General features: G+C 68.9%; 109 protein-coding genes (1 of these 109 cut by a window edge). 47 read left to right on the plus strand and 62 right to left on the minus strand.

The genetic code is table 11. From position 1 onward, the window contains the following. Positions 1–124: 124 nt before the first annotated feature. Positions 125–433: a general secretion pathway protein GspB gene (locus tag VO99_RS19605; RefSeq protein ID WP_052736474.1), complete on the plus strand. Its 309-nt coding sequence runs from the start codon at positions 125–127 to the stop codon at positions 431–433. Positions 434–439: 6 nt separating this feature from the next. On the opposite strand, the gene VO99_RS19610 is transcribed toward VO99_RS19605, so the two are convergent. Next, positions 440–790, minus strand: a complete 351-nt coding sequence (locus VO99_RS19610; RefSeq protein WP_046114618.1) for an H-NS histone family protein — start codon at positions 788–790, stop codon at positions 440–442. Positions 791–939: 149 nt separating this feature from the next. On the opposite strand from VO99_RS19610, the gene VO99_RS19615 reads away from it, so the two are divergent. Continuing rightward, a complete protein-coding gene (locus VO99_RS19615; RefSeq protein WP_046114619.1) occupies positions 940–2,523 on the plus strand; it encodes an MFS transporter in 1,584 nt (527 codons plus the stop codon). Positions 2,524–2,525: 2 nt separating this feature from the next. On the opposite strand, the gene VO99_RS19620 is transcribed toward VO99_RS19615, so the two are convergent. Both VO99_RS19620 and VO99_RS19625 read right to left on the minus strand, forming a co-directional pair. Continuing rightward, a complete protein-coding gene (locus VO99_RS19620; RefSeq protein ID WP_052736475.1) occupies positions 2,526–3,494 on the minus strand; it encodes a Bug family tripartite tricarboxylate transporter substrate binding protein in 969 nt (322 codons plus the stop codon). Then, the gene (locus tag VO99_RS19625; protein WP_046114620.1) at positions 3,491–4,453 is read right to left on the minus strand and encodes a LysR family transcriptional regulator; all 963 of its coding nucleotides are present in this window, start codon (positions 4,451–4,453) and stop codon (positions 3,491–3,493) included. Before VO99_RS19625 ends, VO99_RS19620 begins: the two co-directional genes overlap by 4 nt. 104 nt (positions 4,454–4,557) lie before the next feature. On the opposite strand from VO99_RS19625, the gene VO99_RS30900 reads away from it, so the two are divergent. Further along, positions 4,558–5,793: a PEP-CTERM sorting domain-containing protein gene (locus VO99_RS30900; RefSeq protein ID WP_046114621.1), complete on the plus strand. Its 1,236-nt coding sequence runs from the start codon at positions 4,558–4,560 to the stop codon at positions 5,791–5,793. A gap of 119 nt (positions 5,794–5,912) precedes the next feature. After that, positions 5,913–7,466 (plus strand): methyl-accepting chemotaxis protein, encoded by a 1,554-nt coding sequence (locus VO99_RS19635; protein WP_046114622.1) that lies wholly within the window; start codon positions 5,913–5,915, stop codon positions 7,464–7,466. A 6-nt stretch (positions 7,467–7,472) separates the two neighbouring features. Here the strand turns inward: VO99_RS19635 and VO99_RS29060 are convergent, their stop codons facing one another. The 3 genes from VO99_RS29060 to baeS form a co-directional block, all read right to left on the minus strand. Further along, positions 7,473–9,314 (minus strand): ATP-binding protein, encoded by a 1,842-nt coding sequence (locus VO99_RS29060; protein WP_157039657.1) that lies wholly within the window; start codon positions 9,312–9,314, stop codon positions 7,473–7,475. A 66-nt stretch (positions 9,315–9,380) separates the two neighbouring features. Then, complete coding sequence (locus VO99_RS19645) at positions 9,381–10,061, minus strand: response regulator (protein WP_046114623.1); 681 nt, start codon at positions 10,059–10,061, stop codon at positions 9,381–9,383. Next, positions 10,058–11,479 (minus strand): sensor histidine kinase efflux regulator BaeS, encoded by a 1,422-nt coding sequence (baeS, locus tag VO99_RS19650; RefSeq protein WP_046114624.1) that lies wholly within the window; start codon positions 11,477–11,479, stop codon positions 10,058–10,060. The genes VO99_RS19645 and baeS overlap by 4 nt, the downstream gene beginning before the upstream one ends. A 128-nt stretch (positions 11,480–11,607) precedes the next feature. Here baeS and VO99_RS19655 point away from each other — a divergent pair, with 128 nt between their 5' ends. The 5 genes from VO99_RS19655 (at position 11,608) to VO99_RS19675 (ending at position 19,800) form a co-directional block, all read left to right on the plus strand. Further along, complete coding sequence (locus VO99_RS19655) at positions 11,608–12,897, plus strand: efflux RND transporter periplasmic adaptor subunit (protein WP_232315429.1); 1,290 nt, start codon at positions 11,608–11,610, stop codon at positions 12,895–12,897. A 14-nt stretch (positions 12,898–12,911) separates the two neighbouring features. Continuing rightward, on the plus strand, positions 12,912–16,082 hold the full coding sequence (locus VO99_RS19660; protein WP_046114626.1) for an efflux RND transporter permease subunit: 3,171 nt from the start codon (positions 12,912–12,914) through the stop codon (positions 16,080–16,082). Next, positions 16,079–17,596: an efflux transporter outer membrane subunit gene (locus VO99_RS19665; protein ID WP_046114627.1), complete on the plus strand. Its 1,518-nt coding sequence runs from the start codon at positions 16,079–16,081 to the stop codon at positions 17,594–17,596. Before VO99_RS19660 ends, VO99_RS19665 begins: the two co-directional genes overlap by 4 nt. Positions 17,597–17,704: 108 nt before the next feature. Continuing rightward, positions 17,705–18,277 (plus strand): DUF2242 domain-containing protein, encoded by a 573-nt coding sequence (locus VO99_RS19670; protein WP_232315430.1) that lies wholly within the window; start codon positions 17,705–17,707, stop codon positions 18,275–18,277. A gap of 11 nt (positions 18,278–18,288) precedes the next feature. After that, on the plus strand, positions 18,289–19,800 hold the full coding sequence (locus tag VO99_RS19675; protein ID WP_046114628.1) for a M20 family peptidase: 1,512 nt from the start codon (positions 18,289–18,291) through the stop codon (positions 19,798–19,800). Here VO99_RS19675 and VO99_RS19680 read toward each other — a convergent pair. Further along, entirely contained in the window at positions 19,793–21,424 is a 1,632-nt protein-coding gene (locus VO99_RS19680) for an alpha-D-glucose phosphate-specific phosphoglucomutase (protein WP_046114629.1), read from the minus strand. The two genes, VO99_RS19675 and VO99_RS19680, sit on opposite strands and share 8 nt — an antisense overlap. A gap of 183 nt (positions 21,425–21,607) precedes the next feature. On the opposite strand from VO99_RS19680, the gene VO99_RS19685 reads away from it, so the two are divergent. Continuing rightward, a complete protein-coding gene (locus VO99_RS19685; protein ID WP_046114630.1) occupies positions 21,608–23,002 on the plus strand; it encodes an MFS transporter in 1,395 nt (464 codons plus the stop codon). Positions 23,003–23,023: 21 nt separating this feature from the next. On the opposite strand, the gene VO99_RS19690 is transcribed toward VO99_RS19685, so the two are convergent. Continuing rightward, positions 23,024–23,725, minus strand: coding sequence for a response regulator (locus VO99_RS19690; protein WP_046114631.1), 702 nt, complete (start codon positions 23,723–23,725; stop codon positions 23,024–23,026). 182 nt (positions 23,726–23,907) lie between these two features. On the opposite strand from VO99_RS19690, the gene VO99_RS19695 reads away from it, so the two are divergent. The 4 genes from VO99_RS19695 to VO99_RS19710 all read left to right on the plus strand — a co-directional run bounded on the left by VO99_RS19695 (position 23,908) and on the right by VO99_RS19710 (position 27,958). Further along, positions 23,908–24,894 (plus strand): lytic transglycosylase domain-containing protein, encoded by a 987-nt coding sequence (locus VO99_RS19695; protein WP_232315431.1) that lies wholly within the window; start codon positions 23,908–23,910, stop codon positions 24,892–24,894. Positions 24,895–25,030: 136 nt separating this feature from the next. Continuing rightward, the gene (locus tag VO99_RS19700; protein WP_046114632.1) at positions 25,031–25,927 is read left to right on the plus strand and encodes an amino acid ABC transporter substrate-binding protein; all 897 of its coding nucleotides are present in this window, start codon (positions 25,031–25,033) and stop codon (positions 25,925–25,927) included. A gap of 7 nt (positions 25,928–25,934) precedes the next feature. Next, positions 25,935–26,660, plus strand: a complete 726-nt coding sequence (gene cuyB / locus VO99_RS19705) for a cysteate racemase (RefSeq protein WP_046114633.1) — start codon at positions 25,935–25,937, stop codon at positions 26,658–26,660. Positions 26,661–26,671: 11 nt separating this feature from the next. Continuing rightward, positions 26,672–27,958, plus strand: a complete 1,287-nt coding sequence (locus tag VO99_RS19710) for an FAD-dependent oxidoreductase (protein ID WP_046114634.1) — start codon at positions 26,672–26,674, stop codon at positions 27,956–27,958. A 9-nt stretch (positions 27,959–27,967) separates the two neighbouring features. On the opposite strand, the gene hepT is transcribed toward VO99_RS19710, so the two are convergent. Next, complete coding sequence (gene hepT, locus VO99_RS19715; protein WP_046114635.1) at positions 27,968–28,390, minus strand: type VII toxin-antitoxin system HepT family RNase toxin; 423 nt, start codon at positions 28,388–28,390, stop codon at positions 27,968–27,970. After that, complete coding sequence (gene mntA, locus VO99_RS19720; protein WP_046114636.1) at positions 28,380–28,775, minus strand: type VII toxin-antitoxin system MntA family adenylyltransferase antitoxin; 396 nt, start codon at positions 28,773–28,775, stop codon at positions 28,380–28,382. The genes hepT and mntA overlap by 11 nt, the downstream gene beginning before the upstream one ends. Positions 28,776–28,869: 94 nt before the next feature. Here mntA and VO99_RS19725 point away from each other — a divergent pair, with 94 nt between their 5' ends. Then, a complete protein-coding gene (locus VO99_RS19725; RefSeq protein ID WP_052736477.1) occupies positions 28,870–29,190 on the plus strand; it encodes a hypothetical protein in 321 nt (106 codons plus the stop codon). A 15-nt stretch (positions 29,191–29,205) separates the two neighbouring features. On the opposite strand, the gene VO99_RS19730 is transcribed toward VO99_RS19725, so the two are convergent. The 3 genes from VO99_RS19730 to VO99_RS19740 are packed head-to-tail and all read right to left on the minus strand — an operon-like array spanning position 29,206 to position 34,648. Next, a complete protein-coding gene (locus tag VO99_RS19730) occupies positions 29,206–30,093 on the minus strand; it encodes a LysR family transcriptional regulator (protein ID WP_046114637.1) in 888 nt (295 codons plus the stop codon). Positions 30,094–30,116: 23 nt separating this feature from the next. Further along, entirely contained in the window at positions 30,117–31,061 is a 945-nt protein-coding gene (locus tag VO99_RS19735; RefSeq protein WP_046114638.1) for a response regulator transcription factor, read from the minus strand. Then, positions 31,058–34,648, minus strand: coding sequence for an ATP-binding protein (locus VO99_RS19740; protein WP_046114639.1), 3,591 nt, complete (start codon positions 34,646–34,648; stop codon positions 31,058–31,060). The genes VO99_RS19735 and VO99_RS19740 overlap by 4 nt, the downstream gene beginning before the upstream one ends. 66 nt (positions 34,649–34,714) lie before the next feature. Between VO99_RS19740 and ureA the strand changes: the two genes are divergently transcribed. From ureA to ureC, 4 genes are all read left to right on the plus strand, one after another. Next, positions 34,715–35,017, plus strand: a complete 303-nt coding sequence (gene ureA, locus VO99_RS19745; protein WP_046114640.1) for an urease subunit gamma — start codon at positions 34,715–34,717, stop codon at positions 35,015–35,017. Between the two features lie 64 nt (positions 35,018–35,081). After that, entirely contained in the window at positions 35,082–35,699 is a 618-nt protein-coding gene (locus VO99_RS19750) for a HupE/UreJ family protein (protein WP_046114641.1), read from the plus strand. 13 nt (positions 35,700–35,712) lie between these two features. Then, on the plus strand, positions 35,713–36,018 hold the full coding sequence (locus tag VO99_RS19755; RefSeq protein ID WP_046114642.1) for an urease subunit beta: 306 nt from the start codon (positions 35,713–35,715) through the stop codon (positions 36,016–36,018). A 14-nt stretch (positions 36,019–36,032) separates the two neighbouring features. Beyond that, positions 36,033–37,760 (plus strand): urease subunit alpha, encoded by a 1,728-nt coding sequence (gene ureC, locus VO99_RS19760; protein ID WP_046114643.1) that lies wholly within the window; start codon positions 36,033–36,035, stop codon positions 37,758–37,760. A gap of 14 nt (positions 37,761–37,774) precedes the next feature. Here ureC and VO99_RS19765 read toward each other — a convergent pair whose 3' ends face one another. Together VO99_RS19765 and VO99_RS19770 are read right to left on the minus strand one after the other, a co-directional pair. Beyond that, entirely contained in the window at positions 37,775–38,161 is a 387-nt protein-coding gene (locus tag VO99_RS19765) for a type II toxin-antitoxin system death-on-curing family toxin (RefSeq protein ID WP_046114644.1), read from the minus strand. A 12-nt stretch (positions 38,162–38,173) separates the two neighbouring features. Further along, positions 38,174–38,398 carry an AbrB/MazE/SpoVT family DNA-binding domain-containing protein gene (locus tag VO99_RS19770; RefSeq protein WP_046114645.1) on the minus strand — a complete coding sequence of 75 codons (225 nt, stop codon included), beginning with the start codon at positions 38,396–38,398 and terminating at the stop codon, positions 38,174–38,176. A 63-nt stretch (positions 38,399–38,461) separates the two neighbouring features. Between VO99_RS19770 and ureE the strand changes: the two genes are divergently transcribed. From ureE to lysM, 4 genes are all read left to right on the plus strand, one after another. Then, positions 38,462–39,142 (plus strand): urease accessory protein UreE, encoded by a 681-nt coding sequence (gene ureE / locus VO99_RS19775; RefSeq protein WP_046114646.1) that lies wholly within the window; start codon positions 38,462–38,464, stop codon positions 39,140–39,142. Continuing rightward, positions 39,139–39,837 carry an urease accessory protein UreF gene (locus tag VO99_RS19780; protein WP_046114647.1) on the plus strand — a complete coding sequence of 233 codons (699 nt, stop codon included), beginning with the start codon at positions 39,139–39,141 and terminating at the stop codon, positions 39,835–39,837. Before ureE ends, VO99_RS19780 begins: the two co-directional genes overlap by 4 nt. Before the next feature lie 16 nt (positions 39,838–39,853). Continuing rightward, on the plus strand, positions 39,854–40,507 hold the full coding sequence (gene ureG, locus VO99_RS19785) for an urease accessory protein UreG (protein ID WP_046114648.1): 654 nt from the start codon (positions 39,854–39,856) through the stop codon (positions 40,505–40,507). A 106-nt stretch (positions 40,508–40,613) separates the two neighbouring features. Continuing rightward, positions 40,614–41,147 carry a peptidoglycan-binding protein LysM gene (gene lysM / locus VO99_RS19790; RefSeq protein WP_046114649.1) on the plus strand — a complete coding sequence of 178 codons (534 nt, stop codon included), beginning with the start codon at positions 40,614–40,616 and terminating at the stop codon, positions 41,145–41,147. 13 nt (positions 41,148–41,160) lie between these two features. On the opposite strand, the gene VO99_RS19795 is transcribed toward lysM, so the two are convergent. After that, complete coding sequence (locus VO99_RS19795; RefSeq protein WP_046114650.1) at positions 41,161–41,388, minus strand: (2Fe-2S)-binding protein; 228 nt, start codon at positions 41,386–41,388, stop codon at positions 41,161–41,163. An 82-nt stretch (positions 41,389–41,470) separates the two neighbouring features. Then, on the minus strand, positions 41,471–41,947 hold the full coding sequence (gene bfr / locus VO99_RS19800; protein ID WP_046114651.1) for a bacterioferritin: 477 nt from the start codon (positions 41,945–41,947) through the stop codon (positions 41,471–41,473). Positions 41,948–42,102: 155 nt separating this feature from the next. Here bfr and corA point away from each other — a divergent pair, with 155 nt between their 5' ends. Further along, positions 42,103–43,071, plus strand: coding sequence for a magnesium/cobalt transporter CorA (corA, locus tag VO99_RS19805; RefSeq protein ID WP_046114652.1), 969 nt, complete (start codon positions 42,103–42,105; stop codon positions 43,069–43,071). A gap of 86 nt (positions 43,072–43,157) precedes the next feature. After that, positions 43,158–44,333, plus strand: a complete 1,176-nt coding sequence (locus VO99_RS19810; protein ID WP_046114653.1) for a phospholipase A — start codon at positions 43,158–43,160, stop codon at positions 44,331–44,333. A gap of 106 nt (positions 44,334–44,439) precedes the next feature. Here VO99_RS19810 and sppA read toward each other — a convergent pair whose 3' ends face one another. The 4 genes from sppA to VO99_RS19830 are packed head-to-tail and all read right to left on the minus strand — an operon-like array spanning position 44,440 to position 47,459. Beyond that, positions 44,440–45,459 (minus strand): signal peptide peptidase SppA, encoded by a 1,020-nt coding sequence (gene sppA / locus VO99_RS19815; RefSeq protein WP_052736478.1) that lies wholly within the window; start codon positions 45,457–45,459, stop codon positions 44,440–44,442. After that, a complete protein-coding gene (locus VO99_RS19820; protein WP_046114654.1) occupies positions 45,459–45,878 on the minus strand; it encodes a Rieske (2Fe-2S) protein in 420 nt (139 codons plus the stop codon). The genes sppA and VO99_RS19820 overlap by 1 nt, the downstream gene beginning before the upstream one ends. Next, on the minus strand, positions 45,871–46,539 hold the full coding sequence (locus tag VO99_RS19825; protein ID WP_375136409.1) for an HAD family hydrolase: 669 nt from the start codon (positions 46,537–46,539) through the stop codon (positions 45,871–45,873). Before VO99_RS19825 ends, VO99_RS19820 begins: the two co-directional genes overlap by 8 nt. A 2-nt stretch (positions 46,540–46,541) precedes the next feature. Next, complete coding sequence (locus VO99_RS19830) at positions 46,542–47,459, minus strand: RluA family pseudouridine synthase (protein WP_046114656.1); 918 nt, start codon at positions 47,457–47,459, stop codon at positions 46,542–46,544. Between the two features lie 602 nt (positions 47,460–48,061). Between VO99_RS19830 and VO99_RS19835 the strand changes: the two genes are divergently transcribed. Continuing rightward, positions 48,062–51,172, plus strand: coding sequence for an Rne/Rng family ribonuclease (locus tag VO99_RS19835; protein WP_046114657.1), 3,111 nt, complete (start codon positions 48,062–48,064; stop codon positions 51,170–51,172). Between the two features lie 65 nt (positions 51,173–51,237). Here the strand turns inward: VO99_RS19835 and nagZ are convergent, their stop codons facing one another. The 22 genes from nagZ to VO99_RS19945 form a co-directional block, all read right to left on the minus strand. After that, the gene (gene nagZ / locus VO99_RS19840; RefSeq protein ID WP_046114658.1) at positions 51,238–52,296 is read right to left on the minus strand and encodes a beta-N-acetylhexosaminidase; all 1,059 of its coding nucleotides are present in this window, start codon (positions 52,294–52,296) and stop codon (positions 51,238–51,240) included. 31 nt (positions 52,297–52,327) lie between these two features. Next, positions 52,328–52,726, minus strand: coding sequence for a holo-ACP synthase (gene acpS, locus VO99_RS19845; protein WP_046114659.1), 399 nt, complete (start codon positions 52,724–52,726; stop codon positions 52,328–52,330). Then, positions 52,723–53,511, minus strand: coding sequence for a pyridoxine 5'-phosphate synthase (locus VO99_RS19850; RefSeq protein ID WP_046114660.1), 789 nt, complete (start codon positions 53,509–53,511; stop codon positions 52,723–52,725). Before VO99_RS19850 ends, acpS begins: the two co-directional genes overlap by 4 nt. Beyond that, positions 53,508–54,272: a DNA repair protein RecO gene (gene recO / locus VO99_RS19855; protein WP_046114661.1), complete on the minus strand. Its 765-nt coding sequence runs from the start codon at positions 54,270–54,272 to the stop codon at positions 53,508–53,510. Before recO ends, VO99_RS19850 begins: the two co-directional genes overlap by 4 nt. 16 nt (positions 54,273–54,288) lie before the next feature. Next, a complete protein-coding gene (gene era / locus VO99_RS19860; protein WP_046114727.1) occupies positions 54,289–55,236 on the minus strand; it encodes a GTPase Era in 948 nt (315 codons plus the stop codon). Between the two features lie 9 nt (positions 55,237–55,245). Continuing rightward, positions 55,246–55,953, minus strand: coding sequence for a ribonuclease III (gene rnc / locus VO99_RS19865; RefSeq protein WP_046114662.1), 708 nt, complete (start codon positions 55,951–55,953; stop codon positions 55,246–55,248). A 9-nt stretch (positions 55,954–55,962) separates the two neighbouring features. Next, entirely contained in the window at positions 55,963–56,331 is a 369-nt protein-coding gene (locus tag VO99_RS19870; protein ID WP_046114663.1) for a DUF4845 domain-containing protein, read from the minus strand. Between the two features lie 2 nt (positions 56,332–56,333). Next, a complete protein-coding gene (gene lepB, locus VO99_RS19875; RefSeq protein WP_046114664.1) occupies positions 56,334–57,299 on the minus strand; it encodes a signal peptidase I in 966 nt (321 codons plus the stop codon). Further along, positions 57,299–59,107, minus strand: a complete 1,809-nt coding sequence (gene lepA / locus VO99_RS19880; protein WP_046114665.1) for a translation elongation factor 4 — start codon at positions 59,105–59,107, stop codon at positions 57,299–57,301. Before lepA ends, lepB begins: the two co-directional genes overlap by 1 nt. Before the next feature lie 477 nt (positions 59,108–59,584). After that, positions 59,585–61,042: a DegQ family serine endoprotease gene (locus VO99_RS19885; RefSeq protein WP_083440765.1), complete on the minus strand. Its 1,458-nt coding sequence runs from the start codon at positions 61,040–61,042 to the stop codon at positions 59,585–59,587. 35 nt (positions 61,043–61,077) lie between these two features. Continuing rightward, entirely contained in the window at positions 61,078–62,028 is a 951-nt protein-coding gene (locus VO99_RS19890; RefSeq protein ID WP_157039659.1) for a MucB/RseB C-terminal domain-containing protein, read from the minus strand. A 68-nt stretch (positions 62,029–62,096) separates the two neighbouring features. After that, positions 62,097–62,792 (minus strand): sigma-E factor negative regulatory protein, encoded by a 696-nt coding sequence (locus tag VO99_RS19895; RefSeq protein ID WP_052736480.1) that lies wholly within the window; start codon positions 62,790–62,792, stop codon positions 62,097–62,099. Between the two features lie 33 nt (positions 62,793–62,825). Continuing rightward, on the minus strand, positions 62,826–63,437 hold the full coding sequence (rpoE, locus tag VO99_RS19900; protein ID WP_046114667.1) for an RNA polymerase sigma factor RpoE: 612 nt from the start codon (positions 63,435–63,437) through the stop codon (positions 62,826–62,828). Between the two features lie 17 nt (positions 63,438–63,454). Beyond that, positions 63,455–63,898 (minus strand): hypothetical protein, encoded by a 444-nt coding sequence (locus VO99_RS19905; RefSeq protein ID WP_157039660.1) that lies wholly within the window; start codon positions 63,896–63,898, stop codon positions 63,455–63,457. 29 nt (positions 63,899–63,927) lie between these two features. Further along, a complete protein-coding gene (gene fabF, locus VO99_RS19910; protein WP_046114669.1) occupies positions 63,928–65,172 on the minus strand; it encodes a beta-ketoacyl-ACP synthase II in 1,245 nt (414 codons plus the stop codon). A 10-nt stretch (positions 65,173–65,182) separates the two neighbouring features. Next, positions 65,183–65,422: an acyl carrier protein gene (acpP, locus tag VO99_RS19915; RefSeq protein WP_046114670.1), complete on the minus strand. Its 240-nt coding sequence runs from the start codon at positions 65,420–65,422 to the stop codon at positions 65,183–65,185. 95 nt (positions 65,423–65,517) lie between these two features. Then, positions 65,518–66,258: a 3-oxoacyl-ACP reductase FabG gene (fabG, locus tag VO99_RS19920; RefSeq protein WP_046114671.1), complete on the minus strand. Its 741-nt coding sequence runs from the start codon at positions 66,256–66,258 to the stop codon at positions 65,518–65,520. After that, positions 66,255–67,193, minus strand: a complete 939-nt coding sequence (gene fabD, locus VO99_RS19925) for an ACP S-malonyltransferase (protein ID WP_046114672.1) — start codon at positions 67,191–67,193, stop codon at positions 66,255–66,257. Before fabD ends, fabG begins: the two co-directional genes overlap by 4 nt. 32 nt (positions 67,194–67,225) lie before the next feature. Then, a complete protein-coding gene (locus tag VO99_RS19930; RefSeq protein ID WP_046114673.1) occupies positions 67,226–68,215 on the minus strand; it encodes a beta-ketoacyl-ACP synthase III in 990 nt (329 codons plus the stop codon). After that, on the minus strand, positions 68,212–69,312 hold the full coding sequence (gene plsX / locus VO99_RS19935) for a phosphate acyltransferase PlsX (RefSeq protein WP_046114674.1): 1,101 nt from the start codon (positions 69,310–69,312) through the stop codon (positions 68,212–68,214). Before plsX ends, VO99_RS19930 begins: the two co-directional genes overlap by 4 nt. Positions 69,313–69,448: 136 nt before the next feature. Then, on the minus strand, positions 69,449–69,631 hold the full coding sequence (gene rpmF, locus VO99_RS19940) for a 50S ribosomal protein L32 (protein ID WP_046114675.1): 183 nt from the start codon (positions 69,629–69,631) through the stop codon (positions 69,449–69,451). Positions 69,632–69,711: 80 nt separating this feature from the next. After that, a complete protein-coding gene (locus tag VO99_RS19945) occupies positions 69,712–70,275 on the minus strand; it encodes a YceD family protein (protein WP_046114676.1) in 564 nt (187 codons plus the stop codon). Between the two features lie 38 nt (positions 70,276–70,313). Between VO99_RS19945 and VO99_RS19950 the strand changes: the two genes are divergently transcribed. After that, positions 70,314–70,910 carry a Maf family nucleotide pyrophosphatase gene (locus VO99_RS19950; RefSeq protein WP_046114677.1) on the plus strand — a complete coding sequence of 199 codons (597 nt, stop codon included), beginning with the start codon at positions 70,314–70,316 and terminating at the stop codon, positions 70,908–70,910. Beyond that, positions 70,907–71,671: an SAM-dependent methyltransferase gene (locus VO99_RS19955; protein WP_046114678.1), complete on the plus strand. Its 765-nt coding sequence runs from the start codon at positions 70,907–70,909 to the stop codon at positions 71,669–71,671. Before VO99_RS19950 ends, VO99_RS19955 begins: the two co-directional genes overlap by 4 nt. A gap of 21 nt (positions 71,672–71,692) precedes the next feature. On the opposite strand, the gene VO99_RS19960 is transcribed toward VO99_RS19955, so the two are convergent. Together VO99_RS19960 and VO99_RS19965 are read right to left on the minus strand one after the other, a co-directional pair. After that, a complete protein-coding gene (locus tag VO99_RS19960) occupies positions 71,693–73,153 on the minus strand; it encodes a DEAD/DEAH box helicase (RefSeq protein WP_046114679.1) in 1,461 nt (486 codons plus the stop codon). A 37-nt stretch (positions 73,154–73,190) separates the two neighbouring features. After that, entirely contained in the window at positions 73,191–74,282 is a 1,092-nt protein-coding gene (locus VO99_RS19965; RefSeq protein ID WP_046114680.1) for an MraY family glycosyltransferase, read from the minus strand. A 167-nt stretch (positions 74,283–74,449) separates the two neighbouring features. Between VO99_RS19965 and VO99_RS19970 the strand changes: the two genes are divergently transcribed. Genes VO99_RS19970 through VO99_RS20045 form a run of 19 tightly spaced genes read left to right on the plus strand, consistent with a single transcriptional unit; the run spans position 74,450 to position 94,573 of the window. Beyond that, positions 74,450–76,462: an SLBB domain-containing protein gene (locus tag VO99_RS19970; protein WP_198156998.1), complete on the plus strand. Its 2,013-nt coding sequence runs from the start codon at positions 74,450–74,452 to the stop codon at positions 76,460–76,462. Further along, the gene (locus VO99_RS19975; RefSeq protein WP_046114681.1) at positions 76,462–77,646 is read left to right on the plus strand and encodes a Wzz/FepE/Etk N-terminal domain-containing protein; all 1,185 of its coding nucleotides are present in this window, start codon (positions 76,462–76,464) and stop codon (positions 77,644–77,646) included. Before VO99_RS19970 ends, VO99_RS19975 begins: the two co-directional genes overlap by 1 nt. Positions 77,647–77,655: 9 nt before the next feature. Beyond that, positions 77,656–78,648 carry an FAD-binding oxidoreductase gene (locus VO99_RS19980; protein ID WP_046114682.1) on the plus strand — a complete coding sequence of 331 codons (993 nt, stop codon included), beginning with the start codon at positions 77,656–77,658 and terminating at the stop codon, positions 78,646–78,648. A gap of 24 nt (positions 78,649–78,672) precedes the next feature. After that, a complete protein-coding gene (rfbF, locus tag VO99_RS19985; RefSeq protein ID WP_046114683.1) occupies positions 78,673–79,446 on the plus strand; it encodes a glucose-1-phosphate cytidylyltransferase in 774 nt (257 codons plus the stop codon). A 5-nt stretch (positions 79,447–79,451) separates the two neighbouring features. Continuing rightward, positions 79,452–80,528, plus strand: a complete 1,077-nt coding sequence (rfbG, locus tag VO99_RS19990; protein WP_046114684.1) for a CDP-glucose 4,6-dehydratase — start codon at positions 79,452–79,454, stop codon at positions 80,526–80,528. Continuing rightward, positions 80,525–81,877, plus strand: a complete 1,353-nt coding sequence (gene rfbH, locus VO99_RS19995) for a lipopolysaccharide biosynthesis protein RfbH (RefSeq protein ID WP_046114685.1) — start codon at positions 80,525–80,527, stop codon at positions 81,875–81,877. Before rfbG ends, rfbH begins: the two co-directional genes overlap by 4 nt. A gap of 9 nt (positions 81,878–81,886) precedes the next feature. Beyond that, entirely contained in the window at positions 81,887–82,423 is a 537-nt protein-coding gene (rfbC, locus tag VO99_RS20000) for a dTDP-4-dehydrorhamnose 3,5-epimerase (RefSeq protein WP_046114686.1), read from the plus strand. A gap of 2 nt (positions 82,424–82,425) precedes the next feature. Beyond that, entirely contained in the window at positions 82,426–83,274 is an 849-nt protein-coding gene (locus VO99_RS20005; RefSeq protein WP_083440767.1) for an NAD-dependent epimerase/dehydratase family protein, read from the plus strand. 45 nt (positions 83,275–83,319) lie between these two features. Further along, positions 83,320–84,246 (plus strand): glycosyltransferase family 2 protein, encoded by a 927-nt coding sequence (locus tag VO99_RS30385; RefSeq protein ID WP_157039661.1) that lies wholly within the window; start codon positions 83,320–83,322, stop codon positions 84,244–84,246. Between the two features lie 38 nt (positions 84,247–84,284). After that, positions 84,285–85,532, plus strand: coding sequence for a lipopolysaccharide biosynthesis protein (locus VO99_RS30905; protein ID WP_046114689.1), 1,248 nt, complete (start codon positions 84,285–84,287; stop codon positions 85,530–85,532). Beyond that, entirely contained in the window at positions 85,529–86,257 is a 729-nt protein-coding gene (locus VO99_RS30395; protein WP_198156999.1) for an acyltransferase, read from the plus strand. The genes VO99_RS30905 and VO99_RS30395 overlap by 4 nt, the downstream gene beginning before the upstream one ends. Before the next feature lie 36 nt (positions 86,258–86,293). Beyond that, positions 86,294–87,256, plus strand: a complete 963-nt coding sequence (locus VO99_RS29700) for an NAD-dependent epimerase/dehydratase family protein (protein WP_083440768.1) — start codon at positions 86,294–86,296, stop codon at positions 87,254–87,256. An 8-nt stretch (positions 87,257–87,264) separates the two neighbouring features. Further along, a complete protein-coding gene (locus VO99_RS29070; RefSeq protein WP_052736483.1) occupies positions 87,265–88,458 on the plus strand; it encodes a glycosyltransferase family 4 protein in 1,194 nt (397 codons plus the stop codon). 60 nt (positions 88,459–88,518) lie between these two features. After that, positions 88,519–89,346 carry a glycosyltransferase gene (locus tag VO99_RS29705; RefSeq protein WP_083440769.1) on the plus strand — a complete coding sequence of 276 codons (828 nt, stop codon included), beginning with the start codon at positions 88,519–88,521 and terminating at the stop codon, positions 89,344–89,346. After that, positions 89,315–90,664, plus strand: a complete 1,350-nt coding sequence (locus VO99_RS30400; RefSeq protein WP_157039665.1) for a hypothetical protein — start codon at positions 89,315–89,317, stop codon at positions 90,662–90,664. The genes VO99_RS29705 and VO99_RS30400 overlap by 32 nt, the downstream gene beginning before the upstream one ends. Further along, positions 90,661–91,665: a glycosyltransferase gene (locus VO99_RS20030; protein WP_046114690.1), complete on the plus strand. Its 1,005-nt coding sequence runs from the start codon at positions 90,661–90,663 to the stop codon at positions 91,663–91,665. Before VO99_RS30400 ends, VO99_RS20030 begins: the two co-directional genes overlap by 4 nt. After that, a complete protein-coding gene (locus VO99_RS20035) occupies positions 91,662–92,597 on the plus strand; it encodes an NAD-dependent epimerase/dehydratase family protein (RefSeq protein WP_046114691.1) in 936 nt (311 codons plus the stop codon). Before VO99_RS20030 ends, VO99_RS20035 begins: the two co-directional genes overlap by 4 nt. Then, positions 92,594–93,709 (plus strand): glycosyltransferase family 4 protein, encoded by a 1,116-nt coding sequence (locus VO99_RS20040; protein ID WP_046114692.1) that lies wholly within the window; start codon positions 92,594–92,596, stop codon positions 93,707–93,709. The genes VO99_RS20035 and VO99_RS20040 overlap by 4 nt, the downstream gene beginning before the upstream one ends. A gap of 36 nt (positions 93,710–93,745) precedes the next feature. Further along, positions 93,746–94,573, plus strand: a complete 828-nt coding sequence (locus tag VO99_RS20045) for a glycosyltransferase (RefSeq protein WP_046114693.1) — start codon at positions 93,746–93,748, stop codon at positions 94,571–94,573. Between the two features lie 19 nt (positions 94,574–94,592). On the opposite strand, the gene VO99_RS20050 is transcribed toward VO99_RS20045, so the two are convergent. The 17 genes in view from VO99_RS20050 to rfbB are tightly spaced (at most 23 nt apart) and all read right to left on the minus strand, a layout consistent with a single transcriptional unit that may run on beyond the window. Further along, on the minus strand, positions 94,593–95,600 hold the full coding sequence (locus tag VO99_RS20050; protein ID WP_046114694.1) for a GDP-L-fucose synthase family protein: 1,008 nt from the start codon (positions 95,598–95,600) through the stop codon (positions 94,593–94,595). 8 nt (positions 95,601–95,608) lie between these two features. Then, positions 95,609–96,736 (minus strand): GDP-mannose 4,6-dehydratase, encoded by a 1,128-nt coding sequence (gene gmd, locus VO99_RS20055; RefSeq protein WP_046114695.1) that lies wholly within the window; start codon positions 96,734–96,736, stop codon positions 95,609–95,611. Between the two features lie 22 nt (positions 96,737–96,758). Continuing rightward, on the minus strand, positions 96,759–98,651 hold the full coding sequence (locus VO99_RS20060) for a polysaccharide biosynthesis protein (RefSeq protein WP_046114696.1): 1,893 nt from the start codon (positions 98,649–98,651) through the stop codon (positions 96,759–96,761). Positions 98,652–98,674: 23 nt separating this feature from the next. Next, positions 98,675–99,268, minus strand: coding sequence for a sugar transferase (locus tag VO99_RS20065; protein WP_046114733.1), 594 nt, complete (start codon positions 99,266–99,268; stop codon positions 98,675–98,677). An 8-nt stretch (positions 99,269–99,276) separates the two neighbouring features. Then, on the minus strand, positions 99,277–100,449 hold the full coding sequence (locus VO99_RS20070) for a DegT/DnrJ/EryC1/StrS family aminotransferase (RefSeq protein WP_046114697.1): 1,173 nt from the start codon (positions 100,447–100,449) through the stop codon (positions 99,277–99,279). Continuing rightward, the gene (locus tag VO99_RS20075; protein ID WP_083440771.1) at positions 100,446–101,198 is read right to left on the minus strand and encodes a class I SAM-dependent methyltransferase; all 753 of its coding nucleotides are present in this window, start codon (positions 101,196–101,198) and stop codon (positions 100,446–100,448) included. The genes VO99_RS20070 and VO99_RS20075 overlap by 4 nt, the downstream gene beginning before the upstream one ends. Next, positions 101,188–102,459, minus strand: coding sequence for a glycosyltransferase family 4 protein (locus tag VO99_RS20080; RefSeq protein WP_046114698.1), 1,272 nt, complete (start codon positions 102,457–102,459; stop codon positions 101,188–101,190). Before VO99_RS20080 ends, VO99_RS20075 begins: the two co-directional genes overlap by 11 nt. Next, positions 102,456–103,556, minus strand: coding sequence for a glycosyltransferase (locus VO99_RS20085; protein WP_046114699.1), 1,101 nt, complete (start codon positions 103,554–103,556; stop codon positions 102,456–102,458). Before VO99_RS20085 ends, VO99_RS20080 begins: the two co-directional genes overlap by 4 nt. Continuing rightward, on the minus strand, positions 103,553–104,134 hold the full coding sequence (locus VO99_RS20090) for an acyltransferase (RefSeq protein ID WP_232315432.1): 582 nt from the start codon (positions 104,132–104,134) through the stop codon (positions 103,553–103,555). The genes VO99_RS20085 and VO99_RS20090 overlap by 4 nt, the downstream gene beginning before the upstream one ends. Beyond that, positions 104,131–105,357, minus strand: coding sequence for a lipopolysaccharide biosynthesis protein (locus VO99_RS20095; protein ID WP_232315433.1), 1,227 nt, complete (start codon positions 105,355–105,357; stop codon positions 104,131–104,133). Before VO99_RS20095 ends, VO99_RS20090 begins: the two co-directional genes overlap by 4 nt. Continuing rightward, positions 105,354–106,463, minus strand: a complete 1,110-nt coding sequence (locus tag VO99_RS20100; protein WP_046114700.1) for a DegT/DnrJ/EryC1/StrS family aminotransferase — start codon at positions 106,461–106,463, stop codon at positions 105,354–105,356. The genes VO99_RS20095 and VO99_RS20100 overlap by 4 nt, the downstream gene beginning before the upstream one ends. 7 nt (positions 106,464–106,470) lie before the next feature. Continuing rightward, positions 106,471–107,046: an acyltransferase gene (locus VO99_RS20105; RefSeq protein WP_046114701.1), complete on the minus strand. Its 576-nt coding sequence runs from the start codon at positions 107,044–107,046 to the stop codon at positions 106,471–106,473. Positions 107,047–107,057: 11 nt separating this feature from the next. Beyond that, positions 107,058–108,131, minus strand: coding sequence for a Gfo/Idh/MocA family protein (locus VO99_RS20110; protein ID WP_046114702.1), 1,074 nt, complete (start codon positions 108,129–108,131; stop codon positions 107,058–107,060). Beyond that, the gene (gene rfbC, locus VO99_RS20115; RefSeq protein ID WP_046114703.1) at positions 108,131–108,700 is read right to left on the minus strand and encodes a dTDP-4-dehydrorhamnose 3,5-epimerase; all 570 of its coding nucleotides are present in this window, start codon (positions 108,698–108,700) and stop codon (positions 108,131–108,133) included. Before rfbC (VO99_RS20115) ends, VO99_RS20110 begins: the two co-directional genes overlap by 1 nt. Before the next feature lie 4 nt (positions 108,701–108,704). Further along, positions 108,705–109,595 carry a glucose-1-phosphate thymidylyltransferase RfbA gene (gene rfbA / locus VO99_RS20120; RefSeq protein ID WP_046114704.1) on the minus strand — a complete coding sequence of 297 codons (891 nt, stop codon included), beginning with the start codon at positions 109,593–109,595 and terminating at the stop codon, positions 108,705–108,707. Between the two features lie 22 nt (positions 109,596–109,617). Continuing rightward, positions 109,618–110,511, minus strand: a complete 894-nt coding sequence (gene rfbD / locus VO99_RS20125) for a dTDP-4-dehydrorhamnose reductase (RefSeq protein WP_046114705.1) — start codon at positions 110,509–110,511, stop codon at positions 109,618–109,620. After that, on the minus strand, positions 110,508–110,575 hold the 3' end of the coding sequence (gene rfbB / locus VO99_RS20130) for a dTDP-glucose 4,6-dehydratase (protein WP_046114706.1). The gene runs 997 nt beyond the window's last position; 68 of the gene's 1,065 nt are visible here — the last part of the coding sequence; its start codon lies beyond the right edge, outside the window; its stop codon occupies positions 110,508–110,510. Before rfbB ends, rfbD begins: the two co-directional genes overlap by 4 nt.

Here is a 110,575-nt window from a genome sequence, read left to right on the forward strand (position 1 = left end):
ATCGCCGCCGCCGCCCGCCGCCGCGCCACCGGCCGCACGCGCACCTGCGCCATCGCCGGCGCCCGCCGCACGGCCGACCCCGCGACCGGCCCCGGCCGCACCGGCTACGCCGCCGCCGACGGCCGTGTCACCGACGCTGCCACCGGCCCGGCCCGCCACACCGGAAAGCGAGCGCCCGCCCACCGCATCCCGCGGCGACGAGCGCATCCACGACAACCTGCAGTCCCTGCCCGACGACGTGCGCCGTGCAATACCGCGGCTGGTGATGGGCGGCGCGATGTATTCCGAATCCGCCGCCAACCGCATGCTCATCGTCAACGGACAGTTGTTCCGCGAAAACGACGAACTGGCTCCAGGCCTGGTCCTGGAGCAGATTGCGCTGAAATCCGCGGTACTGCGTTACCGCAATTACCGCTTTCGCGTCAGCTATTGAACGCGATCAGACCGCAAATTCTTCGAGCTTGCGTCCCGACGCAATGGCTTCGCGCAGCCATTTCGGGCGCGGGCCGCGGCCGCCCCACACATTGCCCGACGGATCGCGATACCGCGGCGTGGCACTGGCGGCCGAACGGCGGCGACCTTTTGCGGCCGGCCGCGCCTTCTTTGCGCCGCTCTTGCCGGTGCCGGCACGGCCGCTGCCAAAACCCAGGTCCTCGGCGGTCAGCTCATAAGCCTGGATGGCTTCCTTGATGCGGGCCACCACGCCGGCCACTTCCTTGCGCCGCACGGCTTCGGCTTGCTGCGACAGCGCTTCGATCTGCTTTTTCAACTGGTCGTACGTCTTGGTCATGGCCTGGCTGTGGTTAACGTCAATATTCAACATTGGACTCCACCTGTGGGTGGATGGCAATTATCTCTATTTGGTGTAGCAGCCACCGTACCCGCAGCCAGGGTATGTCTTTTTCGTCACAAAACCGGGTTCCTGCAATCGCCACCGACATGACCACCGCCAACAGTTCCATCTGGGTCACGCTGCGCCACGACGTCTTCCGCGCTTTGTGGCTGGCCGGGGGTTTGTATTTCGTCGGCAATGCGATGCAGACGATGGCGGCGGCTTGGATGATGGTGGAGCTGACCGGCTCCGCGTTTCTCGCGGCATTGGTGCAAACCGCGGTGTTCCTGCCGATGTTTCTGCTGGCGCTGCCGGCCGGCGTGCTGGCCGATATCACCGACCGGCGCCGATTGATCGTCGGCGCCCTCGTCACGCAGGCCATCACCGGCAGTTTGCTGGCGGTGCTGCTGCTGGTCGGCTGGGCCGGGCCCACCACCATGCTGCTGCTGATCTTCGTGGCCGGCTGCTGCACCGCGCTGCTGTCGCCGGCCTGGAACTCCACCATCAACGACTCCATCCCGCGCGAGGAGATGCCGCAGGCCATCACCTGCGTGTCCATCGCGTTCAATGCCGCGCGGGCGCTGGGCCCGGCGCTGGCAGGGCTGGTGTTCGCCCAGGTGGGCGGCTCCTGGAACTTCGCGCTGGCGGTGCTCACGGTGCTGGCGATGCTGGTGATCGTGCGCCGCCATCCGCCGGCGCCGCACCCGCCTTCGCGCCTGCCGGCCGAGCGGCTGTGGGGCGGCATGCTGAGCGCGCTGCGCTTCGCGCGCCATTCGCAGCCGGTGTTCGCGCAGCTGGTGCGCACCGTGGCCTACAGCGGCACCGGCTCGGCGCTGTGGGCGCTGCTGCCCATCATCGGGCAGCGCCAGCTGGGCCTGGGCGCGGAGGGCTACGGCCTGCTGATGGCCTGCCTGGGCGGCGGCGCGGTGGCCATCGGCCTGGTGATCGGGCCGCTGCGCCAGCGGCTGGGGCTGGAGACCATCGTCAACGGCGGCTGCGTGGTCTACGGCCTGGTGATGCTGGTGGCGGCGCTGGTGCGCTGGCCGCCGGTGGTGTACCTGGCGCTGGCCATCGGCGGCGCCTGCTGGATGGCGGCGATGTCCACCTTCAACACCGCCACCCAGTCCAGCGCACCGCCGTGGGTACGCGCGCGGGCGATGGCGCTGCACACCGTCAGCGCGCTCGGCTCGTTTGCCATCGGCTCGGCGCTGTGGGGCGCACTGTCGGGGCTGTTCGGCCTGCCGTTCACGCTGTGCCTGGCCGCGGGCGGCATGGTGGCCGGCGCGTTGCTGGCGCGGCCCTTCCCGCTGCGCATGGGCGAGCGCTCCGACGTGACGCCGGCCTCGGTGGACGAGCTGCTGATCCTGGCCGACGAGCCGGCGCCCGAGGCCGGCCCGGTGGCGGTGGAGATCGGCTACCGCATCAGCCCGGCGGCGGCGCCTGAATTCCTGGACGCGGTGGCCGCGCTGCGCGGCCCGCGCCGCCGCGACGGCGCCACCTTCTGGCGGGTGTATCGCGACCTGTCCGATCCGGCACGCTACGTGGAACGCTTCATCGTCACCTCCTGGGCCGACTACCTGCACCAGCGCGCCCGCGCCACGCAGGCCGACTCCCACCTGGAAACGCGCGTGCGCTCCTTCCTGGCCCCCGGCGAGGCGGTGACCATGCAGCACTACCTCGCGGAACGGTAGGCCTACCGCTGCGGCTGCCCGCGGGCGCGGGCCTCCTCCTCGATGCGGCGGCCGAAGTCTTCGGCGGAGCCACCGGTGGGCAGGTTGTCGGCGGCCTGCAGGGCCGCGCGCAGGTCGGCGGATTGCAGCGCGGCATTCAGCTCGGCGTTCAGGCGGCCCAGCACCGCCGGCGGCGTGCGGCCGGGGGCGAAGATGCCGAACAGCGACACCAGGTTGGCCCGCGGCACGCCCAGCTCGGCCAGCGTGGGCACCTCGGGCAGCACCGGCAGCCGCGCCGGCGCGCCCACGGCCAGCGCCTTCAGCCGGCCGCTGCGCAAGTGGCCCAGCTGCAGCGGCCCCACGTTGGTGGACAGCACCTCGAACTGAGCGCCCAGCGCATCGGTGAGCTGCTGCCCGCCGCCCTTGTACGGCACATGGGTGATGCGCCCGCCGGCCACGGCCTCCACCGCCTCCAGCACCCGGTGGCCCACCGTCTGCGGTCCCGAGGTGGCCCAGCGCAGCCCCTGCGGCCGCCGCGCGGCCGCCAGCAGCGCCTCGAAGCCCTCGCCCGGCAGCGCCGTGGTGCCGGCCACCAGCACCGGCGTGGCCATCACGCTCATCACCGGCGCCAGCTGCGCCCGCAGCGCCGCGCCGCCGCCGGCCTGGCTGTCGGGCGTGGTCAACGGGCTGATGGCCGAGAAGCACAGGGTGTGGCCATCGGGCGCCGCCCGCGCCAGGGCCGCCAGCGCCAGCGCACCGCCCGCGCCGGCCCGGTGCGTCACCAGCACCGGCACGTTCAGCCTCGCCGACAGCCGCTCCGCCAGCGCACGGGCCGCCGCATCGCTGACCCCGCCCGGCGGATAGGCCACCACCAGCTGCAACGGCCCGGTGGGCCAGTCCGCCGCCGCCGACGGCCCCGTCACGGCTCCCAGCCAGGCCGGCAGCGGCCAGCGCAGCAGCGGGGCGGCCAGCCAGCAGCGGCGGCGGATCACGCGCCCACCGCCTTGGCGCGCCGCGACCGGCTGCGGCGCGGCGCGGTGGCCGCCGGCACCAGGCCGAGCACCAGCGCGATGAAGGAGGCCACCACCTGGCCTTCGCCACCGGCCTCGTCGCCCTCGCGCCAGACCAGGGTGAGCGGTGCGCACAGCGCGCCGCCATCGGCCAGCGGGCGGTAGACGATGGCATCGCCGTGCGCGCCGCGCATCGACGCCGGCACCACCGACACGCCCACCCCCGCGGCCACCAGGTTGAGGTTGCTCATCATCCGTTCCACCTCGGCGGCCACGGTCACCGCCACGCCTTCGCGCTGGCACAACGACAGCAGGTCGGCATACAGGCCGGGCGCGCCGGGCCGGCGCACCAGCACCAGCCGCTCGCCGTGCAGCGCGCTCAGCGGCAGGGCCCGGCCCGGCCGCGCGGCCAGCGCATGGTCGGCCGGCAGGGCCACCATCACCGGCTCTTCCAGCAGCGTGTGGAAGCGCAGGCCCGGCGGCCGGGCCACCGGCACCCGCAGGAAGGCACAGTGCAACCGGCCGCTGGCCACCGCGTCGGTGAGCGTGGCGGCCGGGTCCTCGCTCATCTCCAGCGTGATGCCGGGGTAGCGCCGCCGGCATTCACGCAGCGCCTGCGGCGTGAAGCCGTGGGCCGCGGCCGAGCTGGTGAAGCCCACCGCCAGCCGGCCCTGTTCCCCGCGGGCGATGGAGGCCATGCGCTGCTGCAGCGCCGCCACGTCGGCCAGCAGCCGCTGGGCGTCGGCCAGCAATACGCGGCCGCCTTCGGTCAGCGCCACGCCCTTGGGATGGCGGCGCAGCAGCTGCAACCCGAGCTCGGCCTCCAGCGCCTTGATCTGCTGGCTCAGCGGCGGCTGCTGGATGCCCAGCGCGGCGGCGGCCCGGGTCATGTGGCCGGCCTCGGCCACGGCGGCGAAATAACGAAGATGGCGCAGCTCCATATGCACAGCGTATCAGCATGGCCAGCTCGGTATATTTGACCGCTGCTTGCACCCCGACTTAGCCTGCGGGCCGGACATCCACACCACAAGATCCGGAGACAAGCATGAGCTTCACCCCATCCCGCGCCGCCGCCTGCGCGGCCCTGCTGGCCGCCGGCCTGGCCGCGGCCGGCGCCGCACAGGCCACCACCCGCGTGCTCTTCGTCGGCAACAGCTACACCTTCGGCCGCACCAACCCGGTGATGAGCTACAACGCCGGCCAGGTGACCGACCTCACCGCCGCGATGTGGGCTGCCGACGCCACCGGCAGCAATGCCTTCGAGCCGCATCCCTGGGGCGGCGTGCCGGGCGTGTTCAAGCAGTTCACGGTGCAGGCGGGGCTGGACTACGAGGTGGCGCTGTCCACCCGCAATGCCGCCTCCCTGCGCGGCCACTACCTCAACAGCAACCCGGCCGGCTGGGACCTGCGCGGCAACATCGGCTCCCGCCAGTGGGACCAGGTGGTGCTGCAGGAGCAGAGCGACGAAGCCCTGCCCCGCCAGCCCGGGCTTAGTTCCAACCCGGCGTACTTCGAGGCCTATGCCCGCCAGATCGAGCGCTACGTGCACGACGGCGCAGCCACCAGCTACCGCGAGCGCGACCTGATCGGCGGCAGCACCGCCGCCTGCCAGGCGGCCACCGGGGCCAGCGCCGGCACCTGCAACCTGCTGCGCAACATCCCCGCCAATGCCAATGCCAGCGCGGCCACGCAGCTGTACCTGTACCAGACCTGGGCCCGGCCCAACCTGATCAACGCGCCCTCCACCACCGTCACCGATCCGGTGACCGGCGCCGTCACGCCCACCGGCACGCCCGCGCCGTCCTTCTATCCCTCGCTGGAGGCGATGACCGCCGACCTGCATGCCGCCTACTACGGCCTGGCCGCAGGCGCGCCGGGTTTCGCGGGCGTGGCGCCGGTAGGAGACAGCTTCCTGCGCGCCGTGACCGAGGGCGTGGCCACCCGCGACATGTACGCCCCCGATGCCGCCACCGACGGCCTGGTGGACCTGTGGTGGGACGACGGCACCCATGCCAGCACCGCCGGCTCCTACCTCAGCGCGCTCACGCTCTTCGGCACCCTCACCGGACGCGACCCGGCCAGCCTGGGCGCCGGCGAGATCGCCGCCCGCGACCTGGGGCTCAGCCCCAGCCAGGCCGCCGCGCTGCAGCGGGTGGCCAGCCTGCAGCTGGGCTTCACCCCCGCGGTGCCCGAGCCCGGCAGCTGGGCGCTGATGGCCGTCGGCCTGGCCGCGGTGGCCGGCCTGGCCCGCCGGCGCACGGCGGGCCGCCGCGCCGGCTGAAGGCCGCGCGGGCCGCCCGCCGCGACGAAAAGCTCACTTCCGCCGGCTTCCTGCCGACAACAGGGAGGTTGCGTGGCGCCGAAGGCGGCGCCGCGCCTGCAACCGACAAGGAAGTACCGATGTTCTTGAGCAGCATGTCGATTGGCAAACGTCTGGCCGTGGTGCTGGGCGTGATCCTCAGCCTGTGTTTTGCCAGCAGCCTGTTCGCGGTGGTCAAGCTGCGCCACATTGGCCAGCACGTGGACAAGATGGTGACGGACAACGCCCGCACCGAGCGTGCCACCGCCGACTGGCTGCGCAACACCACCGCCGGCGTGCAGCGCGCCGCGGCCATCGCCAAGAGCAGCGACAGCGGCCTGATCGAATACTTCGCCCCCGCCACCGCCGCCTCCATCGCCGAGACCAACAAGCTGCAGGAGCAGATCGACAAGGCGATGCGCACGCCCGAGGAGCGCAAGCTGTTCGACGAGGTGGGTGCGATGCGCAAGGCCTACCTGGCCGCGCGGGCCGAGGTGAGCAAGCTCAAGCAGGCGGGTGACCTGGCCGGTGCCAGCAAGCTGTTCGATGAGCGCTTCGAGCCCACCGCCAAGGCCTACCTGGCCGGCGTGACGCAGATCGCCGACCTGCAGCGCAGCTACCTGGACCAGGCCGCTGCGCAGAGTGCCGAGCTCACCGAGCGCACCGCCAGCCTGCTGGTGGCCTGCGCGGTGCTGGCCACCGGCCTGGGCGTGGTGCTGGCCTGGCTGCTGGCCGGCAGCATCACGCGGCCGCTGCGCGAGGCCGAGAAGAGGGCCAGCGCCATCGCCCAGATGGACCTCACCGGCCAGCCGCAGGCCCGCTATGCCTCGGACGAGACCGGCCAGCTGCTGCGCGCCATCGACGCGATGCGCAGTGCGCTGCAGCAGGCGCTGGGGCAGGTGCGCGGCGTGGTGGACAGCATCTCCACCGCCAGCTCCGAGATCGCCACCGGCAACCACGACCTGAGCGCCCGCACCGAGCAGGCGGCCAGCAACCTGCAGCAGACCGCCAGCTCGATGGAGGAGCTGACCGCCACCGTGCACCAGAGCGCGGACATGGCCTCGCAGGTGAACCAGCTCGCCGCCTCGGCGGTGGATGCGGCCCGCCGTGGCGGCCAGGTGGTGTCGCAGGTGGTGTCCACGATGGAGGAGATCCACAGCAGCTCGCGCAAGGTGGCCGACATCACCGGCACCATCGACGGCATCGCCTTCCAGACCAACATCCTGGCGCTGAATGCCGCTGTCGAAGCCGCCCGCGCCGGCGAGCAGGGCCGCGGCTTCGCGGTGGTGGCCGGCGAGGTGCGGCTGCTGGCGCAGCGCTCGGCCGAGGCCGCGCGCGAGATCAAGGCGCTGATCGGCGCCTCGGTGGACAAGGTGGAGCACGGCACCAGGCTCGTGCAGGAAGCCGGCGGCACCATGGAGGACGTGGTCACCAGCGCGCAGCGCGTGACCGACATGATCGGCGAGGTGACCGTGGCCACCGCAGAGCAACGCGACGGCATCGGCCAGGTCAATGGCGCGGTGAGCCAGCTCGACCAGATGACGCAGCAGAACGCCGCACTGGTGGAGCAGAGCACCGCCGCCACCACCAGCCTGCAGGAGCAGGCGCAGCGGCTGGCCGGCGTGGTGGCCGGCTTCCGGCTGCAGGGCCGCTGAAGATCCCTATTTCGGCAGCCAGCGCGCCAGCGTGGCCGCCAGCTGCGCGATGGTCACCGGCTTGCTCATGAAGTCGTCCATGCCGGCGGCGCGGCAGGCGGCCTGGTCCTCGGGCATGGCGGCCGCGGTGAGGGCCACCACCGGCAGCCGACGCGCCGCGCCGGCAGCGGCCTCCGCCGCGCGGATGCAGCGCGTGGCCTCGAAGCCGTCGGTGCCCGGCATGTGGCAGTCCATGAACACCAGGTCGTAGTGCCGGCGCTGCACCGCGGCGCAGGCCTCGGCGCCATCGGCCACCACGTCCACCCGGCATTGCAGCCGGCCCAGCATCTCCCGCAGCACCAGCTGGTTCACCTCGTTGTCCTCGGCCAGCAGCACGCTGCTGGGGCGCAGCGGCGGCAGGGCCGGATCGGCCGCCGGGGCGCCGGCCGGCGCCGACACCGCGCCCACCGGCACGCTGAACACGAAGCGCGAGCCGCCCTCGGGCGGGCTGTGCAGCTCGATGTCGCCGCCCATCAGCCGGCTGAGCTGCCGCACGATGGACAGGCCCAGCCCGCTGCCGCCGTGCAGCCGCGTGGTGGAGGAGTCGGCCTGCACGAAGGGCTCGAAGATGTGCGCCCGCTGCAGCGGCGTGATGCCGATGCCGGTGTCGGCCACCTCGAAGGACAGTAGCGCGCCGCCGCGGCCGCGCGGGTCGTCGTGGCAGCGCAGCCGCACCGACACGCTGCCGCGGTCGGTGAACTTCACCGCGTTGGACAGCAGGTTCAGCAGCACCTGCTGAAGGCGCAGCGCATCGGCCAGCACCCGAGGCGGCACCTCCGGCGCCACCTCCGCCGCCAGCCGCAGGCCCTTGCCCTGGGCCTGCGGCCGCACCACTGCCAGCGATTCGTCGACCAGCCGCCGCGGGTCCACCACGTCCTGCGCCAGGTCCAGCCGGCCGGCCTCGATGCGCGAGAGGTCGAGCACGTTGTCGATGATGCCCAGCAGCACCTGGCCGGATTGGCGCGCGGTCTCGGCATACCTGCGCTGCTCGGGGGTCAGCGGCGTGCCCAGCAGCAGCTCGGTGGCGCCCAGCACGCCGTTCATCGGGGTGCGGATCTCGTGGCTCATCATCGCCAGGAAACGCGACTTGGCCACGCTGGCCTGCTCCGCCATGCGGCGTGCCAGCCGCAGCTCCTGCGCCTGGGCCTGCAGCTCGGCGCTGCGGTTCTCCAGCGTGTCCACCAGCTGGCGGGCGGTGCGCACCGCGGTGCGGGTGCGCAGGCGCAGCCGCTCGTTCACCAGGCCGGTGAAGGCCAGGTAGACGCCCACCAGGTACATCACCGCGGCCAGCGTCAGCCGCTCGCCCCAGCGCGGCTGCAGCGCCAGCAGGTCCAGCAGCAGGGTGTAGCCCAGGTAGGCCAGCACCACCACGTGGCTGAAGTACAGCGCGCGGCGGAAGCCATAGCCCACCTGGTCGGCCACCCGCACCAGCAGCAGGTAGCCAAAGAACAGGTGCGTCTGCTCCAGCCAGTGCAGCGTCAGCAGCCACATTGGCAGGTCGAGGTGCATGAACAGCAGGCTCAGGTCGAAGCGACCGGTGCGGCCGTAGAAGTGCCACAGCACGGCCCAGCTCAGCAGGCTGTAGGCCAGGTTGGCCGCCACCAGGCCCCACAGCCAGCGGTCCACGGGATGCGCGGGCTCGCTGTTGAGCACCGCCATCAGGCACAGGATGCAGAAGCCCACCACCCGCACGAGCGGGATCTGCGCCGCATGCACCCGCCGGGCGTTGGCGGTCTTGCGCTGCTGCAGTTCGGCGGGATCGAGCGTGAAGCTGGAGTCCTGCGGCGGCATCGGGTCCCTGCGAGTCAAGCCGGGGGCAGCTTAGCGCCAAGCACACTGGGCGCGGCGCCCTAATCCCGGGCCGACGCGGGGCCGCTACAGCTCCAGCTTGTAACCCACGCCGTAGATGGAGCGGATCGGGTCCTGCCCCGGCGCCGCCGCTTCCAGCTTGCGGCGCAGGTTCTTCACATGGCTGTCCACCGCGCGGTCGGTGACGGCGCGGCCGTCGTGGTGCAGGTGGTCCAGCAGGCTGTCGCGCGAGAACACGCGGCCGGGCGTGGCCGCCAGCGTGCGCAGCAGCCGGAACTCCACCGGCGTGAGCTCCAGCGGCACGTTGTGGTAGCTGGCGCGCCAGGCGGCCTCGTCGATGTGCAGCGGCCCGGGCGGCGGCGGCAGGCCGCGGCGCGAGCGGCGCAGGATGGCCCGCACCCGGGCCATGATTTCGCGCGGGCTGAACGGCGTCTTGCAGATGTAGTCGTCCGCGCCCAGGTCCAGGCCCAGCAGGCGGTCGGCCTCCTCCACCCGGGCGGTGAGCATCACGATGGGCACGTCGCTGGTGGCCCGCAGCGCGCGGCACACCGCCAGGCCGTCCATGCCGGGCAGCATGATGTCCAGCAGCACCAGGTCGGCCGGCTGCGCGGCCATGGCCGGCAGCACCTCGCGGCCATCGGCGATCCACTCCGGCACATGGCCCTCGGCGCGCAGGTAGTCGCCGATGAGCGAGGCCATCTTGGGCTCGTCCTCGACGACGAGGATGCGGGCGGCCGGACCGTTCATGCCGCCGCCTCGCCCGATGCGGGCAGCACCACCCGCATCGCCAGCCCGCCCAGCGGCGAGGCGCCGGCCTCGATGCGCCCGCCATGCGCGGCCACGATGCTGCGGCAGATGGCCAGGCCCAGGCCGGCGCCGCCGCTGGCCCGGTTGCGCGAGCCTTCCACGCGGTAGAAGCGGTCGAACAGCCGGGTGACGCGGTGCGCCGGCACGCCGGGCGCCGAATCCTCGAACTCCAGCTGCACCGCCTGCGCACCGGCCGGGCTGCTCACCCGCACCTGCAGCACGCCGCCGCGGTCGGTGTAGCGCACGCTGTTTTCCATCAGGTTGTTGAACAGCTGCTGCAGCCGGCGCTCGTCGGCCAGCACCATCGGCGGCTCGGCGGGCAGCTCGGTGCGCAGCGTCAGGCCGGCCTCGGCCAGCCGGGCCGTGAAGCCGTCCAGCGTGGTGCACAGCAGCGCCACGATGTCCACCGGTGCCTTGCGGTAGGTGAGCGCGCCCACGTCGGCCAGCGAGAGGTCGTACAGATCGCTCACCAGCTTGTTCATCGTGGCCACCTCGGCCTGCAACGACTTGACGGTGGCCGGGCTCATCGCATGCACGCCGTCCTCGATGGCCTCCAGCTCGCCGTGCAGCACGCCCAGCGGCGTGCGCAGCTCGTGCGACACGTCGGCCAGGAAATCACGGCGCATGCGCTCGTTGCGCTCCAGCGTGTCGGCCAGGGTGTTGAAGTCACGCGCCAGCTGGCCCACCTCGTCGTCCGACTCCACCTGCACGCGGCTGCCGTACTCGCCGGCGGCCAGCCGGTGGGTGGCCTGCGCCACGCTGCGCACCGGGCGCAGCAGCCGCCGCGCCACCCACAGCGCGATCACCGCCGACAGCAGCACGCACACCGCGCCGATGGCCCAGCTGGCGCGGATCTGGTGGCGCTCGAAGCGCTGGTCGCCGCCGCCGCTGACCGTCTGGAACGGCGCCATCAGCAGCCAGCCCACGCGCTCGCCGCCCACCACGATCTCCCGCCGCACCGAGTCGCCGTCCACCGCGCCGTAGCCCACCACGAAGCGTTCCTGGTCGTCCAGCAGGGTGAAGCGCAGCAGCGCGCCGGTGAGGTCGGACACCTGCGGCGGCGCTCGGCCGCCGGACGGGGCGGCACCGGCCGGCACGGAAGCTGCATCCGCCGGCACCCGCAGGATGCGAAACCACTCGGGCCGGTTGCCCTGCACGAAGCCCCAGCTGCCGTTGGCCGCGTAGGCCTGGGCCAGGCGCGGCACGGCCGCTTCCATGCGCAGCATCGCCTGCTCGTTGAGGTAGCCGATGAAGCCGCGCGTGTAACTGAAGTGCGCGGCCATGCCCATGGCCAGCACGGCAAAGGCGGCGATGGCGAGCACGGCGAGGAACAACCGTGCGGTGATGCTGATCTTCATTCGACTGATTACGGCCAGGGGCCGATCACACCGCGTTCGGCGCCCGGCTGCAAGCGCCGGGGCCGCCGGCCCGCCGCCCGGCGCGGCTCTTCAACTTCCCTCCACATTCTGAGCACAGCATGGCCCGCATGAAATGCCCCCGCCCCCTTTCCGCCCGCCGCTGGCCCGCCGCCGCCCTGCTGTGCACCGCCCTGGCCCTGGCCGCCTGCTCCAAGGGCGAGGACAAGAAGGCCGCCGCCGCGCCGGCCGGCCCCAAGGAAGTGGGCGTGGTCACGCTGCAGACCGAGCGCCTGGCCGTCACCACCGAACTGCCCGGGCGCACCACGCCGCGGCTGGTGGCCGAGATCCGGCCGCAGGTGGGCGGCATCGTGCAGAAGCGGCTGTTCACCGAGGGCTCGATGGTCAAGGCCGGCGAGGTGCTCTACCTGATCGAGCCCGCCAGCTTCCAGGCCACCTTCAACAGTGCGCAGGCCAGCCTGCGCCGGGCCGAGGCGGCGGTGGCGGTGGCCGAGACCACCGCGCGCCGCAATGCCGAGCTGGTGAAGATCGACGCCATCAGCCAGCAGGCCAACGAGCAGTCGCAGGCTTCGCTGCAGCAGGCGCAGGCCGACCTGGGCGTGGCCCGCGCCTCGCTGGAGACGGCGCGCATCAACCTGGGCTTCACCCGCATCACCGCGCCCATCTCGGGCCGCGTGGGGCTGTCCTCGGTCACGCCGGGGGCGCTGGTCACGGCCAACCAGGCCACCGCGCTGACCACGGTGCAGCAGCTGGACCCGATCCATGTCGACGTCACCCAGTCCAGCACCGAGGTGCTGCGGCTGAAGCGCGAGCTGGCCGCCGGCCGGCTGCAGCGCGCGGCCGATGGCGAGGCCCGCACCCGGCTGCTGCTGGAAGATGGCAGCACCTATGCGCAGGAAGGCCGGCTGGCCTTCAGCGGCGTGAACGTGGACACCGGCACCGGCGGCATCACGCTGCGCGCGGTGGTGCCCAATCCGCAGGGCCTGCTGATGCCGGGCATGTACGTGCGCGCGGTGCTGCAGGAAGGCGTGCAGGACAACGCGCTGCTGGTGCCGCAGCAGGCCGTCACGCGCAATGCCACGGGCACGGCGTCGGCCCTGGTGGTGGATGCCGAGAACAAGGTGGTGCGCAAGCCGGTGAAGGTGGACCGCGCGATCGGCAGCCGCTGGCAGGTGCTGGAAGGCCTGCAGCCTGGCGACCGGGTGATCGTGGAAGGCTCGTTGCGGGTGAAGCCGGGTGACACGGTGCGTGCGGTGGCGGTGCGCGCCGCGGCGGGTGCCGCGGGCGCGGCCTCGGCGCCGGCCGGTGCGGCCTCGGGTGCATCGCCGGGCGGGGGCGCCGGAAGTGTCGGCGCCGGCGCGGGCGCCGCCGCGGCCGCCGCCCTGCCGGCCGCGCGCTGAAGGAGCACCGCCCCATGGCCCGCTTCTTCATCGACCGACCCATCTTCGCCTGGGTCATCGCCATCGTCATCATGCTGGCCGGCGTGCTGTCGATCCGCTCGCTGCCGCTGGAGCAGTACCCGGACATCGCGCCGCCGCGCATCTCGATCAATGCCACCTACACCGGCGCCTCGGCCAAGACGGTGGAGGACTCGGTCACGCAGGTGATCGAGCAGCAGCTCAAGGGGCTGGACAACCTCACCTACATGCAGTCGACGAGCAGCTCGTCGGGCACCTCGCGCACCACGCTCACCTTCAACGCGGGCACCGACCCGGACGTGGCGCAGATGCAGGTGCAGAACAAGCTGCAGCAGGCCATGTCGCGGCTGCCGCAGGCGGTGCAGAGCCAGGGCGTGACCGTCACCAAGGCCGGCAGCGACTGGCTGCTGATCATCAACTTCATCTCGGCCGACGGCAGCATGTCGAACGTCGACATCGGCGACTACGTCACCACCAACCTGCTGGACATCGTCAGCCGCATCGACGGCGTGGGCGAGGCCCGCACGCTGGGCACCGGCTACGCCATGCGGCTGTGGCTCGATCCCGCCAAGCTCGAGAAGTACGGCCTGATGCCGTCCGACGTGGCCACCGCCATCAATGCGCAGAACGCGCAGGTCTCGGCCGGCCAGCTGGGCGCGCTGCCCGCCACGCCGGGCCAGATGCTCAATGCCACCATCACCGCGCGCAGCAAGCTGCAGACGGTGGAGCAGTTCCAGAACGTGGTGCTCAAGAGCAGCCCCGACGGCGCGCTGGTGCTGATGAAGGACGTGGCCCGGGTGGAGCTGGGCGCCGAGAACCTCACCATCACCACGCGGCTCAATGGCCAGCCGGGCGCCGGCCTGGGCGTCATCCTGTCCAGCGGCGCCAATGCGCTGGACGTGGCCGAGGCGGTCAAGGCCAAGATCGAGGAGCTGCGGCCGAACTTCCCGCCCGGCCTGACGCCGGTGCTCAACTACGACACCACGCCCTTCATCAGCGCTTCCATCGACGAGGTGGTCAAGGCGCTGTTCGAGGCCATGCTGCTGGTGGTGCTGGTGATGTTCGTGTTCCTGCAGAACCTGCGGGCCACGCTGATCCCGGCGATCGCGGTGCCGGTGGTGCTGCTGGGCACCTTCGGCGTGCTGGCGGCCTTCGGCTACTCGATCAACACGCTGACGATGTTCGGCCTGGTGCTGGCCATCGGCCTGCTGGTGGACGACGCCATCGTGGTGGTGGAGAACGTCGAGCGGGTGATGCGCGAGGAGAAGCTGCCCGCGCTGGAGGCCACGCGCAAGTCGATGGAAGAGATCACGCCGGCGCTGGTGGGCATCGCGCTGGTGCTGTTGGCGGTGTTCATCCCGATGGCCTTCTTCGGCGGCTCCACCGGCGTGATCTACCGCCAGTTCTCCATCACCATCGTGTCGTCCATGGTGCTGTCGGTGCTGGTGGCGCTCACGCTCACGCCGGCGCTATGCGCCACCTTCCTCAAGCCGCATCCGCATGGCGAGGGTGGCGAAGGCACGCCGCGGCGCGGCCCGCTTGGCCTGCTGGACCGGCTGTTCTCGCGCTTCAACCGCGGCTTCGACCGCACCGCCGACAGCTACCAGCGCAGCATCGGCGGCATCATCAAGCGGCCCAAGCGCATGCTGCTGGTGTACCTGGCCATCGCCGCCGGCATGGCGCTGCTGTTCGCGCGGCTGCCCACCTCCTTCCTGCCCGACGAGGACCAGGGCATCCTGCAGGCGCAGATCAAGCTGCCGCCCGGCGCCACCGCCGAGCGTGCGCAGGCCGTGCTGCGCGAGGTGGAGGCCTATTTCGCGCAGCAGCCCGACGTGCTCACCTTCGGCTCGGTCAGCGGCCTGGATGGCGACCAGGCCTCGGCCCGCGCCTTCCTGCGCCTGAAGGACTGGAGCGAGCGGCCCAAGCCCGAGCAGAGCGCCTCGGCCATCGCCCGCAAGGCCACGCGCGACCTGTCGCGCATCCGCGATGCGCAGATCTTCGTGGTGCTGCCGCCGGCGGTGCGCGGCCTGGGTTCCAACGCCGGCTTCAACTTCTTCCTGAAGGACGTCAACGGCCTGGGGCATGAGGCGCTGCAGCGCGCACGCCAGCAGTTCGTCGACCTGGCGGCGCAGCGCAGCGAGCTCTCGCGCACCCGCGCCAACGGCCTGGACGACACCGCCGAGTTCGTGGTGGACATCGACGACCGCAAGGCCGGCGCGCTGAGCCTGGCCACCGCCAACATCAACAGCACCCTGTCCAGCGCCATGGGCGGCACCTACATCAACGACTTCCTGGAGAACGGCCGCGTCAAGCGCGTGTACATGCAGGGCGATGCGCCCTTCCGCATGGCACCCGACGACTACCGCCAATGGACGGTGCGCAACAACGAGGGCCGCATGGTGCCCTTCAGCGCCTTCGCCAGCCACCGCTGGGGCTTCGGCTCGCCGCAGCTGCAGCGCTACAACGGCAGCCCGGCCGAGGAGATGGTGGGCGACGCGGCGGTGGGCGTGAGCTCGGGCACCGCGATGAACATCGTCGAGGACCTGGTGAAGGAGCTGCCGCCCGGCATCGCGCTGGACTGGACCGGCGCCTCCTTCCAGGAGCGGCTGTCGGGCTCGCAGGCGCCGCTGCTGTATGCGGTGTCCATCCTGTTCGTGTTCCTGTGCCTGGCGGCGCTGTACGAGAGCTGGTCGGTGCCGTTCTCGGTGATCCTGGTGGTGCCGCTGGGCGTGCTGGGGGCGCTGCTGTTCACCTCCGCCCGCGGGCTGACCAACGACGTGTACTTCCAGGTGGGCCTGCTCACCACGGTGGGCCTGTCGTGCAAGAACGCGATCCTGATCGTGGAATTTGCCAAGCAGCTGCAGGAGCAGGGCAAGTCGGTGGTGGAAGCCACGCTGGCCGCGGTGCGGCTGCGGCTGCGGCCCATCCTGATGACCTCGCTGGCCTTCGGCTTCGGCGTGCTGCCGCTGGCCATCGGCACCGGCGCCGGCGCGGGCGGCCGCCAGTCCATCGGCACGGCGGTGCTGGGCGGCATGGCGGTGGGCACGGCGCTGGGCATCTTCTTCGTGCCGCTGTTCTTCGTGCTCATCCGCAGCTTCTTCGCCAAGCGCAAGGCGGCCCGTGCCGAAGCCACGCCGCCGGCCACGCTGGAAAGGAGCCACGCATGAATCGGCTGACCCTGCTCCCCGCGGCCCTGGCCGCCGCGCTGCTGGCCAGCGGCTGCGCCAACCTGGCGCCGCCCTACAGCCGGCCCGCGGCACCGCTGCCAGCCGACTGGTCGGCCGCGGTGCCGGGCACCGTGCCGGCGGCCAGCGCGCCGCAGGACGTGCCTGCCGCATCGGCCCCCACATCACCCGCCGCGCCCAACCAGGCCAATGCGCCGGGGCCGACCGTGGCGGCCGATGCCGCCGCCGCGCTCGCCTGGCGCGAGTTCTTCACCGAGCCGCGGCTGCGCGCCACCATCGAGCTGGCGCTGGCCAACAACCGCGACCTGCGGGTGGCCGCGCTCAACATCGAGCGGGCGCGCGCGCAGTTCCGCATCCAGGAGGCGGCCGGCCTGCCCGCCGTCAATGCCACCGGCAGCGGCAACAACCAGCGCCAGCCGGCCAGCGTGTCAGCCAGCGGCGAGGCGCGCACCACCAGCACCTACAGCGCGCAGCTGGCCATCTCGGCCTACGAGCTGGACTTCTTCGGCCGCGTGCGCAACCTCAGCGACGCGGCGCTGCAGACCTTCTTTGCCACCGAGCACAACCGCCGCACCACCCAGATCGCGCTGGTGGCCGACACCGCCACCGCCTGGCTGAACCTGGCCGCCGACCAGCAGCGGCTGCTGCTGGCCCGCCAGACGCTGAAGGCCCGGCAGGACGCCTACGACCTGACGCGCCGCGCCTACGAGCTGGGCGGCCAGTCGGGCCTGACGCTGGCACAGGCGCAGACCACGGTGGACAGCGCCCGGGTGGACGTGGCCGCCTTCACCACGCAGGTGCAGCAGTCCCGCAATGCGCTGGAGCTGCTGGCCGCAGGCCCGGTGCCGACGGCCCTGCTGCCCGACGGCGCCATCGAGCGCCCGGTGGCCGCCCTCGTGGAGCTGCCGGCCGCGCTGCCCTCCAGCGTGCTGCAGCAGCGGCCCGACGTGATGGCCGCCGAGAGCCTGCTGCGTGGCACCCAGGCCAGCATCGGCGCGGCACGGGCGGCCTTCTTCCCGCGCATCACGCTCACGGCGGCGGCCGGCGTGGCCAGCGGCGAGCTGTCGGCGCTGTTCGGTGGCGGCAACGGCGCCTGGAGCTTCGTGCCCTCGATCAGCCTGCCCATCTTCAATGCCGGCAGCAACCAGGCCAACCTGGACGTGGCCACCGCCCAGCGCGACATCCAGCTGGCCACCTACGAGAAGACGCTGCAGGTGGCCTTCCGCGAGGTGGCCGACGCCCTGGCCCAGCGCAGCACGCTGGCCGAGCGGCTGGCCTCGCAGCAGTCGCTCACCGAGGCCACCGGCCGCACGCTGCAGCTGTCTCAGGCGCTGTTCCGCAGCGGTGCCTACAGCTTCCTGGAAGTGCTGGATGCGCAGCGTTCGCTCTACACCGCGCAGCAGGCGCTGATCACGCTGCGGCTGGCCGAGCAGGCCAACCGGCTCACGCTGTACCGGGTGCTGGGCGGCGGCTGGCAGGAGGGCACGGGCGGTTGAAGGCCACGCGCGGCGCGGGCGGTGCTTTACACCGCGCCAACCTGGGCGTTTCCGGCTTGGCTTAGCATTTCGCCCATGTTCCGCACCGCCTCATTGCGCGTCCGTCCGTTGCAGTCGTCCCCCCTGGTCGCGGCCCTGCTGGCCGTGGCGCTGCTGGCCAGCGGCTGCGCCGCCACGCAGAAGCAGCGCCACACCACCTACGAGACCTTCCAGTCGGACGACACGCATGCGCGCCGTTTCGACGTCAGCGATGCGCAGGCGTGCGAGGCCGCGCGGCGCGCGCTGCTCAGCCAGGGCTACCTGGTGGGCCAGGCGAAGAACGACTTCGTCAACGGCCGCAAGAACTTCCAGCCCGAGCGCGAGACGCATGTGGAAATCGACCTGCGGGTGGTGTGCGCCCCCGAGGGCGGCGACAACACGACGGCGGTGGTGTTCGTCAGCGCGCTGCAGGACCGCTACACGCTGAAGAAGAGCAGCACCTCGGCCAGCCTGGGCGTGGGCGCCATCGGCTCGCTGTCGCTGCCGTTTTCCGCCAGCGACGACTCGATGGTGAAGGTGGCCAGCCAGACCATCGCCGACGCGGTGTTCTACGAGCGCTTCTTCGCGCTGATCGACCGCTACATCGACCGCACCGGCCCCACGCCTGCCACCGCCGCCTCGGCGGCCGCGGCCGACCACTGAAGCCGCCACCGATGCGACGCCGCCTGCTGGCCCGAGCCGCCGCCGCGCTGGCCGGGGCCCTCGGGCTGCTGGCCTTGATCCTGGCCCTGAACACCTGGCGCCAGCCCTCGCGCCAGGTGGCGGTGCCGGCCGTGGCGCCGGTGGCGGTGGATGCGCAGGCCGTGGCCGGCCGCCTGGCCGCCGCGGTGCGGCTGCGCACCGTGTCCGTCGACGGCCAGCCCGATGCAGCCGCGGCCGAGTACCTGAAGCTGCACGACTGGCTGGCCGCCAGCTATCCGCAGGCCCACGCCGCGCTGCGCCGGGAGACCGTGGGCGGCTACAGCCTGCTCTACACCTGGCCGGGCACCGATGCCGGCGTGCGGCCGATGATGCTGATGGCCCACCAGGACGTGGTGCCCATCGCACCCAACACCGAGCGCGACTGGCAGGCCGAGCCCTTCGCCGGCACCGTGCGCGACGGATTCGTGTGGGGCCGCGGCGCCTGGGACGACAAGGGCAACCTGGTGGCGATGATGGAAGCGGTGGAGCTGCTGGCGCGCCAGGGCTTTCGCCCGCGCCGCACGCTGTACCTGGCCTTCGGCCATGACGAGGAGACCGGCGGCGAGCGGGGTGCCGCGCAGATCGCCGCGCTGCTGAAGTCGCGCGGCGTGCGGCTGGACTTCGTCATCGACGAAGGCCTGCTCATCACCGACGGCGTGCTCAAGGGCCTGGATGCGCCGCTGGCGCTGGTGGGCGTGGCGGAGAAGGGCTACGTCAACCTGCAGCTGACCACGCATGGCACGCCCGGGCATGCGTCGATGCCGCCGCCGGCCACGGCCATCGGCACGCTGGCGCAGGCGCTGCAGCGCATCGAATCGCAGCCGATGCCGGCCGGCATCCGCGGCGTGGCGGCGGAGATGTTCGCGCGCATCGCGCCGGAGATGTCGGCGCCGATGCGGGTGGTGCTGTCCAACCTGTGGCTGTTCGGCCCGCTGGTGCGCCACCAGCTGGAGCAGGGCCCCAGCACCAATGCGATGCTGCGCAGCACCAGCGCGCTGACGGTGGTGGCCGCCGGCAACAAGGCCAATGTGCTGCCGGGCGAGGCCACCGCCAACGTCAACGTGCGGCTGCTGCCGGGCGACACCGTGGCCGCGGCGGTGGACCATGCGCGCCAGGTGGTGGCGAATCCGGCGGTGGAGGTGGCGACGGCGCCGGGCATGCAGTCGGAAGCCTCGCCGGTCTCGCCCGTCGAGTCACCGAGCTACCGGCTGATCGAACGCACCGTGCGCGAGCTGTTTCCGGGCACGGTGGTGGCGCCAGGGCTGATGATCGGCGCCACCGACTCACGCCACCTGCTGGGGCTGGCGGACCAGGTCTACCGCTTCTCGCCGGTGCGCGCCCGGGCCGAGGACCTGCCGCGCTTCCACGGCACCAACGAGCGCATCTCAACCAGCAACCTGGCCGAGCTGGTGGCCTTCTACCACCGGCTGCTGGTGGCCGATGCGCAGGCCGGCTTGCAGGCCGGCGTCCAACCGGTCAGGTGACCACCGTCGGCGTCTTGCGGCCGGTGATCTCGGCGATGCGGGCCACGTTGCGCGCCACCGCGATCAGCGGCGCCAGCGCGGCCTGGGTGTCCTCGCCCTGCCGGGCCACGTTGGCCTCGTAGCGCTCCAGGTACACCCGCAGCGTGGCGCCTTCGGTGCCGGTGCCCGACAGGCGGAACACCACCCGCGAGCCATCGTCGAACAGGATGCGCACGCCCTGCTTGGCCGACTTGCTGCCGTCCACCGGGTCCACATAGCCGAAGTCGTCGGCCTGCCTCACGCGGCGGCCTTCCAGCACCTGGCCGGCCAGCTGCGGCAGCTGCGCGCGCAGGCCGCTCATCAGCTTGTCGGCGGCGGCGGTGTCGATGCCTTCGTAGTCGTGGCGGGAGTAGTAGTTGCGGCCGTACTGCGCCCAGTGCGACCGCACCAGCTGCTCCACCGACTGGCCGGTGGCCGCCAGCACGTTGAGCCAGAACAGCACCGCCCACAGGCCGTCCTTCTCACGCACATGGTCGGAGCCGGTGCCGTAGCTCTCCTCGCCGCACAGCGTCACCTTGCCGGCGTCCAGCAGGTTGCCGAAGAACTTCCAGCCGGTGGGCGTCTCGTAGCAGGGCACGCCCAGCGCCGCGGCCACGCGGTCGGCGGCCATCGAGGTGGGCATGGAGCGGGCGATGCCGGCGATGCCGTCGGCATAACGCGGCGCCACGGTGGCATGCGCGGCCAGCAGGGCCAGGCTGTCCGACGGCGCCACGGGGAAGTTGCGGCCCACGATCATGTTGCGGTCGGCATCGCCGTCCGACGCAGCGCCGAAGTCGGGCGCGTCGGCCGCCGCCATGTGGGCGATCAGGTCCTCGGCATTCACCGGGTTGGGGTCGGGATGCAGGCCGCCGAAGTCCTCCTTCGGCTCGGCGTTCACCACCGTGCCGGCGGGCGCGCCCAGCACGCCTTCGATCAGCGCCTTGGCATAGGGGCCGCCCACCGCCCACATGGCGTCGTAGCGCATGCGGAAGCCGCCGGCAAACAGCTTGCGGATGGCATCGAAGTCGAAGCACTCGGCCATCAGCGCCGCATAGTCGGCCACCGGGTCGATGACCTCCACCACCATGCCTTCGATGCGCTGCTCGCCCAGGGTGTCGATGTCGATGTCGGCCGCGTCGCTGATGCGGTACTGCGTGATCTGCTGCGTGCGGGCGTGGATGCCGTCGGTGATCTTTTCGGGCGCCGGGCCGCCGTTGCCCACGTTGTACTTGATGCCGAAGTCGCCATCGGCGCCGCCCGGGTTGTGGCTGGCCGACAGCACGATGCCGCCATAGGCACCGCGGGCGCGGATCACGCAGCTGGCCGCGGGCGTGGACAGGATGCCGCCCTGCCCCAGCAGCACGCGGCCGAAGCCATGGGCCGCCGCCATGCGCAGGATGACCTGCACCGCCTGGCGGTTGTGGAAGCGGCCGTCACCCCCCAGCACCAGCGTGCTGCCCTGCGCCCCCTCCAGGCCATCGAACAGCGCCTGCACGAAGTTCTCGAGATAACGCGGCTGCTGGAAGACGGTGACCTTCTTGCGCAGCCCGGAGGTGCCCGGTTTCTGTCCGTCGAATGGTTGGGTGGTGTGGGTGACGATGGTCATGGAAGCTCCTGGACCCGGGCCTGGAATGGACTGCGTGGCGTCCGGTGTCGTCGATTGTGAGGGGGCCGCCCGGCGAAGCCTGGCTTGAGCAAACGGCAAGCCCGTGCGCGGGCAGCGGCATGGTGCGGCGGCTAGGATCGGTGCCCCTTTCCATGCCGCCTTCCTGGCCGCCACGCAGGTTACATGCTCGTATCGGATGGTCTGCCCCCGCCCGCCCGCACCCATGCCATGGCCGCCATCATCCTGGGGCTGGTGCTGGCGGTGCTGGACGGCACCATCGTCAACCTCGCGCTACCCGGCATCGCCCGCGACCTGAACGCCACCGCCGCGCAGGCGGTGTGGGTGGTCAACGGCTACCAGCTGGCCACGCTGGCGCTGCTGCTGCCGCTGGCCACGCTGGGCGACCGCATCGGCTACCGCCGCGTGTACTTCGCCGGCGTGGCGGTGTTCACCGCCGCATCGCTGGCCTGCCTGCTGAGCGGCAGCCTGTGGGCGCTGGCGCTGGCGCGCGTGGTGCAGGGCATGGGCGCGGCCGGGATCATGAGCGTCAACACCGCGCTGGTGCGGCAGATCTACCCCAAGGCGATGCTGGGGCGCGGCGTGGCCATCAACTCGCTGACGGTGGCCGGCGCCTCGGTGGCCGGGCCGACGGTGGCGGCGGCCATCCTCTCGGTGGCGCCCTGGCCGGCGCTGTTCGTGCTGAACATCCCGCTGGGGCTGCTGGTCATCTTCCTGGGCTACCGGGTGCTGCCGCACAACCCGGCGCCCACGCCGGAACATCCCGCGCCGGCCGCGCCCGCGCCGCTGGACGTGCTGCTCAACATCGCGATGTTCAGCCTGGTGTTCCTGGGCGCCGACCTGCTGGGCGCCCGCCACGGCGCTGCCGGCGGCAGCCTGGCGCAGGGCCTGGGGCTGCTGGGGGCCGGGCTGCTGCTGGGCGCCTTCTATCTGCGCCGGCAATGGCACCAGCCGGCGCCGCTGATGCCCATCGACCTGCTGCGCATCCCGCTGTTCCGGCTGTCCATCGGCACCTCGGTGTGCGCCTTCGCGGCGCAGATGCTGGCCTTCATCGCGCTGCCCTTCCTGCTGCTGGACGGCCTGGGCCGCAGCCACCTGGCGGCCGGGCTGCTCATCACCGCCTGGCCGCTGGCCATCGTGGTGGTGGCACCGATAGCCGGGCGGCTGATCGGCCGCTTCCACAACGGGCTGCTGGGCGGCATCGGCCTGGCGCTGATGGCCCTGGGCCTGGGGCTGCTGGCGGCGCTGCCGGCCGTCCCGTCGGATGCCGACATCGTCTGGCGCATGCTGCTGTGCGGCGCGGGCTTCGGGCTGTTCCAGTCACCCAACAACCACACCATCGTCACCTCGGCGCCGCCGCGGCGCTCGGGCGCGGCCAGCGGCATGCTGGGCACCGCGCGGCTGACGGGGCAGACGCTGGGCGCGGTGCTGCTGGCTGGCATCTTCAGCCTGCTGGGCGCGCAGGACGGCCGCGGGGCAGTGGTTGCGCTGGCCCTGGCGGCCGGCTTCGCGGCCGCGGCGGGACTGCTCAGCCTGCTGCGTGTGCGGCACGCCGGCTGAAGCCCGCCGCGGTTGGCGGCTTCAGTGCAGGGCCGGCTCGGGCACTGCGCGGGGCTGCGCCGGCCGGGCCCGCAGGGCCACCAGCGCCTCCACCCGGCGCAGCAGCTCGCGGTCGTTCCAGGGCTTGCGGAACAGGCCGTACAGGCCCTGGCAGTCCCGCACATGGGCCTGCAGCTCGTCATGGCCGGTGATGGCGATGATGGGCAGGTCCTCGGTCTCCAGGCTGCCCTGCACGCTGGCGATCAGCTCCAGACCGCCCATGTTCGGCATCTCCAGGTCGGTGATCAGCAGCGAGAAGAACTCGCCCGGCAAGGCCGCCAAGGCCTGCTGTCCGTCATGGGCCAGCACCACGCGGTAGCCGGCGCCTTCCAGCAGCTTGCGCAGCTTGGCGCGCACCACGGCGGAATCGTCGACGACGAGCAGCGCGGGGGCCGGTGCGGGCGGGGCTGCCGGCGCGGGGCGCGGGGTCGCCACGAGTGGCGCGGGGCTGGCGGCCGGTGCGGCGGCATGGGGAATCACCTCCGCCGGGCGGGCCGGCCGGGCGATGTCCTTAGTGCGCGAGCCGGCGCTCGGCGGCGCATGGCCGTCGGCGCCGTCCTTGCGGCCCAGCAGCAACAGCAACACCAGCAAGGCCGCCGCGATCAGCGTGGGCACCAGGTAGGGGCCGAAGGCGTTCCAGGCCTGGGACCAGAACAGGTCGAGCGGCGGCAGTCGGACATTCATGACAACGATCCCGAAGACGGCAGGGTGGCCTGTTACTTCGGCGCGGCCAGGCCGGCGCTTGAGACGCTTCGCACATGCACCGCCGCGGTGCGCAGCAGAAGGCAATCCCCTCAAGGTCGGGGTCGACGCCCCGGTTCGCATGGCCTTCAATCGCGGGTCCGCTGACGAAACCGCCGCCTCACGTGAAGTACGTCATTCCACGCCTCCCCGTCCGTGCCGCTGGCCGCGGTGCGGCGCTGCGCGTGCTGGCCGGCACCGTGCTGCTGGTCGCGGCCGCGGCGGCGCAGGCCATGGCCGCGTCCGGGCAGGCGGCGGCGCCGGGCGCCGACGAGGAGCTGGTGGCCATGCTGCGTGCCGACGCCCAGCGCCACGAGACCGGCAACGGCCTGCCGCGCGATCCCGGCTTTGCCGCCGCGCTGTACTGTCGCGCCGCCAAGCTGGGCGATGCCGAATCGCAGTTCCACCTCGGCTGGATGTACGCCCATGGCCGCGGCGTGGAGCGCCAGGACGGCTGGGCCGCCTGGCTGTTCGAGGCCGCCGCCGCACAGGGCATTCCGCAGGCCCCCAACCAGCTGCGGCTGCTGGGCGGCGCCGCGCCGGTGCAGCCCGAGTGCCTGAGGGACCCGCCGCCGCCGATGGTCGATCCCGCCGTGGCCGCCGCGGCGGAAGCGGCCGCGGCCTCCGCCGCCGCCATCGAGCGCCTGAAGGCCAGCTCGCCCCAGCCCATCGTCGAGATGGTGATGAAGATGGCGCCCGAGTTCGACGTCAACCCGGGGCTGGCGCTGGCCATCATCAAGGCGGAGTCCAACTTCGATGCGCAGGCGCTGTCGCCCAAGAACGCGATGGGCCTGATGCAGCTGATCCCCGAGACCGCCGAGCGCTTCCGGGTGAAGAACGCCTTCGACCCCAAGCAGAACATCCGCGGCGGGCTGGCGTACCTGCGCTGGCTGCTGGCCTACTTCGAGGGCGACGTCAGCCTGGTGGCCGCCGCCTACAACGCTGGCGAAGGCACGGTCGAGCGGTACCAGGGCGTGCCGCCCTACAACGAGACCCGCGCCTACGTGAAGCGGGTGCTGGGCGTGGTGGGCGCGCTGGCCCATCCGTTCGACGCACGGGTGACGCAGCCGTCGCCGCGGCTGCAGAAGATCCGCACCGCCGCACAGCCCTGAGCCGGCGCCGCCGCGCCGCGCCATAAGCGGGGCTTATGCCCTGCGGGCAATTCACGATGCCGCAGGTGGAACGGGGTCCCTAGCATCGGGGCTCGTTGTTCACCCGCCCCCTGTCGGCACCGAAAGGATCTCCCGCATGCGCACTTCGTCCCGCCTGGCCCTTGCCATCGCCACCGCCGCCGCGTTGTGCGGCACCGCCGGTGCCCAGACCCCGCTCACGCTCGACAAGATCAAGGCCAGCGGCGCCATGACGGTGTCCTACCGCGAGTCGTCGATCCCCTTCTCCTACCTCGGCGGCGACACGCAGCCGGTAGGCTTCGGCTGGGAGATCTGCCAGCGCGTGGTGGCCGAGGTGAAGAAGGCCACCGGCCGTGCCGACCTGAAGGTCAACACCCAGGCCGTGACCTCGCAGAACCGCATTCCGCTGCTGGCCAACGGCACCATCGACATCGAGTGCGGCTCCACCACCAACAATTCCGACCGCGGCAAGCAGGTGGCCTTCGCCATCAACTACTTCTACACCGGCACGCGCTTCCTGGTGAAGGCGGATTCGGGCATCAAGTCCATCGCCGACCTGAAGGGCAAGAAGGTGGTGTCCACCACCGGCACCACCAACTACCAGTTGCTGCGCCGGCTCAATACCGAGCAGAACCTGGGCTTCGAGCTGCTGGCCGCCAAGGACCATGCCGAGTCCGCGCTGATGGTGCAGAGCGGCCGCGCCGAGGCCTTCGGCATGGACGACATCCTGCTGTACGGCCTGCGTGCCGGCGCGCAGAACCCGGCCGAACTGGCCGTGGTGGGCGAGGCGCTGCAGGTGGAGCCCTACGCCATCATGGTGCGCAAGGACGACGCGCCCTTCAAGAAGCTGGTGGACGACACCCTGGCCGGCATGATGAAGAGCGGCGAATTCGAGACGCTCTACAAGAAGTGGTTCCAGTCGCCGATCCCGCCGAAGGGCATCAACCTGGCCGCCCCGATGAGCAAGGAGCTGGCCGACAACCTCAAGGCCCTGTCGGACAAGCCGGCCCTGTGAGCGCGTGATGAGCGAAGGCCTGGGCGTGGTGGGGGTGCTGGGCGGCATGGGGCCGCTGGCCACCATCGACTTCATGCGCAAGATGATCGAGGCCACGCCCGCCACCACCGACCAGGAGCATGTGCCGGTGGTGGTGAGCAGCATCCCGCAGGTGGCCGACCGCACCGCCGCCTTCCGCGGCGAGGGCGATTCACCGCTGGCCGCGATGGTGGCCAGCGGGCGCCGCCTGGTGGACGCCGGTGCCGGCCTGGTGGTGATGCCCTGCAACACCGCCCACCTGTGGTGGGAGGCGCTGGCGCCCGCACTGGGCCTGCCGATGCTGCACCTGGTGGATGCGGCGCTGGCCGAATGCGTGCAGCGCATCGGCCGCGGCGCGCGCATCGGCCTGCTGGCCACCGACGCCACCATCGCCTCCGGCCTCTATCCCAACCGCACGCCCGAGGGCAGCGGCCTGCAGTGGCTGATGCCCACCGCAGCCGAGATGCTGCAGGGCGTGATGCCCGGCATCGGCGCGGTCAAGTCGGGCCGGCTGCCCGAAGCCCGCGCGCTGCTGCAGCCGGTGGCCGAGGCCCTGGCGCGTCGCGGTGCGCGGGCGCTGGTGCTGGGCTGCACCGAGATCCCGCTCGTGGTGGACGAACGCTCGGCACCGGTGCCGGTGATCGACGCCACCGACGCGCTGGCCCGCCAGGCCGTAGCCTGGTCGATGGCCCAGCGCGTCGTCATGACCGCCTGAGGAGCCCTGCGATGACAAGCCCGACCGCCCTGGCGGGGCCGCGCCATGCCTGCGTCATCGGCGCCGGCATCGTGGGCGCGGCCACCGCCCATGCCCTGGCCGAGCGCGGCTGGCGCGTGACGCTGGTGGACGCCCATGCGCAGCCCGGCCGCGGCGAAAGCCTGGGCAACGGGGCGCAGCTGAGCTACAGCTATGTGGAGCCGCTGGCCACGCCCGACGCACTGAAGAACCTGCCCAAGTGGTTGCTGCTGCCCGACAGCCCGCTGCGCTGGCGGCCGCAGCCGCGCTTCAGCCATGCCCGCTGGCTGAGCGAGTTCGTCGCGGCCTGCCAGTGGCCCACCGTGCGCCGCACCAGCGAGCAGCTGCTGTCGCTGGCCGCGGAGAGCCGCCGCACGCTGCACCGCTGGCTGGCCGGCTTGCCGGGCAGCGCCGAGGCCACGCGCCATACGCAGACCGGCAAGCTGGTGATCTACCGCAAGCCCGAGGCGCTGGCCGGCGTGCAGCGGCAGATCGAGTGGCAGCGTGCCTGGGGCTGCGCGCAGGCCATCGTCGGCGCCGACGAAGTGCGGCGGTTGGAGCCCGCACTGGCGGCCACCGGCGGCGGGCCCATCGCCTTCGGCGTGTGGACGGCCACCGAGGAAGTGATCGACGCCGCCCGGCTGGCCGTGCTGCTGGCCCAGGCCAGCGGTGCCGCGCTGCGGCTGGGCCGCCCGGTGCAGCGGCTGGTGCGTGATGCCGCCGGCCGCGTGGTGGCGGCCGAGCTGGCGGGCGGCGAGCGCATCGAGGCCGACGCCATCGTGATGGCGGCCGGCCCGGCCACGGTGCAGTTGCTCAAGCCGCTGGGCGCACGGCCGCCCATCGAGCCGATCAAGGGCTACAGCGTCTCATTGCCCATCGTGGACGACGCCGCCGCGCCGCGCGTGAGCATCACCGACAACGGCCGGAAGCTCGTCCATGCCCGGCTGGGCGACCGGCTGCGCGTGGCGGGCTTTGCCGAGCTGATCGGCATGAGCCGCGTGCTACCGCCGGCGCGCATCGAGGCGCTGTGCCAGGCGGTGCGGGAGACCTTCCCCGGCGCCTGCAGCTTCGACGATCCGCAGCCCTGGACCGGCCTGCGGCCGGCCACGCCGAGCGGCCGGCCGCAGGTGGGCGCCACCCGCTGGCCCGGCCTGTGGCTGAACGCCGGCCACGGCGCGCTGGGCCTTACCCTGTCCTGCGGCAGCGCCAGCCTGCTGGCCGATTTGATGGAGGGCCGCGAGCCGGCGGTGGATCCGACGGCGTTCCGGGTGACGGGCTGAGCGCCGTGCTCAGGCGGCCGGCTCGTCGCGCTGGATCAGCGCCCGGCTGTACCGGAGAAATTCGTCGAGGTGGTCGCGGATGATGGCCACCGTGATCGGCAACTGAAGCTTCTGGTACTCGTGCACCGCGATGTTGCGGAAGCCGACCATGCGCTTCATCGCGTCCGCCAGCGCCACATCGATATGGCCGGCCCGAGCCAGCAGGTCGAAGACCTGACGCGCACTCTGCGGCAGGCCAAGTTGGTCGCGCCGGACCAGGTGCTGCCCCATGTCCAGCGCGGCCTCGCAAGCGCGCTGGATGTTGAGGATGGCGGCGTCCTGGCGGGTGAAATCGGTGGCGAAGCTGTCTGGGCCGCGCTCGTATTCCTCCCGCGCACGGCGCACGCAGCGCTCGATCGCAGCAGCCTTGTTCAGCAGGACCTCATTGGCCATAGACGCTGCCCCGACGAAGGATGTCTGCCATCAGCGGCGCGCGCGCTTCGTCCAGCGCCAGCATCTCGTTCAGCATGGCCGCCTCCCACATCATGACGTCGTCGTCGCGCCGCCACCAGGTCACGCCCGTGGTCAGCACCTGGTGCTGCATCACGGTGGAGGCAGCACGCATGTCCAGCAGGTCGACATGGCAGCCCGCCACGTCCGCCACCTCGCTGGCCAGCGACCACAAGGCCACCGGCTCGGCATAACCCGGCACCAGCACGGCCAGGTCGAGGTCGCTGTCCGCATCGGCGGTGCCCTGGATGCGGCTGCCGAAGGCGTACACCGCCATCAGGTTGGGCAGGCGCTGGCGTAGCAGATGGACGATGGCGTCGGCATTCATGGGCCGCATTGTCGGCCCAGCCGCCGGAGCAGGCCCTGGCGCAGCCCGCTTTTCCCGACGCCGGCCCGGCCACGGGCGGCCGATGATGCGCGCCATGACCCGCGTGTTCATGCTGCGCAGCGATGCACCGACCAAGCCCGCCGCCGGCCAGCCCTGCAATGGCTGCGGCGTGTGCTGCGCGGCCGAGCCCTGCCCGGTGGGCATGCTGGTGAGCCGCCGCCGCACCGGCCGCTGCCGGGCGCTGGTGTGGCAACAGGGCCGCTACCGCTGCGGCATGGTGTCGCACACCGCACGCCACCTGCCTCGGCTGCTGCGCTGGCTGGCACCGGTGGCCCGGCACATGGCCCTGCGCTGGATTGCCGCCGGCAGCGGCTGCGACAGCCTGGCCGAAGTGCAGCCCACCGACCGCGCCTGAAACCGCCCCGCTGAATCAGGCCGCCGCGCCCGCCGCGGCACCGAAGGCCTCGATGAAATCCGCCACCGGCTGCGGCGAGCGCAGGCCCTGCGGCAGCAGCGCGCGCACCTCCACCGGTACCTCGGGCAGCAGCGTGCGCACATGCAGGCTGCGGCTGCGGCTGTCGTGCGCGGTGAAGGAGTCGATGATGGCCGGTCCGAAGCCCTGCTCGGCCAGCAGCATCGCGATGTGGTGCGTCTGCACCGTGATGCCCGGCGCCGGCGTGTGGCCCAGCCGGTTCCACTGGTCGGCCAGCATGGCGCCTACCGGGTCGCGCTCGTCGATGCGGATGAAGGGCGTGCGCACCACGTCCTCCAGCGCCACCGTGGTGCGGCGGTCGGCACGCTCGCCCTGCGGCGTGACGCACACCAGCCGGCCGGTGGCCACCCGCTCCTCATGCACCGCCGGGTGGCCCAGGCTGCCGTAGACGATGCCGACGTCGCCCTCCTGCAGCGCGATGGCGCGGGCGATCTCGCGGGTGTGCAGCGTCTGGATCGACACCGGCCGCTTCGGGTGCCGGCGCCTGAAGCGCTTGAGCGCCGCCGGCAGCACATGCACCGCCAGCGAAGGCACGATCAGGATGCGCAGCTCGCTGTCCTCGCCGCTGCCCAGCGCGGTGGCGATGCGCCGCACCGATTCCAGCTGCGACATCAGCCGCTGCACCTCGGGGTACAGCGACTGCGCCTCGTGCGTGGGCACCAGCCGGTTGCGCTGGCGGGTGAAGAGCGAATAGCCCAGCTGCAGCTCGGCATGCTGCAGCGCCTGGGTGATGGCCGGCTGCGTCACGTGCAGCAGCCGCGCCGCGGCGCTGGCACTGCCGGTGAGCATGATGGCGTTGAAGACCTCGATGTGCTTGAGCCGCATGCGTGTGTGCGCCGATGCCCGCCTCAGCGCCCCAGCTGCCGCACGCGCTGGATGGCCAGCGCGGCGGCGGCGGTGCGGGTCTCGACGCCCAGCTTCTCGTACACCCGTTCCAGGTGCTTCTTCACCGTGGCGGCGCTGGCGCCGAGGATGTCGCCCACGTCGCGGTTGGTCTTGCCCTTGACGACCCAGTACAGCACCTCGGCCTCCCGTGCGGTGAGCTTGAAGGCGAGCATCATGCCTTCCAGCATCGCGGCGTCGTTGGCCTCGCGCAGCACGATCAGCCATTCGTCCTCGCCGGTGCTCTCGTGCAGCGTGAAGTGCAGCCGCCGCGCGCCCTGCACCAGCGAGCCGGCCTGCGAGGCGCTGCCCACCGCGCCGGCGGCCACCTGCTGGCGCACCCAGTCCAGCAGCGGCGGCGGCGTCCAGGGGCTGTCGCCGCCGAACCATTGCTGCAGCATCTGCCGCGCCAGCGCGGTCTGCCACACCAGCCGGCCGTCGCCCGCGCGCACCACCAGCGTGGCATGGCCGAAGGCATCGAGCGCATTGCGGGCCTGGTGCGCCTGCCGCGCGTTGTTCACATGGGCCGCCAGCCGGGCCAGCACCTCGCGCGGGCGGATGGGCTTGGTGACGTAGTCCACCCCGCCGGCGGCAAACGCGGCCAGCACATGCTCGGTCTCGGTCAGGCCGGTCATGAAGACGATGGGGATGGCCGCCGTGGCCGGGTCGGCCTTGAGGCGGCGCGCCACCTCGAAGCCGTCCATGCCCGGCATCATCGCGTCGAGCAGCACGATGTCGGGCTGCGCCTGCGCCGCGCGCTGCAGCGCGCCTTCGCCATGGGTGGCCACCAGCACGGTGTAGCCGCTCTCGTCCAGCGCGTCGTGCAGCATCGACAGGTTGTCGGGCTGGTCGTCGACGATCAGCACCACGTCGCCGGCGGCCCGGTCGAAGGCACTCGTCTGCACTGTCATGACACGTCCGCGGGCCGGGCACCCGGCCGCTCAGAAACTTCCATCGCCAAGCCCTCCCGCACCGCAGTGTGCATGGCATCCAGCTGGAAACCTTGCGCCAGCGCACGCATGCGCGCGACGAAGCGGGCCGAGCCGGCATGCGCGGCCTCGATCTCGTCGAGCTTGCGCACGATGCCGCGCACGTAGCCCAGGTTCACGAGCTTGTCGAGTTCCTCCAGCTGCGCACGCGGCGGCAGGGGCACGCTGCCACCGTCGTCGGGCGGCGGCGCGGCCGGCGCGGCCTCCAGCACCCGCGGCACCGAAGAGGCCGCCGACACGTCGATCCACTGCAGCTGCAGCCGCCGGCCCAGCCAGTCCAGCAGCTCGCCCACCCGCACCGGCTTGACCATGAAGTCCTCGGGCGCGATGCCCACGTCGTTCTCCAGCCCCTTGTCGAAGGCATTGGCCGAGACGATGGCCGCCGGCGCCGCGCTCAGGCCCTGCGCGCGCAGCCGGCGCAGGGTCTCCCAGCCGTCGATGCCGGGCATGGCCAGGTCCATCAGGATGACGTCGGGCGCCAGGCCTTCCACCCGCGCCAGCGCTTCCTCGCCCGAAGCGGCCTGCGCCACCTCGAAGCCCAGCGGCTCCAGCACGCTGGCCAGGAAGCCGCGGTCCAGCTCCTCGTTGTCCACCACCAGCACCTTGCGGCGCGGCCCGACGTAGCCGGTGCGGCGCTGCTGCACGATGGCCGGCATCGCCAGCGCGGCGCGCATCTCCGGCAGGAACAGGCGGATGGTGAACTTGCTGCCCGCGCCCAGCTGGCTCTTGACGGTCATCTCGCCGCCCATCAGGTCGGTCAGCATCTTGGCGATGGTCAGGCCCAGGCCGGTGCCGCCGCTGGCCGACATGCCGGCGGCCGAGCCGCGCATGAAGGGCTCGAACACCCGCTCCAGCTCGGCGTCGCTCATGCCGGGGCCGGAGTCCTCGATCTCGAACCGCGCCAGCTCCCGCGCCCAGGTCACGCGGAAGGCCACGCGGCCCTGCGCGGTGAACTTCACCGCATTGCCCAGCACGTTGATCAGGATCTGCCGCAGCCGCTTCTCGTCGGCGCGCACCACGTCGGGCAGGCTGTCGGCGATCTGCGGCTCGAAGGCGATGCCCTTGCCGGCGGCCTGCAGCTCGAACAGGCGCGACAGCTCGTGCACGCATTCGCGGAAGCGCATCGGCTGCGGGCTGAGGTTGAACTTGCCGCCCTCGATGCGCGCGATGTCCAGCGTGCCCTCGATCAGGCTCAGCAGGTGGTCGCCGCCGCGGCGGATCACGCTCACCGCACGCTTGCGGTGCTCGGGCATGGCCTCGTCCTCCTCCAGCAGCTGCGCATAGCCCAGGATGCTGTTGAGCGGCGTGCGCAGCTCATGGCTGATGGTGGTGATGTAGCGGCTCTTGGCCTGGTTGGCCGCATCGGCGGCGCGCTTGGCCTCCTGCAGCGCGGCGTCGGTGCGGCGGTGGGATTCGGCTTCGCGCTGCAGGGCCTGCGTCTGCTCGTGCAGCGCCTGCGTCTGGCGGTTGGATTCCTCCTGCGCCACCTGCCGGCTCTTGTGCGTGAGCACCAGCCACCAGGCCACGATGCCCGAGACCAGCAGCAGCGCCGCGAAGGCCTTGACGAAGCCCAGCCGCAGCGCCGGCTGCACCGCCACGCCGGCCTCGCCCAGCAGCCGCAGTTCATGTGCATAGAGCGCGCCGAACAGCAGCGCCAGCACCGGCACCACCATCAGCATGACCATCAGGTAGTGGCCCAGGCCGGAGTCGATCGATGGCCACAGCGCCCGCGGCATGAGCTTGCGCAGCAGCGCCGCCCATTGCGCCGACAGCCGCGCATCGGGCTTGCACAGGTCGTCGCAGCGGGCGTCGAGCGAGCAGCACAGCGAGCAGATCGGCCCCTGGTAGGCGGGGCACTGCGCCATGTCGGGGTGCTCGTATTCGCGCTCGCAGATGCAGCAGCGCTGCAGGCCGTAGGCGGCCAGCGCCGCCGGCCGCGACCCGGCGCTGCCGCCCTCGGGCACCAGCCGGAAGATGCGCCGCCCCGGCACCACCGGCGGTGGCGGGCCGGCGCCGTCGTGGCGTGCCAGGTAGTAGCGCCCGCCAGTGGCCCAGGCGATCAGCGGCGAGGCGACGAAGGCCGTGACCATCGCGATCACCGCCGAGAAGGCCTGCGCCAGCTCGCCGAAGGCGCCCATGTGCGCCGCCACCGACAGCACCGAGGCGATGCCCATCGCACCCACGCCCACCGGGTTCACGTCGTACAGGAATGCGCGCTTGAACTCGATGCCCTTGGGGCTCCAGCCCATCGGCTTGTTGACCACCAGGTCGGCCACCACCGCCATCATCCAGCTGATGGCCAGGTTGGAGTACAGGCCCAGCACGTGGCCGAGCGCCTGGAACACGTCCAGCTCCATCAGCATCAGCGCGATCAGCGTGTTGAACACCACCCACACCACGCGCCCCGGGTGGCTGTGCGTCAGCCGCGCGAAGAAGTTGCTCCAGGCCAGCGAGCCGGCATAGGCGTTGGTGACGTTGATCTTGAGCTGCGAGATGACGACGAACAGCGCCGTGGCCGCCACCGCCCAGCCGTAGTGCGGGAACACCAGGTTCCAGGCGTTGACGTACATCTGGTTGGGGTCCACCGCCCGCTCGGCCGGCACCATGTGCGAGATGGCGATGTACGCCAGCAGCGTGCCGGCCAGCATCTTCACCACGCCCAGCACCACCCAACCCGGCCCGCCCACCAGCACGCCCGCCCACCAGCGCATGCGCGAGCGCGGCGTGGTGGGCTCGGGCATGAAGCGCAGGTAGTCGGCCTGCTCGCCCATCTGCGTGATGAGCGCGATGCCCACCGTGAGCGCGGCGCCGAAGCCCAGCAGGTTGAAGTGCGGCGTGTCGTGGCTGCCGCCGTAGCCCGACAGCTCGCTCAGCACGCCGGGATAGGCATGGAACACGTAGACGAAGGGCAGTACCAGCATCAGCAGCCACAGCGGCTGCGTCCACACCTGCAGCCGGCTGATCATCGTCACGCCGTGCGTCACCAGCGGAATGACCACCAGCGCGCAGATCAGGTAGCCCCAGGCCGGCGGGATGTCGAAGGCCAGGTCCAGCGCATAGGCCATCACCGCCGCCTCGAGCGCGAAGAAGATGAAGGTGAAGCTGGCGTAGATCAGCGAGGTGATGGTGCTGCCGATGTAGCCGAAGCCGGCGCCACGGGTCAGCAGGTCCATGTCCACGCCGTAGCGGGCGGCGTAGATGCTGATGGGCAGGCCGGCCGCGAAAATGATGAGCCCCGTGCACAGGATGGCCCAGAAGGCGCTGGCAAAGCCGTACTGCACCAGCAGCGTGGCGCCCACCGCCTCCAGCACCAGGAAGGAGGCGGCGCCGAAGGCGGTGTTGGCCACCCGCCATTCCGACCACTTGCGGAACGAGCGCGCGGTGAAGCGCAGCGCATAGTCCTCCATGGTCTCGCTGCCGACCCAGCTGTTGTAGTCGCGCCGGACCTTGACCACCCGTTGCGGCGCGTCGCCCATGCGCTGTTGCGGCGCCGTACTGTCTTCCACCATGCCGGGGATGGATCAAGAACCGCACCAAGCCGCGGCACTGGCATCCATCCTGCTGACGGCCGGTGCATGGAACTCACGCCCCGCGAGAAGGACAAGCTCCTGATCTTCACCGCCGCCCTGCTGGCCGAGCGCCGCAAGGCCCGCGGCCTCAAGCTCAATTACCCCGAGGCGGTGGCGCTGATCAGCGCCGCCATCATGGAAGGCGCCCGCGACGGCAAGACCGTGGCCGCGCTGATGAGCGAAGGCAAGACCGTGCTGTCGCGCGCCGACGTGATGGACGGCATCGCCGAGATGATTCCGGAGATCCAGGTGGAAGCCACCTTTCCGGATGGCACCAAGTTGGTGACGGTGCACCAACCCATTGCATGAGCTGGCCTGCTGCGCACCGTTGTGGCGCCGCCGCCCATTCCCTGTTGTTGAAGAAGGACCGCCGATGACCCCTCGCCCCTGCCGCGCCGCCCTGCTGGGCCTGGCCGCCGCCTTCCCGTTGATCGCCTCGGCCCACGCTGGTGCCGACGCCGCCGCGCACCACGGCCTGCTGGCCGGGCTGCTGCATCCGTTCACCGGGCTGGACCACCTGCTGGCGATGCTGGCGGTGGGCGCCTGGGGCGCGACGGCGCTGCCGGCGGCCGATGCGCAGGCGACGTCGCCGGGCGGCCGCGTCGCGGCTGCTGCCCGGCTGCCGCTGGTCTTCGCCGCGCTGCTGCTGGCCGGTGCGCTGGCGGCGGCGGCCGGCCTGCGGCTGCCTGCCGTCGAGCCGGTGATCGCCGCCTCGCTGCTGGTGCTCGGCCTGCTCGTGGCGCTGCGCAGCCCACTGCCGGCGGCGGCGGCCTCGGCACTGGTCGGCGGCTTCGCGCTCTTTCATGGTGCAGCGCATGGCACGGAGCTGGGCGGTGCCGCGGCGCTGGCCGGCATGGTGATGGCCACCGCGCTGCTGCATGCGGCCGGGCTGGCGCTGGGCTTCGCCTGGCGCGGCCGCGCCGCATGGATGGCGCGGCTGGCCGGCGGCGGCACCGCGCTGTTCGGCGCCGGCCTGCTGTTCTTTGCCTGACCCGGGGGCCACGATGATCCCCGGCGAACTGTTCACCGACGACGGCGAGCATGAACTCAACCCCGGCCGCCGCACGATCACGCTGGTGGTCGAGAACGCGGGCGACCGGCCGATCCAGGTCGGCTCGCACTACCACTTCGCCGAATCCAACGGCGCGCTGAACTTCGACCGCGAGGCCGCCCGCGGCATGCGGCTGAACATCGCGCCGGGCACCGCGGTGCGCTTCGAGCCGGGCCAGCAGCGCACGGTGGAACTGGTGGACTACGCCGGCAACCGCACCGTCTACGGCTTCCGTGGGCTGGTGCAAGGCCAACTCTGAAAAGGCGGCGCGACATGGCAAGAATCGGACGACGCGCCTATGCGGAGATGTTTGGCCCCACGGTGGGCGACCGCCTGCGGCTGGCAGACACCGATCTCATCATCGAGGTGGAGAAGGACTGCACCCTGGCCGCCGGCGGCCATGGGGAGGAAGTGAAGTTCGGCGGCGGCAAGGTGATCCGCGACGGCATGGGCCAGAGCCAGGTGCCCAACGGGCCCGGCGCCCACGAGGCGATGGACTGCGTGATCACCAACGCGCTCATCGTCGACCACTGGGGCATCGTCAAGGCCGACATCGGCATCAAGGGCTGCCGCATCGCGGCCATCGGCAAGGCCGGCAACCCCGACGTGCAGCCGGGCGTGGACATCGTCATCGGCCCGGGCACCGAGATCATCGCCGGCGAAGGCATGGTGGTGACGGCCGGCGCCATCGACAGCCACATCCACTTCATCTGCCCGCAGCAGATCGAGGAAGCGCTGATGAGCGGCGTGACCACGATGATCGGCGGCGGCACCGGCCCGGCCACCGGCACGCTGGCCACCACCTGCACGCCCGGCCCCGAGAACATGCAGCGCATGCTGCAGGCGGCCGACGCCTTCCCGATGAACATCGGCTTCTTCGGCAAGGGCAACGCCAGCCGGCCGGAGGCGTTGCGCCAGCAGGCCGAGGCCGGCGCCATCGGCCTGAAGCTGCATGAGGACTGGGGCACGACGCCCTCGGCGATCGACTGCTGCCTGGGCGTGGCCGAGGAGCACGACATCCAGGTGGCGATCCACTCCGACACGCTGAACGAATCCGGCTTCGTCGAGAACACCATCGCCGCCACCCAGGGCCGCACGCTGTGCGCCTTCCACACCGAAGGCGCGGGCGGCGGCCATGCGCCCGACATCCTGCGCGTGGTGGGCGAGGCCAACTTCCTGCCGTCGTCGACCAACCCGACGATGCCGTACACGGTCAACACCATCGACGAGCACCTGGACATGCTGATGGTGTGCCACCACCTCGACGCGTCCATCGCCGAGGACCTGGCCTTCGCCGAAAGCCGCATCCGCCGCGAGACCATCGCTGCCGAGGACATCCTGCACGACCTGGGCGCGATCAGCATGTTCAGCTCCGACAGCCAGGCCATGGGCCGGGTGGGCGAGGTGCCGCTGCGCTGCTGGCAGACCGCGCACAAGATGAAGCAGCAGCGCGGCACCCTGCCCGGCGACAGCGAGCGCAACGACAACACCCGCGTCAAGCGCTACATCGCCAAGCTGACGATCAACCCCGCCATTGCCCATGGCGTGAGCCACGAGGTGGGCTCGATCGAGGTGGGCAAGTGGGCCGACCTGGTGCTGTGGCGGCCGGCGTTCTTCGGCGTCAAGCCCAGCCTGATCCTGAAAGGCGGCTTCATCGCCGCGGCGGCGATGGGCGATGCCAACGCCTCCATTCCCACGCCGCAGCCGGTGCACTACCGGCCGATGTTCGGCAGCTACGGCGGCGCGGTGCACCGCACCTCGCTCACCTTCGTCAGCGCCGCCTCACTGGCCAGCGGCGCGGCCGAGCGCTACGGGCTGCACAAGCGGCTGGCCGCGGTGAAAGGCTGCCGCGGCATCACGAAGGCCGACATGGTGCACAACGCGCTGACACCCGCGATGGAGATCGACGCCCAGACCTACACCGTGCGCGCCGACGGCGAACTGCTGACCTGCGAGCCTGCCAAGGTGCTGCCGATGGCGCAGCGCTACTTCCTGTTCTGACCGCCCGGCGGCAGTCAGCGGGGCCGGCTGTGCGTGCGGATCCAGGCGGCGAAGGCCGGCTCCTCGATGGCACCGGCGACGACGTCGAGCATGGTGAGCACGCAGTCGGCGTCGGTGGCCCACAGCTCGGCGCCGTTGAGCGCCAGGAACAGCTCCACCGCCACGAAGGCCGTGCGCTTGTTGCCGTCGATGAACGGGTGGTTGCGCGCCAAGCCGTAGCCGTAGGCAGCGGCCAGGTCGGCGATGTCGGGGTCGCCGTCGTTGGCCTGGTTGCGCGGCCGGGCCAGTGCCGAGGCCAACAGACCCTCGTCGCGCGTACCCGGCGCGCCCCCGTGCTCAGCCAACTGCTCCGCATGCACAGCCGCCATCACCGCAGGGTCGAGCCAGATCCAGTCTTGCATCGTCGCCCCCGCCTACTTGGCCAGCTCGCGCAGAACGTCGCGCCGCTTCTTCATCACCCGGCGCGCCTCGGTCATCTGGCGTTCGAACTCGGTGCTGTACGGTGTGAGGGTGACGCCGTTCTCGGCCTCGGTGAGGTAGACGGTATCGCCCTTCTCCAACTTTAACCGTGCCAGCACCTCCTTGGGCAGGATGACGCCGACCGAATTGCCGATCTGGGTGAGCTTGAGTGCCGACATCGATGGCTCCGGGGTTTGTTATAACGGTTGTTATTATCCTGCGTTGCCCTCCACCTCACAACCATGCTCACCGTCAACAAACTGATGCCCCAGGGCCGCGGCCTGGCCGCCGTGCTGCTCAAGCGTGCGGCCGGCGTGTCGCTCGACTGGGACGTGCGGCAGAAAAGTCGCTTCGACGCCACCGATTCCACCGGCCGCGGGCTGGGCGTGTTCCTGCCGCGCGGCACGGTGGTGCGCGGCGGTGACGTGCTGGTGGCCGAGGACGGCTCGCTCATCCGCGTCGAAGCCGCGCCGCAGCCGGTGCTGGTGGTGCGCCACTGCGCAGACCACGGCAGCGCCTTCGACCTGCTGCGCGCCGCCTACCACCTGGGCAACCGCCACGTGCAGCTGGAGCTGAAGCCCGACCACCTGAAGCTGGAGCCCGACCATGTGCTGGCCGACATGCTGCGGGCCATGCACCTGATCGTGACGGAAGCGAACGAGGGCTTCGAGCCGGAAGGCGGCGCATATGCGGCCGGCGGGCATGGGCACGGGCACGGGCATGCGCACGGCCACGAACACGATCATGCGCATGGTCACGACCATGGGCACGGCGAACACGGCCACGGCCACGATCCCGCCACCCCGGCGGCCGCGCAGCCCGCTCGCAAGCCGATCGCCATCCCCATCGCCGCGGCCGCCCCGGCCCCGCATGTGCACGGCCCGGGCTGCGGCCACGACCACGGACACGGCCACTCGCATTGAGCACCGCCGCCCTGCCCGCCCCTGCGCTGCTGCAGCTGATCTGGCTGGCCTCGCCCGCCCTGCCGGTGGGCGGCTTCAGCTATTCCGAGGGCCTAGAAGCCGCGGTCGACGCCGGCCTCGTCACCAACGAAGCCACGGCCCGCAGCTGGCTGCTGGACCAGCTGGCGCTGGCCCTCGGCCGCGCCGACCTGCCGGTGCTGGCGCAGGCCTTCGCCGCCTGGCAATCGCACGACGGCATCCGCATCGCCGAACTCAACGACTGGGTACGCCACACCCGCGAAAGCCAGGAGCTGCGCCAGCAGGCCGAGCAGATGGGCCGCTCGCTGGTGGAATGGCTGCGCAACGGCGCCGCCCGCGACGACCCGCGGCTGGCCACGCTGGCCGCATTGCAGCCTGCGCCCACCTGGCCGGTGGCCTTCGCGCTGGCCGCCGCGCGCAGCGGCGCCCCGGCGGACGCCGCGCTGCAGGCCCATGCCTTCGGCTGGGCCGAGAACATGGTGCAGGCTGCGCTGAAGGCGGTGCCGCTGGGCCAGAGCGCCGGCCAGCGCATCCTGCAGTCGCTGCTCGAGCGCATCCCGGCCGTGGTGGAAGCCGCGCTGGCCTGCACCGACGACCAGCGCCAGGCCTTCACGCCGATGCTGGCCATCCTCTCGGCCCGGCACGAGACCCAGTACTCCCGCCTCTTCCGTTCCTGACCAAGACACGCCCACCATGAGCACCGCCCTCCTGCACCACATCCCGCGCCGAACCAAGAAGCTGCCGCCGCTGCGCGTGGGCGTGGGCGGCCCGGTCGGCTCCGGCAAGACCACGCTGGTGGAAATGCTCTGCAAGACCATGCGCGAGCGCTGGGACCTGGTGGTCGTCACCAACGACATCTACACCAAGGAAGACCAGCGCCTGCTGACCGTGGCCGGCGCGCTGGAGCCCGAGCGCATCATGGGCGTGGAAACCGGCGGCTGCCCGCACACCGCCATCCGCGAGGACGCGTCGATCAATCTCGAGGCGGTGGACCGCATGCTCGACAGGTTCCCGGATGCCGACATCGTCTTCATCGAGTCTGGCGGCGACAACCTGGCCGCCACCTTCAGCCCGGAGCTGAGCGACCTGACGATCTACGTGATCGACGTGGCCGCCGGCGAGAAGATCCCGCGCAAGGGCGGCCCCGGCATCACCAAGAGCGACCTGTTCGTCATCAACAAGACCGACCTCGCACCCTACGTGGGCGCCGACCTGGGCGTGATGGAGGCGGACACACGCCGCATGCGCCCCAACCGCCCCTTCGTGATGACCAACCTGCGCACCCACGCCGGCCTGGCCGAGGTGGTGGACTTTATCGAGACCAAGGGGCTGTTGCGCGGGGCATGACGCCTGTGCGCGCTTCGTGACATACGCCGCCGGGTGTATCCGTGGGGGGCCACCGGGCATGGCCGGTGCCTAGCATCACCAGCCAACCAATCACGAGGAGAACCCCATGGGTCTGATGTCCTTCATCAAGGAAGCCGGCGAGAAGCTGTTCCACATCGGCGAAGCCAAGGCAGCCACACCGACCGCGGCACCCGCGGCACCCGCGGCAGGCGCCGCACCCGCCGCCCCCGCGGTGGACGTGGCCGCGTTGAACGAGAAGGCCGGCGCGGCCATCACCAACTATGTGAAGTCGCAGAACTTGCCGACCGAAGGCATCGACATCAAGTTCGATGGCGCCAGCGGCACCGTCACGGTCAGCGGCACGGTGCCCGACCAGGCCACCAAGGAAAAGCTGCTGCTGTGCTGCGGCAACGTGCAGTACGTGGCCGGCGTGAACGACATGCTGGTGGTGGCCCAGGCCGCCGAGCCGGCATCGCAGTGGTACACCGTGGTGTCCGGCGACAACCTGTCGAAGATCGCCAAGCAGTTCTACGGCAACCCGAACAAGTACCCGGTGATCTTCGAGGCCAACAAGCCGATGCTCAGCCACCCCGACAAGATCTATCCGGGGCAGATGCTGCGCATCCCGCCCGCGGCCTGAGCGGCAAGCGCCGTCAGGCCGTCACGGCCTGGCGGTGGATGTGGATCACATGCGCCGGCGCCTGGGAGGGCGCCGCAGCCGCCACCGCCTCATCGAACACCTGGCGGGCGCAATCCTCGCAGCAGCCGCAGTTGCGTGCGATGCAGGTGTCGTCCTGCAGCATCTCGAAGTCGGCGACGCCCTCACGCACGGCGCGCTGGATGTCGCGGTCGGAAATTCGGTGGCACAGGCAAACGATCATGGCGGCAACAGCAGTGAGCTGACCGCCAGTCTACAAGAATGCGAATCCTTCTCGTTTGTAAAAACCTACGAATCAACCGGCTTCAGCTGAGTTCACCGACGGCCAGCTGCAGGTAGTTGGGCTCGCCGATCTTGTCCACCAGTTCCAGCTGGGTCTCGATGTGGTCGATGTGCTCCTCGGTGTCCGACAGGATGTCCTCCAGCAGCTCGCGCGAAACGTAGTCGCGCACCGATTCGCAATAGGCGATGGCGTCCTTCAGCAGCCCGTGCGAGCCCTTCTCGATCTGCAGGTCGCAGCGCAGCACCTCCACCACGTTCTCGCCGATCAGCAGCTTGCCCAGGTCCTGCAGGTTCGGCAGCCCCTCCAGCACCAGGATGCGATCCATCAGCCGGTCGGCGTGCTTCATTTCCTCGATGGATTCCTCGTACTCCTTCTTGGCCAGCTTCTCGAAGCCCCAGTTCTTCAGCATGCGGTAGTGCAGGAAGTACTGGTTGATGGCGGTGAGCTCGTTCTTCAGCTGGGCATTGAGGTATTCGAGGACCTTGGGGTCGCCTTGCATGCATGTTCTCCTTGTGGGCGCAAGGAACGATTGTGCGCGCCAGCAGCCCCTGCAAGCGGTCATTCCCCCCGGGTCGCGGTCTTGCTGCGAATCATTTGCAGGGCCGCACCCCGGGCGCGGCGCTAAAGTCCCCGCCACTCGAGGAGACAGCACCCATGCTCATCAACTGTGTCGTCTACCAGGACGGCAGGAAACTGGCGGACATCACCGTCGACGACATCAGCGATTACGTGGAGCGGGAGGACTGTTTCGTCTGGGTCGCGCTGCTGAACGCCACCGACGCCGAGCTGCGCCAGATGCAGAAGGAATTCGGCCTGCATGAACTGGCGGTGGAAGACGCCCGCCATGGCCACCAGCGGCCCAAGGTGGAGGAATACGGCGACATGGTGTTCGCCGTGATGCACACGGTGGAGATCGACAACGAGGGCAGCCTGCAGGTGGGCGAGGTCAACGTGTTCGTCGGGCCCAACTTCGTGCTGTCGGTGCGCAACCGCAGCACGCAGGGCTTCCTCGGGGTGCGCGGCCGTGCCGAGCGGGAAGCGCATCTGCTGCGCCACGGTGCGGGCTTCGTCTTCTATGCGCTGATGGACGCGGTGGTGGACCGCTACTTCCCGGTGATCGACCAGCTGGAGACCGAGCTGGAGGAGATCGAGAGCCGCATCTTCGACCGCGGCCGCGGGCGCGCCAACATCGAGCGGCTGTACGGCCTCAAGCAGCGCATCCTGATGGTCAAGCATGCGGTGGCGCCGCTGATGGAGGCCACCGGCAAGCTCAGCAGCGGCCGCGTGCCGCGGGTGTGCGACAACACCCGCGAATACTTCCGGGACGTGTACGACCACCTCACCCGCATCAACACCACGCTGGACACGCTGCGCGACACCATCGCCACCGCCATCCAGGTGAACCTGTCGATGGTGACGATCGAGGAGTCCGAGGTGACCAAGCGCCTGGCGGCCTGGGCCGGCATCTTCGCGGTGGCCACCGCCTTCGTCGGCGTCTGGGGCATGAACTTCGAGCACATGCCCGAGCTGAAGTGGCAGTACGGCTATCCCGTGGCGCTGGGCGTGATCGTCAGCGCCTGCGGCTTCGTGGCCTGGCGCTTCCGCCGCGCGGGCTGGCTCTGAGCTTGCACGGCCCGGCCGGTGGCGCCCCTACACTGCGCGCCGGCGCCCCGCCGCGCCTCCGACTTCCGCCTTCACCCCACACGCCCTTGCCACACGCCGACCCCTCCTCCCAGCGCCGCAGCTTCACCCTCCAGGCCGGCTTGCTGGCCGGAAGCCTGGCCGGCGCCGCATCGCCCGCCCTGGCGCAGCAGGTGCCCGCCACCGCGGCCAGCACCGCGCCGGCCGCCTCCGCCCAGCGGCTGACGCTGGCCGACTGCGCGGCCATCGGCCCCGCGGCGGACCGCCTGGCCTGCTACGACGGCCTGGCCGGCCGTGCACCGGCCGATCCCACGCCCGCCAGCCCGCCGCCGCCGCCGGCCGCGGCCGAGGCGGTGCCCGCGACCTCCACGCTGGCGCCGAAGGATGCACCCCTGGCGCCGGCCAACAGCCCGGACGGCGAGCGAAGCCTGCTGTCCAAGTACTGGGAACTGGACCCGCAGGACAAGCGCGGCACCTTCAACTTCGTGGGCTACCGGCCCAACTACGTGCTGCCGGTGCGCTTCACCAACAACATCAACCGCAATCCCAGCTCGCCCACGCAGGCGGCGGTGAGCCAGCCCAATGCGCGCCGCATCGAGGCCAAGTTCCAGGTCTCGCTGCGCACCAAGGCGGCCCAGGGGCTGGTGTTCCCCAATGCGGACCTGTGGCTGGCCTTCACCCAGCAGGCCACCTGGCAGGTGTACAACGGCGCGGATTCCAAGCCCTTCCGCAACACCGACTACGAGCCCGAGGCCACCTATGTGCTGGCCACCTCCCCCGGCCTGCGCAGCCTGCCCTTCGGCTGGCAGTGGCGCTACACGCAGCTGGGCATTGCGCACCAGTCCAACGGCCAGTCCGATCCGCTGTCGCGCAGCTGGAATCGGGTGTACCTGGGCGCCGGCTTCGAACGGGGCGACTGGTCGTTCACCACCCGCTTCCTCAAGCGCATCAAGGAGTCGATCGACACCGACAACAATCCCGACCTGGTGGACTACCGTGGCCGGGGGGAATTCCAGGTCAACTGGGCGTCGGGCCTGTCCACCGCCTCGCTGCTGTACCGCACGACGCTGAAGAACGGCCACTATGGCGCGCTGCAGTTCGAGTACACCTACCCGGTACTGAAGGAGCAGCCCAACGGGCTGCGCTGGTACATGCAGGTGTTCAGCGGCTACGGCGAGACGCTGACCGACTACAACTTCCGCCAGACCAGCGTGGGCCTGGGCGTCACCTTCCTGCAGTTCTGAGCCAGCCCCCCAAGCTCACTGCGCTCGTGGCCCCTCAGGGGGGCGCAGGTTCCTTGGGGCGGCCGGACGGAACCGATGGCCCCCAGCCACCGCTGGGGGCAGGCGCTCAGCGCAGCGGGCCGAAGGCGCGCAGCGCCTTCACGGCGCCTTCGCCCATCGCCGCGCCGAAGCGCTTGGCCAGGCGCTCGGCCACGTTGTCCTTGGGCGTGTAGTCCACCACCTCCTCGGCCTTGACCACCTCGCGCGCCACATAGTCCAGCGTGCCCATGTGGTCGGCCAGGCCCAGCTGGACGGACTGCTCGCCGTTCCAGAACAGGCCCGAGAAGATGTCCGGCGTTTCCTTCAGGCGCTGGCCGCGGCCTTCCTTGACCACCGCGATGAACTGCTGGTGGATCTGGTCGATCATCGATTGCGCCAGCGCGCGCTGGCGCTCGGACAGCGGCGAGAACGGATCGAGCATGCCCTTGTTCTCCCCGGCCGTGATCAGCCGGCGCTCCACGCCCAGCTTCTCCATCAGCCCGGTGAAGCCGAAGCCGTCCATCAGCACGCCGATGGAGCCGACGATGGAGGCCTTGTCCACGTACACCTCGTCCGCCGCCACGGCGATGTAGTAGGCGCCGGAGGCGCAGATCTCCTCCACCACCGCATACACCTTCTTGCCGTGCTTGGCCTTCAGGCGGCGGATCTCGTCATACACCATGCCGGCCTGCACCGGGCTGCCGCCGGGCGAGTTGATGCGCAGCACCACGGCCTGCGCATTGGCGTCCTCGAAGGCCGACTTGAGCGCGGCGTTGATGTTCTCGGCGCTGGCCTCGGCATCGGCCGCGATCTCGCCGCGCACTTCCACCAGCGCGGTGTGCGGGCCTGCCGGCGCCACATGCTGCACACGCTGCACGAACAGCGCATACAGCACCGCCAGCGTGATCGCCAGCCACACGATGCGGAAGAACACGCGCCAGCGGCGCTCGCTGCGGCGCTCCCGCAGCAGGCCATCGGCCAGTTGTTCCACCGCCGACTCCAGCCCGGTGGCACGCAAGGTGGCAACGGCGGGCGCGGCGGGGCGGTGAGGGGCGGCGTCATGCGGCGGCAGCCCAGAGGCGGCCGGTGCGTCGTCGTGGGGATTCATCAGGAGGCGCTTTCGGATGGCGGCGCGTCGAAGGCGACGGGCCGGATGTCGCGTGAAGGATACCAATACACCTTGCCGTCCGACTCCTCGGTGCGGATGGGTGTCAGCCGGCCGCGGCCGCAGGGGCCGCCCACGCAGTGGCCGTCGGCCGGTTCATAGGCGGCGCCGTGGATGGAGCACAGGATCCAGCGCTTGTCCATGTCCAGGAAGTGACCCTCCTGCCAGTCCATCTCGGTGGGCACATGCACGCAACGGTTCACGTAGCCCACCACCCGGCCGTCGAAGCGCATCGCGAAGCCGCGCGCCGGGGCGCCATGCAGCAGCAGGTCAAACACCCGGGCCTGCCCGCGCTCCTGCAGCTCGGCCGCATCGCACAGCAGTTGCGCCTCGTTGGGCGGCGTTGCCGCGTTTTCAGGCATGTTGCAGCAGCCAGTCGTGCAGCTCTTTTGTCGAATGGGCCACGAACAGCGGGTCGAAGGCCTCGAAGGCCTCGCGTTCATGCGCGCCGTAGCTCACCGCCACGCTGGGCGTGCCGGCGTTGGCCGCCATCTGCAGGTCGTGGGTGGTGTCGCCGATCATCAGCGTGCGCTGCGGCTCGGTGCCGAACTCGCGCATCAGCTCGTGCAGCATCAGCGGATCGGGCTTGGAGGCGGTGCGGTCGGCGGTGCGGGTGCCGTCGAACATCTCCACCAGGCCGGAATGTGCCAGCGCCTCGTCCAACCCCCGCTTGCCCTTGCCGGTGGCAACCGTCAGCCAATGGTGACGGGCCTTCAGGTCACGCAGCATCTCCAGCGTGCCGGGAAACAGCACCACCTCGTGCTGGCGGGCGAACCAGTGGTGGCGGTAGCGCGCGCCCAGCTCGGGGTAGCGCTCGGTCGGCAGGCCGGGCACGCAGTGCTGCAGGGCGTCGTTCAGGCCAAGGCCGATCACGTAGGCCGCGTCGGCGTCGCTCGGCACCACCGCGCCGATGTCGCGCGCCGCGCCCTGGATGCACTGCACGATCAGCGCGGTGGAATCGAACAGCGTGCCGTCCCAATCGAAGGCAATCAGGTCGAAACGTCGGGGTCGGGGGGCATTCAAGGTCATAACTCCGCCAGCAACTGCCGGCATTCGGTGGGCAGGTCGGCGGCCAGCTCGATGCGCTGGCCGCTGGCGGGATGGTCGAAGGCGAGGCGACGCGCATGCAGGAACATGCGCGAAAAACGCAGCGGCCCCCGCGCCATCTCGCGGTTCAGCTCGAAATCGCCGTACTTCGGATCGCCGACGATCGGATGCCCTTCGTGCTGAAGGTGCACGCGGATCTGGTGCGTGCGGCCGGTCTTGATGGTCACGTCCAGCAGCGTGAACTGGGCGTAGCTGGCCGCCACCTTCACCAGCGTGATCGAGCGCTTGCCTTCGTCCTCGCCCTCGGCAGTGCGCACCCGGCGCTCGCCGGCGGCATCGAGAAACTTGTGCAGCGGCACGTCGATCACCTTGCGGCTGGCGGGCCAGCTGCCGATCACCAGCGCCGCATAGGTCTTGCCGGTGTCGCGGGCACGGAACTGGTCCTGCAGCGCGGTGAGCGCGCTGCGCTTCTTGGCCAGCAACAGGATGCCGGAGGTTTCCTTGTCCAGACGGTGCACCAGCTCCAGGAACCTGGCCTGCGGCCGGGCGCGGCGCAGCTGCTCGATCACGCCGAAGCTCACGCCACTGCCGCCGTGCACCGCCACGCCGGCCGGCTTGTCGATGGCCAGCAGGTGCTCGTCCTCGTACAGCAGCGGAAATTCGCGCGCCGGCGCCGGCGGCGCTTCGCTGCGGTCGGGCAGGCGCACCGGCGGCACACGCACTTCGTCGCCCAGCTCCAGCCGGGTGTCGGCGCCCGCGCGGCCCTTGTTGATGCGCACTTCCCCGGAACGGATCACGCGGTAGACGTGGGTCTTGGGAACCCCCTTCAACACCCGCAGGAGGAAATTGTCCAGCCGCTGCCCGGCCGAGTTTTCGTCGATGACCAGCCGTTGCACGGCAGGCGCGTCGGCTTTTGTTTCTATAATCCGCGCGACCACGTTGGTGCTGCAAGTGCTTGAGTCGTAAAAGTTTACCCGGGCGCCCCACCACCAACGCGGCCAGTGGGCGAAAGCCCGAAAACCAGGTGATGCAACGTAGTGCGCCCGCGGCGGGCCCGGTCCCCAAGTGACCCGGCAGCCCCGGGGGTTCCGCGGCAGAGACACCGTCGAAGAACCCACCCGCGCGCGGCCGAAGTAGGTCGTCGCAACGGCAAGAACAAGGTTTCCTGGTGCCTGGCCCTCAACGGCCAGGCCCACGCGTCCAGTGACCCAGCGCATGCTGTCGCCGTCATTCCCCTCCAGCCGCCGCCCGCGGCCCTGTGCCTATCCGGCCGGGGCCCGTGCCATGCTGCCGCCGTGCATCGCACGGCGCGCCCGGGAACTTGCGCCGCCAGCACCTTCGCCGGAGCCTGCGACGCACGCGCCAACGCTGCACCGCTGATCGTTTTTCCGCGATCACCACCGCAGTCCAGGGCGATTCCTTCCGGTTCCAAACGAGTGCTCGTGCATCGGTGAGTCGCCTTCCTCGCGGAAGGGGACGTGTCACGTTTGGAGTGCACATGAAGCGCATGCTGATCAACGCCACGCAGCCGGAAGAGCGGCGGCTGGCCATCGTCGACGGGCAGAAACTGCTCGACTTCGAAACCGAACTCGAAGGGCGCGAACAGCGCAAGGGCAATATCTACAAGGCCGTCGTCACCCGCGTCGAGCCTTCGCTGGAAGCCTGTTTCGTTGATTACGGCGAGGACCGCCACGGTTTTCTGCCCTTCAAGGAAATCTCGCGCAGCTATTTCAAGGAAGGCGCGGACGTCAAGAACGCCCGCATCAACGAGGTCATCAAGGAAGGCCAGGAATTGCTGGTCCAGGTGGAAAAGGAAGAGCGCGGCAACAAGGGCGCCGCACTCACCACCTTCGTGTCGCTCGCCGGCCGCTACCTGGTGCTGATGCCCAACAACCCGCGCGGCGGTGGCGTCAGCCGCCGCATCGAGGGTGAGGACCGGGAAGAGCTGAAGGAAAACCTCGAGCAGCTCGAGTACCCCAAGGGCATGAGCCTGATCGCCCGCACCGCCGGCATCGGCCGCTCCGCCGCCGAGCTGCAGTGGGACCTGAACTACATGCTCAAGCTGTGGACCGCCATCGACGGCGCTTCGCAGGCCGGCAAGGGCGCGTTCCTGATCTACCAGGAGTCGTCGCTGGTGATCCGCGCGATCCGCGACTACTTCACCGCCGATATCGGCGAGATCCTGATCGATACCGACGACATCTACGATCAGGCGCAGCAGTTCATGAACCACGTCATGCCGGAGACGGCCAATCGCGTGAAGCGCTACCGTGACGACGCGCCGCTGTTCAGCCGCTTCCAGATCGAGCACCAGATCGAGACGGCCTTCAGCCGCACGGTGAACCTGCCCTCGGGCGGCGCCATCGTGATCGACCACACCGAGGCGCTGGTGTCGATCGACGTCAACTCGGCGCGTGCCACCCGTGGCAGCGACATCGAGGAGACCGCCACCCGCACCAACCTGGAAGCCGCCGACGAGATCGCGCGCCAGATGCGGCTGCGCGACCTGGGCGGCCTGATCGTGGTCGATTTCATCGACATGGAGGAGAGCAAGAACCGCCGCGAGGTGGAGCAGCGGCTGCGCGATGCGCTGCGCTTCGACCGCGCGCGGGTGCAGCTCAGCTCGATCAGCAAGTTCGGCCTGCTCGAGCTCAGCCGCCAGCGCCTGCGCCCGGCGCTGAGCGAAGGCAGCCACATCACCTGCCCGCGCTGCAACGGCACCGGCCACATCCGCGACACCGAAAGCTCCGCGCTGCAGATCCTGCGCATGGTGCAGGAGGAGTCGATGAAGGAGAACACCGCCGCCGTGCATGTGCAGGTGCCGGTGGAGGTGACCAGCTTCCTGCTCAACGAGAAGCGCACCGAGATCACCAAGATCGAGCTGAAGCAGCGCATCACCGTGCTGCTGGTGCCCAACAAGCACCTGGACACCCCGAACTACCGTCTGGAGCGCCTGCGCCACGACGACCCGCGCCTGGAAGGCCTGCAGGCCAGCTACACCATGGTCGAGGAGCCGGACGACGAGGTGGGCATCACCCGCCGCCGCGACGCCAACGAGAAGAAGGCCAAGCAGGAGCCGGTGATCAAGGGCATCCTGCCCGAGACGCCCGCGCCGATGTCGCCGCCCAAGCCGGCACCCGTGCCTGCTCCGGCGCCGGTGGCCGCACCCGCGCCTGCGCCGGTGGTGGCCGCGCCCGCGCCCGCGCCGGCACCGGCCGGTGGTGGCTTCTTCTCCTTCATCAAGAAGCTGTTCGGTGCACCGGAACCCGCCCCGGCGCCCGCGCCGGTGGCCGCGCCCGTGGCCGCACCCGCCACCGCCACGCCGGCCGGCGACAAGCGCGAAGGCCGCGATGGCCGCCGCGGTGGCCGTGGCGAGCGTGGTGAACGTGGTGAACGCGGAGAACGCGGAGAACGCAGCGAGCGTGGCGGCCAACGTGGCGAGCGCCGCGAGGGCAAGCCCGCCGGCGAAGGGGCCAGCGCCCGCGGTGGGCGCGAGGAACGCGCCGAGCGCGAACCGCGCAATGGGGAAGCGCGTGGCGAAGGCCGCCGCGAGGGTCGCCGTGACGGCCGCCGTGGTGAACGTGCCGAGGGCGACGCACCGCGCAGCACCGAGGCCGTGCAGACCTTCGTGGCCGGTGAAGGCGCCGAAGCCGCCGCCCGCCCGCCGCGTGCCGAACGGGGCGAACGCGGCGAGCGTGGCGAAGGCCGCCGGGGACCGCGTGCCGAGCGCGAGGTGAGCCTGGCCCCGTCCGATGCCGCCGAGCTGCAACCGGCAACGCAGGGCTTCGTCGACAGCCAGCCGGCCGGCGAAGGCACCGAGGCGGAGAACGCCGAGCGCGACGGCCGTCGCCGCCGCCGCCGCCGTGGCGGCCGAGGCCGCGAGGAAGGTGCCGAGCTGCCCGAAGGTGCGCAGGCCGCGGAGGGCGAAGGCAACGTCGAGGCTGCCGACGCCATCACCGAGCCGGTGGTCGTCGCCGCCGCCGACGTGGTGGGCGACGTGGCCACCGCCGAGCCGCTGAGCGGTGAAGGCCGCCGCCGCCGTGGCCGCGGCGATCGCAGCCGCCGTGACGAGCGGGACGAGACGCTGGAAGCCGGCGTGGCGGCCGAACCGCCGCTGCCCAGCAGCGGTGGCGTGCAGCCGGCCGACAGCGTCGAGCCCGACAACGCCCCGGTGATGGCGTACATGCCGGCCGCCGACGCGGACCCGGTGCCTGTGGCTGCCGAAGCCCGGGTGGACGATGCGCGCCCGGCTCCCGCTTTCGCCGCTGCGCCCGTGGCCGAGGAAGCGCCTGGGCAGGTGCCTGCGGCAGCGCCCGCCGTTGCAGCACCGGTCGAGGCGCCTGCGCCGGCCCCCGTGCCTGCTGCCGAGGCCTATGAGCTGCCCACCCGTTCGCTCGCCGAATTGGCCCAGGGTGCCGGGCTGGAATGGGTCAACTCCGACGCCGACAAGGTGCGCGCGGCCCAGGAGGCGATGGCCAATGAACCGAAGCCGGTGCATGTGCCGCGCCAGCCCAAGCCGGCGGTGGTGATCGACGAAGGCCCGCTGGTGCTGGTCGAGACGCGCAAGGACCTCTCGCAGGTGCGCATGCCGTTCGACAACGCGGGCTGATCGCCTGACCCCCTGAAAGACACAACGCGCCGAAAGGCGCGTTGTTCATTGGGAAAGCCGGTGGCTCAGGGCAGCCGCGTCAACGCATGCAGGTAGTCGGGCCAGTGCATCAGCTCGTCCCAGGGCATGGGCGCGGTCTGCGCCAGCAGGGCCAGGCGGCGGTCGTCGCTGGCGGCATCGGGCTCCCAGCGGCCCTGTTCCTGCGCGTCAAGCAGGCCGTCCAGCAGCGCATCCACCGGCGCGCCGCCGTCCACGACGCTCTGGTTGCACAGCAGCAGCAGGTCGCAGCCGGCGTTCAGCGCGGCGATACCACCTTCCAGCGCGCTGCCGGCAATGCGGGCGCCTTCCATGCTCAGGTCGTCACAGCAGATCGCGCCCTGGAAGCCCAGCTGCCCGCGCAGGATGTCCTGCAGCCAGCGGCGCGAAAAGCCGGCCGGCTGGCTGTCCACCTTCGGGAAGGTGACGTGCGCCGGCATCACGCTGCTCAGGCTGGTGGACAGCCAGTCGTACGGCTTGGCGTCGTCGGCCAGGATGGCCTTGAGCGAGCGCTTGTCGATGGCCGCCGACAGGTGCGAATCGGCCTGGGCATAACCGTGCGCCGGAAAGTGCTTGCCGCAGTTGGCCATGCCGGCGCGCAGCAGGCCGTGCATCAGGCTCTTAGCCAGCAGCGCCACCACGCGCGGGTCGCGGTGGAAGGCGCGGTCGCCGATGACGGCGCTCTGGCCGTGGTCCAGGTCGAGCACGGGCGTGAAGCTGAGGTCGACGCCGCAGGCGCGCAACTCGGCGCCCAGCACGTAGCCGCAGGCGGTGGCCGCATCGGTGGCGCGCATGGCATCGCGCATCCACAGCTCGCCCAGCGCGCGCATCGGCGGCAGGTGGGTGAAGCCGTCGGTGCGGAAGCGCTGCACGCGGCCGCCTTCATGGTCCACCGCGATCAGCAGGTCGGGCCGGATGGACTTGGCCTCGGTGGCCATGGCGGTGAGCTGGCGGCGGTCCTGCCAGTTGCGGCCGAAGAAGATCAGCCCGCCGGTCAGCGGATGCTGCAGCCGGCGGCGGTCGTCGGCGGTGAGTTCGGTGCCGGCCACGTCGAGGATGACCGGTGCATGGAGTTGAGGACTGTGCATCCGACGATTGTCGGGGAGCCGCCCGGCGTTTTCAGCCGCCCGAGCGCTCCACCACCACGAAGGCGGCTGCGTAGTCGGTTTCGTCGGTGATGCTCACGTGCGCCCTCAGGCCACGCGCCGCGAACCAGGCGGCCAGTTCGCCATGCAGCCGGATCTCCGGCTTGCCGCTGGGCGCCTTCACCACCTCGCAGGCACGCCAGGTCATCGGCATGCGCATGCCCAGGCCGATGGCCTTGGATAAGGCCTCCTTGGCCGAGAAGCGCGTGGCCAGGTAGCTGATGCCACGGGCCTCCACCCGGGCAAAGCGGCTGCGGAACACCTCGATCTCATGCGGGCCCAGCACCTTCTCGGCAAAGCGCTGGCTCTTGCGGTCAAGCGTGCGGGCGATGCGGCGCACATCGCAGATGTCGGTGCCGATGCCGTAGATCACCGGCTGTACGCCTGCTGGATGCAGCGTTGGTAGTCGCGGATGGTGGCGGTGTAGCCCAGCTCCAGCGCATCGGCGATCAGCGCATGTCCGATCGACACCTCCTGCACGCCGGGCACGGCGCGCAGGAAGTCGGCCAGGTTGTCGCGATTCAGGTCATGGCCGGCGTTGAGGCCCAGGCCCACCGCCAGTGCGGCCTCGGCCGTGGCGGTGAAGGCGGCCAGCACCTCGGCCTGGCGCGGCGTGCCCCAGGCGCTGGCATAGGTCTCGGTATACAGCTCCACCCGGTCGGCACCCACCTCGCGCGCCAGGCGCATGGCTTCGGGAATCGGGTCCATGAACAGGCTGACGCGCACGCCCAGCGCCTTCGTCTCGGCGATCACCGGCGCCAGGCGCTCGATGTCGGCCGGCAGCTGCCAGCCGTGGTCGGAAGTGAACTGGCCCTCCGCGTCCGGCACGAAGGTGGCCTGGTGCGGCCGCACCGCCCGCACGAAGTCCATCAGGTTGTGGAAGGGGTTGCCTTCGATGTTGTATTCGATGTGCGGCCAGTCGCGCCTGAGCAGCTCGGCCAGCTCGTGCACGTCGGTGCCGCGGATGTGGCGCTCGTCCGGCCGCGGGTGCACGGTGATGCCGTTGGCACCCGCCTGCAGCACGATGCCGGCCGCCTTGGTCACGCTGGGAATGCCCAGGTGCCGCGTGTTGCGCAGCAGGGCCACCTTGTTCAGGTTGACCGACAGCGCGGTATGGGCGGGTCGGCCGGCGGCGTCAGGGGCGATCAGCGGGTTCATCGTGGGGCGCGGGTGCTGTCGACGAGCTTCTGCACATCGAGCATCACCTGGCGCGTGCGGAGTTGAGGTGTGCCCAGATGATAGTGAAGCAGCCCGCGCAACGCGGTGCGCAGCGGCCCCAGGGGCGCAGCGCAGGCCTGCTGCAGCGCCTGCAGGCTGCCGTGCTCCAGCGCGGCCTGCAGGCCGATGAGCTGCGGCCCGCGGAAAGGCCCGTCGGCCAGCGCGATCACACCGGCCTCGGGCTGCAGGGCATAACGCTCAGCGGCCTGTACGGCGGCCTGGGTGTGCGTGACCAGCGCCAGGTCGGGCAGCAGGCCGATCTGCTGCAGCAGCGTCAGCTCGAAGGCCCGCAGCGCGGCCTGTGCGCGCTGGTCGTCCGGGCCTGCCACCGCCTGCAGCGTCTCGGCATAGGCGTCGAACAGGCGCGGATGCGGGTCGTGCCGGCCCAGCAGCTTCAGCAGCAGCTCATTCAGGTAGAACCCGCTGAACAGCGCGTCGCCGCGCAGCACCGCAGCCGGGCCGGCCCATTCGGCGCCGCGCAGGTTCTGGATGTCGGACGCCTCTTCGTTCTTCGGCGGCTTGCCCAGGCCGATGTTCAGCCGCTGGAAGGGCAGCAGCACGGGCCGCAGCTGCGAATACGGCCGCTTGGCGCCCTTGGCCGCCACCACCACGCGGCCGAGGTCGCGGGTGAACAGGTCCACGATCAGGCTGGATTCGCTCCAGTCGTACTGGTGCAGGACGTAGGCGGCGTGGGGTTTCAAACTGCGGCCGACACGCTCACTCGTAGCCGTAGGAGCGCAGGTGTTCCTCGCTGTCGGCCCAGCCGGAGCGCACCTTCACCCACAGCTCCAGGAACACCTTGCAGTCCATCAGCCGTTCCAGCTCCTGCCGCGCTTCGCTGCCGATGCGCTTCAGGCGCTCGCCACCGTCGCCGATGATCATGCCCTTGTGCGCGTCGCGCTCCACGATGATGGTGGCGGCGATGCGGCGCAGGTGGCCCTCTTCCTCGAACTTGTCGATCACGACGGTGGAGGTGTAGGGCAGCTCGTCCCCGGTCAGGCGGAACAGCTTCTCGCGGATGAGTTCGGCGGCCAGGAAGCGGTCGGTGCGGTCGGTGAGCGCATCCTCTTCGTAGAACCAAGGCTGCTCGGGCAGGTAGGGCCGCACGATGCCCAGCAGGCGCTCCACGTCGGGCATCTTCTGCGCCGTCATGGGCACGAACTCGGCGAAGTTGCGCCGCTCCTGCATGCCCTTCAGCCACGGCATCATCTCGGCGCGGCGGGTGACGGCATCGAGCTTGTTGGCGATCAGCAGCACCGGCTTGTTCTCGGGCAGCAGCGCCAGCACCTTGGCATCGTCCAGCCCGAAGCGGCCGGCCTCCACCACGAACAGCACCACGTCCACGTCGGACAGCGCGCCCTGCACCGTGCGGTTGAGCGTGCGGTTGAGCGCCGTGCTGTGCCGCGTCTGGAAGCCGGGCGTGTCGACGAACACGAACTGCGCCTCGTCCACCGTGCGGATGCCGGTGATGCGGTGGCGGGTGGTCTGCGCCTTCTTGGAGGTGATGCTCACCTTCTGGCCCACCAGCGCGTTCATCAGCGTGCTCTTGCCCACGTTGGGGCGGCCGACGATGGCGACGAGGCCGCAGCGTTGACCCGCCGGGTCCCGTTGTTCGCCGCCCTCGCCTTCGGATGCGCCTTCAGGCGTTGCAGCGGTGTCGTTCATCATGTCTTTCTAGGATCGGAGCGGACCGCCGGGGCGGTCGGACGCCTTCAGGGCCTCGAGCATGCGGCGCGCCGCTTCCTGCTCGGCGGTGCGGCGCGACTTGCCCTCGCCCTGCTCGGTGAGGCCCAGCGCGGGCACGCCGCACTCGACCTCGAAGGTTTGTGCATGCGCCTGCCCGCGGGTGGCGACGATGCGGTAGGCCGGCACGGGCAGCTTGCGCGCCTGCAGCCATTCCTGGAGCTCGGTCTTGGCGTCCTTGCTCCAGCTGTCGATCTCGGTGTTGGCGATGACGTCGCCGAACAGCCGGCGCACCAGCGCCTGCGCCGGCTCGAAGCCGCCGTCCAGGAACGAGGCACCGATCACCGCCTCCAGCGCGTCGGCCAGGATGGAGGCGCGCTGGGCGCCGCCGCCGCGGGCTTCGCCGTCGGACAAGCGGATCACGTCGGGCAGGCCGAGCGACAGGGCCACGCGGTGCAGGCTTTCCTCGCGCACCAGGTGAGCCCGCACGCGGGTCAGGTCGCCCTCATCGGAGTCGCCGAAACGCTCGTAGAGCATGGCCGACACCGCCGTGCTCAGCACCGCGTCACCCAGGAACTCCAGGCGTTCGTTGTGGTCGGCCCCGGCGCTGCGGTGCGTGAGCGCACGGCTCAGCAGCTTCTGCTGCGTGAAGCGATATCCCAGGCGCTGCTGCAGCGCGTCGAATCGTGCATCGCCCATATGGCGTCCTCAGTTCGAGCGGCCCTCGTACTTGATCAGCAGGTACACGGGCTCCACCAGTTCGATCTGCTTGTCGTACGCAAACCGGATCACGATGCGCTCGTTTTCCTTCGTGATGTCGAGGTCCTTGCCACTGATCGTGGAGATGGAGTACTCGATCTCCTTCTGCTTGTCGAAAGCGGCGCGCAGCTCGGGCACGGTGGTGGCGCCGCTGTCGACGATCTTGTTGACGGCCTTCTTGATGGTCCAGTACTCGTTGACCGTCGGGAACACCCGCATGACGACCAACGCGCCGAAGCCGATCACGATAGCCCAGAACAGCAAACCGATCAGCGTGATGCCACGCTGGCCTGCACGGTGTGGGGTGGTGGTCGGCATGGTCAGTGGAACGCGCCGATGCGGCCCAGGTTCCCGAAGTTCATCCACACGAAGAAGGCGCGGCCGACGATGTTCTCGTCCGGCACGAAGCCCCAGTAGCGCGAGTCCTGCGAGTTGTCGCGGTTGTCGCCCATCATGAAGTAGTGGCCGGCGGGCACCTTGCAGGTGACGCCTTCGGCGGTGTAGCTGCACTGGTCGCTGTAGGGAAACGAATGCGAGCCCGGGATGAACGCCGGCCGGTCCTTGTCGTTCAGCACCTGGTGCTCCACCTCGCCCAGCTTCTCGGAGAAGTGCTGCGCATAGCGGCGGCTGTCCTCGTCGTAGAAGTCGGGCAGCGGCGTCAGCGGCACCGGCTGGCCGTTGATCGTCAGCCGCTTGTTGATGTAGGCCACCTCGTCACCCGGCACGCCCACCACGCGCTTGATGTAGTCCACGCGGGTGTCCACCGGGTAGCGGAACACCACCACGTCGCCACGCTGCGGGTCGTTGATCGGCACGATCTTCTTGTTGATGACCGGCAGCCGGATGCCGTAGTGAAACTTGTTCACCAGGATCAGGTCGCCCACCAGCAGCGTCGGGATCATGGAGCCCGAGGGGATCTTGAACGGCTCGAAGAGGAACGAGCGCAGCAGGAACACCGCCAGGATCACCGGGAACAGGCCGGCGGTCCAGTCGAGCCACCACGGCTGCATCAGCAGCTTGCGGCGGGCTTCGGAGACGTCGCCGTCCACCTTGTCGATGCCCATGCGCTTGAGCTCGGCGCGGCGGGTGGCGTCCTGCTCGGTCAGCGCGGCAGCGGCGGCCGCCCGCGCCGGCTGGAAGCGCAGGCGCTCGGCCAGCCAGTAGCCCAGCGTCACCACCGTCAGCACGAACAGCAGCAGCGCGAAGTTGCCGACCCAGAACCCAAGGAACCAGCCCCCGAGGTAGATCGCGAGCAAGCCGTACAACAAACCGGTCAGAGGTCCCATCAATCGTCCACTTGTAGGATGGCCAGAAACGCTTCCTGCGGCACCTCGACGGAGCCGATCTGCTTCATGCGCTTCTTGCCGGCCTTTTGTTTTTCGAGCAGCTTGCGCTTGCGGGAGATGTCCCCGCCATAACATTTTGCCAGCACGTTTTTGCGCAGCGCCTTGATGTTCTCGCGCGCGATGATGTTGGCGCCGATGGCCGCCTGGATCGCCACGTCGTACATCTGCCGCGGGATCTGCTCGCGCATCTTGGCGGCCACCGCACGGCCACGGTACTGGCTCTGCGCACGGTGCACGATGATGGACAGCGCATCCACCCGGTCGCCGTTGATCAGCAGGTCGACCTTCACCACGTCGGAGGCGCGGTACTCCTTGAACTCGTAGTCCATGGAGGCGTAGCCGCGCGACACGCTCTTCAGCTTGTCGAAGAAGTCCAGCACGATCTCCGCCAGGGGCAACTCATAGGTCAGCATCACCTGGCGGCCGTGGTAGGCCATGTTGAGCTGCACGCCGCGCTTCTGGTTGGCCAGCGTCATCACCGGGCCCACGTAGTCCTGCGGCATGTACAGGTGCACGGTGACGATGGGCTCGCGGATCTCCTGGATGCGGCCCGGGTCCGGCATCTTGGAGGGGTTCTCCACCTCGATGACCGAGCCGTCGCCCAGCTCCACCTGATAGATCACGCTGGGCGCGGTGGTGATCAGGTCCTGGTCGAACTCACGCTCCAGCCGCTCCTGCACGATTTCCATGTGCAGCAGCCCCAGGAAGCCGCAGCGGAAGCCGAAGCCCAGCGCCTGGCTCACCTCGGGCTCGTAGCGCAGCGAGGAATCGTTGAGCTTGAGCTTCTCCAGCGCGTCGCGCAGCTGGTCGTATTCGCTGGCCTCGGTCGGGTACAGGCCGGCGAACACCTGCGGCTGGATCTCCTTGAAGCCGGGCAGCGCCTCGCTGGCCGGGCCGGCGTTGTTCGGCAGCTTCTTTTCCAGCGTGATGGTGTCGCCCACCTTCGCCGCCTGCAGCTCCTTGATGCCGCAGATGATGAAGCCCACCTCGCCGGCGTTCAGCGCCTCGCGCGGCAGCGACTTGGGCGTGAAGACGCCGATCTGCTCGATGTTGTAGACGGCGTTGGTGGCCATCATGCGGATGCGGTCGCCACGGCGCAGCACGCCGTCCACCACACGCGCAAGCATCACCACGCCCACGTAGTTGTCGAACCAGGCGTCGATGATCATCGCGCGCGGTGCGGCCGTCGGGTTGCCACGCGGCGCGGGCATGCGGGCGATCACCGCCTCGATGATGTCCTCGACGCCTTCGCCCGTCTTGGCCGAGCAGGGGATGGCGTCGGTGGCATCGATGCCGATGACGTCCTCGATCTCTTCCTTGGCGCGCTCCGGATCGGCCTGCGGCAGGTCCATCTTGTTGAGCACCGGCACCACTTCCACGCCCAGGTCGAGCGCGGTGTAGCAATTGGCCACCGTCTGCGCCTCGACACCCTGCGATGCATCGACCACCAGCAATGCACCTTCGCAGGCGGACAGCGAGCGGCTCACTTCATAGGAGAAGTCGACGTGGCCCGGCGTGTCGATCAGGTTCAGGTTGTAGACCTGCCCATTGCGCGCCTTGTATTGCAATGCGGCGGTCTGCGCCTTGATGGTGATGCCGCGCTCACGCTCGATGTCCATCGAGTCGAGCACCTGCGCTTCCATCTCGCGGTCGCTCAGCCCCCCACAGCGCTGGATGATGCGATCGGCCAACGTGCTCTTGCCGTGGTCGATGTGGGCAATGATGGAGAAGTTCCGGATGTGGTCCATGGACACAAAGTTGGCGGCTGCTGGTCACGGCAAAGGCCTGCCATGCGGGCGCCGGGCGCCGAGCCGCACATAAAAAAAAGGCACGTCCAAAGAGGAGACGCGCCTTCCAACAAAACGTATGGCAACTGCTTGTTGGGCCTTCATTGTAGCCAAAAGGACTTGGCTGGAAACCGCGCCGTTGCTGGATTTCTTCGTTGCACGTCGCCAACAGCGCAATTCCATTCACAGGTTATCCACAGATGCCTGTGGATGTGCTGGGGACAGTTTTCAGGGCAGTGACTCGTGCGCCGAACAGCCCACAAAGGGCGCCAACAACGCGGCATTGTAGCTTCCACGCAGAGCAATCCGGACCGGCGCAGCCATGGAGGTTAGCGAGTGCAAACTGAGCCTGCCTGTAACAGGGTAGAAGGTCGGGACGCTGGCCGCCGTGCGTCCCGCATCCCGAAAAGCCCCGCCGCGCAAGTCGGTTGCCGCAGCCTATTTGCTCGGCCGGATCACGGCGTAGTTCGTCCATTCGCCCCGGCGTACCAGCACGCTGATGGCCTTGGCACGATCCAGCTTGGCGACGGTGGCGTTGAACTGCTTGGCGTCCACCACCTCCACGTTGTCCACGGAGAGGATCACGTCGCCCTCGCGCAGGCCAGCGCGGGCCGCGGCGCCCTCCGCCAGTTCCACCCGCACGCCGCCGCGCACTTTCAGCTCCTTGCGCTGCGCCTCCGACAGATCGGCCACCGTCAGGCCGATGGCCGTCTTGGGCGCGGACGCCGGCGATTCCGCCTTGCTCACGCGGCGGACCTGGTCGGGCTCCAGCTCCGCCACCGTCACCACCAGGTCGCGCGTGGCGCCGCGGCGGAACACCTGCAGCGACGCCTTGGCGCCTGGCTTGGTATTGCCGATGATGCGCGGCAGGTCGCCCGACTTGTCGACGGCCCGCCCGTCCACCTTGGTGATGATGTCGCCCGCCTCGATGCCGGCCTTCTGCGCCGGGCCACCGTCTTCCACGCCCTGCACCAAGGCACCCGCCGGGCGGCCCAGGCCGATGGATTCGGCCACGTCCTTGGTTACCGGCGCGATGGTCACGCCGATGCGTCCCCGCACCACGCGGCCGGTGGCACGCAGCTGGTCAGACACGCGGATGGCCTCGTCGATCGGGATGGCGAACGAAATGCCGGCGAACATGCCCGAGCGGCTGTAGATCTGGGAGTTGATGCCCACCACCTCGCCGCGCAGGTTGAGCAACGGACCGCCCGAGTTGCCCGGGTTGATGGCCACGTCGGTCTGGATCAGCGGCAGGTAGTCGCCGGTGTCGCGCTGCTTGGCACTGACGATGCCGGCGGTGACGGTGTTCTCCAGCCCGAACGGCGAGCCGATGGCGATCACCCATTCGCCCACCCGCAGCCTGTTGGCATCGCCCACCTTCACGAAGGGAAAGCCGCTGCCATCGATCTTGACCACGGCCACGTCGGTGCGCTTGTCGGCGCCGATGATCTTGGCCTTGAACTCGCGCTGGTCGGTCAGCGTGACGATCACCTCGTCGGCGCCCTCGACCACGTGGGCATTGGTCATCACATAGCCGTCGTTGCTCAGGATGAAGCCCGAGCCCACGCCGCGCTGCTGCGGTGCCGGTTCTTCCTCGGTGCCCGGCGGACCGTTGCGGCGCGGGGTGTTGGGCATCGGGATGCCGAAGCGGCGGAAGAACTCGCGCATCTGCTCGTCCATCTCGCCGCCGCCGCCGGGGGCGCTGCGCACCCGCTCAGTGGTGCGGATGTTCACCACCGTCGGGCTCATGCGTTCGGCCAGTTCGGTGAAGTCCGGCAGTTCGCGCGCGGATTGCGCCTGCCCCGCCAACGGCATGCCGGCCAGCGACAGGGCGCACAGGCCCGCGGCCACCATCGAGCGCCACGCCGGCGCCCGGACTGCAATGTTCAATCCCATCGAAACTCCCGGTTCTTGATTGGCGGAGCGACCGCTCAGCGGCGCTCCAGGGCCTTGCCGAACTTCTTGAGCGTGGCCAGCGGCACGTCCCCCATCGCGGTCACCCACCAGTCGCCGTGGCGCTGCATCAGCGTGTGGGTGGCTCCGATGGAGGTCTCGACCGCCTGGCGGTGCCGCTGGGCACTGTAAGGCTCGATGAACACCGACACATGCGTGAGGCCGTCGGAATACACGGCCTGCAGCATCTCGGCCCCGTTGCTGGCCGAATCGACCGCGCCCGTGCTGTCCAGGGAGCGCTTGATGCAGCGGATCTGGCGAAAGCCCTTGACCGGACTGGTCAGCGTCCAGCCCTCGGCCTCCAGCCGTGCCGGCGTGAGCACCGGCTTGAGCACGCGGTAGCCGTCGAGCTTCTTCATGGCCTTGAGCACCGCCTCCGGCTGCGGGCGCACGCCGATGGTCACGTCGGTGAAGGCGGCGCTCTCCAGCACACGATCCTCCGGCCCGATGACGTCGGTGCGCAGCAGCAGGCCGGTGGCCTTGTCCGCCCACAGGCGTTGGGCGAAGCGCTCATGGTCCTTCGGGCGCAGCAGCAGCACCAGGGCATCGTGGCCGGCCACGCGGTCCTCGCCCTCGGTGATGAGCTCGTAGCGGTCGAAGATCTGCTCTTCGCTCGTCTTGAGCAGCGACGGGAACGGCGCCAGCGGATCACGCTGCTCGATCGCGGCCAGGCGGCTGCCGGGCCACATCGTCTGCACCACCTCGTTATGACGCAAGACCTGGCGGCGCTCGCCGTCCAGGCCGTCGATCCGCTCATAGGTGTGCGCGCCGTCACCGTAGTGGACGATGCGCGAGCTGCTCACTGCGCCGCCGGCCGTCACCACCATGGTGCCCTGGTAGTTGCGCTGGCTGGCGGCGGCATGGATGCGCGAGAGCCAGGCGCGTGCATCCACGGCCGGGGCCGGCGCCGCCTGGGAGGCGGACCACACGGGGCCGACCGAAACGGTCAGCAGGGCAAGGACGGCGTGAACGACTCGACGGCGAACCACGGACACGCTCAGCGATCAGGCGCCGCCGGAGCCGCGCTGCGCACCGATACCACCGGCATCGCCAGCACCGAGCCGCCGTACTGCTTATGCGCGGCGAGGTACTGGTCGAGACGCGCGTCGCGGATCAGCTTGCCGTTGGCCACCGGCACGGCCACCGGCGCCGGCGACGCCGCCACCAGCGGCTGCGACACCGTGCTCACCGGCTGGATGCCCGGCGTGCCGACGCCCGGCACCGCGGTGCCGCCGGCAATGACGCTGGAAGACGGACTCACCGGCACCTCGGCCACGCGGGTCACCACCAGCACGCCGGCCACGGCCATGAAGCCCGCGGCGACGGCCGAGGGGGCGGCCCAGGCGCGGCGCCACAGGCTGCGGCGGCCGACCGGGGCGCCATTGGCGACGCGGCGCGGCGCTTCCTGCCGGGGGGCGGACGGCGGCGCCGGCTGCGGGGCCAGCACCACCGGCTCCGACGCCAGGCGGCTGCGCAACGAGGCCAGGAAAGCCTCGTCGCGCAGCGGCCGGTGCGCCAGGTCGTCCGATCGCAGCACGTCACCGATCAGGTGGTAGGCATACCAGTCGGCGCGCGAGGCGCCGTCCTCGCGCCAGGCGGCGCACGCCCGCGCCGCGCCGCCCGCGTCCACCGCACCATCCATCAGGTCCGACAGCGCTTGCCGCCGCGCTTGTTGATCCAGCCGATCCACCATTTCGAGCTCCAGATGATCTCTGTACAGGCGGCGCTACCAGCGCTCGCCCTCGCGGGTGCCCAACAGCGGGCGCAGACGCTCCGCGATCGCCTCGCGCGCACGGAAGATGCGTGAACGCACGGTGCCGATCGGGCAATTCATCACTTCAGCGATTTCCTCGTAGCTGAGGCCTTCGATCTCGCGCAGCGTGATCGCCTGCCGCAAGTCTTCAGACAAGGCTTCGATGGCACCGTTCACTGTCGCGGCGATTTCTTTTGTCGCCAGCACCGCTTCAGGCGTCTCGCCGTCGGTTAGTTCGTTCTCGACGCGTGAAGTTTCGTCATCGTCTTCCCGGCCGGAGAGGGCATTCTCCGAGACCAGCGGGTCGCGCTTCAGGTCGACCAGCGCCTTCTTGGCGGTGTTGACGGCGATGCGGTAGAGCCAGGTGTAGAACGCGCTCTCGCCGCGGAACTGCGGGATGGCGCGGTAGGCCCGGATGAAGGTTTCCTGGGCGATGTCGGGAACCAGGTCCACGTCACGCACCATGCGGCCGATCAGGCGCTCGATGCGCCGCTGGTACTTGACCACCAGCATCTCGAACGCCTTGACATCGCCGTTCTTCACACGGTCGATCAAGAGGGCGTCGGCGTCCGCTGCGTTGGTCATTCAGGCTCTTGGGTGGCCTACATCCGCGGCGCGGAAGGGGTCCGGGGTTCAGGGCGGCGGGAATATACCGCAGCGCGCAATCCGTGCCAGCCCGCACGGGCGGCAGCACGGGACAGGGGCAAATGGGCCGCCCGCCCCTGCCCCGCCGGCGAAAAACACATCAGCAGCCAGGGGCCGAGGTCGAACACGACCCGCAAGTCGCCGGGACGGCCGTCCCACAGCCACTGCCGGCCGTCCCAGCACAGCACGCCGGCCGGGGCCGGCAGCCAGAAACGCCCGAAGCAGGCGCCCGCACCGGCAGCCAGCAGCGCCGCAGCGGCGGTCCACCGGACAGAAAGCTCAGCCCAACCCGCCGCCCAGGCAGCCAGCGCCGCCAGCGCGGAACCGCAGCAGATCGCCACGGCCCCACGCCACACCAGGTCGTCGCCCAGATCGACCTGCACCGCAGGTGCCGATCGCATGGTGCACGCCTTCCTGCGCGGACGCGCCCTCAGGCGCGGCGGAACACCAGCGTGCCGTTCGTGCCGCCGAAGCCGAAGTTGTTCTTCACCGCGACGTCGATCTTCATCTCCCGCGCTTCGTTCGGGCAGTAGTCGAGGTCGCACTCCGGATCCGGATCGACGAGGTTGATCGTCGGCGGCACCACCTGGTGATGCAGCGACAGCACGGTGAACACCGACTCGATGCCGCCGGCGCCGCCCAGGAGGTGGCCGGTCATCGACTTGGTGGAACTCACCACCAGGTCCTTCGCGTGGTCGCCGAAGGCCTTCTTGATCGCGTTGGTCTCGTTCACGTCGCCCAGCGGCGTGGAGGTGCCGTGCGCATTCAGGTACTGCACCGCGGACGGATCGAGCTTTGCATTGCGCAGCGCGGCCAGCATCGAGCGCTTGGGGCCGTCCACGTTCGGCGCGGTCATGTGGAAGGCATCGGCACCCATGCCGTAGCCAACCAGTTCGGCGTAGATCTTGGCGCCCCGGGCCTTGGCATGTTCGTACTCTTCCAGCACCAGCGCGCCGGCGCCTTCGCCCAGCACGAAGCCGTCGCGACCCTTGTCCCAGGGACGCGAGGCGGCGGCGGGATCGTCATTGCGGGTGGACAGCGCGCGTGCGGCCGCGAAGCCGCCGATGCCCAGCGGCGAGACGGTGGATTCGGCACCGCCGGCCACCATCACGTCCACGTCGCCGTACTCGATCATGCGGGCGGCCTCGCCGATGCAGTGCAGGCCGGTGGTGCAGGCGGTGACGATGGCCAGGTTCGGGCCGGTGAAGCCGTACTTGATGGACACATGGCCCGAGATCATGTTGATGATCGAGGCGGGCACGAAGAACGGGGAAATCCGGCGCGGACCGCGTTCGGTGTATTCCTTGTGGGTCTGCTCGATCATCGGCAGGCCGCCGATGCCCGACCCGACGAGCACACCGATGCGCTCGGCCGTCTGCTCGTCGAGCGCTTCCCCGGTGGGGATGCCCGAGTCCTGCACGGCCTGCATGGAAGCGGCCATCCCGTAATGGATGAACGTGTCCATGTGCCGGGCTTCCTTGCCGGGGATGTAATCCTCGATGTTGAAGCCCTTGACCTCACCCGCGAAGCGGCAGGCCATGGCCGACGCATCGAACTTGGTGATGTTGGCGATGCCCGAACGGCCGGCCACCAGGCTGGCCCACCCTTCGGCCACGCTGTTGCCCACCGGGCTGACCAGCCCCAGGCCCGTGACGACGACGCGACGACGAGTCATGGAAACCGACTCAGGCCTTCTGGTGATTGACCGCGTAGTCGATCGCCAGCTGCACCGTGGTGATCTTCTCGGCCTCTTCGTCCGGGATCTCGATGCCGAACTCGTCTTCGAGGGCCATCACCAGCTCCACCGTGTCGAGCGAATCGGCACCGAGGTCGGCCACGAAGGCCTTTTCGTTCGTGACGTCCGACTCGGGAACGCCGAGTTGTTCGGCGATGATTTTCTTGACACGGGCTTCGATATCGCTCATTCGCTCCTCCTGGAACAATACAAAAACGGCCCGGAGTTTACGCGCCCGCGCAGGCCGAGCCTGCGGGGCACATCCGGTCGGGCCGACCCGGTCCTTCAGTTCATGTACATGCCGCCGTTGACATGCAGCTCGCTGCCGGTGACATAGCCGGCCGCAGGCGAGGCGAGGAACACCACCGCGTCCGCCACTTCCTGCACTTCGCCCAGCCGGCCGAGCGGAATCTGCGACAGCAGCGCGGCCTTCTGCGCCTCGGGCAGCACTTCGGTCATGTCGGTGGCGATGAAACCAGGGGCGACGCAGTTCACGGTGATGCCGCGGCTGCCCAGCTCCCGGGCCAGGGCACGCGTCATGCCGGCCACGCCGGCCTTGGCCGCCGCGTAGTTGGCCTGCCCCGCATTGCCCGACGCGCCCACCACGGAGGTGATGTTGACGATGCGGCCGTAACGCTGCTTCATCATCGTGCGCATGACCGCTCGGCTGGTGCGGAATACCGCCTTCAGGTTGGTGTCCAGCACCGCGTCCCAGTCCTCGTCCTTCATGCGCATGGCCAGCGTGTCGCGGGTGATGCCGGCGTTGTTGACGAGGATGTGCAGGCCGCCATGTGACTTCACCAGCGCGTCGATGGCCGCTTCCACGGCCGCGGCGTCGTTGACGTTGAGCGCCAGGCCCTGGCCGCCGGAAGCGGCCAAGGCCTCGCTGATGGCGGCGGCGCCGGCTTCGGTGGTGGCCGTGCCGATCACCTTCACGCCCTGCGCGGCCAGCGCCTGCGCGATGCCGCGGCCGATGCCGCGCGAAGCGCCGGTCACCAGCGCGACTTGTCCGTCAAAGGTCTTCATGCCACCAGCCTCTTGGCTTCTTCCAGCGATGCAGGATCGAACACGGTGGTGGCCTGCACCTCGGGCTCGATGCGCTTGACCATGCCGGCCAGCACCTTGCCGGGCCCGCATTCGATGATCACGCCCGCGCCGTTCGCGCGCAGCGCCTGCACCACCTCCACCCAGCGCACCGGGCCGAAGGCCTGCTCGTACAGCGCCTGGCGGATGGCCTGAGGATCGGTTTCCACCGCCACACGGATGTTGTTGACCACCGGGATGCGCGGCGACAGCACCGTCGTGCCGGCCAGACGCTCCTTCAGCCGCTCGGCCGCCGGCTTCATCAGGCTGGAATGGAACGGCGCGGACACCGGCAGCAGCAGCGCCCGCTTGGCGCCCTTGGCCTTCAGCAGCTCGCAGCCCTTGTCCACGCCGGCCTTGCTGCCGGCAATCACGGTCTGCTTTGGGTCGTTGAAGTTGACGGCTTCGACCACTTCGCCACTGGCCTGGGCGGCCTCGGCACAACCTTCACGCACCGCGGCGGCGTCCAGCCCCAGGATGGCGGCCATCGCGCCGGTGCCCACGGGCACGGCATCCTGCATCGCCTGGGCACGGAAGCGCACCAGGGGCAGCGCATCGGCCAGCGTCAGCGCGCCGGCTGCCACCAAGGCGCTGTATTCGCCCAGCGAATGGCCGGCCACCCAGGCGGGCTGCAGGCCGGTCTCGGCCAGCCAGGCGCGGTGGCAGGCGATGCCAGCCGCCAGCATCACCGGCTGGGTGTTGGTGGTGAGGTCGAGCTGGTCCTTGGGACCGGCCTGGATCAGGCGGGCGATGTCCTCGCCCAGCGCATCGGACGCTTCCTGCAGCGTCTGGCGCACGGCCGGATGGTCGCCCCAGGCGTCGAGCATGCCGACGGCCTGCGAGCCCTGGCCAGGAAAGACGAACGCAAACGATGTCATCGCGTGACTCTTGAAAGGAATGGAGGCGGCGCTCAGAAGTCGAGCAGCACGGCGCCCCAGGTGAAGCCACCGCCAACGCCTTCCAGCATCAGCGTGTCGCCGCGGCGGATGCGGCCGGAGCGCACGGCGCTGTCCAGCGCCAGCGGGATCGACGCGGCGGAGGTGTTGCCGTGCTCGTCGACGGTGACGACCAGCTTGTCGGCCGAGAGCTTCAGCTTGCGCGCCGTGCTCTGCATGATGCGGATGTTGGCCTGATGCGGGATCAGGAAGTCGATGTCGGACGCCTCACGGCCGGCCTTGGCCAGCACCGAGCGCGCGACGTCCTCCAGCACGCCCACGGCCAGCTTGAAGACGGCCGGACCGTCCATCTTGAGCAGCGGATCGCCCAGGATGGCGCCGCCCGCCACGTGGCCCGGCGTGCAGAGGATGCCCACGTGGCGGCCATCGGCATGCAGCTCGCTGGCCAGCAGACCCGGCTCGTCGCTGCCTTCCAGCACCACGGCGCCGGCGCCGTCGCCGAACAGCACGCAGGTGGTGCGGTCGTTGAAGTCGAGGATGCGCGAGAACACTTCGGAGCCCACCACCAGCGCCTTGGTGGCCGCACCGGTGCGGATCATCGAATCCGCCACCGTCAGCGCATAGACGAAACCGGAGCACACCGCCTGCACGTCGAAGGCGGGGCAGCCATGCACGCCCAGCTTGTTCTGCAGGATGGTGGCGGTGGACGGGAAGACCATGTCCGGCGTGGACGTGGCGACGATGATCAGGTCGATGTCGGCGGCGGTGCAGCCGGCAGCTTGCAGCGCCGCCAGGCAGGCAGGCAGCGCCAGGTCGCTGGCACCCACCTCGGCTTCGGCGAAGTGGCGCGCGCGGATGCCGGTGCGCTCGACGATCCACGCGTCCGACGTTTCCAGTCCGCGTTGAGCGAGCTGGGCGGCCAGATCGTCGTTGGTCACGCGGCGCGGCGGCAGATGACTGCCGGTGCCGGCGATGCGGGAGTACCGGGGTGTGGAGAGATTCATGCGGCTTGGACCGTGTCGTCGGGACCGTCGGCCACGGGCTGGGCGTTCAGCGCCTGCAGCGTGTCGAGGATGCGGTCGTGGACCCTGTCCAGCAGTCGGTTGCGGGCGGCATCATACGCCCGGGTGAGGGCTTGCTCGAAACCGAAGGCATCGGCAGAGCCGTGGCTCTTGAACACCAGCCCGCGAAGGCCCAGCAGGGCCGCGCCGTTCAGGCGGCGGGGGTCAACGCGGGTCTTGAAGTGGCGCAGCACAGGCAAGGCGACCAGCGCGGCGAACTTGGCGAACGGCGTGCGGGTGAACTCCTGCCGGATCATGTCGCCCAGCATCGAGGCCAGCCCTTCGGCCGTCTTCAGCGCCACGTTGCCGACAAAACCGTCGCACACCACGATGTCGGTGGTGCCCTTGAAGATGTCGTCGCCTTCCACGTTGCCATGGAAGTTCAGGTGGCCTTGCGCCGCCGCCTCGCGCAGCAGTTCGCCGGCGCGCTTGATGGTGTCGCTGCCCTTGATGACTTCTTCGCCGATGTTGAGCAGCCCCACGCTCGGCTCCGCCTTGCCGCTGACCGCCGCGACCAGCGCACTGCCCATCACCGCGAACTGAAGCAAATGCTCGGCGCTGCAATCGACGTTGGCGCCCAGATCCAGCACAGTGGTGAACCCGTCCAGCCGGTTAGGCATGACGGTGGCGATGGCGGGACGGTCGATGCCGTCCAGCGTCTTCAGCACGTAGCGCGCCACGGCCATCAAGGCCCCGGTGTTGCCAGCCGAGACGCAGACATGCGCCGACTCGCCCTGCGGAGCCTTGAGCTGGTTGATGGCCACGCGCATGGAGGAGTCGCGCTTGCGGCGCAACGCCACCTCCACGGTGTCGTCCATGAGCACGGTTTCGCTGGCGTGCACGCAGGTGACACGCGCCCAGCCTGCCGCCTGCGCCAGTGCTTCCGGCGTGCCGACCAGCACCAGTTCCGCATCGGGATGCTTCGCCAGGAAGGCCTGGCAGGCCGGCAACGTGACGGCCGGGCCGTGGTCGCCGCCCATGCAATCGACGGCAACGCGTACCCGCGGCAGCGGCGTCAAGGAAGAGTGGGTCAAAGACATCGCCGGCTGGGCTGCGGGCTCGCGGCGACACGGCGGCCCACGGGCCGATGCCTACCGCCAACCGGGCTCACAAGCGAGGCGCCGGCCGTTCGAGCCCTGCACCGGACAAGCTAGGCAAGCCCGGCGCCGCCATCGATCAGGTGTCCGACTTGGTGCGCAGCACCTTGCGGCCGCGATAGAAGCCGGTCGGGCTGATGTGGTGACGCAGATGCGTTTCACCGGTGGTGGACTCGATCGCCACGCCCGGCACGGGCAGGGCGTTGTGCGAACGGTGCATGCCCCGCTTGGAGGGCGACTTCTTGTTTTGCTGGACGGCCATGGGGTTCTCCTGGTGGCGCCAGACAAGTTACGGGCGCCTTCGCGAAAAGCCGATGATCATAGCACGACGCCGGCAAGGCGTCAGCTCTGGTCGGGCCGGCGTTTGAGTTGGGCCAGTGCGGCGAAGGGGTTGGCCTTCTCAGGCTCCGGCATCTCGTCGGCGGAAGGCTCCGCCGCCATCGGCAAGGGCGCAGGGCATACGTCGTGGCGCGGCACCAACGGCAGGGCCAGCAGCAGCTCGTCCTCGACCAGCTCCTGCAGGTCGAGCCAGCGCGGCAAGGCCAGCACGTCGTCCTCGCTGTCAGCGTCCAATGCGGCAGCCAGCTCCTCGTCCGGCACGAAGCGCAGCCAGCGGTCGATGGCCACAGGCAGCGCCACCGGCGCCAGGCAGCGCTGGCATTCGCGCGGCACATCGGCCGAGGCCTCCAGGTGCAGCCAAAGCTCCGGCTCACCTCCCTTGACCGGCCTGCGCTCGGCGTGTGCCGCCCAGCTCACATCGGACAGCGCGGGCGCGTCGTCGGTGGCCGGCGCATCCTCGGCCAGGCGAGGCAAGTCGGCCAGCGGCCAGCGGCCTTGCAGTTCACCGCCCTGCGTCGCGAACGTGGCGACATCGAGGCGGCGAGGATCGTGTTCTCCGGGCTTCATGCGGCCAGTGTATTCGGGGCCCGATGGGACAATGCCTCATGGACGAACCCCGCCCCACGCTGATCCTGGCCTCCACCTCGCCCTACCGGCGCGAGCTGCTGCAGCGCCTGCGCCTTCCCTTCGAGGTGCAGGCACCCGACGTCGATGAAACACCGGGCCCGCGGGAGGCGCCCGACGGGCTGGCGCAGCGGCTCTCGCAGGCCAAGGCCGCGGCAGTGGCCGACAGCCGGCGCGATGCCGATGTGGTGGTGATCGGCTCCGACCAGGTGGCCGACCTGCACGGCCAGCCGCTGGGCAAGCCCGGCAGCCACGCCCGGGCGACCGAGCAATTGCGCGCCATGCGCGGCCAGCGCGTGCAGTTCCACGCCGCGGTGACGGTGCTGCGGCCTCGTGCCGGCCATGCCCGCACGCTGCTGGCGTCGGTGACGGTGCAGTTCCGCAGACTGTCGGACGCGGAGATCGAACGCTACCTGGCAGCCGAGCAGCCCTATGACTGCGCCGGCAGCGCCAAGGCCGAGGCCCTGGGCATCACGCTGCTGGACGCCATCGAATCCGACGATCCCACCGCGCTGATCGGCCTGCCGCTGATACGCACCTGCCAGCTGCTGCGCGAAGCCGGGCTGCAGCTGCCATGACGGGCACGCTCTACCTCGTGCCCAACACGCTGGACCTGGGCACCGGCGACGCCAGTGCGCCGCCCGACATCGAGGACACCCTGCCAATGGGCGCGCTGCGGGTCGCTGCCGCCCTGCCCCATTGGGTGGCGGAAAACGCCAAGACCACGCGCGCCTTTCTCAAGCGGGTGGACCAGCGGGTGCCGCTGGCCCGGCCGCTGCAGGAGATCGGCATCGTCGAGCTGCCACGCCCGCCCAAGGGTGGCGCCGCCACGGCCTCGCCCGCGCTGGCGCCGCTGCTGGCACCCGCGCTGGCCGGGCAGGACATGGGGCTGATCTCCGAGGCGGGCCTGCCCGCGGTGGCCGATCCGGGTGCGCTGCTGGTGGCCGCGGCCCATGCGGCCGGCCTGGCGGTGCGGCCCCTGTCCGGGCCCAGTTCGCTGCTGCTGGCGCTCTCGGCCAGCGGGTTGAACGGCCAGAGCTTCGCCTTCGTGGGCTACCTGCCGGTAGAGGCTGCGGCACGCAGCGCACGGCTGAAGGAACTGGAAGCGCTGTCGCGTCGCCAGCAGCAGACGCAGCTGATGATCGAAACGCCTTATCGCAATGCCGCGTTGCTGTCGGCCATGCTGGCGGCGCTGGCACCCGCCACGCGGGTGTCGGTGAGCGTGGGGCTCACGCTGGCCGGTGGCTGGACCCGCACGCTGACGGTGGCGCAATGGCGGCGTGACACGCCTGCCCTGCCTGACCGCGTGCCCGCGGTGTTCTGCCTGCTGGCCAGCTGAGGCCGGCCGCGGCGCCGCGGCTCAGGCCTTCTGGCCGCCGCCCAGCAGGGCCGCCACCTTGCGCTTGCTGCGGATATTGGGCGTGAGCCCCCGTGCCGCCGGAGCGGCGGCCACGCCCTTTTCCCAGGCCGGTGGCGACTCGGAGGCGGTGGCGCTGGGCTCGTACGGCCGGTCGAAGAACGGGTCCGCCGGCGGGGTGGCGCCATAGCGCCGCGGCGCGGGGGCGCTGCGCTCGTAGGCTGGACGCTCGCGCTCACGGGCCACCGGAGCGGCTTCCTCGGCCTCCCGCGGCCGGAAGCGGCGGGGGCGGTCGTCTTCCAGCTCGAAGGGCTCGAGCTCGATCTTCTTCTTGATCAGCTTCTCGATGTCGCCCACCAGGCGCGCGTCGTCGCGCGTCACCAGCGTGATGGCGATGCCCGATGCGCCGGCACGGCCGGTGCGGCCGATGCGGTGCACGTAGTCTTCCGCGTTGAAGGGCACGTCGAAGTTGAAGACGGCCGGCAGATCGGCGATGTCCAGGCCGCGTGCCGCCACGTCGGTGGCCACCAGCACATCCACTTCGCCCCGCTTGAAGGCTTCCAGCGACTTCAGGCGCTCATCCTGCGACTTGTCGCCGTGCAGTGCGGCGGTCTTGAGGTCGTCGCGCTCGAACGAGCGGGCCAGCCGGGCCGCACCCAGCTTGGAGTTAACGAACACGATGGCCTGCGAAAGCTGCCGGTCGCGCAGGATCTGGCGCACCACGCGGCGCTTGTCGTCGTCCGTCACGCTGTAGAAGCGCTGCTCCACGTTGGTGGCGGTCGCATTCGGCCGCGCCACCTCCACCAGCACCGGCTCCTGCAGGTAGCTTTGCGAGAGCTTCTTGATCTCGGGCGAGAAGGTGGCCGAGAACAGCAGCGTCTGCCGCTGCTTGGGCAGGTAGCTGAGGATGCGCTGCAGGTCGGGCAGGAAGCCGATGTCCAGCATGCGGTCGGCTTCGTCGAGCACCACATACTCGACCTGGTTGAGCACGCAGTTCTTGGCCTCGATGTGGTCGAGCAGCCGGCCAGGCGTGGCAATCAGGATTTCCACGCCCGCCTTGAGCTGCAGCGTCTGAGGCTTCATGTCGATGCCGCCGAACACCACTGCCGAACGCAGGTTGGTGTGTTGCGCATACGACTTGACGTTGGCCGCCACCTGGTCGGCCAGCTCCCGCGTGGGGGCCAGCACCAGCGCCCGCACCGGATGGCGGGCCGGCGACATGGAGGCGTTTTCGTGCCGCAGCATCTTCTGCAGCAGCGGGATGGAGAAGGCCGCCGTCTTGCCCGTGCCCGTCTGTGCCGCGCCCATCACGTCGCGGCCTTCCAGGACGATGGGAATCGCCTTGGCCTGGATGGGCGTCATCGTGGCGTAGCCCTGGTCGGCCACGGCACGCAAAAGCTTGGGGTCGAGCGGGAGAGTGTCGAAGCGCGCCGGGGCTTCGGTTACGGCGGGGGTGTCTGTCATCACTCAGCATTATCCCCGCTTGACTCGAATTGCGTGCTTAACGTCGCAAAACCAGCCAACGTGGCGACCGGAAGCGCACGATCCGCCAGTACAGGCTGACGTAGCTGACCGCGAACAGCAGGATGAAGAAGCCGAGCACCGGCGTGCTGTTCCACCACAGCACGGAGGGCACCAGCGACATCATGCACAGCATCCACAGGTAGGGCGAGGTCATGGAGTTGCGGCGGGTGATCTCCCGGGCGCTGCGGCTGCCGACGGCCCAGCGGATCACCCGGCGGTAGATCAGCGAATGCAGGTGGATGCCATCGGGCAGTCCGGGCGACACCTCCTTCAGGAAGCGGCGCCGGTAGATGGAGAAGAGCGTCTCGAACACCGGGTAGATGCAGATCAGCAGCGGGAACATGGGCGAGACGGTCGGGTTGCGGAAAAGCAACATGATCGCCAGCTCCGACACCATGAAACCCAGGAAATACGCGCCGCCGTCGCCCAGGAAGATCAGGCCGGCCGGAAAATTCCAGATGAAGAAGCCCAGCACCGCGCCCACCGTGGCCAGGGCCCAGAGCATCACGAAGCGGTCGCCCACCTGGAAGGCTACGTAGCCCACCGCCATCAGCATCATTACCACGCACATGGACGACAGGCCGTTGAAGCCGTCGATGATGTTGACCGAGTTGGCCACCCCGGCCACCACGAACACGGTGACCAGCGCCGCGCCCAGCGGAAAGCCGACGATCCAGTCCAGCCCCGGCAGGTCGGTGCGCACGATCACCGCATTGACGAAATACACCGCCAGCGCGGCCGAGATGGCCGTGGCGATGAGCCGGTTGCGCGGCGATACCCGCTTGGTGAGGTCTTCCACCAGGCCGGCGATGAAGGCCGGCAGGCCGCACGACACCAGCAACACGCTGAGCCAAAGGTACTCCGGCGCGGTGGCTGCCACGGTGGCCACGCCAGCCACCACGGCGGCGAAGATGCCGACGCCGCCAATGCGCGGCACCGACTTGGCATGGAATTTCTGGGGGCCCGACAGATCGGAGTCGGCGGTCAGGTGGGCATGCCGGTGAGCGGAGCGAATCACGAGCAGCGTCACGAGGCCCGAGACAGCAAAGCCCAAGAGCAGGATCAACATGGCGCGCGAGTGTAGCGAGGCCATGCACCGTTTCCTTGCGCGGACGCAAGGAGAAAATGCACCTCGCACCACCCCGGAGCTGCGGGAGGCCGCCGTTAGAATTCCGCGCCGCAGCCGTCTGCAAGCGTGCTGCCGCCCTTTTGGGCACCGAGACACGAAGGCCTTTCATGACCGAATTGATCCCGCGCCGCCAGCCTGTTTGGCGTGCGCCGATGGGCGCCCTGGTGGCGGCCATCTCCCTGACGATGCCCTGGGTGGGCAGCCATGCGCAGGTGCAGACGGCGCAGATGCTGCAGAACTACCAAGGCGGCCAGGGCACGCTGCAGCAGCAGCAACAACAGCAGCAGTCGCAACAGCAGCAGATCACCACCGGCGGCGACGCTTACGGCCAGGATGCAGGCGGCCCGGTGCGGCTGCGCCAGCAAGGCGCGTCGCAAAACAACAACACTCGCAACGGCGTGGGCCCCGATGCCAACGGCTACCTGCGCGAGCCGCGCCTGCCCTACCGGCCCGGCGAGTTCGAGCTGTTCGTCAACAAGCTGGCCGGCACGCTGCCGGTGCTGGCGCCGGACGGCAAGATCACGCTGGACGACACCTCGGTGCGCCGTTTCGGCGCCGAGCTGGTGACGCCCGAACTGGCCGGCGAGCAAGGCGCCGACTTCATGCCGCAGGTGCCGGCGGACTACCTCATCACGCCGGGCGATGAGATCGCCCTGACCATCTGGGGTTCGGTGGACGCCGACCTGCGCCTGGTGGTCGACCGTGCCGGCCGCCTGAACATCCCGCGCGTGGGCTCGGTGCTGGTGTCGGGCGTGCGGTATGGCGACCTGCCCTCGCTGCTGAACCAGCGCGTGGCGCAGGTGTTCCGCAACTTCCAGCTCAGCGTGTCGCTGGGGCAGCTGCGCAGCATCCGCATCTACGTCACCGGCTTCACCGCCAAGCCGGGCTCGTACACCGTCAGCAGCCTGTCGACCGTGGTCAACGGCCTGATGCGCGCCGGCGGCCCTTCGGCGGCCGGCACCTTCCGCAACATCGAGCTGCGCCGCGCCGGCAAGCTGGTGAGCCGGCTCGACCTGTACGACCTGCTGATCAAGGGCGACCGCAGCGGCGACCGCGTGCTGCAGCCCGAAGACGTCATCCACATCGGTGCCGTGGGCACGCAGACGGCCGTGATCGGCAGCGTCAACAAGCCGGCCATCTTCGAGCTGAAGAAGGGCGAGACGGTGGACGACGTGCTGCGCATGGCTGGCGGCCTGACGGCCGTGGCCGACCGCGGGCGCCTGTCGGTCGAGCGGCTGGACGAGCGCATCGGCGCCCGGGTGTCGCAGCTGCACCTGCCCGAAGACCTGAACCAGACCCCTTCCAGCGGCGACGTGCTGCGCGCCTTCAGCGCGGTGGAAGCCACGCTGCCGCAGGACAAGCAGAACAAGCGGGTGCGCATCGAAGGCGAAGTGGCCCGCCCGGGCGACTACATCCTGCCGCCCAACAGCTCCATTGGCGACGCCATCCGTGTGGCGGGCGGGCTGACGCCGAATGCGTATGTGTTCGGCACGGAGTTCTCGCGCGAGAGCGTGCGGATGACGCAGCAGGAGAACTACGAGCGGGCGCTGCGGGATCTGGAGACGGAGTTTGCGAAGAAGACCGGTACGCAAAGAGCGTTGAGTGCGGATGAGGCGGCCATTCAGGCGAGCCAGGGGTCGGGTGCTACACGGCTGATCGAACGGCTGCGAGCCGTGCGGCCGACCGGGCGGATCGTTCTGCAGCTCGATCCAGTCGCCGCCCAGTTGCCTGACCTGGTGATCGAAAGCGGCGACCGGATCTACATCCCGTCCATCCCGACGTCCGTCGGTGTGTTCGGCAGCGTTTTCAACGGCGGCAGCTACCTGTACAGCAACGACCGGAAGGTGACCGACTACGTGCGGCTGGCGGGCGGTACGACCCGGGGCGCAGACGACGGCAGCGCCTTTGTGCTGCGCGCCAACGGCAGCGTGGTCAGCGCACGCCAGAGCAGCGGGTTCTTTTCAGGCGGCAATCTGGACGTGCCGGCGCTGCCCGGTGACACGGTGTTTGTACCTGAAGAGCTGAACAAGACGACGTTCCTTCAATCGGCGAAGGAATGGACGCAGATCCTTTACCAGTTCGGCTTGGGTGCGGCTGCATTGCAGACGCTGAAGAACTGATGGGCGAGAAGATGCAATCACAAGACGCCCGCGCCGGTATTCCGGATGATGCTTTCGAAGACGACAGCGAAACCATCGGCTTGCTCGAACTGGGCGTGATTCTGAAGTCGCGCTGGAAGTTGCTGATCGGCGCGCCGCTGCTGGCGGGAGCGCTGGCCTACGGCGCGGCTTTCCTCATTCCGCCGACCTTCACCGCGACCACCACCTTCCTGCCACCGCAGCAGCAGCAGAGTTCAGCGGCTTCAGCACTTGCCTCGTTGGGCGCGCTGGCGGGGCTGGCTGGTGGAGCGGGGGTGAAGACGCCGGCAGACCAGTACGTGGCATTCATGCAGAGCGCCACGGTGTCCGATCGCATCATCGACCGTTTCGATCTGATGAAGGTGTATGAGTCGAAGCTGCGGATGGATGCGCGCAAGAAGCTGACGGACAACGCGAAGATCACAGTAGGCAAAAAGGACGGTCTGATTTCCGTCTCAGTGGACGATGGAAACCCGAAGCGGGCAGCGGACATCGCCAACGCCTACATCGACGAGCTGCGGCGCCTGTCTTCCTCATTGGCTGTGACCGAAGCGCAGCAACGCCGCGTGTTCTTCGAACAGCAACTGATGCAGACCAAGGAGCGCTTGACCACCGCGCAGCGCGCGCTCGAGGCCAGCGGCTTCACTGAAGGCGCATTGCGTTCAGAGCCGAGATCGGCTGCTGAATCCTATGCGCGCCTGCAAGCCGAAGTCACTGCTGCAGAAGTCAGGCTGCAGACGATGCGCGGCGCCTACAACGAAAACGCGCCCGAGTTTCGGACTGCGCAGGACAGGCTCGCGGCGCTTCGGGGTCAGTTGGCGCGCACCGAGAAGGTTCGGGGTAACGGCGACGACAGCGACTACGTCGGCAAATACCGCGAGTTCAAGTATCAAGAGACCTTGTTTGATCTGTTCGCGCGCCAATACGAACTCGCCCGCGTGGATGAAAGTCGTGAAGGCGCATTGGTGCAAGTCGTCGACACCGCAACGCCGCCCGAGCGGCGCAGCAAGCCCAAGCGCAGCTTGATTGCTGCCGGCACATTCGTGGTCGTTGGCCTGCTGCTCGCCATGGCATTGATCATCCGTCACGTTTCGCGCCTGACGCCCATCTCGCCCCAGCGGGCGGAGCGGCTGGCCGCGTTGAAGGCGTCGCTGCGGTCAACCTGAGCCTTAGCCGTGCCAACCGTCACCCTGGCCAATAGCAAACAGTACGAAGCCACGCCCGGCACTTCGCTGCTGGACGCCGCCTTGTCCGCCGGTTTGGTGCTGGAGCACAGCTGCAAGACCGGTCGCTGCAGTTCCTGCAAGGCCCGTGTCGTCAGTGGACGTACCGAGCGCCTCCGGCCTGAAGAAGTCCTGGGGGCCATCGACGTTGAGCAAGGTTGGATCCTCACCTGTGCCCGCGCCGCTGTGGACGACGTCGCACTCGACATTGAAGACCTAGGCGACCTTGCCGACTACCCCGCCCGCACCTGGCCTGCTCGCATCCAGCAGATCGAGCGCGTGCTGGACGACGTCGTCAAGGTCACACTGCGTCTGCCGCCCACCGCCAAGCTGCGCTACCTGCCCGGCCAGTACATCAACGTGCTGGGCCCGGACGGCTTGAAGCGCGCCTACTCCATCGCCAATGCAGCACCCGGCCCCACCGGCCCGGTGGAATTGCACATCCGGGCAGTGCAAGGCGGCGCGATGAGCGCCTATTGGTTCGGCCGCGCGCAGGTCAATGACCTGGTGCGCCTGCACGGCCCGCTCGGCACCTTCTTCCTGCGTGATGCGGCGGGCGAACAGGTGGTGTTTCTCGCCACCGGCACCGGCATTGCGCCGGTGAAGGCCATGCTTGAGCAATTGACCGCCACGCCCGAGCAGCAACGCCCTGCTTCGATCACCGTGTACTGGGGCTGTCGGCACCCTCAAGAGCACTACTGGGTGCCAAACGACGAGGGCTTGCCTGTGCGGTTCGTGCCTGTTGCGTCGCGGCCGCAAGAGGACTGGACCGGCGCTCGCGGCCACGTGCAGAACGTGTTCATGGCCGATGCACCCGATTTAAGCCGCACCTGGGTCTACGCCTGCGGCTCCAACGACATGATCGAAAGCGCCCAGCGCCAACTGCTGGCCGCAGGGCTGCCTGCCCGCCGCTTCCACTCCGACGCGTTCGTCGTTTCCGGCTGACGCCCTTCCCCCCGAAAGCAAGCAATGAAAGCTGTCATCCTGGCCGGCGGCCTGGGTACTCGTTTGAGTGAAGAAACTGCGCTGCGGCCCAAGCCCATGGTGGAGATCGGCGGCAAGCCGATCCTTTGGCACATCATGAAGCTGTATGCCTCGCATGGCGTCAACGACTTCATCATTTGCTGTGGCTACAAGGGCTACGTGATCAAGGAGTACTTCGCGAACTACTTCCTGCACATGTCCGACGTCACCTTCGACATGCGCGAGAACCGCATGCATGTGCATGAGCGTCGCGCCGAGCCTTGGCAAGTGACGCTGGTGGACACCGGCGACGAGTCGATGACCGGTGGCCGGCTCAAGCGAGTGGCGGAGCATGTGAAGAACGAAACCGAGTTCTGCTTCACCTATGGCGACGGCGTGGGCGACATCGACATCACCGCCTCCATCGCCTTCCACCGCGCGCATGGAAAACCCGCCACGCTGACGGCCACCCTGCCGCCTGGCCGCTTCGGTGCGCTGGACATGCATGAAGGTCAAGTGCGTTCGTTCAAGGAGAAGCCCAAGGGCGACGGCGCCATGATCAACGGCGGCTTCTTCGTTCTGAACCCGTCTGTCATCGACTACGTGAAGGACGACAGCACCGTGTGGGAACAGGAGCCGCTGATGCAACTGGCCGCTGAAGGTCAGCTCATGGCCTTCCAGCACGAAGGTTTCTGGCAACCCATGGACACCCTGCGCGACAAGCACCACCTCGAAGAACTTTGGGCCAGCGGCAAGGCACCCTGGAAGCGCTGGGACTGAGAACCATGAACGTCGACACCGCCTTCTGGCGCGGCAAGCGCGTGCTGCTCACCGGCCACACCGGCTTCAAGGGCAGCTGGCTGTCGCTGTGGCTGCAAAGCATGGGCGCCGAGTTGCAGGGCTTCGCGCTGCAGCCGCCCACCCAACCAGCTCTGTTCGATGAAGCACAGGTGGCCGAGGGCATGGCCTCCACCATCGCCGACGTGCGCGACCGCGATGCCGTGCTGGCCACGTTCAAGGCCTTCAGGCCCGAGATCGTCATCCACATGGCGGCCCAGCCGCTGGTGCGCCTGTCGTATGACCAGCCGGTGGAAACCTACGCCACCAACGTGATGGGCACGGTGCATGTGCTCGACGCCGCCCGCCAGACCGACAGCGTGCGCGCCATCGTCAACGTGACGACGGACAAGTGCTACGAGAACAAGGAATGGGTCTGGGGCTACCGTGAAGACGAGCCGATGGGCGGCCACGACCCCTACAGCAACAGCAAGGGCTGCTCCGAGCTGGTGACGGCCGCCTACCGCAAGTCCTTCTTCACCGGCCGCGGCGTGGCGTTGGCCTCCGCCCGTGCCGGCAACGTGATCGGCGGCGGCGACTGGGCGCTCGACCGGCTGGTGCCCGACGTGCTGCGCGCCTTCGAGCGCGATGCGCCCGTGCGCATCCGCAATCCGCATTCGATCCGCCCCTGGCAGCATGTGCTGGAGCCGCTGTCGGGCTACCTGGTGCTGGCGCAGACCCTGTGCACGCAAGGCACCACGGCGGCCGAGGCGTGGAACTTCGGCCCGCACGACGACGATGCCAAGCCGGTGCAGTGGATCGTCGAGAACCTGGTCAAGCGCTGGGGCCGCGGTGCGCGCTGGGCGGTGGACGAAGGCGACCACCCGCACGAGGCGCACTACTTGAAGCTGGACATCTCCAAGGCCGGCAGCCGCCTGGGCTGGCGGCCGGCGTGGTCGCTGGACACGGCGCTTGCCAAGATCGTCGACTGGCACCAAGGTTGGCTGGATAAGCAGGACGTGCGCGATGTCTGCCTGCAGCAGATTGCGCAATACATGAACACGAAGACCAAGGAAATTGCATGAGCAGCGTCATCGCTCCCATCCTCACCCCGGCCGACGCGCTGCGCCGCCAGATCTCCGAGCTGGTGAAGCAGTACGCCGACCTGACGCTGGCACCCAAGCCCTTCGTGCCCGGTGAAACGCCGGTGCCCGTGTCGGGCAAGGTGATTGGCGCGAAGGAACTCCAGCTGATGGTCGAAGCCTCGCTGGACGGTTGGCTGACCACCGGCCGCTTCAACGCCATGTTCGAGCAGCGCCTGGCCAAGTTCCTGGGCGTGCAGTACCTGATCACGGTGAACTCGGGTTCGTCGGCCAACCTGGTGGCCTTCTCCACCCTCACCTCGCCGCGCCTGGGCGACCGTGCCATCAAGCAGGGCGATGAGGTGATCGGCGTGGCCGCAGGCTTCCCGACCACGGTCAACCCGATCCTGCAGTTCGGCGCCGTGCCGGTCTTCGTCGACGTGGACCTGGCCACGCACAACATCGACGCCAGCCTAATCGAAGCGGCCATCACGCCCAAGACCAAGGCCATCATGCTGGCGCACAGCCTGGGCAACCCGTTCAACCTGGATGTGGTGACGGCGCTGTGCAAGAAGTACAACCTGTGGCTGGTGGAAGACTGCTGCGACGCGCTGGGCGCTACGTACAACGGCCAGCTGGTCGGCACCTTCGGTGACATCGGCACGCTGAGCTTCTACCCCGCCCACCACATCACCATGGGTGAAGGCGGCGCGGTGTTCACCAACAACCCCGAGCTGAAGCTGATCGCCGAGTCGTTCCGCGACTGGGGCCGCGACTGCTACTGCCCGCCCGGCAAGGACAACACCTGCAACAAGCGCTTCTGCTGGAACAAGAAGGAGCTGGGCGGCGACCTGCCTGACGGCTACGACCACAAGTACACCTACAGCCACCTGGGCTACAACCTGAAGATCAGCGACATGCAGGCCGCCTGCGCGCTGGCGCAGATGGACCGTGTGGACGAGTTCATCGCCAAGCGGCGCGCCAACTTCACTTACCTGAAGAACCGCCTGGCCAGCGTAGCCGAGTTCCTGCACCTGCCGGAAGCCACGCCCAATAGCGAGCCCTCGTGGTTCGGCTTCCCGCTGGTGCTGAAGGACACCGCCGGCGTGCAGCGCAGCGATCTGATCAACTTCCTCGATCAGAGCAAGATCGGTACGCGTCTGCTGTTTGCCGGCAACCTGACGAAGCAGCCGTACATGGCGGGCCGCAACTTCCGCGTGAGCGGTCAGCTGACCAATACCGACATCGTGATGAACCAGACCTTCTGGCTGGGCACCTTCCCGGCGCTGGGGGAGGAGCAGTTGGACTACATCGCGGAGAAGTTGGAAGAGTTTTTTGGGGTGAATTTCTGATCTCCCACCATGGAGCTGATTCCTACGTCGCTGCCGGGCTGCTTCGAGATCCGGCCTTTTTTTGCGAAGGACGAGCGCGGCACCTTCGTGAAGACCTTCCACTCCGACCGCTTTGCCGAGGCCGGGCTCCCGGTGGAATGGCGCGAGGAGTTCTACTCCAGCTCGCGCAAGGGTGTAATCCGCGGTATGCACTTCCAGACACCGCCACTCGATCACGAGAAGCTTGTGTATTGCATGCATGGCCGGGTACTGGACGTGGTGGTGGATCTGCGCCGAGCCTCGCCAACCTATGGTCATCATTTGGCGATTGAACTCGATGCAACGAAGGGTCACGGACTGATGATCCCGAAAGGCATGGCGCACGGCTTTCTTGCGCTGACCGACGACGTGCTGATGGCCTACAAGGTGACCAGCGTACATGCGCCGGCCAACGACACTGGAATCCATTGGAACTCCTTCGGACTGGACTGGGGCATCGACCAGCCCATCGTGTCCGAGCGGGATCGCTCCCATCCGCAACTTGGCGACTTCGCTTCGCCCTTTTGACCATGAAGCTGTTCGTCACGGGCGGAACCGGATTCGTCGGGTCGCACTTCATTCAGCAAGCGCTTGAAGCCGGACATACGGTGGTTGCGCAGCGGCGGCCAGGCAGTCGGCCCCGCCTACCCTTGAGCCGTGATCCTGATTGGGTGGATCGCCCGCTCGATGGAGACTTCCATGCGGAATTGTCCGGATGCGACGCGGTGGTCCACCTCGCGGCGCACACGGCCAACCCTCCATACGCACCGTTGGACGAATGCTTGTACTGGAACGTGTTCGCCACCACGCGTTTGCTGCAACAAGCTGCGGCTCGGGGCGTGCGCGACATACTGGTCGCGGGCACTTGCTTCGAGTACGGCTCGGCGGCGCAAGGGCAGCTGTTCGTTCATCCTGGGACGGAGGCCCGCCCTGAGCTGACATACCCGATTTCCAAGGCCGCGGCCACGACGAGCTGCCTGGGGCTCGCGCGGCATCTCAGCCTGCGCCTGCAGGTATTGCGGATCTTCCAGGTCTTCGGTGAGGGAGAAGCAGCCACGCGTTTCTGGCCGTCGCTGAGGGCAGCTGCGACAGAGGGGCGGGATTTCCCAATGAGCGCCGGTTTGCAGGTACGCGACTTCATCGCAGTCGAGGATGTTGCTCGTCAGTTTCTTCTCGCTCTTGACTTCTCCGGTGTTGTTGCATGTCAACCTCACGTCCGCAATGTGGGCACGGGCAAAGCGCAGTCGCTGCTGGCGTTCGCACAGCACTGGTGGGCGCATTGGCAGGCACAGGGAAAGCTGTTGCCAGGAGAGATGGGATTGCGTCCGGGGGAACTACCACGTCTCGTTGCCAACGTGCGCGACATACACATTGCCTGAGCTTCCGCCGCCCCTTTGCAAGCCGTTCGCCATCAGCGCCCGAATATGGTCCAGTTCAAGATTGCCGTCGCAATTCCTACATACAAGCGAAGGGAATTGCTTGCCCGGCTGATCGATAGCATCCCGAGAACGTGGCAGGTCTTCGTGAGTGATAACGATTCGAGCCTGCTCCCGCTCGATACGTTATTCGAAGATCATGTCTTGGTGTCGCATTCACCAGTGCTGGTGGGGATGTTTGCGAACTGGAACCGCGCCCTATCCCTGGTAGGCGAAGACTGCACGCATGTCTTCATTCCTTCCGATGACGACATGTTCTTGCCGAACGCTGAAGATGCTGTGAGCCGCACTCTGGCGCAACACCCTGATGCCGATATCCTGGTTTTCGGTTGTGATCTCTTTGACGAGAACGGCCGCCGTCGGTCCGGCTATCGACCAAGTCACATGGAAGCATTTGCGCCTGGCGACGGCTTCTTGAACTTCGTCAACGGCGTCGATGCACGAATGCCAGGCGTCCTCTTTCGCCACGATTTTCTGAGGCGGATCGGTGCCTTCGACGAGGGATTCGAGTTGACGGCTGCCGACAGTGAACTGGTGCAACGTGCGCTGCTACTTGGCCGGGCTGTCTTCGTGCCGGAGGTGATCGGCCTCTACCAAGTCTGGAGCGGCTCCCTCACTCATGCTCGCCAAGCAACCGATCTCTGGCTCAAAGAGATCGAGCTGTGGACAAGCAAGGTGGCCGCCCTGCTCAGAGCGGGCCATCGACCGATCGCGGCGCAGGTTGACATTGAGCGCTATCGGGCCGAGATCCTCGCCCGCAACCTGCTGGCGGGCGCGGCCGGCCTCCTCGCCCGAGGCGAGCACGGAAAGGCTAGAGAGTTTCTCCGCCGCCACCGTGTGCCGCCGAAGACGGCACTTCGTACGCGCTTGAATCTACTTCGCCTGCGTTGGAGACTCTGGAGTCAAGCACGGTGATAGGTCCGCAATCCGCCCGGACAAACATCATTTTGGCCATGACGGCGAAACTTGCCTCTATGGCTGTTTCATTGGTTTCCGTCCCTTTGCTGCTTCAATTGCTGGGCACGCACACCTACGGCACCTGGGCCACGCTGATCTCCCTGATCGCGTTCATCGGTTTGCTGGACCTTGGCGTAGGCAACAGCATCCGAAACTCGGTGGCGGGCATGCAAGCAGGTCGCGAGGAGTCAGTCCGCGCCGAGTTCATCGCATTCTTTCAGATGCTTTTTATCCTGGCGTTGATGATGCTCGCAGTCTTCGCTTTCGCACTGCCCCGGCTCAATCTGGTTCCTGAGAGCGAGTGCGCGGCCCGGATGCTTTACATTCCACTGCTGTTGGTGCTGCCGCTCATGCTCGGAGCGAGTGTGCTGCAGGGAGCGCGCTCGACGGGCCTGCAGGCATGGCTGCAGGCCACTGGCGGCTGGTTGTTCTTTGGTTATGTGGCAGTTCTGGCTTGGCTTGGTCGTACACCGACGCTGTTCGAACTTGCCTTCGTCTGGAGTGCGTTCTATGTGGCGGCACTGCTCATGTCCTTCGCGTTTGCAGTCCGCGTTCTTAAAATCGCCCCGGGTCGGCTTTTTCATTGGTCACTCGCCGCGCTTCCGAAGAATCGACTAAGGGTCAGCCTCGAATTCTTGATTTTGCAGCTGTCCGCGCTAGTTCTTTATAGCTTGGGCAACACACTGGTGTTCCGACATTTAGGGGCAGATGAAGTCGCCCGGTATGACGTCCTCAACAAGGTTTTTCAGGTTGGGTTTGGCCTGTATGCCATCGTCATCGGCGTTATGTGGTCTGAGATTGCCGCACATCGCGCGGCAGGCGATCGGCAAGCCCTTTCGCAGGCGCTGAACCGGCTGAGCGGCATAGCGATCTTGTTCTCTGTGGGGTGCGCCACAGTCGCTTTTGCAGCGCCCTGGCTCATCGATCAATGGACGAGGCATCACGTGCGGGTGACAACATTCGAATCCCTGAGCTTGGCGGGATTGGCTGCAGTCCAGTCCATGGCTTACGTCGGCGCGGTCTTCATGAATGCCTTCGAACGCATACGTCTTCAGATCGGCCTCGCGATTGTGTCAATCGGCCTGATGATTCCCACCACTTCCATGCTAGTAAATGCAGGCATGGGCATCGCCTCGGTGCCACTTGCGGCCATGCTGTTGACCCTGCTGCCGATGGTCGTCTGCAACTTCAATGCATTTCGCTTGGTGCGCAGCGCCTCATCGCCCCAGGTGAGCCACGAATGAAGATGTCGCTTCATCGCCTAGCTCGCATGTTTCTCGGCATCCTACCGTTGCGATGGCAGTGCCGCATCGCCTCCGTGCGCAGTCGATCTTCACCGAAGCTTAGTCGATCTGCCTTCGTACATCATTCGGTGCAGATGCTGGGCAAGGCATTCATCCGCATTGGCACGAACAGTGTGATCAGTCAGGATTGCTGGCTCAACGTGAATCATCGACAGGGTGACCGCTTAGCCATCGACATTGGTTCCCACTGCTTCATTGGGCGGCGAAATTTCTTCTCGTCGGGCCGCAAAATCCGTTTCGCCGATTACGTCCTGACCGCTAACGACTGCCAGTTCCTGGGGAGCACCCATATTGTCGACAACCCCATGAGGCCAATCATCACGACGGGTACGTCTGACCACGACGTGATTGAGGTGGGTGTCAACGCGTTTATTGGTGCCGGCGTACGAGTGGTTGGCACAGTGCGGATCGGACATGGCTGCGTGGTCGGTGCCGGCTCACTGGTTACCCGCGATCTGCCCGCCTTCTCCCAAGCCCATGGCTCGCCTGCCACCGTGCGCAAGCGATACAGCATCTCGCGCGGCTGTTGGGTGCCAATCGGCGAATTCACAGCCGAGGACGAGGCTGCCCTGCCCAATGCGCAGGACTATCTGACAACCCTGCGGACTGCCGGCCCGATCCACATGCCCTACATCGCCAGTGGTAGCGACATGGGCAATTGCTAAGCCAGCACCAGCGGCCGTCGAACCTGAACCTGCGCCATGGATTTGCAACGCCACCTCACGCAAAACAATCACCGCCGGCCGACCGCGCTCGTTGTCGGCGCTGCTGGCTTCGTCGGCCGTCACACGTGTCGCGCTCTCGCCGCCAGTGGGTGTGCGGTCATCGGCATCGGACACGGCCGTTGGACAGCCCAGGAAGCTGCCCAATACGGCATCGATCGCTGGATCGAAGCTGACATCACGCTCGAGGCGCTGATCGGACTCGATCACCTCGATACAGTCGACTGCGTAGTGCACTGCGCCGGCAGCGGCGCAGTTTCGTTTTCATATTCCGATCCATGGCAAGATTTCCAACGTGCCACAGTCACCACGGCTGCGGTGCTCGAATGGGTTCGCCGTCGGGAAAAGCCTCGGCCACGCCTCGTTGTGGTGTCGAGCGCCGCAGTCTACGGGGATCAAGGCGACACGGACTCCACCGAGACGTCAATCCGCTCCCCGATCTCTCCCTACGGTTTTCACAAGCTTGCGGCGGAGAGCCTCTGCGAGTCCGCTAGCCGGTTCTTTGACGTACCTGTGAGCATCGTTCGCCTGTTCTCGGTCTATGGGGAAGGTCTGCGTAAACAACTGCTTTGGGATGCCATGAGCAAGTTCAGCCGTGGCGAGGATCAGTTCTTCGGTACCGGACACGAGCTTCGCGATTGGCTGCATGTTGACGACGCTGCCAAACTGCTGAGTGCGGCGGCACTGGCGCCTCAATCTCGTTTCGAGATCTTCAACGGCGCCAACCAACAGGCGACCACGGCGCAGGTGCTACAACAGTTGGCCGCGGTCTCATTCCCAAGCGTTTCGCCACATTTCAACGGAGAGACCCACACCGGCAACCCGCGTCGCCTGACCGCCAACTGTGATCACGCCTGCCGTCTACTGGCTTGGGCTCCACAAGTCGATCTGGCGGAAGGACTGCGCCGCTATGCCGAGTGGTTCCTGCGGCAGCGCGCTTGATTCGGCTCATGAATACACAGGTTTCCCCCTCCTCCACGCCGGTTGCGTTCACGTTCGCGGCCGATGGGCCGGACTGGCAAGGTGGGATCAACTACTTCCAGGCGTTGTTTCAGGCTCTGCACGCGGACGAAACCAAGTCGGTGCATCCGATCGTGTTTCTCGGGTCACAGGCAGACACTGCGAAGTACGGCTTCCCGGACAACGTTCAGATCCGGCGAACCCGCGTGCTGGACAGGATGAGCTTGCCATGGCTTCTCAACAAGCTGTCTTCTGCCGTTATTGGCCGCCCACTGCTGACAAGTGGACTGCTGCAGCGAGAGGGCATTAAGGTACTGTCGCACAGCGCGCCAACCGGTTTGCGTGGAGTCCGCACTGCAGCCTGGATCCCTGACTTTCAACACCTGCATTTGCCACAGTTTTTTCAGAAGGATGAGCTGCGCAAGCGCGACACCCTCTTTAGAGCAACCATTGCGCACAGCGATCGGGTGATCGTCAGTAGCACTTCGGCTCGACGCGACCTGCTGGCCTTCAGTCCCGAGCACGCAGACAAGGCACGAGTCCTACGCTTTGCCGCCATTCCCCCGAGCGTGGACCTCGATCGGCGGTTGAATCTGGCACAGGCCTACGGCCTAACCGGCCGTTTCTTCTACCTCCCCAACCAGACCTGGGCCCACAAAAATCACGTGACGGCCATCGAAGCGCTCGCTCGGCTCCCGGACATGCCGGACGTCTCGATCGTCTGCAGCGGTTCACTGAAGGATCACCGCAATCCTCATCACTTGGAAAGGCTGCGTGCCACGATCGATCGCTACGGCTTGGCGGACAGGTTTCGGATGTTGGGCATGGTGCCGTACAGCCACATCGCCGAATTGATGCTCCAAGCGGTGGCAGTAATCAACCCGTCGCTCTTCGAGGGCTGGAGCACAACGGTGGAAGAATCAAAGGCGCTCGGAGTTCCGCTGATCCTGTCTGATATCCCGGTCCACCGCGAACAGTGTGAGGGAGTGCCTGCGCGATTCTTCGCGCCCTTGGACGTCGAGGCGCTGGCGCAGGCAATGCGCGACGCCCTATCCGCTGAAGCCCCAACAGACGAAGCAGCGCGTACGCGATTGAAGCTAGCACTCGAATTCCACGTCGAGCGAATGCAGCAGTTCTCCCGCAGCTATGTGGCCATTGTGCAAGAACTTGCATCACAGCCATGACGCTTCCCGTATGAGTGCCGACCTAGCAAGAGAAGCCGCGAATTGAACACGTCGAACGCCATGACTAGCACGGCCCGGGGACCTAGCTCGGTCGACCCCGTTCCAAGCAGCCCAGCTTTCCGTGTAGAGGGTGGCCGCCGCACCACAGGGTCATCCGGGCACGCAGCGCCAGCGCTGACAATCATCACTGTAGCCTTCAAGGCACGCGAGGCACTGCGCAAATCCATAGAAAGGGTTCTGGCACTGCAGCGCGACGACGTCGCCTACATCGTTATTGATGGCAACTCTAATGACGGCACTGTTGAGCTTCTACGCAGCCATGATGAGCAGTTGGAGTATTGGATCAGTGAGCCGGACAGCGGCATCTATAACGCGATGAACAAAGCAGTGCGACTCGCCGCCCCCGGTTCCTACGTTCTTTTTTTGGGCGCCGGCGATCTGATTCTACGCCTGCCGGAGCCTGAAACCATTTCAGGAGCAATAGCAGCCGGCTCAGAACTGCTGTACGGTGACGTGCTGATTGGGAAAAGGCTTTTTCGGTCGACTTTCAGCAAGAAACTGAAATACAGAAATACGCTACACCATCAGGGGCTGTTCGTGCAAATGGGCAGCCCTCAGGAAAAATGGTTTGATGAATCTTTCAAGGTGTTTTCGGACTGGAATTTGAACCTCCAACTCTTCACGCGCGGCGCATCGGCCCAGCGACTGGATTATACGATCGCATATGCTGAGCCCGACGGCGTCAGCGCCAAACTCCATATACCCGAGATTGCGAGATTGGTTGCCCGGCAGTGTGGCCTGCTTCACGCTTTAATGGCCGTCCTCTACCACGGCGGCCTCCACTACGCCAGGTTCTATGCAGGCCTTCTTCCAAGCTCTCGAAAGTAACCCTGAGTGGTATTTGCTTGCACTACTGCTGTCTGCGGGAGGTGTAATACTGCTCATCAGGTCATCGATAACAACACTATACGACCCTTGGGCGGTGCAGCAGGTAAATACGATATTTGCATCAGCCGCCGTGATTCTGTTGTGGATGGCGGGCGCCATCAGTAGTTCACTGATGATCTATCACGTAGCAGCGGTGTGTGGCTTTTTGGGCTGCGCAGGCTTGGTATTCCGATATACAACCCATACCTATTGTGCTGCTCGCCAGGTGCGGCCGCGTGCGCTGACATCACTACGTAATGTGTGCCTGCTCCTTTTCGTCACTTCACAACTTGGCGCATGGGCCGTCGGAGGCCTGCCCATTCTTCTGGAGTCGCGCCTGAACGCTTTTTCTTCGGGCGGGGGTATTGGCGTGCTGTCGCGCATTATCTCATTCACGTCCTTCGCTGCCGTATTCTTGACCGTTCTTCGTATCGGCATCTCAAAGAGAAAAAGGGTTAATTTTACAGACAGTTTCGTCTTTGTATTTACTGTGATCGCCTCGATCGCTTCCGCATCAAAAGGCAATATCGTGCAGACGTTACTACTGGTCCTCACGTCGCACTGGATATTCAAGCATCTGATCAGGAACTACGCTGCTCCGCAAGTTTCCAAAAAAATGCTGGTGACCTTTGGAGCGTCTTTGGCTCTGCTGATGCTGGTGCCTCTCGCTGTGGAACTGGCCAGGGGTCCCGAGACAGCAGTCGGTGGCCCTCTGGAAGCATTCATCATTCGCCTCGTGTTGAGCGGCGACGTGTATATGTGGATGTACGGTGACGATTACATATCCTCGATTACCGTCGGCAGTCCCACTGCCTTGCTCTTTTCCGATTTTCTGGGAGTAACACGCCTTGCGTCCTGGAATGAGCTGCCAGTGCATCCAGGTCTGCAGGTCTTCCAAATGTTGTTCCCAGACAGAGACGAAATTCGCGGCCCGAATATGCGCGTAGACGTTTTCGGACTTCTCTACGGCAGCATGGCGTTTGGCGTTTTCTTTTCAGCGCTGCTGGGCGCCGTCTTTGGGCTGCTGCGAGGTTGGTTGTTCCGAGTGCGAAACCCACTGCTCTTCCTGCCGGCGGCCTACCTCTTCTTCCAAGCGCCAGCGTTCTTTGCAGATCCGTTGCTCGGCGTCACGGCCCTGGTCAATACTGGTTTTGGGGTGGTGATTGTTGTTGTCGCGGTCGCCCTCGTTGGGAGGCCACCCGTTGCTGCGGGCTCCCGCGTGCGTCTATCCCGGCTAAAAGCAGCCATGCGCTCTGTGCCGCCATTAAATTCAGCATGACCCTCCCGACCCTCATTGACGGCTACTGCGTGCTGCTGTGCGCGCACAATGGTGCCGCCTACTTGGCCGAACAGCTCAAGTCGATCCTGGGGCAGACCATCGCGCCCGCACGAATCCAGTTCTTCGACGACGGCTCGCGTGACGGCACGCTCGCCGTGGCGCAGAGCTTCGCGGACCGCCTTCCGCTGGAGTTCGTCGAATTGGACAAGCGCCGCGGCGGCGCGGCCGGCGCGTTCGCCGCGTTGCTGCATCACGCGGCCGAATCCCCGATCGCGTACGCCCATTACTTCCTTTGCGACCAAGACGACAGCTGGGAACCCTTCAAAGCCGCGCGTCTGTTGGAGCGACTTGCACGCGTGCCGTCAGGCACGCCGGGACTGGTGCATTCCGAGCTCAGCTGCTTCGGCAACGCCGCGGCAGGTCGCACATTCCTGCATGAGAGCCTGGGCCACGTCATCTTCGAGTCCTCGCCGGCACGCCCATTGCGCACGCTGCTTTTTGAGAACATCGTGGTGGGCGCCTCCTTGGCCTTCAACCGCGCGCTGCTGGAGCGCGCGTTGCCGATGCCGCTATCGGCGTTCATGCACGACTGGTGGCTGGCCATCGCCTGCGTGGCGCACGGCGGCGAGATCCGTTACGTTAGTGAGCCGCTGGTGCGTTACCGCATCCATGACAGCAGCACCGTCGGCCGCTCGGGTAACTTGCTGCACGCGCTGCCGCGCCGGCTAAAGGCACTTCGCTGTGGGCTGTCCGACCCCTGGCTGCGCAGTGTCAGCGACCAACTGCTGGGCCTGCCTTTCGGCGGCACGGGACTACCTGCAGCTTTCTTCGAGCCCATGCTCAGCGAAACCCAAACCCTCTTTCGCGACACCAGCGCACTTCGACGCTATCGGGCGTGGAGCGCGCTGCGTCAGCACCGAATCTGGGCCGTGGCGTCGAAGGACGCCTATTACAAGACCCGCCTGTTCACCGACCACGTGGTCCGCCAAGCAGCACTATGAGAATCGTCCTCCTCGGCGGGACCGGCTTCATTGGCCGGCATCTCGCCAGCTACTGTCAGCCTGGCGCCGACATCGTAATTGTCAGCCGGCACGCGCCGATGAACGTCGACCGGCTGCCCGGCGTGCGTTATGTACAAGGCGACTCCGCCTCGCAGGACTTCCTGCGCCAAGTCATTCGGGCCGATGACCACGTCGTGTACCTGGCCTACAACTCGGTCCCCAAGACATCGTTCGACGATCCGTTGCGCGACATCCAGGAGAACCTGCCGCTGGCCATCAGTCTGCTGAGCGTGCTGCGCGACGTGCCGGTAAAGCGACTACTGTATGTGTCGTCGGGTGGTACCGTCTATGGGCCGACGGAAGAGGCCGCCCCGATCGCCGAGGACCATCCGACGCACCCAATCTCACCGTACGGCATTACTAAGCTGGCCGTCGAAAAGTATTGCCGCATGTATGCACGCCTGTTCGGCATCCCGGTCGTCATTGCGCGCCCCTCTAACCCCTACGGTCCGGGCCAGGTACCTTATCGCGGCCAGGGCTTCATCGCCACCGCCGTGGCCAAGATCCTGCAGGGCGACGAGATGCCGGTCTTCGGCCCTCACGGCACCGTGCGCGACTACCTCTACATCGAGGACCTGTGCGCCGCCATGAAGGTGCTGCTCCACAGTCAGCCGGCGCCCGGTGCAATCTTCAACATCGGCTCGGGCATCGGCCTGAACAACCTGCAGGTGCTACAGGCGGTCGCCGAGGCTGCCGGGCGCAAAATGTCCGAAGTCAAGGTGGACTTCCTGCCAGCGCGCCATTTCGACGTGGCCTACAACGTCCTCGACAGCAGCCGTCTCGAGGCCCTGGGATGGAGCTGCCGGACCACGCTGGCGCAGGGCCTGCCTGCAACGATCCAATGGGTGACGGCGCACCTAAGCGCAGCATGAAGAAAGTACTGTTCATCATCACTACGCTGCGTCGCGGCGGTCCCGTCAACATCCTCTTTGACATCGTCAAGTACCTAGACCCCGAGCGCGTCAACTCGCATGTCCTAACCTTGTGCCCGGAAGAAGGTAACAGCCGTTGGGATGAGTTTGTCGCCGCTGGGGCTACGGTGTCCTGCCTGAATGTCGCCAAGGGATTCGGTTACGGCATGGCCGTGCTGCGGCTCAAGGGCGTAGTCGACGCAATCTCTCCCCATGTCGTGCACTGCATCGGCTTCCGCGCCGACGTGCTGGGATCGTTGTGCCTGGGCAAGTACCGCAAGATCAGCTCCCAGCTCAACTACCCGTTCGACGACTATGTGATGACCTATGGCAAGGCCGTCGGTGGCGTTATGGCGCACCTCACCGCCTGGGCGCTCAAGAGGTATGACGTGACGGTGGCCTGCGCGGACGATGTTGCGGCCAAGATGTCGGCGCGCGGCGTGCCCGCCCGCGTGATCTACAACGCGATAGACGATGCACTGTTCGTGCCCGCTGACGTGGCCGAGCGTAAGGCCCGTCGCGAGCAGTTGGGCATCTCGGCCGACGCTGGCCCAGTCTTCATCTTCGTGGGCGTGCTGACGGATCGCAAGCAACCGCTGGTGACGATCCAGGCGTTCCTGCGCTTCCAGGCGCAGCACCCTGCGGCGACGCTGATATTGCTGGGCGACGGTCCGGAGATGGCTGCCTGCCGCGCGCTGACGCAGGACAACCGGCGTGTGATCTACGCGGGCCGCGTTGCAGAGACCCGCCCCTACCTTGCGGCCAGCGACGCCTACATCGCGACTTCCAAGGCCGAAGGCATGCCGGTGTCTGTCGTTGAGGCGCTAGCGATGCGCCTGCCGGTGGTGCTGTCTGATATCAACCCGCATCGCGAGATCCTCGCGATCGATCCTGGCGCGGGCGTGCTCGCGCGCACAGGATCAATCGATGAGACAGCCGCGGCGATGACCCAGCTCTCGTCGCAAGACCTGAAGATCATGGGCGACCACGCGCGCCGGATCATCGAACTGGAGCTCAGTGCGCGCGTCATGTCGCGGAAGTTCCAGCACATCTACGCTGAATTGGCCACCTGAGTCTACCCACTGCCCCTTCCCGGTAATCAACTCTCCATGACGCACATTGGCGTACTGATGGGCCTATACGGCCGAGACCGCGCTGACCTTTTCGAACGTGCGCTACTGTCAGTGCTCGATCAGGCGCTGCCGGCCAACGTTGGCCTGCGGATCTACCTGGGCGTCGACGGGCCGCTGCCGCCCGAGCTCGAAGCCGTGCTCGCGCGTTTCCAAGGGCGCCTTCACCTTGTGTCGCGCTCGCACGAAAACCTCGGCCTGGCCGCGACGCTGAACCGGCTGATCGCCGCGCGTAGCGACGAAGCATTCTTCTTTCGGATGGACGCGGACGACGTCTCGCTGCCCGGACGTTTCACCGCTCAGCTTGCCTACCTGGACGCGCATCCTGATATCGACATCCTGGGCACCGCGATCCGGGAGTGCCGGGAAGGCCAGATAGGTCCCCAGGGAGAGGAGGGGCGCGTTGTCAAGTTCGCCAAGGACCCTGAAGATGCGCGCCGTCGCATTGACCGCCGGGTTCCGGTAGCACATCCCACTGTGTGCCTACGTCGACGGGTCCTGGACACCGTCGGCGGCTACCCCGAGCGGCGCGGCAACGAGGACATCGCCATGTGGTTCCGCTGTATCACTGCGGGATTCAAGTTCGACAACCTCCCCGACCCATGGCTCGACTTCACGATCACCGAAAACTTCTGGAAGCGGCGCAGCCTGGAGAAGGCGTTCATCGAGTTCCAGTCTTACGTCGAGGGCATCTGGCGCCTGGACGGCTTCACATGGCGCTACGCCTATCCAACTGCACGTCTATGCCTGCGGCTCAGCCCGGAATGGATAAGCCGGCGCCTCTACGCTTCGCGCATGCGTGCCTGACAAGGACCGCGCTCGAAAGTCACGAGGCGGACGATCGACCATTCCCCCGATCGCCGAGCCTGAGAAAATCATGGTGGGCTCGGCGGAGCCCATCTGGTAGGGACGTCCCCGCCCTCCACCCCGCCGAGTTCAACACCCCCACATCCATCAACTTCCGCGGCGTGCCATCCGGCTTGCTCGTGTCATACACGATGCGCCCTTCGAAGCCCACCGTCTGGCGCACCAGCTCGGCCAGCTCGGCGATGGTCACGTCTTCGCCCACACCGATGTTGACCAGCGGCGGCTCGAAGCGGCCGGTCTGGCTCTCGTCGCTGCCCAGCAGGGCCTGGTAGCGGTCGTCGGGCAGGTTCATCAGGAACACGCAGGCATCCGCCATGTCGTCGGAGTACAGGAACTCGCGCCGCGGCGTGCCGGTGCCCCAGACGGTGACTTCGGCGGCGCCGGCCAGCTTGGCCTCGTGGAACTTGCGCAGCAGCGCCGGGATGACGTGGCTGTTGGTCGGGTGGTAGTTGTCGCCCGGGCCGTACAGGTTCGTGGGCATGGCCGCCAGGTACTTCGTGCCGTACTGGCGGTTGTAGCTCCAGCACATCTCGATGCCGGCGATCTTGGCCAGCGCGTAGGGCCGGTTGGTGGGCTCCAGCGGGCCGGTGAGCAGGTCCGTCTCCTTCATCGGCTGCGGCGCCAGCTTGGGGTAGATGCAGCTCGATCCAAGGAACAGCAACCGCTCGACCTGGTTCAAGTACGCCGCGTGGATGACGTTGGTTTGGATGGCCAGGTTGTCGCGGATGAACTCGGCCGGAAAGCTGTTGTTGGCCACGATGCCGCCGACCTTGGCCGCGGCCAGGAAGACGTACTCGGGCTTCTCCTGCTCGAAGAACTGGCGCACGGCGCGTTCGTCGGTCAGATCCAGCTCCGCGTGGGTGCGCTGGATGAGGTTGCCGTAGCCGGCGCGCTGCAGGTTGCGCACGATGGCCGAGCCGACGAGGCCGCGGTGGCCGGCGACGTAGATGCGGGCGTTGCGGTCCATCGGCGTGCTCACTCGTTGTAGTCGTAGGCCTGGAAGCCGGCCAGCTTGACGAGGCTGTCGCGCCGCGCGGCGGTGTAGTCGGCCTCGACCATTTCCTTGACCAGCTCGGGCAGGGTGATCTTGGGCACCCAGCCGAGCTTTTGCTTGGCCTTGGTGGGGTCGCCCAGCAGCGTCTCCACCTCGGTGGGGCGGTAGTAGCGCGGGTCCACCTTGACGATGACGTCACCCACCTTGCACTTGGCCTTCATCTCACCGTTGACGGCTTCGACCTTGGTGACGGTGCCCACTTCCTGGTCACCTTCGCCGCTGAAGGCCAGGGTGATGCCCAGCTCCTTGGCCGCGAACTCTACGAACTGGCGCACGCTGTACTGCACGCCGGTGGCGATGACGAAGTCTTCGGGCTGGTCTTGCTGCAGCATCATCCACTGCATCTCGACGTAGTCTTTCGCATGGCCCCAGTCGCGCAGCGCGCTCATGTTGCCCAGGTACAGGCAGTCCTGCAGGCCCAGCGCGATGCGGGCGATGGCCCGGGTGATCTTGCGGGTGACGAAGGTCTCGCCGCGCAGCGGGCTCTCGTGGTTGAAGAGCACGCCGTTGCAGGCGTAGATGCCGTAGGCCTCGCGGTAGTTGACCGTGATCCAGTAGCCGTACATCTTGGCCACCGCGTAGGGGCTGCGCGGGTAGAAGGGCGTGGTTTCCTTCTGCGGGATCTCCTGCACCAGGCCATAGAGCTCGGAGGTGCTGGCCTGGTAGAAGCGGGTCTTCTTCTGCAGGCCCAGGATGCGGATGGCCTCCAGGATGCGCAGGGTGCCGATGCCATCGGCATTGGCGGTGTACTCGGGCTCTTCGAACGAGACGGCCACGTGGCTCATGGCCGCCAGGTTGTAGATCTCGTCGGGCTGCACCTGCTGGATGATGCGGATCAGGTTGGTCGAGTCGGTCAGGTCACCGTAGTGCAGCTTGAAGCGCTGGTTGTCGACGTGCGGATCCTGGTACAGGTGATCGATGCGGTCGGTGTTGAACAGCGACGAGCGGCGCTTGATGCCGTGGACTTCGTAGCCCTTGCTCAGCAGCAGTTCAGCCAGGTAGGCGCCGTCCTGGCCGGTGACGCCGGTGATGAGAGCAACTTTGGTCATAACGATGTGCAGTGAAAGAAGGTCAATGGCGGATTGTCGCAGCGGCTGAATGGAATTCCGGCACCCTCCGCTGCAACCATTGACGGACGTCGCCGGGCTGCAACTCGGCGCCGGTCTGCAAGCGTGCGATCTCTGCAGCTAGCTCGCCCGGCGCCGCCAACTCCCCCAACGCCGCAATCCTCACCCGCGCAATCTTCGTTGGCAGCGTGTGGTCCGCGTCGGCGATCAGTTCCTCGTAGAGCTTCTCCCCCGGCCGCAGGCCGGTGAAGGTGATGCCGATCTCCGCTTCGCTGCGGCCGGCCAGGCGGATCATGTCGCGGGCCAGGTCGACGATCTTCACCGGCTCGCCCATGTCCAGCACCAGCACCTGGCCGCTCTCGCCGATGGCGGCGGCCTGCAGCACCAGGCGGGCGGCTTCGGGGATGGTCATGAAGTAGCGAATGATGTCGGGGTGGGTGACGGTGACGGGGCCGCCCTTGGCGATCTGTTCCTTGAACTTGGGAATTACGCTGCCGCTGCTGCCGAGCACGTTGCCGAAGCGCACGGCCATGAAGCGGGTGCCGGTGTGCTCGGCGGCCAGGCTGCTGATCACCATCTCGGCCGCGCGCTTGGTGGCACCCATCACGTTGGTGGGATTCACCGCCTTGTCGGTGCTGATGAGCACGAAGCGCTCCACGCCATGTTCGGCCGCCGCCAGCGCCGCGTGGTAGGTGCCCAACGTGTTGTTGCGCAGCGCAGCCCAGGCGTTGTCTTCCTCCATCAGCGGCACGTGCTTGTAGGCCGCGGCATGGAACACCACCTGCGGCCGCCAGTGCGCGCAGGTGTGACGCAGGTGGGCCAGGTCCTTCACGTCGCCGATCAGGCGCACCAGCGGCAGGCCGGGAAAAGCCTCGGTGAGTTCCTGCTCCACCGTGTAGAGGTTGAACTCGCTCTGCTCGTACAGCACCAGCCGGGCCGGCCTGTAGCGCGCCACCTGCCTGCACAACTCGCTGCCGATGGAGCCGCCGGCGCCGGTGATCAGCACCGTCTTGCCGCGCAGCGTCTCGGCGATGCCGGCTTCGTCCAGCTGCACGGGCTCGCGGCCCAGCAGGTCTGCCGGCTCGATGTCGCGCACGCGCAGCGCGTCCGTGCGGCTGTCCAGCAGCTCCTGCGCCGACGGCACGGTGAGCACCGGCAGGCCGGTGGCGGCCGCCAGGTCCAGCGCCCGCCGGCGCTGAGCGGGCGTGGCCGAAGGCATGGCGATGATCAGGTGCGTGGCGGCACTGCGCTTGGCGCGGTCGCGCACGGTGTCCAGCGTGCCCACCACGGGCAAGTTGCTGATGCGCGCACGCTGCTTGGCGGGGTCGTCGTCCAGCAGGCCCAGCACCGTCCAGCCCTGCTGGTGGATGCCGGCCAGCAGCCGGCGCGCGGCCTCGCCCGCGCCCAGCACCAGGGCGCGGCGGATCTCGCCCTCGCCACCGGTGATGTGGTTGCGCGCGTGCTCGTACAGCATGCGGTAGGCGATGCGCAGCAGGCACACGCCCATCAGCACCACCGCCGGGTGCAGCGCCAGCACCGCGCGCGGCACGCCGTACAGGCCCAGGCCGACCACCACCGCGGCCGACACGCCGCCGGCGGCAAAACAGGCCACGGTCAGCCGCTTGACCTCACCGAAGCCCGAGAAGCGCCAGATGCTCTGCGGCACCTTGGCCACGGTGAAGGCCACCAGGTAGGCCGCCACCACCCCCAGCATCACCAGGAGGTCGTAGTCGGGCCGGGCGCTGATCCAGCGCTCGAAGCCCAGGCGGAACAGGTAGGTGACGTTCCAGCACACGGCCACGGCCGCGCCGTCGATGGCCAGCGACAAGGCCTCGCGGCGCGGGCGCAGGCGGGCCAGGAAGTGGTCGAGGCGATGCCAGATGGTGCGGGTGTCCATGGGTTCGGTCGGGCCTGCGCGCGTCAGGGCGCCAGCAGCACGCGCAGGCTGCGCACCAGCACGCCGATGTCGGTCCACAGGGTGGCGCGCTCGGCATAGGCCGCCGCACCCTGCAGCTTGGCCGGCAGGATGACGTCGACGTATTCGCGCTCGGGGTCGGCGGCGCGGGCCAGGCGCTCGCTTTCGTCGGCATGCGCCAGCGACACCGGATCGGTGATGCCGGGCCGCACGCTCAGCACGCGCTCACGCAGCGCCGCGGGGTACAGCGCCACGTAGCGCGGCACCTCGGGCCGCGGGCCCACCAGGCTCATGTGGCCCTGGATCACGTCGATCAGCTGCGGCAGCTCGTCGATGCGGTGCCGGCGCAGCCAGCGGCCGGCGCGGGTGATGCGCGGGTCGTCGCCCACCGTCAGCAGCGGCCCGGCCGCATGGCTCATGGCCATGGTGCGGAACTTGTGGATGTGGAACAGCCGCCCGTGCCGGCCCACGCGCTGCTGGCGGAAGAACACCGGGCCGCGCGAGTCGAGCTTGATCCACAGCGCCACGGCCAGGCCGGCCGGCGCCAGCAAGGCCAGCAGCAGGCTCGCCACGATCAGATCGAACACACGCTTGGCCACGGCCGGCATCAGCCCAGCAGCCGGCGCAGCACCGCCACCACGCGCTGCACGTCGGCGTCGGTCATGCGGGTGTAGATCGGCAGGCTGAACAGCCGCTCATACGCCTTCTGGCTGTGCGGAAAGTGCTCGGGCCGCAGGCCATAGCGCTCGCGCCAGTAGGGCTGCTGGTGCAGCGGGATGTAGTGCACGCTGCAACCGATGCCGGCTTCGAACAGCGCCTCCACCGCCTGGTCGCGGCTCACGCGTGTTTCGTCAGCCAGGCGCACGGTGTAGAGATGCCAGGCATGTTCGTCGCCCGCCGGTGCGTCGGCCGGCAGCCGCAGCGGCAGGCCGGCCAGGCCGGCGTGGTACAGCGCGGCGATCTCGGCACGGCGTTGCTGGAAGCGCCGGGCCTTTTGCAACTGGTGCAGGCCCAGCGATGCCGCGATGTCGGTCAGGTTGTACTTGAAGCCGGGCGCCACGATCTCGTAGTACCAGCTGGGCACGGTGGCGGTGAAGCGGTCGAAGGCATCACGGCTCATGCCGTGCAGGCGCATGGTCTTGGCGCGCTTCGCCAGCGCCTCGTCGCGCGTGACCAGCATGCCGCCCTCGCCCGTCGTCATCGTCTTGTTGGCATAGAAGCTGAAGACGGTGGCGTCGCTGCCCAGCGTGCCGACGAGCTGGCCGCCCACCGTGGTGGGCAGTGCATGGGCTGCGTCTTCCACCACCTTCAGGCCGTGGCGACGGGCGATGTCGAGGATGGCCGGCATGTCGGCCGCCAGGCCGCCGAAGTGCACCGGCATCACGGCCTTGGTGCGCGGCGTGATGGCGGCTTCCACCGCACGCGGGTCGATGTTGAGCGTGGCCGGGTCCACGTCCACCAGCACCACGTCGGCACCCAGGTAGCGCACCACCTCGGCGGTGGCGGTGAAGGTGTGGGTGGTGGTGATCACCTCGTCGCCCGGGCCGATGCCCAGCGCTTCCAGCGCCAGGTGCAGGCCGGCGGTGGCCGAGTTCACCGCGATGCTGTGCAGGCCCGCGTCGCCCAGGAAGGCGCTGAACTCGCGCTCGAAGCGGGCCGTCTTGGGGCCGGTGGTCACCCAGCCGGACTTCAGCGTGTCCACCACCTCGGCGATTTCCTCGTCGCCGATCTCGGGCAGCGCAAAGGGCAGGAACGGGGGCTTGTCGGCGTCGGCGGTCATGGTTTGGCGATCCAGGCCAACACATGCGTGCGCAGCAGCGGCACGGCATTGAAGGCGGTGTAGAGCGAGGTATGCAGCCGGCACAGCGGCCGCGCCAGCGGCGGCGCCAGCGTCACGCGGCGGTGGGTGATGCGGCCCTGCGGAAACAGCGCCTGCACTTCGTGCAGCGTCACGCCGCGCACGTCGGCATTGCGGGGATTGTCGACGGTGAAGTCGTACCAGAGCACCGCGCCGCCCGGCCGTAGCCAGCGCCACATGGCCGCGGCCAGGGCCTGGCGTGTGGCGGGCTGCAGCAGCGACGAAAAGACGGTGGAGGCCAGCACCATGTCGACGCTGGCCGGCGCCAGGTCGGCCTGCGTGGCATCGCCCTGCAGCAGGGTGACGGCCGCGGGCAGCAGCCGCTGCGCCTGCGCATGCCGGTCGGGCAGCAGCTCGATGCCGGTGAGCAGCTCGGGCGATGCGCCCAGGCGCAGCAGCTCCAGCAGGTTGCCGCCGGCACCGCTGCCCACTTCGACGATGCGGCGCGAGGCCAGCTCCTGCCAGCCCGCGGCGCGCCACAAGGCCAGCATCGCGCGCTGGCGTTCATGCAGCGTGCAGGCCACGTCGGGCTGCAGCGGGCTGTAGCGGTCGGCCCCGGTGCGGCGGGCATAGCGCTGCGCGATGCGGTCTGCTTCGGACGACGGCGCACCGCCCTGCTGCGCGGGATCGCTGCGCGGGGCGGGCGCGTCGTTGAGATCGTCAGGCGACATGCACATGCATCGCGATCGCGCCGTTGCGCGATACCGCGGCCAGGAAGCGACGCGCCAGCACTGGGTAGCAGTGCTCGGCCTCGACGAAGGCGCGGCCGCGCCGGCCCATCGCCGCCCGTTCCTCGGCCGGCAGCGCGGCCAGCATGCGCAGGCCATCGGCCACGGCCTGCGCATCTTCCGGCGGCACCGTCAGGCCGCAGCGGGCCTCGGCCACCGGGTCGTTGCCGGCCTCCACCGAATGAAGCACCACGCAGCCGGCCATCAGGTAGTCCATCAGCTTGTTGGGCGCGATGCCGAAGCGGTAGATGGGCACCCGCTGCCAGCCGATGTAGGCGATGTCCAGCGCCTGCAGAAAGCTCGGGATCTGCGCCTTGGGGATGGGCGGCAGCAGCGTGACGTTGGCCAGCGACTCGTCGGCGATGCGCCGTGCCAGCCGCGGGCGCTCATGGCCATCGCCCACCAGCACGAAGTGCAGCGCCGGGTCGGCCAGGCGGGCGGCGTCCAGCAGCGTGTCCAGCGCGTTGGGGCGGCCCATGGAGCCGGCGTAGCCCACCACCGTCTTGCCCTCGGCGCGCACGGCGGCCAGGGCCTGCGCCACGTCGTCCCGCAGCGGCGGCCCGTCGGTGCCGGGCGCCGGCCAGTCGTCGGGCGAGATGCCGTTGGGCACGATCACCAGCTTGCTCAGGTCCAGCCCATGCTCGGCCATGTGCTCGTGCACCCGCGGCAGCATCGACACCACCACGTCGGCATCGCGGTAAGCGGCGTCCTCGGCCGACTGGCAAACCATCGCGAACGGATGCCAGGGCGACATGCCCGACAACTCGATGGGCGACAGCGGCCACAGGTCGTGCACCTCGTACACCAGCACCGCATTGGCCCGGCGCGCGATGTGGCGCGCCACCCAGATGTCCATCGGGTAGGTGCTGGAAGCGATCACCACGTCGGGCTGCAGCTGCGCCACCAGCCGCCGCGCATCGCGCCGCACCTGCCACAGGAAGCTGGCGATGTTGCGCACCCGGCCCAGGCCGTTGCCCTGGTAGGCCGGCGTGGGGTACCAGCGGTAGCGGATGCCGTCGATCTGCTCGTCCCGCGGCGTGTCGCCCACTTCCTGCGGCTGGCGGGCGCGCACATGCGAATGGCTGGCCGCCAGCATCTGCACCGCATGGCCGGCGCGCACCCACTCACGGGCCAGGTAGTAGGGCCGGTACTCCATGCCCAGCGCGGGGCTGCCGGCGTAGTGGTTGATGTAGAGGATGTTCATCGCGCTGCGCGGGCGGCGGCTGCATCGTCCAGCGCCTGCAGCCGCGCCAGGAAGCGCCGCACGCAAGGCGCGAACAAGGCATGTTCGGCCACCCAGGCGCGATTGTCGCTGGCGATGGCTCCGCCCCGCGCCAGCAGCGGCTGCAGGGTCTGCGCGGCCGGCAACGCGCCGTCGGCCAGCACCAGGCCGTTGCTGCCGCTGTGCACCAGTTCGTGGTTGGCCGGCAGGTCGGACAGTAGCGGGATGCAGCCGTGGGCCATCGCCTCCAGCACCGACACCGACACCGAGTCGCTGGCCGGCAGGCTCAGGTACCAGCGCGCCTGGCCATACAAGCGGGCCTGCTCGGCGGCTTCCAGACGGCCGGTGAAGCGCACCTGGTCGGCCAGGCCGGCGTTCTGCACCTGGCGCTCCATCGCATGGCGCAGGCTGCCGTCGTTGGCCACCACCAGCCGCGCATCGGGCCAGTGGGCGGCGATGGCGGCAAAGGCCTCGACCACGCGCTGCGGCTGGTAGATCGGCTCCAGGCCGCGGTTGGCGAAGAAGAGGCGGTCGTCCTTGGCTTCGGACGGCGGCGGCAGTGCGTCCAGCCCAAAGGGAAAGGTCATCACCTCCGCGGCGCCCAGGGCCTGCATGCGCGCGGCCATGTGCAGGCTGTCGCTGGTGGTCAGCGCGCATGCGCGCAGCACGCGGCTCATCAGCCAGCGCAGGGCCGGGTGGCGGTCGGGCGTGACCAGGATGTCGGACCCCCAGGCCGAGCCCACCAGCCGGCCCGGCACGCCCAGGCCGGCCTGCGCCAGCCAGCCGAGCGTGCCATGTGAGGTGAGGTAGTGGGCATGCAGCCAGTCGGGCCGCACATCCCGCAGCCAGCGCGCCAGACGGGGCAGCGTGCGCAGCACCTGCAGGTTGCCGCCGCCAAAGCGCGGCCGGGTGTCCAGCGCCAGCCGGCGCCCGGGCGGCAGCACCGCGTCGAAGCCGGGCAGGAAGCCACGGCTCGATGCCGCCCACAGGTCCACGCCCTCGGCCGTCAGCGCCCGCGCCCACTTCAGCAGGTGCGGGCTGTCGCCGTCGCCCAGCAAAACGATTCGCAAGGCACTCATTCGGCCCAATGTGCGCGATGCAGGGCGGTTTCGGGGTACCGCTCGAGCAAGGCGGTATCGGCGTCGCGGGTGTCGCCCACCACCTGGGCCGGGCAGCCGGCCAGCACCGCGAAGTCGGGGAACACGCCGCGCACCGCGCTGCCGGCGCGCACCAGGGTGCCGCGGCCCAGGCGGGTGCCCGCCTCGATGACCGTGTGCGGGCCGATGAAGCTGTAGGGGCCGATGTGCACCTCGCCGCCCACCCAGCCGGGCCGCGGGCCCTGCCAGCTGACGAAGGCGCGGCCCAGCAGCCGCGCCGAGCGGTGCGAACTGTGGCTGACGATGCTCACGTGGCTGGTGATCTGCACGCCTTCGCCGATGGTCAGGCCGCTGCTGGCTTCCAGGTAGCAGAAGGGGCCGATGTACACATGGTCGCCCAGCGTCAGCCGGTCTTCGTGCTCGATGACCACGCTGGGCGCGATGCGGGTGAACGGCAGGTCGCGGCCCTGCGAGCGTTCGCCGAACACGATGCGGCCCAGCAGCTGGCGCAGCAGCCGGCGCCGCCAGCGGTTGAAGGCCGCGCGCATGCGGATGTTCATGCCGACACCACCGGCCAGGTGGCCAGCCGCCAGAAGTACCAGCCGAAGTACAGCGCCATGCCGGCCGACACCGCCCAGCCGGCACCGCGCAGGCCGCCGCAGGCCAGGCCCGCCGCCAGCGACAGCACGAACACGCCCTGCCCGACCAGCGCCAGCTTCAAGGCCCAGGCCTGCGCGTTCCAGGCCATCGTGACCACCGCCAGCGGCGAGGCCACGAAATGCACGCCGATGTACACCGCCAGCGCCCGCGCCAGCTCGCCCGCGCCCTGCCACTGCGGCCCGAACACCCGCGCAAAAGCCCATGGTGCGGCCACCCACAGCGCCAGCACCAGCGGCGTGGCCACGGCGGCTAGCGACAGCATCACGCGCCGCACGTCGGCCCGGCCGGCGGCGGTGGCCCGGCCCTCGCCAGCCGCGGCCAGCCGCGGGTACAGCGCCTGCGACACCGCACCGCCCACCAGCGTGGCCGGCGCCTTCAGGTAGCGCAGCGTCAGGCCCCAGAAGCCCGCCGCCGCCGGTCCGAGCGTGGCCGCCACCAGCGAAACGGCCAGCGTGTCCTGCAGCGCACCGGCGAAGGCGTGCGGTGTGTTGAGCAGCGGGAATTCCTTGTGCCGGCGCGCCGCATCGCGCAGCCGCAGGCGGCCGACCTCGAGCCAGCCGCGCAAGCGCAGCCGCAGCAGCGCGGCGGTGGCCAGCGCGGCCAGCAGCGGCGCGGCGATCAGGCCCGCGATGCCGAGTTGCGCCACGCCCGCGGCGGCCTGGGCCACCGCACCCCCGCCATGCTGCAGCACCCGGCCCGCGGCCAGTGCCTTGAAGCGCTGCTCGCGCGTGGCCAGCAGCGTCGCCAGCGACACCGCGCCCAGCGCGGCCACCGCCAGCGGCAGCCACAGCGGCCAGGGGTGGCCGATGCCCACCGCCCAGGCCACGCCACCCACGGCCGACAGCAGGGTGCAGCCGGCCAGCAGCCACAGGCACAGCGCGCGCAATGCGGTCGCTTCCTCGTCGTCGCGCGCCATCGGCAAGGCAAATTCATAGCGCGCGCAAGCCACCACCGCCAGGTTGGCGGCCACGGCGGCGAACAGGTGGTAGATGCCGAATTCGGCCGGCGTGTACAGCCGCGTGAGCCAGGGCCCCAGCGCCAGCGGAATGGCCTGGGCCGCCAGCCCGCCCGCCAGCAGCGTGAAGGTGGCGCGCTTCAGGCCCACGACGGCCGGTGCGGTCAACGCGTCGCAGCCACCGCGCTGCGCAGCGCGGCGACCACCGCCTGCTGGTCGGCCTCGGCCAGGTCGGCGCTCATCGGCAGGCTCAGCACGGTCGCGGCGGCGCGGTCGGCATGCGGGCAGCCGGCGGCGGGCGCATGGGCTTCGTAGGCCGGCTGGCGGTGCAGCGGCCGCGGATAGTGCACGGCGGTGGGAAGACCCTGTGCCTTCAGCGCCGCGGCCACCGCGTCGCGGCCCTGCTCGATGAAAACGGTGAACTGCGCCCACACGCAATCCCGGTCCGGGCGCACGCTGGTCAGGCCCAGGCCGGGCACGTCGGCCAGCGCGTGGCGGTAGGTGGCACCCAGGCGCGCGCGCTGCGCCAGTTCCCACTCGAAGCGTTCCAGCTTCGCCAGCACCACGGCGCACTGCAGCGTGTCCATGCGGCCGCCGACGCCCACGCGGGTGTGGGTGTAGCGCGCGCTCTGGCCGTGGATGCGGATCTCGCGCGCAGCCTGGGCCAGCGCATCGTCGTCGGTGAACAGCGCGCCGCCGTCGCCGTAGCAGCCCAGCGGCTTGCTGGGAAAGAAGCTGGTGGCACCGAAGCTCGACAGGCCGCAGGAGCGCTTGCTGCCGTACCGTGCGCCGAAGCTCTGGGCCGCATCCTCGATCACGACCAGCCCGCCATGCCGCGCGGCGATGGCGTTGATCGCGTCCATGTCGGCCACTTGTCCATACAAGCTCACCGGCATGATGGCCCTGGTGCGTGGCGTGATGGCCGCTTCGATCAGCCGGGCGTCGATGTTGCAGGTGTCGGGCTCGATGTCGACGAACACCGGCACCGCGCCCAGCAGCACGATGGTCTCGGCCGTGGCCGCGAAAGTGAAAGGCGTGGTGACCACCTCATCGCCCGGGCCGATGCCCGCGGCCATCAGCGCGATCAGCAGCGCCTCGGTGCCGCTGGCCACGGTGATGCAGTGGCGTGTGCCGGCGAACGCCGCCAGCGCCGCTTCCAGCTCCGCCACCTCGGGCCCCATGATGTACTGGCCGTGGTCCAGCACCTGCTGGATGCGGGCGTCGATGCGCGGCTTCAGCGCCGCGTACTGGGCCTTCAGGTCGGTGAATTGCATGGCGCGATTACAGCAGCGTCAGCACGTCACCGTCGAGGCGGTAGCTTTCTCCCGTGGCCGGGCAGGCCGCCGTGCCCTGGCCGGACGCCGGCAGCGCCAGCCGCTCGCCGTGCCGGCTCATCCAGCCGATGCGCCGCGCCGGCACGCCCACCACCAGCGCATGGTCGGGCACGTCGGCCGTGACCACCGCGCCGGCGCCGACGAAGGCATGGGCCCCCACCGTGGCGCCGCAGACGATGGTGCAGTTGGCGCCCAGCGTGGCGCCCTGCTTGACCAAGGTGTGCCGGTACTCGGCCTTGCGGGAGACGGCCGCGCGCGGGTTGTAGACGTTGGTGAACACCATGCTCGGGCCGCAGAACACGTCGTCTTCCAGCGTCACCGCGTCGTACACCGACACGTTGTTCTGGATGCGTGCATTGGCGCCGATCACCACGTCGTTGCCCACGTACACGCCCTGCCCCAGCGAGCTGCCGGGCCCGATGCGGGCGCCGGCGCACACATGGCTGAAGTGCCACACCTTGCTGCCGTCGCCGATCTGCGCGCCGTCGTCGACGACCGCGCTGGCATGCGCCCAATACGCCATGGCCGCCTCCTTCAGAACACCAGGGGCAGGCCCACGCGGGTGCCGTCGCGCGCGCTGCGGTAGGCCGCGATGATCACTTCCAGCGAGCGCAGGCCTTCGTAGCCGTCGACCTCGGCGCTGGCCTGGCCGAGCAGCGTGTCGATCACGTTGGCGTAGTACAGCGGGTGGCCATGGCCATAGACCGAAGGCGGCGCGTAGTTGGCCGACTTCACCACCTCGTCCTCCGGCTGCACGTCTTCGAAGGCCCAGTGCTGGATCTCGTTGACCGCCACGCCGCCGATGCGCACGGTGCCCTTCTCGCCCAGCACGGTGATGCTGCCTTCGAAGTTCTTGCCGTGCGTCAGCATCGTCACGTTGATGGAGGCCAGGCCGCCGCGGCGCAGGCGCAGGCTCATCACGCCGGTGTCTTCCGCTTCGATGTCGCGGCCCAGCGTGGCGGTGTAGGCATGCACGTTGTCCACCGGGCCCACCAGCCAGTCGACCATGTCCACATAGTGGCTGGCCTGGTTCATGAAGGCGCCGCCGTCCATGTCCCAGCGGCCGCGCCAGGGGGCTTCGTCGTAGTAGCTCTGCGGGCGGGTCCAGAACACGTTGACGTTGACCATCGCGATGCGGCCGAAGCGCCCGCCGTCGATGGCCTTCTTCAGCAGTTGCAGCGTGGTGTTGAGCCGGTTCTGCTTGACCACGAACAGCTTGACGCCCGCCTCGCGGCAGGCGCGCACCATGGCCATGCCCTCGTCCCACTTGGTGGCCATGGGCTTTTCGCTGAGCACATGGCGGCCCGCATGCGCCACCTCGATGGCCTGGCGCGAATGCAGGCCGCTGGGCGTGGCCAGCACCACGATGTCGGGTTCGCTGCCGGCCAGCAGCGCGGCCAGGGTGTTGAAGCGCGGCACGCCGGCCAGGTGCGGCGCATGCGCCACCAGCGACTCGATCGCCTCGGGCCGCTTGTCGCACAGCGCCACCAGCTCGGCCCGCTCGGCATGGGCGGCGAGCGCCGCCACGTGGTTGCGCGCGATGCGGCCGCAGCCCATCAGGGCGAAGCGGATGCGCCGGCCGGCCACCGGGGTGAGCGTTGCGGCCATCAGTCCAGCCGAGCGTCCGCCAGCAGCGGCGCGGCCGCGTCCTTGGGCGCCAGGCGCGGCTGCACGCCGGCCGGCAGCGGCCACTCGATGCCGATGGCCGGATCGTTCCAGACGATGCTGCCTTCGCAGTCCTTGGCGTAGGTGTCGGTGGTCTTGTAGAGGAAGTGGGTGTCGTCCTCCATCGCCACGAAGGCATGCGCGAAGCCTTCGGGAACCCACAGCTGGCGCTTGTTGTCGGCCGACAGCAGCTCACCGACCCACTGGCCGAAGGTGGGCGAGCCGCGGCGGATGTCCACCGCCACGTCGAAGGCCGAGCCCTTGACCACGCGCACCAGCTTGCCCTGGGCATGCGGCGCGCGCTGGTAGTGCAGGCCGCGCAGCACCCAGGCGGCGCTGACGGAATGGTTGTCCTGCACGAAGGGCCGCGGCGCGGGCAGGCCCAGCTCGGCCAGCTGCGCATGGAAGCGCGGCTCGTTGTAGCTCTCGGAGAACCAGCCGCGGTCGTCGCCGAACACGGCCGGCTCGACGATCACGACGCCCGGCAGGCGGGTGGGGATCAGCTTGCTCATGGCGTCAGAACACCTTGTCCTGCAGCACCTTCATCAGGTACTGGCCATAACCGTTCTTCAGCATGGGCGCGGCCAGCTTCTCGACGGCGGCGGCATCGATCCAGCCGCTGCGGTACGCAATTTCTTCCAGGCAGGCCACCTTCAGGCCCTGGCGCTTTTCCAGCGTGGCGATGAACTGGCCGGCTTCCAGCAGGCTGTCGTGCGTGCCGGTGTCCAGCCAGGCGTAGCCTCGGCCCATGATCTCGACCTGGAGCTGCCCGCGCTCGAGGTAGGCGGCGTTGACGTCGGTGATCTCCAGCTCGCCGCGCGGGCTCGGCTTGATGTTGGCGGCGATGTCGCACACCTGCTGGTCGTAGAAGTACAGGCCGGTGACCGCGTAGTTGCTCTTGGGCTGCGGGGGCTTTTCCGCGATGCTGATGGCGCGCTGGCCACCATCGAACTCGACCACGCCATAACGCTCGGGATCGTGCACGTGGTAGGCGAACACCGTGGCGCCCTGGTCGCGGCCGGCGGCGTTCTTCAGCAGGCCCTGGAAGTCATGGCCGTGGAAGATGTTGTCGCCCAGCACCAGCGCGCTGGGGCAGCTGCCCACGTGCTGCTTGCCCAGGATGAAGGCCTGCGCCAGGCCGTCGGGCTTCTCCTGCACGCAATACGTGAGGTTGACGCCCCAGCGGCTGCCGTCGCCCAGCAGCGATTCGAAGCGCGGCGTGTCCTGCGGCGTGCTGATGATCAGCACGTCGCGGATGCCGGCCAGCATCAGCGTGGACAGCGGGTAATAGACCATCGGCTTGTCGAACACCGGCAGCAGCTGCTTGCTCATGGCCAGCGTGGCCGGGTGCAGCCGGGTGCCGGAGCCGCCGGCCAGGATGATGCCCTTGCGGGTGGTATTGCTCATGGTGGGTACGGCAGTCGGTTGATCAGCGGAAGGCTTCGGTCAGCATGCGTTCGACACCCTCTTGCCACGGCGGCATCACGAGGTCGAAGGCCTGCTGCAGGCGGGCGGTGGACAGCCGCGAATTCAGCGGCCGCTGCGCCGGCGTCGGGAAGCTGGTGGTCGGCACCGGCTCGATGGCGCCGGGCGCCACCTTCAGCGGCAGGCCGTTGGCACGCGCCCAGTCGATGACGAAGCTGGCATAGCCGTGCCAGCTGGTCTCGCCCGCGGCCACCGCGTGGTAGGTGCCGCACAGCGCCGGGTTGGCGCGGCAGGCGCGGATGGCATGGGCGGTGATGTCGGCCAGCAGGTCGGCACCGGTGGGTGCGCCGATCTGGTCGTCGATCACGGTGAGCTTCTCGCGCTCGCCGGCCAGCCGCAGCATGGTGCGGGCGAAGTTGCCGCCACGCGCGCCGTAGACCCAGCTGGTGCGCAGGATCACATGCGGGCAGCCGCTGGCGCGGATGGCCTCCTCGGCCTGCAGCTTGGTGCGGCCGTAGACGCTCAAGGGGCCGGTGGGCGCATCCTCGTCGCGCGCATGGCTGCCGCTGCCGTCGAACACATAGTCCGTGCTGTAGTGCACCAGCAGCGCGCCGATCGCGGCGGCCTCGTGGGCGATCACCGCCGGACCGGTGGCATTCAGCGCCTCGGCCAGCGCCGGTTCGCTCTCGGCCTTGTCCACCGCGGTGTGGGCGGCGGCATTCACGATCACGTCGGGCCGCACCTGGCGCACCGTCTCGGCCAGGCCCTCGGGGCGGCTGAAGTCGGCGTGCAGCGTGGTGCTGTCGAAGTCCAGCGCGACCAGCTCGCCCAGCGGGCGCAGCGCGCGCTGCAGCTCCCAGCCGACCTGGCCGCCCTTGCCGAAGAGCAGGACCTTCATGCGCGGCCGCCGTAGTTGGTGCCGATCCAGTCCTTGTAGGCGCCGCTCTGCACGTCGGCCACCC

The organism is Aquincola tertiaricarbonis (assembly GCF_000969605.1).
GTDB classification, from domain to species: Bacteria; Pseudomonadota; Gammaproteobacteria; order Burkholderiales; family Burkholderiaceae_C; genus Aquincola; species Aquincola tertiaricarbonis.

What these genes read in the sequence shown, in the direction of transcription:
- VO99_RS19610 (WP_046114618.1), bottom strand. Translation starts at nt 790, where the DNA reads ATGACCAAGACGTACGACCAGTTGAAAAAGCAGATCGAAGCGCTGTCG.
- VO99_RS19615 (WP_046114619.1), top strand. Translation starts at nt 940, where the DNA reads ATGACCACCGCCAACAGTTCCATCTGGGTCACGCTGCGCCACGACGTC.
- VO99_RS19625 (WP_046114620.1), bottom strand. Translation starts at nt 4,453, where the DNA reads ATGGAGCTGCGCCATCTTCGTTATTTCGCCGCCGTGGCCGAGGCCGGC.
- VO99_RS30900 (WP_046114621.1), top strand. Translation starts at nt 4,558, where the DNA reads ATGAGCTTCACCCCATCCCGCGCCGCCGCCTGCGCGGCCCTGCTGGCC.
- VO99_RS19635 (WP_046114622.1), top strand. Translation starts at nt 5,913, where the DNA reads ATGTTCTTGAGCAGCATGTCGATTGGCAAACGTCTGGCCGTGGTGCTG.
- VO99_RS19645 (WP_046114623.1), bottom strand. Translation starts at nt 10,061, where the DNA reads ATGAACGGTCCGGCCGCCCGCATCCTCGTCGTCGAGGACGAGCCCAAG.
- baeS (WP_046114624.1), bottom strand. Translation starts at nt 11,479, where the DNA reads ATGAAGATCAGCATCACCGCACGGTTGTTCCTCGCCGTGCTCGCCATC.
- VO99_RS19655 (WP_232315429.1), top strand. Translation starts at nt 11,608, where the DNA reads ATGAAATGCCCCCGCCCCCTTTCCGCCCGCCGCTGGCCCGCCGCCGCC.
- VO99_RS19660 (WP_046114626.1), top strand. Translation starts at nt 12,912, where the DNA reads ATGGCCCGCTTCTTCATCGACCGACCCATCTTCGCCTGGGTCATCGCC.
- VO99_RS19665 (WP_046114627.1), top strand. Translation starts at nt 16,079, where the DNA reads ATGAATCGGCTGACCCTGCTCCCCGCGGCCCTGGCCGCCGCGCTGCTG.
- VO99_RS19675 (WP_046114628.1), top strand. Translation starts at nt 18,289, where the DNA reads ATGCGACGCCGCCTGCTGGCCCGAGCCGCCGCCGCGCTGGCCGGGGCC.
- VO99_RS19680 (WP_046114629.1), bottom strand. Translation starts at nt 21,424, where the DNA reads ATGACCATCGTCACCCACACCACCCAACCATTCGACGGACAGAAACCG.
- VO99_RS19685 (WP_046114630.1), top strand. Translation starts at nt 21,608, where the DNA reads ATGCTCGTATCGGATGGTCTGCCCCCGCCCGCCCGCACCCATGCCATG.
- VO99_RS19690 (WP_046114631.1), bottom strand. Translation starts at nt 23,725, where the DNA reads ATGAATGTCCGACTGCCGCCGCTCGACCTGTTCTGGTCCCAGGCCTGG.
- VO99_RS19700 (WP_046114632.1), top strand. Translation starts at nt 25,031, where the DNA reads ATGCGCACTTCGTCCCGCCTGGCCCTTGCCATCGCCACCGCCGCCGCG.
- cuyB (WP_046114633.1), top strand. Translation starts at nt 25,935, where the DNA reads ATGAGCGAAGGCCTGGGCGTGGTGGGGGTGCTGGGCGGCATGGGGCCG.
- VO99_RS19710 (WP_046114634.1), top strand. Translation starts at nt 26,672, where the DNA reads ATGACAAGCCCGACCGCCCTGGCGGGGCCGCGCCATGCCTGCGTCATC.
- hepT (WP_046114635.1), bottom strand. Translation starts at nt 28,390, where the DNA reads ATGGCCAATGAGGTCCTGCTGAACAAGGCTGCTGCGATCGAGCGCTGC.
- mntA (WP_046114636.1), bottom strand. Translation starts at nt 28,775, where the DNA reads ATGAATGCCGACGCCATCGTCCATCTGCTACGCCAGCGCCTGCCCAAC.
- VO99_RS19725 (WP_052736477.1), top strand. Translation starts at nt 28,870, where the DNA reads ATGACCCGCGTGTTCATGCTGCGCAGCGATGCACCGACCAAGCCCGCC.
- VO99_RS19730 (WP_046114637.1), bottom strand. Translation starts at nt 30,093, where the DNA reads ATGCGGCTCAAGCACATCGAGGTCTTCAACGCCATCATGCTCACCGGC.
- VO99_RS19735 (WP_046114638.1), bottom strand. Translation starts at nt 31,061, where the DNA reads ATGACAGTGCAGACGAGTGCCTTCGACCGGGCCGCCGGCGACGTGGTG.
- VO99_RS19740 (WP_046114639.1), bottom strand. Translation starts at nt 34,648, where the DNA reads ATGGTGGAAGACAGTACGGCGCCGCAACAGCGCATGGGCGACGCGCCG.
- ureA (WP_046114640.1), top strand. Translation starts at nt 34,715, where the DNA reads ATGGAACTCACGCCCCGCGAGAAGGACAAGCTCCTGATCTTCACCGCC.
- VO99_RS19750 (WP_046114641.1), top strand. Translation starts at nt 35,082, where the DNA reads ATGACCCCTCGCCCCTGCCGCGCCGCCCTGCTGGGCCTGGCCGCCGCC.
- VO99_RS19755 (WP_046114642.1), top strand. Translation starts at nt 35,713, where the DNA reads ATGATCCCCGGCGAACTGTTCACCGACGACGGCGAGCATGAACTCAAC.
- ureC (WP_046114643.1), top strand. Translation starts at nt 36,033, where the DNA reads ATGGCAAGAATCGGACGACGCGCCTATGCGGAGATGTTTGGCCCCACG.
- VO99_RS19765 (WP_046114644.1), bottom strand. Translation starts at nt 38,161, where the DNA reads ATGCAAGACTGGATCTGGCTCGACCCTGCGGTGATGGCGGCTGTGCAT.
- VO99_RS19770 (WP_046114645.1), bottom strand. Translation starts at nt 38,398, where the DNA reads ATGTCGGCACTCAAGCTCACCCAGATCGGCAATTCGGTCGGCGTCATC.
- ureE (WP_046114646.1), top strand. Translation starts at nt 38,462, where the DNA reads ATGCTCACCGTCAACAAACTGATGCCCCAGGGCCGCGGCCTGGCCGCC.
- ureG (WP_046114648.1), top strand. Translation starts at nt 39,854, where the DNA reads ATGAGCACCGCCCTCCTGCACCACATCCCGCGCCGAACCAAGAAGCTG.
- lysM (WP_046114649.1), top strand. Translation starts at nt 40,614, where the DNA reads ATGGGTCTGATGTCCTTCATCAAGGAAGCCGGCGAGAAGCTGTTCCAC.
- VO99_RS19795 (WP_046114650.1), bottom strand. Translation starts at nt 41,388, where the DNA reads ATGATCGTTTGCCTGTGCCACCGAATTTCCGACCGCGACATCCAGCGC.
- bfr (WP_046114651.1), bottom strand. Translation starts at nt 41,947, where the DNA reads ATGCAAGGCGACCCCAAGGTCCTCGAATACCTCAATGCCCAGCTGAAG.
- corA (WP_046114652.1), top strand. Translation starts at nt 42,103, where the DNA reads ATGCTCATCAACTGTGTCGTCTACCAGGACGGCAGGAAACTGGCGGAC.
- sppA (WP_052736478.1), bottom strand. Translation starts at nt 45,459, where the DNA reads ATGAATCCCCACGACGACGCACCGGCCGCCTCTGGGCTGCCGCCGCAT.
- VO99_RS19820 (WP_046114654.1), bottom strand. Translation starts at nt 45,878, where the DNA reads ATGCCTGAAAACGCGGCAACGCCGCCCAACGAGGCGCAACTGCTGTGC.
- VO99_RS19835 (WP_046114657.1), top strand. Translation starts at nt 48,062, where the DNA reads ATGAAGCGCATGCTGATCAACGCCACGCAGCCGGAAGAGCGGCGGCTG.
- nagZ (WP_046114658.1), bottom strand. Translation starts at nt 52,296, where the DNA reads ATGCACAGTCCTCAACTCCATGCACCGGTCATCCTCGACGTGGCCGGC.
- VO99_RS19850 (WP_046114660.1), bottom strand. Translation starts at nt 53,511, where the DNA reads ATGAACCCGCTGATCGCCCCTGACGCCGCCGGCCGACCCGCCCATACC.
- era (WP_046114727.1), bottom strand. Translation starts at nt 55,236, where the DNA reads ATGAACGACACCGCTGCAACGCCTGAAGGCGCATCCGAAGGCGAGGGC.
- rnc (WP_046114662.1), bottom strand. Translation starts at nt 55,953, where the DNA reads ATGGGCGATGCACGATTCGACGCGCTGCAGCAGCGCCTGGGATATCGC.
- VO99_RS19870 (WP_046114663.1), bottom strand. Translation starts at nt 56,331, where the DNA reads ATGCCGACCACCACCCCACACCGTGCAGGCCAGCGTGGCATCACGCTG.
- lepB (WP_046114664.1), bottom strand. Translation starts at nt 57,299, where the DNA reads ATGGGACCTCTGACCGGTTTGTTGTACGGCTTGCTCGCGATCTACCTC.
- lepA (WP_046114665.1), bottom strand. Translation starts at nt 59,107, where the DNA reads ATGGACCACATCCGGAACTTCTCCATCATTGCCCACATCGACCACGGC.
- VO99_RS19885 (WP_083440765.1), bottom strand. Translation starts at nt 61,042, where the DNA reads ATGGGATTGAACATTGCAGTCCGGGCGCCGGCGTGGCGCTCGATGGTG.
- VO99_RS19895 (WP_052736480.1), bottom strand. Translation starts at nt 62,792, where the DNA reads ATGGTGGATCGGCTGGATCAACAAGCGCGGCGGCAAGCGCTGTCGGAC.
- rpoE (WP_046114667.1), bottom strand. Translation starts at nt 63,437, where the DNA reads ATGACCAACGCAGCGGACGCCGACGCCCTCTTGATCGACCGTGTGAAG.
- VO99_RS19905 (WP_157039660.1), bottom strand. Translation starts at nt 63,898, where the DNA reads ATGCGATCGGCACCTGCGGTGCAGGTCGATCTGGGCGACGACCTGGTG.
- fabF (WP_046114669.1), bottom strand. Translation starts at nt 65,172, where the DNA reads ATGACTCGTCGTCGCGTCGTCGTCACGGGCCTGGGGCTGGTCAGCCCG.
- acpP (WP_046114670.1), bottom strand. Translation starts at nt 65,422, where the DNA reads ATGAGCGATATCGAAGCCCGTGTCAAGAAAATCATCGCCGAACAACTC.
- fabG (WP_046114671.1), bottom strand. Translation starts at nt 66,258, where the DNA reads ATGAAGACCTTTGACGGACAAGTCGCGCTGGTGACCGGCGCTTCGCGC.
- fabD (WP_046114672.1), bottom strand. Translation starts at nt 67,193, where the DNA reads ATGACATCGTTTGCGTTCGTCTTTCCTGGCCAGGGCTCGCAGGCCGTC.
- VO99_RS19930 (WP_046114673.1), bottom strand. Translation starts at nt 68,215, where the DNA reads ATGAATCTCTCCACACCCCGGTACTCCCGCATCGCCGGCACCGGCAGT.
- plsX (WP_046114674.1), bottom strand. Translation starts at nt 69,312, where the DNA reads ATGTCTTTGACCCACTCTTCCTTGACGCCGCTGCCGCGGGTACGCGTT.
- rpmF (WP_046114675.1), bottom strand. Translation starts at nt 69,631, where the DNA reads ATGGCCGTCCAGCAAAACAAGAAGTCGCCCTCCAAGCGGGGCATGCAC.
- VO99_RS19945 (WP_046114676.1), bottom strand. Translation starts at nt 70,275, where the DNA reads ATGAAGCCCGGAGAACACGATCCTCGCCGCCTCGATGTCGCCACGTTC.
- VO99_RS19950 (WP_046114677.1), top strand. Translation starts at nt 70,314, where the DNA reads ATGGACGAACCCCGCCCCACGCTGATCCTGGCCTCCACCTCGCCCTAC.
- VO99_RS19955 (WP_046114678.1), top strand. Translation starts at nt 70,907, where the DNA reads ATGACGGGCACGCTCTACCTCGTGCCCAACACGCTGGACCTGGGCACC.
- VO99_RS19960 (WP_046114679.1), bottom strand. Translation starts at nt 73,153, where the DNA reads ATGACAGACACCCCCGCCGTAACCGAAGCCCCGGCGCGCTTCGACACT.
- VO99_RS19965 (WP_046114680.1), bottom strand. Translation starts at nt 74,282, where the DNA reads ATGTTGATCCTGCTCTTGGGCTTTGCTGTCTCGGGCCTCGTGACGCTG.
- VO99_RS19970 (WP_198156998.1), top strand. Translation starts at nt 74,450, where the DNA reads ATGACCGAATTGATCCCGCGCCGCCAGCCTGTTTGGCGTGCGCCGATG.
- VO99_RS19975 (WP_046114681.1), top strand. Translation starts at nt 76,462, where the DNA reads ATGGGCGAGAAGATGCAATCACAAGACGCCCGCGCCGGTATTCCGGAT.
- rfbF (WP_046114683.1), top strand. Translation starts at nt 78,673, where the DNA reads ATGAAAGCTGTCATCCTGGCCGGCGGCCTGGGTACTCGTTTGAGTGAA.
- rfbG (WP_046114684.1), top strand. Translation starts at nt 79,452, where the DNA reads ATGAACGTCGACACCGCCTTCTGGCGCGGCAAGCGCGTGCTGCTCACC.
- rfbH (WP_046114685.1), top strand. Translation starts at nt 80,525, where the DNA reads ATGAGCAGCGTCATCGCTCCCATCCTCACCCCGGCCGACGCGCTGCGC.
- rfbC (WP_046114686.1), top strand. Translation starts at nt 81,887, where the DNA reads ATGGAGCTGATTCCTACGTCGCTGCCGGGCTGCTTCGAGATCCGGCCT.
- VO99_RS20005 (WP_083440767.1), top strand. Translation starts at nt 82,426, where the DNA reads ATGAAGCTGTTCGTCACGGGCGGAACCGGATTCGTCGGGTCGCACTTC.
- VO99_RS30385 (WP_157039661.1), top strand. Translation starts at nt 83,320, where the DNA reads ATGGTCCAGTTCAAGATTGCCGTCGCAATTCCTACATACAAGCGAAGG.
- VO99_RS30905 (WP_046114689.1), top strand. Translation starts at nt 84,285, where the DNA reads ATGACGGCGAAACTTGCCTCTATGGCTGTTTCATTGGTTTCCGTCCCT.
- VO99_RS30395 (WP_198156999.1), top strand. Translation starts at nt 85,529, where the DNA reads ATGAAGATGTCGCTTCATCGCCTAGCTCGCATGTTTCTCGGCATCCTA.
- VO99_RS29700 (WP_083440768.1), top strand. Translation starts at nt 86,294, where the DNA reads ATGGATTTGCAACGCCACCTCACGCAAAACAATCACCGCCGGCCGACC.
- VO99_RS29070 (WP_052736483.1), top strand. Translation starts at nt 87,265, where the DNA reads ATGAATACACAGGTTTCCCCCTCCTCCACGCCGGTTGCGTTCACGTTC.
- VO99_RS29705 (WP_083440769.1), top strand. Translation starts at nt 88,519, where the DNA reads ATGACTAGCACGGCCCGGGGACCTAGCTCGGTCGACCCCGTTCCAAGC.
- VO99_RS30400 (WP_157039665.1), top strand. Translation starts at nt 89,315, where the DNA reads ATGCAGGCCTTCTTCCAAGCTCTCGAAAGTAACCCTGAGTGGTATTTG.
- VO99_RS20030 (WP_046114690.1), top strand. Translation starts at nt 90,661, where the DNA reads ATGACCCTCCCGACCCTCATTGACGGCTACTGCGTGCTGCTGTGCGCG.
- VO99_RS20035 (WP_046114691.1), top strand. Translation starts at nt 91,662, where the DNA reads ATGAGAATCGTCCTCCTCGGCGGGACCGGCTTCATTGGCCGGCATCTC.
- VO99_RS20040 (WP_046114692.1), top strand. Translation starts at nt 92,594, where the DNA reads ATGAAGAAAGTACTGTTCATCATCACTACGCTGCGTCGCGGCGGTCCC.
- VO99_RS20045 (WP_046114693.1), top strand. Translation starts at nt 93,746, where the DNA reads ATGACGCACATTGGCGTACTGATGGGCCTATACGGCCGAGACCGCGCT.
- VO99_RS20050 (WP_046114694.1), bottom strand. Translation starts at nt 95,600, where the DNA reads ATGGACCGCAACGCCCGCATCTACGTCGCCGGCCACCGCGGCCTCGTC.
- gmd (WP_046114695.1), bottom strand. Translation starts at nt 96,736, where the DNA reads ATGACCAAAGTTGCTCTCATCACCGGCGTCACCGGCCAGGACGGCGCC.
- VO99_RS20060 (WP_046114696.1), bottom strand. Translation starts at nt 98,651, where the DNA reads ATGGACACCCGCACCATCTGGCATCGCCTCGACCACTTCCTGGCCCGC.
- VO99_RS20070 (WP_046114697.1), bottom strand. Translation starts at nt 100,449, where the DNA reads ATGACCGCCGACGCCGACAAGCCCCCGTTCCTGCCCTTTGCGCTGCCC.
- VO99_RS20075 (WP_083440771.1), bottom strand. Translation starts at nt 101,198, where the DNA reads ATGTCGCCTGACGATCTCAACGACGCGCCCGCCCCGCGCAGCGATCCC.
- VO99_RS20080 (WP_046114698.1), bottom strand. Translation starts at nt 102,459, where the DNA reads ATGAACATCCTCTACATCAACCACTACGCCGGCAGCCCCGCGCTGGGC.
- VO99_RS20085 (WP_046114699.1), bottom strand. Translation starts at nt 103,556, where the DNA reads ATGAGTGCCTTGCGAATCGTTTTGCTGGGCGACGGCGACAGCCCGCAC.
- VO99_RS20090 (WP_232315432.1), bottom strand. Translation starts at nt 104,134, where the DNA reads ATGAACATCCGCATGCGCGCGGCCTTCAACCGCTGGCGGCGCCGGCTG.
- VO99_RS20100 (WP_046114700.1), bottom strand. Translation starts at nt 106,463, where the DNA reads ATGCAATTCACCGACCTGAAGGCCCAGTACGCGGCGCTGAAGCCGCGC.
- VO99_RS20105 (WP_046114701.1), bottom strand. Translation starts at nt 107,046, where the DNA reads ATGGCGTATTGGGCGCATGCCAGCGCGGTCGTCGACGACGGCGCGCAG.
- VO99_RS20110 (WP_046114702.1), bottom strand. Translation starts at nt 108,131, where the DNA reads ATGGCCGCAACGCTCACCCCGGTGGCCGGCCGGCGCATCCGCTTCGCC.
- rfbC (WP_046114703.1), bottom strand. Translation starts at nt 108,700, where the DNA reads ATGAGCAAGCTGATCCCCACCCGCCTGCCGGGCGTCGTGATCGTCGAG.
- rfbA (WP_046114704.1), bottom strand. Translation starts at nt 109,595, where the DNA reads ATGAGCAATACCACCCGCAAGGGCATCATCCTGGCCGGCGGCTCCGGC.
- rfbD (WP_046114705.1), bottom strand. Translation starts at nt 110,511, where the DNA reads ATGAAGGTCCTGCTCTTCGGCAAGGGCGGCCAGGTCGGCTGGGAGCTG.